This window comes from uncultured Maribacter sp. (assembly GCF_947495965.1).
Taxonomy (GTDB): domain Bacteria; phylum Bacteroidota; class Bacteroidia; order Flavobacteriales; family Flavobacteriaceae; genus Maribacter_B.
In genome coordinates, this window is record NZ_CANMBB010000005.1 from 1 (window position 1) to 115,343 (window position 115,343).

103 protein-coding genes and 1 tRNA gene (1 of these 104 running past the window's edge) are annotated in these 115,343 nt (G+C 31.8%); 46 read left to right on the forward strand and 58 right to left on the reverse strand.

Translation table 11 applies throughout. From position 1 onward, the window contains the following. The 6 genes from Q0820_RS10940 to Q0820_RS10965 all read left to right on the forward strand — a co-directional run. Nucleotides 1–5,079: gliding motility-associated C-terminal domain-containing protein (locus Q0820_RS10940; protein WP_298487679.1), on the forward strand; the 5,079-nt coding region annotated here is incomplete at its 5' end. 37 nt (nt 5,080–5,116) lie between these two features. Beyond that, nucleotides 5,117–6,055, forward strand: a complete 939-nt coding sequence (locus Q0820_RS10945; protein ID WP_298487680.1) for a type IX secretion system membrane protein PorP/SprF — start codon at nt 5,117–5,119, stop codon at nt 6,053–6,055. Nucleotides 6,056–6,066: 11 nt separating this feature from the next. Continuing rightward, complete coding sequence (locus tag Q0820_RS10950) at nt 6,067–8,007, forward strand: OmpA family protein (RefSeq protein WP_298487681.1); 1,941 nt, start codon at nt 6,067–6,069, stop codon at nt 8,005–8,007. 155 nt (nt 8,008–8,162) lie between these two features. After that, nucleotides 8,163–9,176, forward strand: a complete 1,014-nt coding sequence (locus Q0820_RS10955) for a COX15/CtaA family protein (RefSeq protein ID WP_298487682.1) — start codon at nt 8,163–8,165, stop codon at nt 9,174–9,176. A gap of 43 nt (nt 9,177–9,219) precedes the next feature. Then, nucleotides 9,220–9,723, forward strand: coding sequence for a hypothetical protein (locus tag Q0820_RS10960; RefSeq protein ID WP_298487683.1), 504 nt, complete (start codon nt 9,220–9,222; stop codon nt 9,721–9,723). 68 nt (nt 9,724–9,791) lie between these two features. Then, nucleotides 9,792–10,850: a nucleoid-associated protein gene (locus Q0820_RS10965; RefSeq protein WP_298487684.1), complete on the forward strand. Its 1,059-nt coding sequence runs from the start codon at nt 9,792–9,794 to the stop codon at nt 10,848–10,850. Between the two features lie 59 nt (nt 10,851–10,909). Here the strand turns inward: Q0820_RS10965 and Q0820_RS10970 are convergent, their stop codons facing one another. Next, nucleotides 10,910–11,986: a hypothetical protein gene (locus tag Q0820_RS10970; RefSeq protein WP_298487685.1), complete on the reverse strand. Its 1,077-nt coding sequence runs from the start codon at nt 11,984–11,986 to the stop codon at nt 10,910–10,912. 169 nt (nt 11,987–12,155) lie between these two features. On the opposite strand from Q0820_RS10970, the gene Q0820_RS10975 reads away from it, so the two are divergent. After that, nucleotides 12,156–13,058: an ABC transporter ATP-binding protein gene (locus Q0820_RS10975; RefSeq protein ID WP_298487686.1), complete on the forward strand. Its 903-nt coding sequence runs from the start codon at nt 12,156–12,158 to the stop codon at nt 13,056–13,058. 23 nt (nt 13,059–13,081) lie between these two features. After that, complete coding sequence (locus Q0820_RS10980) at nt 13,082–13,915, forward strand: ABC transporter permease (RefSeq protein ID WP_298487687.1); 834 nt, start codon at nt 13,082–13,084, stop codon at nt 13,913–13,915. A gap of 2 nt (nt 13,916–13,917) precedes the next feature. On the opposite strand, the gene Q0820_RS10985 is transcribed toward Q0820_RS10980, so the two are convergent. Further along, nucleotides 13,918–14,832 carry an AraC family transcriptional regulator gene (locus Q0820_RS10985; protein ID WP_298487688.1) on the reverse strand — a complete coding sequence of 305 codons (915 nt, stop codon included), beginning with the start codon at nt 14,830–14,832 and terminating at the stop codon, nt 13,918–13,920. Nucleotides 14,833–15,018: 186 nt separating this feature from the next. On the opposite strand from Q0820_RS10985, the gene Q0820_RS10990 reads away from it, so the two are divergent. From Q0820_RS10990 to uvrB, 8 genes are all read left to right on the forward strand, one after another. Then, entirely contained in the window at nt 15,019–16,569 is a 1,551-nt protein-coding gene (locus tag Q0820_RS10990; RefSeq protein WP_298487689.1) for a long-chain fatty acid--CoA ligase, read from the forward strand. After that, nucleotides 16,559–17,989, forward strand: a complete 1,431-nt coding sequence (locus Q0820_RS10995) for an aldehyde dehydrogenase family protein (protein ID WP_298487690.1) — start codon at nt 16,559–16,561, stop codon at nt 17,987–17,989. Before Q0820_RS10990 ends, Q0820_RS10995 begins: the two co-directional genes overlap by 11 nt. 24 nt (nt 17,990–18,013) lie before the next feature. Then, nucleotides 18,014–18,712 carry an OmpW family outer membrane protein gene (locus tag Q0820_RS11000; RefSeq protein ID WP_298487691.1) on the forward strand — a complete coding sequence of 233 codons (699 nt, stop codon included), beginning with the start codon at nt 18,014–18,016 and terminating at the stop codon, nt 18,710–18,712. 52 nt (nt 18,713–18,764) lie between these two features. After that, on the forward strand, nt 18,765–19,247 hold the full coding sequence (gene styC, locus Q0820_RS11005) for a styrene-oxide isomerase StyC (protein WP_298487692.1): 483 nt from the start codon (nt 18,765–18,767) through the stop codon (nt 19,245–19,247). A gap of 40 nt (nt 19,248–19,287) precedes the next feature. Beyond that, a complete protein-coding gene (locus tag Q0820_RS11010) occupies nt 19,288–20,631 on the forward strand; it encodes a hypothetical protein (RefSeq protein ID WP_298487693.1) in 1,344 nt (447 codons plus the stop codon). Nucleotides 20,632–20,866: 235 nt separating this feature from the next. Beyond that, nucleotides 20,867–26,020 (forward strand): T9SS type B sorting domain-containing protein, encoded by a 5,154-nt coding sequence (locus tag Q0820_RS11015; RefSeq protein WP_298487694.1) that lies wholly within the window; start codon nt 20,867–20,869, stop codon nt 26,018–26,020. 173 nt (nt 26,021–26,193) lie between these two features. Continuing rightward, nucleotides 26,194–26,961, forward strand: a complete 768-nt coding sequence (locus Q0820_RS11020; protein WP_298487695.1) for a M48 family metallopeptidase — start codon at nt 26,194–26,196, stop codon at nt 26,959–26,961. Between the two features lie 144 nt (nt 26,962–27,105). After that, nucleotides 27,106–29,094 carry an excinuclease ABC subunit UvrB gene (uvrB, locus tag Q0820_RS11025; protein WP_298487696.1) on the forward strand — a complete coding sequence of 663 codons (1,989 nt, stop codon included), beginning with the start codon at nt 27,106–27,108 and terminating at the stop codon, nt 29,092–29,094. A gap of 259 nt (nt 29,095–29,353) precedes the next feature. Here the strand turns inward: uvrB and Q0820_RS11030 are convergent, their stop codons facing one another. After that, complete coding sequence (locus tag Q0820_RS11030) at nt 29,354–29,788, reverse strand: Hsp20/alpha crystallin family protein (RefSeq protein WP_298487697.1); 435 nt, start codon at nt 29,786–29,788, stop codon at nt 29,354–29,356. A gap of 222 nt (nt 29,789–30,010) precedes the next feature. Here Q0820_RS11030 and Q0820_RS11035 point away from each other — a divergent pair, with 222 nt between their 5' ends. Continuing rightward, nucleotides 30,011–30,388, forward strand: coding sequence for a DUF1456 family protein (locus Q0820_RS11035; RefSeq protein ID WP_298487698.1), 378 nt, complete (start codon nt 30,011–30,013; stop codon nt 30,386–30,388). Nucleotides 30,389–30,421: 33 nt separating this feature from the next. Here the strand turns inward: Q0820_RS11035 and Q0820_RS11040 are convergent, their stop codons facing one another. The 3 genes from Q0820_RS11040 to Q0820_RS11050 all read right to left on the reverse strand — a co-directional run bounded on the left by Q0820_RS11040 (nt 30,422) and on the right by Q0820_RS11050 (nt 32,960). Next, nucleotides 30,422–30,760 (reverse strand): hypothetical protein, encoded by a 339-nt coding sequence (locus Q0820_RS11040; protein ID WP_298487699.1) that lies wholly within the window; start codon nt 30,758–30,760, stop codon nt 30,422–30,424. 288 nt (nt 30,761–31,048) lie between these two features. Beyond that, nucleotides 31,049–32,242, reverse strand: a complete 1,194-nt coding sequence (sucC, locus tag Q0820_RS11045) for an ADP-forming succinate--CoA ligase subunit beta (protein ID WP_298487700.1) — start codon at nt 32,240–32,242, stop codon at nt 31,049–31,051. 79 nt (nt 32,243–32,321) lie between these two features. After that, complete coding sequence (locus Q0820_RS11050; RefSeq protein ID WP_298487701.1) at nt 32,322–32,960, reverse strand: LON peptidase substrate-binding domain-containing protein; 639 nt, start codon at nt 32,958–32,960, stop codon at nt 32,322–32,324. Between the two features lie 165 nt (nt 32,961–33,125). Here Q0820_RS11050 and lysA point away from each other — a divergent pair, with 165 nt between their 5' ends. Together lysA and Q0820_RS11060 are read left to right on the forward strand one after the other, a co-directional pair. Then, nucleotides 33,126–34,376 carry a diaminopimelate decarboxylase gene (gene lysA / locus Q0820_RS11055; protein WP_298487702.1) on the forward strand — a complete coding sequence of 417 codons (1,251 nt, stop codon included), beginning with the start codon at nt 33,126–33,128 and terminating at the stop codon, nt 34,374–34,376. A 202-nt stretch (nt 34,377–34,578) separates the two neighbouring features. Beyond that, nucleotides 34,579–35,106, forward strand: a complete 528-nt coding sequence (locus Q0820_RS11060) for a DUF255 domain-containing protein (protein ID WP_298487703.1) — start codon at nt 34,579–34,581, stop codon at nt 35,104–35,106. A 71-nt stretch (nt 35,107–35,177) separates the two neighbouring features. Here Q0820_RS11060 and guaB read toward each other — a convergent pair whose 3' ends face one another. The 10 genes from guaB to Q0820_RS11110 all read right to left on the reverse strand — a co-directional run bounded on the left by guaB (nt 35,178) and on the right by Q0820_RS11110 (nt 46,812). After that, nucleotides 35,178–36,650 (reverse strand): IMP dehydrogenase, encoded by a 1,473-nt coding sequence (guaB, locus tag Q0820_RS11065; protein ID WP_298487916.1) that lies wholly within the window; start codon nt 36,648–36,650, stop codon nt 35,178–35,180. 111 nt (nt 36,651–36,761) lie between these two features. Then, nucleotides 36,762–37,220 carry a heme-binding domain-containing protein gene (locus Q0820_RS11070; RefSeq protein ID WP_298487704.1) on the reverse strand — a complete coding sequence of 153 codons (459 nt, stop codon included), beginning with the start codon at nt 37,218–37,220 and terminating at the stop codon, nt 36,762–36,764. Between the two features lie 17 nt (nt 37,221–37,237). Continuing rightward, nucleotides 37,238–39,664 (reverse strand): TonB-dependent receptor, encoded by a 2,427-nt coding sequence (locus Q0820_RS11075; RefSeq protein ID WP_298487917.1) that lies wholly within the window; start codon nt 39,662–39,664, stop codon nt 37,238–37,240. Beyond that, a complete protein-coding gene (locus Q0820_RS11080) occupies nt 39,645–41,012 on the reverse strand; it encodes an HTTM domain-containing protein (protein ID WP_298487705.1) in 1,368 nt (455 codons plus the stop codon). Before Q0820_RS11080 ends, Q0820_RS11075 begins: the two co-directional genes overlap by 20 nt. Before the next feature lie 67 nt (nt 41,013–41,079). After that, nucleotides 41,080–42,174 (reverse strand): imelysin family protein, encoded by a 1,095-nt coding sequence (locus Q0820_RS11085; RefSeq protein WP_298487706.1) that lies wholly within the window; start codon nt 42,172–42,174, stop codon nt 41,080–41,082. Nucleotides 42,175–42,270: 96 nt separating this feature from the next. After that, nucleotides 42,271–43,473 (reverse strand): DUF4856 domain-containing protein, encoded by a 1,203-nt coding sequence (locus Q0820_RS11090; RefSeq protein ID WP_298487707.1) that lies wholly within the window; start codon nt 43,471–43,473, stop codon nt 42,271–42,273. A 149-nt stretch (nt 43,474–43,622) separates the two neighbouring features. Beyond that, nucleotides 43,623–44,489, reverse strand: a complete 867-nt coding sequence (locus tag Q0820_RS11095; RefSeq protein ID WP_298487708.1) for a hydroxymethylglutaryl-CoA lyase — start codon at nt 44,487–44,489, stop codon at nt 43,623–43,625. Nucleotides 44,490–44,518: 29 nt separating this feature from the next. After that, nucleotides 44,519–45,145 (reverse strand): LysE family translocator, encoded by a 627-nt coding sequence (locus tag Q0820_RS11100; protein ID WP_298487709.1) that lies wholly within the window; start codon nt 45,143–45,145, stop codon nt 44,519–44,521. 99 nt (nt 45,146–45,244) lie between these two features. Beyond that, nucleotides 45,245–46,285, reverse strand: a complete 1,041-nt coding sequence (locus Q0820_RS11105) for a quinone-dependent dihydroorotate dehydrogenase (RefSeq protein WP_298487710.1) — start codon at nt 46,283–46,285, stop codon at nt 45,245–45,247. 86 nt (nt 46,286–46,371) lie between these two features. Next, a complete protein-coding gene (locus Q0820_RS11110) occupies nt 46,372–46,812 on the reverse strand; it encodes a Spy/CpxP family protein refolding chaperone (RefSeq protein WP_298487711.1) in 441 nt (146 codons plus the stop codon). A gap of 165 nt (nt 46,813–46,977) precedes the next feature. Here Q0820_RS11110 and pepT point away from each other — a divergent pair, with 165 nt between their 5' ends. The 3 genes from pepT to Q0820_RS11125 all read left to right on the forward strand — a co-directional run bounded on the left by pepT (nt 46,978) and on the right by Q0820_RS11125 (nt 50,366). Next, nucleotides 46,978–48,204 (forward strand): peptidase T, encoded by a 1,227-nt coding sequence (gene pepT, locus Q0820_RS11115; protein WP_298487712.1) that lies wholly within the window; start codon nt 46,978–46,980, stop codon nt 48,202–48,204. A gap of 4 nt (nt 48,205–48,208) precedes the next feature. After that, a complete protein-coding gene (locus Q0820_RS11120; RefSeq protein ID WP_298487713.1) occupies nt 48,209–48,811 on the forward strand; it encodes a DUF1801 domain-containing protein in 603 nt (200 codons plus the stop codon). Nucleotides 48,812–48,905: 94 nt separating this feature from the next. Continuing rightward, the gene (locus Q0820_RS11125) at nt 48,906–50,366 is read left to right on the forward strand and encodes a phospholipase D family protein (protein WP_298487714.1); all 1,461 of its coding nucleotides are present in this window, start codon (nt 48,906–48,908) and stop codon (nt 50,364–50,366) included. Between the two features lie 55 nt (nt 50,367–50,421). On the opposite strand, the gene yajC is transcribed toward Q0820_RS11125, so the two are convergent. Genes yajC through nusB form a run of 3 tightly spaced genes read right to left on the reverse strand, consistent with a single transcriptional unit; the run spans nt 50,422 to nt 52,204 of the window. Beyond that, on the reverse strand, nt 50,422–50,715 hold the full coding sequence (gene yajC, locus Q0820_RS11130) for a preprotein translocase subunit YajC (RefSeq protein ID WP_298487715.1): 294 nt from the start codon (nt 50,713–50,715) through the stop codon (nt 50,422–50,424). A gap of 23 nt (nt 50,716–50,738) precedes the next feature. After that, the gene (locus tag Q0820_RS11135; RefSeq protein ID WP_298487716.1) at nt 50,739–51,215 is read right to left on the reverse strand and encodes a DUF1573 domain-containing protein; all 477 of its coding nucleotides are present in this window, start codon (nt 51,213–51,215) and stop codon (nt 50,739–50,741) included. Between the two features lie 41 nt (nt 51,216–51,256). Next, on the reverse strand, nt 51,257–52,204 hold the full coding sequence (gene nusB / locus Q0820_RS11140) for a transcription antitermination factor NusB (RefSeq protein ID WP_298487717.1): 948 nt from the start codon (nt 52,202–52,204) through the stop codon (nt 51,257–51,259). A 185-nt stretch (nt 52,205–52,389) separates the two neighbouring features. On the opposite strand from nusB, the gene Q0820_RS11145 reads away from it, so the two are divergent. Beyond that, on the forward strand, nt 52,390–54,141 hold the full coding sequence (locus Q0820_RS11145) for an ABC transporter ATP-binding protein (RefSeq protein ID WP_298487718.1): 1,752 nt from the start codon (nt 52,390–52,392) through the stop codon (nt 54,139–54,141). Nucleotides 54,142–54,221: 80 nt separating this feature from the next. Next, on the forward strand, nt 54,222–54,599 hold the full coding sequence (locus Q0820_RS11150; RefSeq protein ID WP_298487719.1) for a PUR family DNA/RNA-binding protein: 378 nt from the start codon (nt 54,222–54,224) through the stop codon (nt 54,597–54,599). 122 nt (nt 54,600–54,721) lie between these two features. Here the strand turns inward: Q0820_RS11150 and Q0820_RS11155 are convergent, their stop codons facing one another. After that, on the reverse strand, nt 54,722–54,856 hold the full coding sequence (locus Q0820_RS11155) for a hypothetical protein (protein WP_298487720.1): 135 nt from the start codon (nt 54,854–54,856) through the stop codon (nt 54,722–54,724). Between the two features lie 3 nt (nt 54,857–54,859). Continuing rightward, nucleotides 54,860–55,198: a tRNA-binding protein gene (locus Q0820_RS11160; RefSeq protein ID WP_298487721.1), complete on the reverse strand. Its 339-nt coding sequence runs from the start codon at nt 55,196–55,198 to the stop codon at nt 54,860–54,862. Nucleotides 55,199–55,292: 94 nt separating this feature from the next. Here Q0820_RS11160 and Q0820_RS11165 point away from each other — a divergent pair, with 94 nt between their 5' ends. Further along, nucleotides 55,293–55,850 (forward strand): thioredoxin family protein, encoded by a 558-nt coding sequence (locus Q0820_RS11165; protein WP_298487722.1) that lies wholly within the window; start codon nt 55,293–55,295, stop codon nt 55,848–55,850. Nucleotides 55,851–55,857: 7 nt separating this feature from the next. On the opposite strand, the gene Q0820_RS11170 is transcribed toward Q0820_RS11165, so the two are convergent. Next, nucleotides 55,858–56,397 carry a YfiT family bacillithiol transferase gene (locus Q0820_RS11170; RefSeq protein ID WP_298487723.1) on the reverse strand — a complete coding sequence of 180 codons (540 nt, stop codon included), beginning with the start codon at nt 56,395–56,397 and terminating at the stop codon, nt 55,858–55,860. 166 nt (nt 56,398–56,563) lie between these two features. Between Q0820_RS11170 and Q0820_RS11175 the strand changes: the two genes are divergently transcribed. The 5 genes from Q0820_RS11175 to Q0820_RS11195 all read left to right on the forward strand — a co-directional run bounded on the left by Q0820_RS11175 (nt 56,564) and on the right by Q0820_RS11195 (nt 60,147). Beyond that, entirely contained in the window at nt 56,564–57,202 is a 639-nt protein-coding gene (locus Q0820_RS11175; RefSeq protein WP_298487724.1) for a peroxiredoxin, read from the forward strand. 89 nt (nt 57,203–57,291) lie between these two features. Continuing rightward, on the forward strand, nt 57,292–58,071 hold the full coding sequence (locus Q0820_RS11180; RefSeq protein WP_298487725.1) for a HipA family kinase: 780 nt from the start codon (nt 57,292–57,294) through the stop codon (nt 58,069–58,071). Then, nucleotides 58,061–58,444: a DUF3037 domain-containing protein gene (locus tag Q0820_RS11185; RefSeq protein WP_298487726.1), complete on the forward strand. Its 384-nt coding sequence runs from the start codon at nt 58,061–58,063 to the stop codon at nt 58,442–58,444. Before Q0820_RS11180 ends, Q0820_RS11185 begins: the two co-directional genes overlap by 11 nt. Before the next feature lie 2 nt (nt 58,445–58,446). Beyond that, nucleotides 58,447–59,646: a crosslink repair DNA glycosylase YcaQ family protein gene (locus Q0820_RS11190; RefSeq protein ID WP_298487727.1), complete on the forward strand. Its 1,200-nt coding sequence runs from the start codon at nt 58,447–58,449 to the stop codon at nt 59,644–59,646. A 306-nt stretch (nt 59,647–59,952) separates the two neighbouring features. Further along, nucleotides 59,953–60,147, forward strand: coding sequence for a cold-shock protein (locus tag Q0820_RS11195; protein ID WP_013304911.1), 195 nt, complete (start codon nt 59,953–59,955; stop codon nt 60,145–60,147). Nucleotides 60,148–60,659: 512 nt separating this feature from the next. On the opposite strand, the gene Q0820_RS11200 is transcribed toward Q0820_RS11195, so the two are convergent. From Q0820_RS11200 to Q0820_RS11210, 3 genes are all read right to left on the reverse strand, one after another. Then, nucleotides 60,660–61,592, reverse strand: coding sequence for a peptidylprolyl isomerase (locus Q0820_RS11200; protein ID WP_298487728.1), 933 nt, complete (start codon nt 61,590–61,592; stop codon nt 60,660–60,662). Nucleotides 61,593–61,697: 105 nt separating this feature from the next. Next, a complete protein-coding gene (locus Q0820_RS11205) occupies nt 61,698–63,095 on the reverse strand; it encodes a M20/M25/M40 family metallo-hydrolase (RefSeq protein WP_298487729.1) in 1,398 nt (465 codons plus the stop codon). After that, nucleotides 63,085–63,966 carry a PPK2 family polyphosphate kinase gene (locus Q0820_RS11210; protein WP_298487730.1) on the reverse strand — a complete coding sequence of 294 codons (882 nt, stop codon included), beginning with the start codon at nt 63,964–63,966 and terminating at the stop codon, nt 63,085–63,087. Before Q0820_RS11210 ends, Q0820_RS11205 begins: the two co-directional genes overlap by 11 nt. Nucleotides 63,967–64,162: 196 nt before the next feature. Between Q0820_RS11210 and Q0820_RS11215 the strand changes: the two genes are divergently transcribed. Next, nucleotides 64,163–64,849, forward strand: coding sequence for a hypothetical protein (locus tag Q0820_RS11215; protein ID WP_298487731.1), 687 nt, complete (start codon nt 64,163–64,165; stop codon nt 64,847–64,849). A gap of 6 nt (nt 64,850–64,855) precedes the next feature. On the opposite strand, the gene Q0820_RS11220 is transcribed toward Q0820_RS11215, so the two are convergent. The 10 genes from Q0820_RS11220 to Q0820_RS11265 all read right to left on the reverse strand — a co-directional run bounded on the left by Q0820_RS11220 (nt 64,856) and on the right by Q0820_RS11265 (nt 74,243). Continuing rightward, nucleotides 64,856–66,019: a sigma-54 dependent transcriptional regulator gene (locus Q0820_RS11220; RefSeq protein ID WP_298487732.1), complete on the reverse strand. Its 1,164-nt coding sequence runs from the start codon at nt 66,017–66,019 to the stop codon at nt 64,856–64,858. 9 nt (nt 66,020–66,028) lie between these two features. Further along, nucleotides 66,029–66,853, reverse strand: coding sequence for a DUF6268 family outer membrane beta-barrel protein (locus Q0820_RS11225; protein WP_298487733.1), 825 nt, complete (start codon nt 66,851–66,853; stop codon nt 66,029–66,031). Nucleotides 66,854–66,942: 89 nt separating this feature from the next. Continuing rightward, nucleotides 66,943–67,791, reverse strand: a complete 849-nt coding sequence (locus tag Q0820_RS11230) for a mechanosensitive ion channel domain-containing protein (protein WP_298487734.1) — start codon at nt 67,789–67,791, stop codon at nt 66,943–66,945. Between the two features lies 1 nt (nt 67,792). After that, nucleotides 67,793–69,121 carry an ABC transporter permease gene (locus Q0820_RS11235; protein WP_298487735.1) on the reverse strand — a complete coding sequence of 443 codons (1,329 nt, stop codon included), beginning with the start codon at nt 69,119–69,121 and terminating at the stop codon, nt 67,793–67,795. Further along, a complete protein-coding gene (locus Q0820_RS11240; RefSeq protein ID WP_298487736.1) occupies nt 69,114–70,049 on the reverse strand; it encodes an ABC transporter ATP-binding protein in 936 nt (311 codons plus the stop codon). The genes Q0820_RS11235 and Q0820_RS11240 overlap by 8 nt, the downstream gene beginning before the upstream one ends. A gap of 217 nt (nt 70,050–70,266) precedes the next feature. Then, on the reverse strand, nt 70,267–71,388 hold the full coding sequence (dnaJ, locus tag Q0820_RS11245; RefSeq protein ID WP_298487737.1) for a molecular chaperone DnaJ: 1,122 nt from the start codon (nt 71,386–71,388) through the stop codon (nt 70,267–70,269). Nucleotides 71,389–71,395: 7 nt separating this feature from the next. Further along, nucleotides 71,396–71,947: a nucleotide exchange factor GrpE gene (locus Q0820_RS11250; RefSeq protein WP_298487738.1), complete on the reverse strand. Its 552-nt coding sequence runs from the start codon at nt 71,945–71,947 to the stop codon at nt 71,396–71,398. A gap of 139 nt (nt 71,948–72,086) precedes the next feature. After that, complete coding sequence (locus tag Q0820_RS11255) at nt 72,087–72,995, reverse strand: TIGR01777 family oxidoreductase (protein ID WP_298487739.1); 909 nt, start codon at nt 72,993–72,995, stop codon at nt 72,087–72,089. 89 nt (nt 72,996–73,084) lie between these two features. Next, the gene (gene mnmD / locus Q0820_RS11260; RefSeq protein WP_298487740.1) at nt 73,085–73,750 is read right to left on the reverse strand and encodes a tRNA (5-methylaminomethyl-2-thiouridine)(34)-methyltransferase MnmD; all 666 of its coding nucleotides are present in this window, start codon (nt 73,748–73,750) and stop codon (nt 73,085–73,087) included. A 1-nt stretch (nt 73,751) separates the two neighbouring features. Continuing rightward, nucleotides 73,752–74,243: a DUF4920 domain-containing protein gene (locus tag Q0820_RS11265; protein ID WP_298487741.1), complete on the reverse strand. Its 492-nt coding sequence runs from the start codon at nt 74,241–74,243 to the stop codon at nt 73,752–73,754. A 105-nt stretch (nt 74,244–74,348) separates the two neighbouring features. Here Q0820_RS11265 and Q0820_RS11270 point away from each other — a divergent pair, with 105 nt between their 5' ends. Further along, nucleotides 74,349–75,413: a branched-chain amino acid aminotransferase gene (locus Q0820_RS11270; protein WP_298487742.1), complete on the forward strand. Its 1,065-nt coding sequence runs from the start codon at nt 74,349–74,351 to the stop codon at nt 75,411–75,413. Between the two features lie 47 nt (nt 75,414–75,460). Here the strand turns inward: Q0820_RS11270 and Q0820_RS11275 are convergent, their stop codons facing one another. Further along, nucleotides 75,461–75,847 carry a nucleoside triphosphate pyrophosphohydrolase family protein gene (locus tag Q0820_RS11275; RefSeq protein WP_298487743.1) on the reverse strand — a complete coding sequence of 129 codons (387 nt, stop codon included), beginning with the start codon at nt 75,845–75,847 and terminating at the stop codon, nt 75,461–75,463. Nucleotides 75,848–76,402: 555 nt separating this feature from the next. On the opposite strand from Q0820_RS11275, the gene crcB reads away from it, so the two are divergent. The 4 genes from crcB (at nt 76,403) to Q0820_RS11300 (ending at nt 79,888) form a co-directional block, all read left to right on the forward strand. Next, nucleotides 76,403–76,771, forward strand: a complete 369-nt coding sequence (gene crcB / locus Q0820_RS11285; protein WP_298487744.1) for a fluoride efflux transporter CrcB — start codon at nt 76,403–76,405, stop codon at nt 76,769–76,771. A gap of 297 nt (nt 76,772–77,068) precedes the next feature. Next, complete coding sequence (locus Q0820_RS11290; protein ID WP_121068329.1) at nt 77,069–77,407, forward strand: P-II family nitrogen regulator; 339 nt, start codon at nt 77,069–77,071, stop codon at nt 77,405–77,407. A 32-nt stretch (nt 77,408–77,439) separates the two neighbouring features. Further along, nucleotides 77,440–78,678 carry an ammonium transporter gene (gene amt / locus Q0820_RS11295; RefSeq protein WP_121068331.1) on the forward strand — a complete coding sequence of 413 codons (1,239 nt, stop codon included), beginning with the start codon at nt 77,440–77,442 and terminating at the stop codon, nt 78,676–78,678. 118 nt (nt 78,679–78,796) lie between these two features. Then, a complete protein-coding gene (locus Q0820_RS11300; protein ID WP_298487745.1) occupies nt 78,797–79,888 on the forward strand; it encodes an outer membrane beta-barrel protein in 1,092 nt (363 codons plus the stop codon). 50 nt (nt 79,889–79,938) lie between these two features. Here Q0820_RS11300 and Q0820_RS11305 read toward each other — a convergent pair whose 3' ends face one another. Further along, the gene (locus tag Q0820_RS11305; RefSeq protein ID WP_298487746.1) at nt 79,939–80,589 is read right to left on the reverse strand and encodes a DUF1684 domain-containing protein; all 651 of its coding nucleotides are present in this window, start codon (nt 80,587–80,589) and stop codon (nt 79,939–79,941) included. 224 nt (nt 80,590–80,813) lie between these two features. On the opposite strand from Q0820_RS11305, the gene Q0820_RS11310 reads away from it, so the two are divergent. Then, complete coding sequence (locus Q0820_RS11310) at nt 80,814–82,019, forward strand: MFS transporter (RefSeq protein ID WP_298487747.1); 1,206 nt, start codon at nt 80,814–80,816, stop codon at nt 82,017–82,019. 48 nt (nt 82,020–82,067) lie between these two features. On the opposite strand, the gene Q0820_RS11315 is transcribed toward Q0820_RS11310, so the two are convergent. From Q0820_RS11315 to Q0820_RS11325, 3 genes are all read right to left on the reverse strand, one after another. Continuing rightward, complete coding sequence (locus Q0820_RS11315; protein ID WP_298487748.1) at nt 82,068–83,480, reverse strand: alpha/beta hydrolase; 1,413 nt, start codon at nt 83,478–83,480, stop codon at nt 82,068–82,070. A gap of 58 nt (nt 83,481–83,538) precedes the next feature. Next, nucleotides 83,539–84,363 (reverse strand): mechanosensitive ion channel family protein, encoded by an 825-nt coding sequence (locus Q0820_RS11320; protein WP_298487749.1) that lies wholly within the window; start codon nt 84,361–84,363, stop codon nt 83,539–83,541. 62 nt (nt 84,364–84,425) lie between these two features. Continuing rightward, nucleotides 84,426–84,878 (reverse strand): Lrp/AsnC family transcriptional regulator, encoded by a 453-nt coding sequence (locus tag Q0820_RS11325; protein ID WP_298487750.1) that lies wholly within the window; start codon nt 84,876–84,878, stop codon nt 84,426–84,428. A gap of 179 nt (nt 84,879–85,057) precedes the next feature. Here Q0820_RS11325 and Q0820_RS11330 point away from each other — a divergent pair, with 179 nt between their 5' ends. From Q0820_RS11330 to Q0820_RS11345, 4 genes are all read left to right on the forward strand, one after another. Next, a complete protein-coding gene (locus Q0820_RS11330; protein WP_298487751.1) occupies nt 85,058–85,387 on the forward strand; it encodes a hypothetical protein in 330 nt (109 codons plus the stop codon). Between the two features lie 101 nt (nt 85,388–85,488). Next, nucleotides 85,489–86,340 carry a formyltetrahydrofolate deformylase gene (gene purU / locus Q0820_RS11335; RefSeq protein ID WP_298487752.1) on the forward strand — a complete coding sequence of 284 codons (852 nt, stop codon included), beginning with the start codon at nt 85,489–85,491 and terminating at the stop codon, nt 86,338–86,340. A 12-nt stretch (nt 86,341–86,352) separates the two neighbouring features. Then, nucleotides 86,353–87,060, forward strand: coding sequence for a DUF4197 domain-containing protein (locus Q0820_RS11340; protein ID WP_298487753.1), 708 nt, complete (start codon nt 86,353–86,355; stop codon nt 87,058–87,060). A gap of 360 nt (nt 87,061–87,420) precedes the next feature. Beyond that, entirely contained in the window at nt 87,421–88,941 is a 1,521-nt protein-coding gene (locus Q0820_RS11345; RefSeq protein ID WP_298487754.1) for an AraC family transcriptional regulator, read from the forward strand. Between the two features lie 293 nt (nt 88,942–89,234). Here Q0820_RS11345 and Q0820_RS11350 read toward each other — a convergent pair whose 3' ends face one another. Then, entirely contained in the window at nt 89,235–90,017 is a 783-nt protein-coding gene (locus tag Q0820_RS11350) for an alpha/beta hydrolase (protein WP_298487755.1), read from the reverse strand. Nucleotides 90,018–90,236: 219 nt separating this feature from the next. Between Q0820_RS11350 and Q0820_RS11355 the strand changes: the two genes are divergently transcribed. Further along, nucleotides 90,237–90,431: a hypothetical protein gene (locus Q0820_RS11355; RefSeq protein ID WP_298487756.1), complete on the forward strand. Its 195-nt coding sequence runs from the start codon at nt 90,237–90,239 to the stop codon at nt 90,429–90,431. Nucleotide 90,432: 1 nt separating this feature from the next. On the opposite strand, the gene pyrF is transcribed toward Q0820_RS11355, so the two are convergent. The 6 genes from pyrF to Q0820_RS11385 form a co-directional block, all read right to left on the reverse strand. Next, entirely contained in the window at nt 90,433–91,245 is an 813-nt protein-coding gene (gene pyrF, locus Q0820_RS11360) for an orotidine-5'-phosphate decarboxylase (RefSeq protein WP_298487757.1), read from the reverse strand. Between the two features lie 6 nt (nt 91,246–91,251). Further along, on the reverse strand, nt 91,252–92,328 hold the full coding sequence (prfA, locus tag Q0820_RS11365; RefSeq protein ID WP_298487758.1) for a peptide chain release factor 1: 1,077 nt from the start codon (nt 92,326–92,328) through the stop codon (nt 91,252–91,254). 133 nt (nt 92,329–92,461) lie between these two features. Continuing rightward, nucleotides 92,462–93,457: an FAD:protein FMN transferase gene (locus Q0820_RS11370; protein WP_298487759.1), complete on the reverse strand. Its 996-nt coding sequence runs from the start codon at nt 93,455–93,457 to the stop codon at nt 92,462–92,464. Nucleotides 93,458–93,511: 54 nt separating this feature from the next. Then, nucleotides 93,512–93,955, reverse strand: coding sequence for a ubiquinol-cytochrome c reductase iron-sulfur subunit (locus Q0820_RS11375; protein ID WP_298487760.1), 444 nt, complete (start codon nt 93,953–93,955; stop codon nt 93,512–93,514). A gap of 50 nt (nt 93,956–94,005) precedes the next feature. Further along, nucleotides 94,006–95,184: an AIR synthase related protein gene (locus Q0820_RS11380; protein ID WP_298487761.1), complete on the reverse strand. Its 1,179-nt coding sequence runs from the start codon at nt 95,182–95,184 to the stop codon at nt 94,006–94,008. Between the two features lie 69 nt (nt 95,185–95,253). After that, entirely contained in the window at nt 95,254–97,440 is a 2,187-nt protein-coding gene (locus tag Q0820_RS11385; RefSeq protein ID WP_298487762.1) for a glutamine synthetase III, read from the reverse strand. Between the two features lie 205 nt (nt 97,441–97,645). Here Q0820_RS11385 and Q0820_RS11390 point away from each other — a divergent pair, with 205 nt between their 5' ends. Continuing rightward, a complete protein-coding gene (locus Q0820_RS11390) occupies nt 97,646–98,668 on the forward strand; it encodes a glutamine synthetase beta-grasp domain-containing protein (RefSeq protein ID WP_298487763.1) in 1,023 nt (340 codons plus the stop codon). A gap of 75 nt (nt 98,669–98,743) precedes the next feature. On the opposite strand, the gene Q0820_RS11395 is transcribed toward Q0820_RS11390, so the two are convergent. The 3 genes from Q0820_RS11395 to Q0820_RS11405 form a co-directional block, all read right to left on the reverse strand. After that, nucleotides 98,744–99,715: a glycerophosphodiester phosphodiesterase family protein gene (locus tag Q0820_RS11395; RefSeq protein ID WP_298487764.1), complete on the reverse strand. Its 972-nt coding sequence runs from the start codon at nt 99,713–99,715 to the stop codon at nt 98,744–98,746. A gap of 12 nt (nt 99,716–99,727) precedes the next feature. Then, the gene (locus tag Q0820_RS11400) at nt 99,728–99,883 is read right to left on the reverse strand and encodes a hypothetical protein (protein ID WP_298487765.1); all 156 of its coding nucleotides are present in this window, start codon (nt 99,881–99,883) and stop codon (nt 99,728–99,730) included. 158 nt (nt 99,884–100,041) lie between these two features. After that, a complete protein-coding gene (locus Q0820_RS11405; RefSeq protein WP_298487766.1) occupies nt 100,042–100,983 on the reverse strand; it encodes a calcium/sodium antiporter in 942 nt (313 codons plus the stop codon). 559 nt (nt 100,984–101,542) lie between these two features. Between Q0820_RS11405 and Q0820_RS11410 the strand changes: the two genes are divergently transcribed. After that, a complete protein-coding gene (locus Q0820_RS11410; RefSeq protein ID WP_298487767.1) occupies nt 101,543–103,318 on the forward strand; it encodes a DUF885 family protein in 1,776 nt (591 codons plus the stop codon). Between the two features lie 70 nt (nt 103,319–103,388). Further along, nucleotides 103,389–103,541: an SsrA-binding protein gene (locus tag Q0820_RS11415; protein ID WP_298487768.1), complete on the forward strand. Its 153-nt coding sequence runs from the start codon at nt 103,389–103,391 to the stop codon at nt 103,539–103,541. Here the strand turns inward: Q0820_RS11415 and Q0820_RS11420 are convergent. Both Q0820_RS11420 and Q0820_RS11425 read right to left on the reverse strand, forming a co-directional pair. Then, nucleotides 103,538–104,050 carry an adenine phosphoribosyltransferase gene (locus tag Q0820_RS11420; protein ID WP_298487769.1) on the reverse strand — a complete coding sequence of 171 codons (513 nt, stop codon included), beginning with the start codon at nt 104,048–104,050 and terminating at the stop codon, nt 103,538–103,540. The genes Q0820_RS11415 and Q0820_RS11420 overlap by 4 nt on opposite strands. Nucleotides 104,051–104,053: 3 nt before the next feature. Further along, entirely contained in the window at nt 104,054–105,049 is a 996-nt protein-coding gene (locus tag Q0820_RS11425; RefSeq protein ID WP_298487770.1) for a LacI family DNA-binding transcriptional regulator, read from the reverse strand. Between the two features lie 230 nt (nt 105,050–105,279). Between Q0820_RS11425 and Q0820_RS11430 the strand changes: the two genes are divergently transcribed. After that, nucleotides 105,280–105,353: transfer RNA gene (locus Q0820_RS11430), tRNA-Arg, on the forward strand. Between the two features lie 70 nt (nt 105,354–105,423). On the opposite strand, the gene uxaC is transcribed toward Q0820_RS11430, so the two are convergent. From uxaC to Q0820_RS11460, 6 genes are all read right to left on the reverse strand, one after another. Continuing rightward, nucleotides 105,424–106,842 (reverse strand): glucuronate isomerase, encoded by a 1,419-nt coding sequence (gene uxaC / locus Q0820_RS11435; RefSeq protein WP_298487771.1) that lies wholly within the window; start codon nt 106,840–106,842, stop codon nt 105,424–105,426. Beyond that, a complete protein-coding gene (gene uxuA / locus Q0820_RS11440) occupies nt 106,843–108,021 on the reverse strand; it encodes a mannonate dehydratase (RefSeq protein ID WP_298487772.1) in 1,179 nt (392 codons plus the stop codon). It abuts the gene before it with no gap. Between the two features lie 18 nt (nt 108,022–108,039). After that, the gene (locus Q0820_RS11445; protein WP_298487773.1) at nt 108,040–108,867 is read right to left on the reverse strand and encodes an SDR family oxidoreductase; all 828 of its coding nucleotides are present in this window, start codon (nt 108,865–108,867) and stop codon (nt 108,040–108,042) included. Nucleotides 108,868–108,975: 108 nt separating this feature from the next. Further along, the gene (locus tag Q0820_RS11450; protein ID WP_298487774.1) at nt 108,976–110,526 is read right to left on the reverse strand and encodes a RagB/SusD family nutrient uptake outer membrane protein; all 1,551 of its coding nucleotides are present in this window, start codon (nt 110,524–110,526) and stop codon (nt 108,976–108,978) included. 26 nt (nt 110,527–110,552) lie between these two features. Then, nucleotides 110,553–113,870, reverse strand: a complete 3,318-nt coding sequence (locus Q0820_RS11455) for a TonB-dependent receptor (RefSeq protein WP_298487775.1) — start codon at nt 113,868–113,870, stop codon at nt 110,553–110,555. A 587-nt stretch (nt 113,871–114,457) separates the two neighbouring features. Continuing rightward, on the reverse strand, nt 114,458–115,343 hold the 3' portion of the coding sequence (locus tag Q0820_RS11460) for a family 43 glycosylhydrolase (RefSeq protein ID WP_298487776.1). Its footprint extends 380 nt past the window's final position; the window shows 886 of its 1,266 coding nt (coding positions 381–1,266); its start codon lies off the right edge, out of view; it ends in the stop codon at nt 114,458–114,460.

The window sequence follows — 115,343 nt, forward strand, 5'->3', positions numbered from 1 at the left end:
GATGCGGATGGTGTTGATAATGGTATGGAAGATACCAATGGTACAGATCCATATAACACAGACACCGATGGTGATGGCGTTCCTGATAATATAGATACTAACCCACTAGATCCTTGTTCTCCAACACAATTAGCAGGATATACTGGTTATGATGCAACCAATACAATGTGGGCAAACGCAGATTGTGATGCGGATGGTGTTGATAATGGTATGGAAGATACCAATGGTACAGATCCATATAACACAGACACCGATGGTGATGGTGTTTCTGATAATACAGATACTAACCCACTAGACCCTTGTGATCCTGCACAAACAGAAGGCTATACAGGTTTTGATGCAACTAATACAATGTGGCAAAATGCTGATTGTGACAATGATGGAATTGATAATGGTACAGAAGAAACTAATGGTACAGATCCATACGGAACAGATACCGATGGCGACGGTGTTCCTGACAATTTAGATACTAACCCACTAGATCCATGCAATCCTTCACAAGCTCCTGGCTATACCGGTTATAATGTTTCTAATAGTATTTGGCAAGCGGGTGACTGTGATAATGATGGTATAAGTAATGATACAGAAGAAACTAATGGTACAGATCCATATAATACAGATACCGATGGCGATGGGGTTCCTGATAATACTGATAATGACCCACTAGACCCATGTGACCCTGCACAAGCTGCTGGTTACACTGGTTATGATGCTTCTAATACTATTTGGCAAGCGGCAGATTGTGATAACGACGGTATAGATAATGGTACAGAAAATACTAACGGTACTAATCCGTATAATAGCGATACCGATGGCGATGGTGTTCCAGATAATGTAGATACTGACCCATTAGATCCTTGTGACCCAACACAAATAGAAGGTTATACAGGTTATGATGCTACTAATATCATCTGGCAATCAGCAGATTGTGATAATGACGGTATTAATAATGGAATCGAAGAAACTAATGGAACAGATCCGTATAATACCGATACCGATGGTGACGGAGTTCCAGATAACACAGATACAGCTCCACTTGATCCTTGTACACCTACGCAAGCGCCAGGGTATACTGGTTATGACGCTTCTAATGCTATTTGGCAAGCCGCAGATTGTGATGAAGATGGTAATACCAATGCTACAGACCCTAATCCTTTTGCTCCAACTGCAAATGATGATTATACAACAGCAACTGTATTGGAAGAAAAAACAATAAATGTTTTATTTAATGACGACTTTTTAGTTGGCAGTACCATAACAGATTTAGGTACGGGTACAGCAGCTGGTACTATTAGTATTAATCAAGCTACTGGTGAAATATCATATACACCTACTAACGCTGAAAACAATACTACGGTAACCATAGTGTATAGAGTTTGTAATGGAACCGTTTGCGACGATGCAATTTTATCGGTAGAAACACCTGAATGTTCTGATCTTGATGGAGATAATGTATGTGATGCAGCAGATACTGCACCAAATGACCCTTGTGAACCTAGTTCGCATGTAGATTGGAGACCACAAGGAACTAACGATTGTGATGGTGACGGATTAAATAATGATGAAGAAGCCGCAGCAGGTACCGATCCAGCAAATTCAGACTCAGATGGTGACGGAATAAATGATGGCACAGAAGTTAATACAAATCTTACAGATCCATTAGATGATTGTGATTCTGTTGGAGGAAGTCCATTGGGAACTAGTGATTGTGATAATGATGGATTAACAACAGATGAAGAAACAGCAGCTGGCACAGACCCTACAAATCCAGATTCAGATGGGGATGGAGTAACAGATGGTACTGAGGTGAAAACAGATTTTACAAATCCTAATGATTTATGCGATTTTGTAATTACGAGTGCTACAGAAACACCTAGTGCAGCTTGGAATGCTGCAGATTGTGATGGAGATGGTGTTACTAATGGAGAGGAGTTAACCAATAACACCGATAGTTTAAATCCTTGTGATCCTTCACAAGCAACTGGGTATAACACGTATGATGCTAGTAATGTCATTTGGGCAGCAGTAGATTGTGACGGGGATGGTATAACTAATGGTACAGAAGACACCAATGGTACTGACCCATATAATACAGATACCGATGGCGATGGTATCCCTGATGGTACAGATACCAATGCCTTAGATCCATGTGATCCAGTACAGGCTGCAGGTTATACAGGTTATGATGCAACCAATGCTATTTGGGCAAATGAAGATTGTGATGGAGATAATGTTACTAATGGTACAGAAGACACCAATGGTACAGATCCTTATAATGCAGATACGGATGGGGATGGAGTTCCTGATGACACGGATACTAACCCACTGGATCCATGTGATCCTATGCAAGTGGCTGGTTATACAGGCTACGATACTACCAATGCTATTTGGGCGGCAGCAGACTGTGATGGAGATACAATAGCTAATGGTGTAGAAGATAATAATGGTACAGACCCTTATAATAATGATACGGATGGTGATGGCGTTCCTGATAATACAGATGATAATCCGTTCGACCCATGTGATCCTTCACAAGTTGCCGGTTACACAGGTTATGATGCTACCAATACTAGTTGGGCAGCAGCAGATTGCGATGGTGACGGAGCAAGTAACGGAGTAGAAGCTTCTAATGGTACAGATCCATATAATGTAGATACCGATGGCGATGGTGTTCCAGACAATGCAGATGCCGAAGGTAACAATCCTTGTAACCCAATACAAAATAGAGGGTACACAGGTTATGATGCTAGTAATCCTATTTGGGCAGCAGCAGATTGTGATGGCGATGGTATTGCTAATGGTACTGAAGATACTAATGGAACCGATCCATATAATACAGATACAGATGGCGATGGTATTCCTGATGACACAGATACCGCTCCTTTAGATTCTTGTAATCCAACACAGACAGGAGGCTATACTGGTTATGATGCTACCAATACAACTTGGGCAGCAGCTGATTGTGATAACGATGGTATTGATAATGGTACAGAAGATACCAATGGTACAGATCCATATAATGCAGATACGGATGGGGATGGTTTTCCTGATGCTACAGATAATGCACCACTTAACCCATGTAATCCAGTACAAGCTGCGGGTTATACAGGTTACGATGCTAGTAATGCCATTTGGGCAGCAGCAGATTGTGATGGAGACAATGTAACTAATGGTACAGAAGATACCAATGGTACAGATCCATATAATGAAGATACGGATGGGGATGGTATTCCTGATGATACAGATACCGCTCCTTTAGACCCATGTAACCCAACACAAGCAGCAGGCTACAATGGTTATGATGCTACCAATGCTATTTGGGTAGCAGCAGATTGTGATGGAGATACTATAGCTAATGGTACTGAAGATGCCAACGGTACGGATCCATACAATGCAGATACCGATGGGGATGGAGAACCCGATAATATAGATAACAATCCGTTCGACCCATGTGATTCTGGGCAAACAGCAGGGTATACTGGATATGATGCTACCAATGCTATTTGGGCAGCAGCTGATTGTGATGGAGACAATATAACTAATGGTACAGAAGATACTAATGGAACCGATCCTTATAATGCAGATACGGATGGCGATGGCATTCCTGATGATACAGATACAGCCCCTCTTGATCCATGTAACCCAACACAAGCAGCAGGCTACACTGGTTATGATGCTACCAATACAACTTGGGCAGCAGCTGATTGTGATAACGACGGTATTGATAATGGTACAGAAGACACCAATGGCACAGATCCATATAATGCAGATACGGACGGTGATGGTGTTCCTGATAATACAGATACTGCACCTCTTGATCCATGTAGCCCAACGCAAACGGCAGGGTATACTGGATATGATGCTAGTAATTTTATTTGGGCAGTAGCAGACTGTGATAATGACGGTGTCGCTAATGGTACAGAAGAGACTAATGGTACAGATCCATATAATACAGATACGGATGGGGATGGTATTCCTGATGATACCGATACCGCTCCTCTTGATCCATGTAACCCAACGCAAGCTGCAGGGTACATAGGCTATGATGCTATCAATGCTATTTGGGCAGCTGCTGATTGTGATAACGACGGTGTTGCTAATGGTACAGAAGATGCTAATGATACCGACCCTTATAATGCAGATACGGATGGCGATGGCATTCCTGATAATGAAGAATCTATTAATAATACCGATTCTTTAGATCCATGTGATCCTTTACAAATAGCAGGGTACACAAGCTATGATGCTAGTAATGCTATTTGGGCAGCAGCAGATTGCGATGGGGATGGTACTAACAATGGTACAGAAGATACCAATGGTACAAATCCTTATAATGCTGATACGGATGGGGATGGTATTCCTGATAATCAAGAAGCCATAGACGGTACTAACCCATTAGATGATTGTGATTCTATTGGAGGAAACCCTCTAGAAAGTAGTGATTGTGATAATGACGGTTTAACTAATGCAGAAGAAGAAGCTTTAGGAACAGACCCTAATAATTCAGATTCGGATCAAGATGGTATTCTAGACGGACAAGAGGTTTTAGATAATACAGATCCTTTAGATGATTGTGATTCTATTGATGGAACACCATTAGACGAAAGTGATTGTGATAATGATGGTTTAACTAACGCCGAGGAAGAAGCCTTAGGTACAGACCCTAACAATGATGATTCGGATGGAGACTCTATTATAGATGGACAAGAAGTTTCTGATGAAACCAACCCTTTAGATCCTTGTAATCATATTGGAGGAATGGCTCCTGATGGAATTGCATGTGACATTATTTTTGAAAACGACCTTGTAGACCCAAATATAACAGATGGCATATTTAAAATCAAAAATATTGAAGCCTACCCAGATAATACAGTAAGAATATATAACAGATGGGGAGTATTAGTTTTTGAAACTCAAGGTTACAACAATGGTAGTAATGGCTTCCAAGGAATTTCCAATGGACGAGCTACTATTCAGCAAAATGAGAAGCTACCTGTGGGCATCTACTACTACGTGGTAGACTATATGAACCTTGGGCAAGCTAAAAAGAAAGCGGGTTACCTATACATTAACAGATAAAAAACTAATAAAACACATACCATAAAGCATAATAATTATGAAAAAAATATATATGACCTTACTGCTAACCTTAACCTCTATTGGCGGGTTAATTGCTCAGCAAGATGCGCAGTATACACAATATATGTATAATACCATGTCCGTGAACCCTGCTTATGCTGGTTCTCGTGGGGTATTTAGTATCACTGGGTTACACCGTTCGCAATGGGTAGGTCTAGATGGTGCACCTACTACACAAACCTTAAATTTTAATACTCCTGTCTCTAAAAGAGTAGGCATTGGTTTATCGGTTGTAAATGATGAAATTGGCAATGGTACGAATCAAGACACCTATTTTGATGCGGTGTTCTCCTATACCATTCCTACTTCAGATACTGGTAAACTTTCTTTTGGTTTAAAAGCTGGTGGACATTTATTAAATATTGATTTTAATAAATTACGTAACTACAACCCTGCTCTTAATCCTGCTGGATACCAAGATATTGACAGAAAATTTTCGCCCAATTTTGGCGCTGGTATTTATTACCATACCGATAAATTTTACGCAGGATTATCAGTCCCTAATTTCTTAAAAACAGAGCATTTCGATTCTTCAGGGCAATCCACAACAGGGTTAGCGCAAGAACGTATCAACTTATATTTTATAACAGGCTATGTTTTTGACCTTAATCCTGATTTAAAGTTTAAACCTGCTGCGCTTGTAAAAACCGTACAAGGAGCACCTTTACAAGTAGACCTTTCTACTAATTTTATGCTACATAATAAATTTATACTTGGCGCTGCATATAGATGGGATGCTGCTTTAAGTGCCTTAGTAGGCTTCCAAATATCGGACCAGTTTATGGTTGGCTTAGCATATGATAAAGAAACTACAGAATTAGGCAATACAGCCTTTAACGATGGTTCTTTTGAAATAATGTTACGTTACGAACTTAGAACTAAATACAAAAAAGTACTAACTCCAAGATTCTTTTAATAGCTACCAAGATGAAAAAAATAATATATACATTCCTAGGATTAGCTACAATGACTGCTGTGGTTAATGCGCAAGAAAAGAAAATAAACAAAGCCAATCAAAATTATAAGGATTATGCCTATGCTCCCGCAATTGATTCTTACGAAAAATTGATAAAAGATGGGTATTCCAAAGAAGAAATTTTTAAAAATTTAGGAAACGCAAACTATGTAAATGCCAATTACCAAGAGGCAACCAAATGGTACGAGCAGTTGTTTCAATTAGAAAACACTTCTATTGACCCTGAATTTATGTATCGTTATGCACAAAGTTTAAAATCTTTAGAAAAATACAACGAGTCGGATCAATGGATGCAGAAGTTTAAAGATGCTAATACGCAAGACCAAAGGGCAATTAAATTTGGAGATAACTTAGAGTACTTAGATAATATTGAAGCTAACTCTAATAGATATGATATTAAAAATTTAGCAATTAACTCTAACGAATCGGACTTTGCTCCTTCTATTACCAATGAAATGTTAGTATTCTCTACTGCTAGAGATAGTGGTATTACTTCTAGAAAAATTAATGAGTGGAACAATAAAGCTTTTTTAAATCTCTATAAAGCTAACCCTAATGAATCTGGTGAGTATGTTGTTTCTTCTAAACTATCTAAAGAGCTAAACAAAAAAACACATGAATCTTCTACCGCTTTTACTAAAGATGGCACCACGGTTTACTTTACCAGAAACAATTCTGTTGATGGAAAATTTGCTAGAGATGAAAACGGAGTGAGTAGATTAAAAATTTATAAAGCTACTTTAGCAGAAGGAGAATGGATTAATATTATAGAACTTCCTTTTAATGGAGACAACTATTCTGTAGCCCACCCTACTCTTAACAAAGATGAAACTAAACTTTATTTTGCTTCGGACATGCCAGGAACTCTTGGTGAATCGGATATCTTCTCTGTAGATATCAACACTGATGGATCCTATGGTACTCCTGTAAACCTTGGTAAGACTATAAATACAGAGAGTAGAGAAACTTTTCCTTTTATTACGCAAGACAACAAATTATATTTCGCTTCGGATGGGCATCCTGGCCTTGGTGGTTTAGATGTTTTTGTAACGAACTTAGAAAATAGTTACAGACCTACTATTGAAAACGTAGGAAGACCTATTAATTCTGAAGAAGATGATTTCTCTTTTATTATTAACGAAGAAACTAAAAAAGGATTCTTTGCTTCTAACCGAGACGGAGGCCAAGGAGATGATGACATTTACAGTTTTATTGAAAATAAAGCACTAGACTTAAACTGCTATACCAAAATTGCAGGCGTAATAAAAGACCTAAAAACTGGAGCTCTTTTAGATAATGCAGAGGTCAAGATTTATAATAGTTTAAATGAGGTTATTACTAAAGGAATTACAGGAAATGATGGCGCTTTTTCTTTAGATGGAGACTGCGCCAAAGGTGATTACAAATTAGTAGCCACTAAAGAAGATTACAACCAAGGAGATAAAATGTTTGCAACTGTTGCCGCTAAAGATATTACAGATGTAGAACTCTCCCTAGAAAAAACAAGAAGAGCCGCTCTTATTGGAACGGATTTAGCTAAATACTTAGATATTGTCCCTATTTACTTTGACTTTGATAAATCTTTTATCAGAGAAGATGCTAAAGTTAGTATGGAAAAAGTATTGGCATACCTTAGAGAATTTCCAGAAGTACATGTACAAGTACGTTCTCATACAGATTCTCGCGCAAATGACTGGTATAATGAAGGGCTTTCTGTACGTAGAGCTAAATCTACTGCTGCTTATCTAATCTCTCAAGGGATTGCTAAAGAAAGAATATCGCACAAAGGGTTTGGAGAAACAGAACTCACCAATGAATGTAGTAATGAGGTTATTTGTTCTAAAGAGAAACATCAAGCCAATAGACGTTCTGAATTTATAATTGTAAAATAGTTTAATTAACATATTAAGAAGTAAGGCAGAAGACAATAGTTTTCTGCCTTTATTTTTTTATAACAAATTCTTTATTTCTTAAGTCACTTCTATTTTTTATTAAAGCAAAGTATAGTAATTTTGTGCTCTATATTTTTTTATTATAAAATACATTTATGAAAGAAAACAAATCGGTAATTTACTGGCTCCTTACTGGATGTTTATTAATATTCATAATGGTTCTCGTTGGAGGTATAACAAGACTTACACATTCAGGTCTATCTATATCTAATTACAAACTAATTTCTGGTACATTACCTCCATTAAATGCGGAAGAATGGCAAGAAGCTTTTGATCTATACAAACAATATCCTGAATACCAAAAACTTAATTCTCATTTTACTATAGAAGACTTTAAGTCTATCTTTTTTTGGGAATGGTTACACCGTGTTATTGGCAGGTTTATTGGTCTAGTTTTTATCATACCATTTATTTACTTTTTAATCAAAAAAAAATTAGACAAAACCACTCTAAAAAAATGTTTTATTTTATTAGGTTTAGGAGCATTTCAAGGTTTTCTTGGTTGGTATATGGTTAAAAGTGGATTAATAAACAGACCCGATGTATCTCATTTTAGATTAGCCGCACATTTAACAACCGCTTTTGTAACATGCGCTTACAGCTTTTGGGTTGCTTTAGATTTAATATACCCAGAACAAAAACCTGCAATACCGCGACTAAAAAAAATATTACAAATTGCATTATTTTTATTAATAACGCAAATAGTTTGGGGGGCTTTTGTTGCTGGCTTAGATGCTGGGTTTATTCACAATCACTGGCCATTAATGAGTGATGGAAAATTAATTCACGAAACCGTTTATATAGAGCAAACTTCATTATTTAAAAATTTTACAGAAGGAAAAAGTGGTGTACAATTTATTCATAGATACTTAGCATATATAGTTGTTGCCATAATAATTTATATAGGGTATAAGTCTAAAAAAATAGAAACAACTTTAGAACAGAAAAAAGGAATTAAATTATTAATTGGCCTTGTAATATTACAATTTACTTTAGGTGTTTTTACCTTAGTTTTTGCAGTCCCTTTATGGTTAGGAATTGCGCACCAGATTGTTGCGTTTTTGTTACTAGGAGCAATGACCTTTACTTTACATAGATTCTCTAAATAATAAGTATTTATTGTAACTTTGCCTATTCACAAATTTTTAGTAGATGATTTACAAGGTTAGAATAATTTTAGATGCCTCCGAAGACATATTTAGAGATTTAGAAATTGAATCTCAAACGTCTCTAGAAGACTTTCATAATGCTATTACTCAAGCTTTTGGGTTCTTAGGTAATGAAATGGCTTCCTTTTACACTTGTGACCAGGAATGGAACCAAGAGGAAGAAATTGCTCTTTTTGACCTAAGTGAAAGTGGATCAGATGTTCGTTTAATGAACGAAACATTTTTGGAAGATATTCTCTCGAAAAACACTCCTAAGCTTATATATGTCTATGATTTTTTAAGCATGTGGACTTTTCTTATTGAACTGGCAGACATTGTTGAAAAAGAAGATGGAAGAGCTTACCCTAATGTGTTATTTAGCTTTGGTGAATTACCAGAATCTCCACCAGAAAAGAAATTTGAAGCAGAAAAAAATTCTAATGAAATAGATTTTGACGATTCTATTGACAACTATGATGATTTAGATTTTGATGAAAATTGGAATTAACCCCAGTTTTTATTATGCCTTTATACGAAACCCTTTTATACTAACTATCAAGAACACTACCATTACGTATGATTAACTTATACCCAACTCAAATAGAAAGTATTTCATTGCACCGCGTTGGAAACAAAAATAAAGGAGAAGGTCTTTTCCTTTCTTCGGATGCCTTTGGTTTAAATGATGAAACTACTGGATTATTAAAAGAGTATTTTTTTAAACCTTTTAGAGAAAAAGAAGAGAACTACTTTAAACTTTCTAATGAAATTGACGTTGAATTTAATGAAATCTATAAAATAGTTTCTGATATATTTATAAACCCCTCTAGCTTACACTCTAACTCTAAAAGAATAGCATCACATTTATTTGAGCAATCTAACCACCCGCACATTAAAAGCGGAGAGGTTTATGTTGCGCATTTATCTAACATAATGTTAGACAATGTTAAAGTAGAAGCTGTAGGTATTTTTAAGAGCGAGCTTAAGCATGACTTTCTTCAATTTGAAGAGACTGAGGACAATTTAAATATTTTAGTACAACAAGGAATAAATATTAATAAACTTGATAAAGGTTGTTTAATTTTTAATACTGCTAAAGAAGAAGGCTTTAAAGTCTTATCTGTAGACAGTAATAGATATGACACTAAATATTGGTTAGAAAATTTCTTAGGTGTAGAAGCACTTGCTGATGAAAATTTCTACACTAAGAATTACATTAAATTATGCCAAGACTTTGCAAAAGACGTTGTTTTACCAGCAGAAGATAAACAACAGGAAGTTCTTTTTATGAACAGAGCGGTAAACCACTTTGCAAAAAATGATGCGTTTGAAGAAACTAACTTCTTAAATGAAGTTATGGAAAACCCGGAATTAATCCCTGAATTTAAAAACTACAAAGTAGAAAAGGGCCCTAAATATAGTGTAGAAGATGTTTCTACTTTTGATATTGCCAACAAAGCAGTTTCTGATGCTAGAAAGAAAATTAAAAATGTTATTAATTTAGATACCCACATACAAATTAAAATGGATTTTATAAATCCAGAATCTGCAGAGAAATTTGTAGAAAAGGGTTGGGATGAAGAAAAACAAATGTATTATTACTTAGTATATTTTAATAAGGAAGAGAAAAACTAAGTAATAAACTTTTTTATTACTATTAAAAAAACGCTTTGTAGCTATACAAAGCGTTTTTTTTAATATCTACTTTCTATAATTTGTTTCATACTTACATCTTCATAGTTTCTTTTTACAAAATCTAAACCTAATTCTAAAACCTCTCCCATGGTTTTACTTTTTCTAAAATCCATATCTAGAATTAACTCATAAATTTGTTCTTTTAGCAGTTCTATATTTTCTGGGGTTGAAATCTCATCATCCTTACAAATTTCAATTAATTTTTTAATTCTATTCCCCGAACTTTTTATTCTTTTAGCTACTATAGACCTCTCCTCTACTTTATATTGGTCTACAGATTTTTTCTGTAACTTTTTCCTAACCAACTCTACCATTAAATAATTCTCTTTAAAAAATTGAGGGCGGTATACTTTTAATTTACCTTCAAAACACTGCTGATCAAAATCTATAGCTCTAATCTTATATACCACATGATCAAAATCATGCGTTGGTACAATTACATAGTTATAAGAACGCATATCTCCTAATAAACGAATCATACAACGCTCATTGAACTTCACAAACTCTTTTGCTAATTGAGATTTTTCGGATTCGGTACATTTTGGCAACATTTCCTTTATAAAAAAATCGCCGGGTATACCTGCTATATGCTCTTCTATGAGAGTATCTTTGTATACTAAAAAATTTAGGTTGTAAGGAGATAACATATGCTCTAATTCTAAGCCATAGACTCTAGAAGCATCAGTTTTTTTAACATAAAAATAAGTAAAATTATCATTAAGAATATTCCTAACTTTTATTCTAAATGGTTTAGAATTTCCAAATGTACAGTAATCTACAGCATCAATATTTAGATATTGAATAATAGAATTACCACCATCCGAATGTAAAATAGAATAGACTTTTTTTAAACTTAAATCTATTTCTTGTCTTTCAAATTCAGAATAATAAACTCTAATCCACAAGGTATCTTCATCATTAACATCATACACTGTAACAGAGCCAGAAAAACGTAGTAAATCTTCATAAAAAATTGGAATTTCTATTTTTCGGTTATAATTTTCTAAATAAGCATCTAACCTATCATTTACTGGATAAGCTGGTTTTTTTTTCGACATTAGTTTCTCCTCGGACATGTTTCTCTATTTTAATACACCTAAAACTCCAAGTTAAACATAAGTTTACATAAATAAAAAGTTTTAATACCTTATTGCTTATGTCTTTATCCTATGTTTTTATCTAAAAATGTAACAAACTCTCACTTTAATCGTCTTGTTATCATAATTCATCTAAATAACAATCAATTTGGAAAATATTCTTACGGTTACCAATCTCACCAAAAAATACGGTTCTCTTACTGCTGTAAAAGATTTATCCTTTACTATAGAAAAAGGTAATGTTTATGGTATTCTAGGCCCCAATGGCAGTGGAAAGTCTACTACCTTAGGAATTGTATTAAACGTTGTAAATAGAACCAAAGGAGAATTTTCGTGGTTTAATGGCACAACATCTACCCATGAAGCTCTAAAAAAAGTAGGCGCAATTATAGAAAGGCCTAATTTTTATCCATACATGACAGCTTTACAAAACTTAAAGCTAGTCTGTAAAATAAAAGATGTTCCAGAAAATAAAATAGAAGAGAAATTAGAATTAGTAGGGTTATTAGATAGAAAAAACAGTAAGTTTAAAACCTACTCTTTAGGAATGAAACAGCGTTTAGCAATAGCTTCTGCCCTGCTAAATGATCCTGAAATTTTAATTCTAGATGAACCCACTAACGGATTAGATCCACAGGGTATACATCAAATAAGAGAAATCATAAAAAAAATAGCTTCAAAGGGCACTACTATACTTTTGGCTTCTCATTTATTAGATGAAGTAGAAAAAGTCTGTAGCCATGTGGTAATTTTAAGAAAAGGAGAAAAATTATACGCTGGTAGTGTAGATAACATGCTTGCAAGCCATGGTTTTTTTGAATTAAAAACCAAAGAAAAAGAAAAATTAAAACAAATATTACAAGAACATAGCAGTTTTGGAGAAATAAAATACGAAGGCGAATTAATTACTGCTTTCTTAAAGGAAGAATTACAAGCCGAAGCTTTAAACCAAATGCTTTTTGAAAAAGGGATTGTATTATCCCATTTAGTAAAAAGAAAAGAAAGTTTAGAAGAGCAATTTTTAGCATTAACCAAAAAGAAATCTAACTAAATAACTACCAAAAAAACATTAAAATGATTAGATTACTTCAAATAGAATTTATAAAACTTTGGAATAATAGAGCTAGTAAAGTACTTATACTATCTTATTTTTTTCTTTTAACTTCTATAGCTTTAATTGCTTCTATAAAATTTGATATTGGTCCTATAAAATTTCATTTAGCAGATATTGGTATTTTTAATTTCCCATATATATGGCACTTTAACACCTTTATAACTGCATTTTTTAAATTATTCTTGGCCATTGTAATTGTTTCTATGATGGCAAATGAATATAGCAACAAAACTATAAAACAAAATTTGATAGACGGGTTATCTAAAAAAGAGTTTATACTTTCTAAATTTTTAACAGTATTATCTTTTGCAATATTATCTACTATATTTCTTTTTATAGTTTCCTTAATTTTAGGGATTATTTACTCTAACTACAATGAGTTTTCTATAATTTTTTCTGATTTAATATTTGTTTTAGCCTTTTTTGTAAAATTAGTTGGCTTCTTTTCTTTTTGTCTTTTTTTAGGAATTTTAATAAAAAGGTCTGCTTTTGCATTAGGTTTTTTAATTCTTTGGCAAATTATAGAAGGGCTTTTTAGAGGCTTAATCCGTTGGAAGCTATTTGATGCGGAAACAACAGAAATAGTAATGGGATTTTTTCCTTTACAATCTATGTTTAATCTAATAAAAGAGCCTTTTACACGACTAGATGCTGTACAAACTGTGGCAAATCAAGTAGGAGAGCAAATAACCATGAACTATCAAACTCATTGGTATGAACTAGCAATTGTTCTTGCTTGGACTGCTATATTTATATACGCTTCTTATGCTTTACTTAAAAAAAGAGATTTGTAAATTTAAACTTTTAGTATTTTTTGATTCTGATAAAGTTTAAGCTTACGATAATTGGTTGGAGAAGATAAAACAATACGTTCAAATTGAGCCGTAAAATAGGATGGACTACTATAACCAAGTTTATAAGCAATTTCACTTACAGATAACTTTCTTTTTTCTAGAAGTTTTTTTGCTTTTTCTATTCTTTGCATGTGAATATACTTATTAGGTGTAGTACCAAAGTGTAATTTAAACTGTCTAAAAAAAGTAGACTTGCTCATACAAGCCTTGTCTGCTAAAATATTCATATCTATAGACATACTCAGATTTTCTTTTATATAACTTATAGCATATGCTAAAGGATGATCAATACTACAATTTTCTTTATAACTATGAACTAAAGCATCATGCATGTTACTTTGTAAACAACATAAAATTAGTTCCTCAATCTTTAAGCCTAACCAATAATCTTTATATCTTATATCTTCACTCATTAGATATTGTATTTGCTTTAAGGCACTAAGAACATATTTCCCCCCATTACCACAATAAATATCAATATCAGAAAGTTCTTTATCTTGTTTCACTAATTTAGGCATACTAAATTCTTCATTAATTTTATCTAAAATTTTCCAAACTTTTTCTTTAGATATTTCTAGTGTAAAGCATGTCGCAGGTTCTAATATTTTAGTTTTAGATAATTCCACATAAGCAGAGAATTTTGTAGTTCCCATTATGACCATTTCGGGTTGTAAATCTATATTTCCATAATTTTTAATAGAAATATTCTTAACCCCGTCATTTATGTAACCAAATACGATGTTATCAAATTCATAGTTTTTATTAACATCTACGTGGTTATTTTTTATTAATAATTCAGCATCATTACTGTTAAAGAGTAAACTTTGAACACTATTTTCTGGCAAATTAACCATCATACTAAATTTTATTATATCCCTAATATAATAGATTTATTTTAAATTATATTGAAATTATCCTTATAGTTTTTGAGATTATCTTTATATATCTAGCAAAAAAAAGAAATTAACTTGGTCATATTAAAATTAATATGATATAAAATATTATATCAACTTAAAAATTATCTAACCAAAAAATTATACAATTTGCTTAACGTTTCCGTCATATTAGAAGATAGTGCAAAAAGACATTCATCTAAAGAAGCTTTTATTAATAATGATTTTCATTTAAGCTTTTTAGATTTAAATAATGCCGCTAATAAAATAGCAAATGGTCTAAAAAGAGTAGGTATAAAAAAAGGGGATAAAGTTGCACTAAGCTGTATAAATACACCTCAATTTCCGATGGTCTATTTTGGTATTTTAAAGGCTGGCGCCATAGTTGTACCATTAAGTATCTTACTCAAAAGGGAAGAAGTTGCTTATCATCTCACGGATTCTGACGCCAAATTATATTTTTGCTTTGAGGGAGTCCCAGGCTTACCAATGCTAGAGGAAGGTTATGCTGGTTTTAAAGCTGCTCCAGATTGTGAACATTTTTATAAAATTTCTGCTAAAGAAAATAAAGATTCTTCTAAAGACCTCAATACTCTTAATTCTCTAATGAAAAAGGAATCTTCTGTATTTGAAACAGTAGAAACAATTTCTAATGATACGGCAGTTATCATATATACTTCGGGAACTACAGGAAAGCCCAAAGGAGCAGAACTTACACACTCAAACCTTTTACTAAATGCTATATTATCTGCAGATATTGCAAATACGCAACCAGAAGATACGCTACTCATTGTACTCCCTCTGTTTCACATTTTTGCAATGACTCTCTTAATGAATTCTGGTATTTATAGAGGAGCAAAAAGTATTCTCTTACCTCGTTTTGACCCTGAAACTACTTTAAAAATGATGGAAAAACATAAAGTTTCCATATTTGCCGGAGTACCCACGATGTATTGGGGGTTATTAAATCATAAAGATAAAAACCTAAATATAAACGCAATAGCCAATAACTTAAAAATTTGCATTTCTGGTGGAGCTGCATTACCAGTTAAAGTATTAGAAAATTTTGAAACCAAGTATAAAGTTAAAATCCTGGAAGGCTTTGGAATGTCTGAAGGGTCCCCTGTAGTAACTTTTAATCATAAAGAAAACATAAGAAAACCAGGTAGTGTTGGTACTGCTGCTTGGGGTATAGATGTAAAAGTTGTAGATGATAATGGAAATGAATTACCTGTTGGAGAAAAGGGAGAATTAGTTTACAAAGGACATAACGTCATGAAAGGCTATTATAAAAGACCCGAAGTTAATGCTAAAGTATTAAAAAACGGTTGGTTACATTCTGGTGATGTTGCAATTAAGGATGAAGATGGCTTCTTCTTTATTGTAGATCGTACTAAAGATATGATTATCAGAGGAGGATTAAATGTGTATCCAAGAGAAATAGAAGAAACAATGATGCAACATGAAAGTATTTCTATGGTTGCTGTTATTGGCATTAAACACGAAAAATTTGGAGAAGAAATTCAAGCCTGTGTAGTATTAAAGGAAGGTAAAACTATAACGGAAAATGAATTAATAGATTGGACAAAGAAACGTATCGCGGCATACAAATATCCTCGTGTAATTAAATTTATGGATAGTTTACCAACAAGTGCCACAGGAAAAATATTAAAAAAAGAATTAAAAGCATATGGAAACTAAAATTAAACCACAAAACAAAACCTCTATTAAAGAGATAGAACAGGCTTTTAAAACTCTTAAAGAAAACCAATTAGAAGTTGGTAATACAACCTATATAGAAAGAAAAGCAAAACTTAATTTATTACATAAAGCAGTATTAAAATATAGAAATGAAATTAAGGATGCTATGTATAAAGACTACAGAAAACATCCTAGTGAAGTTGATTTAACTGAGGTTTATCCTGTTGTAAGTGAAATAAAGCATGCAAAAAAACGCCTCAGAAATTGGATTGGAAACCATTCCATATCTACTCCTTTTGCATTACTTGGATCTAGTTCTTATATAAAATACGAACCTAAAGGTGTTGTTCTTATTATATCTCCGTGGAATTTCCCATTTAATTTAACATTAGGCCCTCTTGTAGGGGCAATTGCAGCAGGTAATTGTGTAATGGTTAAACCGTCTGAACACACTCCACATTCTTCAGAACTAATAAAAAAAATAATTTCAGAAGTTTTTAGTACATCAGAAGTTTCTGTGATAGAAGGAGGTATAGAAGAATCGCAAGCTATTTTAGAACAACCTTTTAATCATATATTTTTTACAGGTGCGCCAAGTGTAGGAAAAATTGTAATGTCTGCCGCAGCAAAAAATTTAACTTCTGTAACCTTAGAATTAGGTGGCAAGTCTCCAACAATTATTGACGAAACAGCAAATATAGAAGCTGCTGCAAGGCGAGTAGCTTGGGGTAAATTTTTAAATAACGGCCAAGTTTGTATTGCACCAGATTATGTACTTGTGCATGCAAATAAAAAAGATGAATTTTTAAATACCGTAAAAAAATATATTAAAAAATTCTATAGTGAAAATGCTGAGCAAGAAACTTCATATTCTCGTATAGTAAATAAAAAGCATTTTACAAGAGTTAAAGAATACATAGAAGATGCCGTTGAAAAAGGTAGCCAAATAGATATTGGCGGAGAATTAAATTCTAACCAAAACTACATTTCGCCAACAGTAATATGTAATGTCCCTGAGGATTCTAAACTAATGAATAATGAAATTTTTGGCCCTGTAATGCCCGTATTTACGTTTAACAATCTAGATGAAGTTATTCATAAAATAAATAACCGAGAAAAGCCATTGGCACTCTATATTTTTAGTAAAAGTAGTAAAAACGTAAAAAAAATTCTTAATAATACCCGTGCCGGAGGTGGCTGTATTAACCATTCGGCAGTACATTTTTTTAATAACAATTTACCATTTGGAGGATCTAACAATAGTGGTATTGGCAAAGCACATGGATTTGAAGGTTTTAAATCTTTTTCTAACCCAAGGGGGATCTTAAAACAACATATTCCAAATGCCTTAGAATTATTATTCCCTCCATACAATAATTTTAAACAACAAATAATAGACATTTTAGTAAAGTACTTATAAAAACCAACTTAAAAATAACTAACTATGAAAATTAAAAACACTAATAAATATCTGTTAACAGTTACAATACTATTCTTTTTTGGAATAACAATACTAACGGCTCAAGAAAATGTAAATGCTAATAAAAGCGAAGGAACAGGTTGGTATATTCAACCAGGTGCTTTATTCGTAAATTTTATTGAAGACTCTAAAGTAAATGCAGCTGGAATGGAGGTTGATGGTGCTTCTGTAGAACTATCGAACGAAGTTACTGCCTCCATGCAATTTGGATATAATTTTTCAGAAAAATTTTCCATATCTAGTTTAATAGCTTTGCCTCCTACTACAACAATTACTGGGAAAGGCGCAATTGCAGGCCTTACTATTGGTGAAGTTACTTTTATACCAATTATACTTAGTGGTAATTATCATTTTAAAATACTAAAAAATATAGAACCTTATATAGGAGTTGGTTTAAATTACACTTTAATTTCAAAAGAAAAAGATAATAATTTATTAGACCTAGAAGCAGAAAATATGTTTGGTTTTGTTCTTAGAGGAGGGGTTAATTATATGTTCTCTAAAAATTGGGGATTAAATGCCTCTGCTACTATGAATTTTATAAAAACAGATATTACAGGAAGTGTAGCTCCAGGAATACCAGGTTTAGGTGGGGCACCTGTAAATGCAGAAGTAAATGTTAACCCTTTAGGTCTCCAAATTGGGTTAGTATATAAGCTTTAAGAATTCATTAAAGTAGATTTTATAATTTTTAAAATAATAAAACAAATTAATTATGAATAAGATACAATTAAAAATGATAGGACATGGATCCATAGTTTTAGTGTTAGGTTTATTAGCTGGCTTTGGTTTAATAATGAGTTTAATTGGTGGCTTTGAAATTTATCCAACTAAAATTTTGGAATTTGAAATTCCAGGCTCTACATCTTCATGGGCAAGAGCGCACTCTGGAGGAATAATGAACGGTATGTTAGTTATTCTAGTGGCTATTGTAATGCATTTAATGAAACTACCCAAAAAAACCACTTCTACTTTATATTGGATGCTCATAGGTACTGGTTATGCCAATATTCTTTTTTATTATGGAGGTATACTAGCAGGCAATCACAGGGCATTAACTTTTGGCAATAATAAATTAGGAGAAACAAGTATTGCAGGAATTATAGGTCTTTTACCTGCTTTAATTTTTGCTTTTGTTCTTATTGTTGCCGTATGGATTATAATGAAACATGCTTTTAGAATGGCTAAAGAAAGTTAATAATAGATTACGTAATAACATAACGCTTCATAAAATAGATATGGCAAATTTAAACACTCAAGATACAAATATAACTACAGATTATTTAATTATAGGGGCTGGTGCCATGGGCATGGCTTTTGCAGACGAAATGCATACACAAAACCCTAATATTACAATGACAATCATTGATAGGAGAGCAAATATTTCTGGCCATTGGAATAATGCATATTCTTTTGTTGGGCTACACCAACCTGCGGCCTTCTATGGTGTTAATTCTAGTGTATTAGGTAATGGATCAACAGATTTATCTTCTAAAAAAGAAATATTAACTTATTACGATAAAGTTTTAAAAAAGCTTGAAAATAGTGGTAAAGTAAAATTTCTTGGCAGACATAATTACTTAGGAGATGGTATTGTTCAAGATTTAGAAAATCCTGACCGTGTTTTAAATTTTAAAGTAAATAAAAAAGTTGTTAATGCCTCTTACATGAAAGTAGAAGTACCATCTACATCTACCCCAAAATATAAAATAGATAAAGGTGTTAATTTAAAACCTTTAAATGCTTTACCAGAAGAATATGATAAATGGAAAAATTTCTGTGTTATTGGGAATGGAAAAACTGGAATGGACGCTATTGTATATCTAGTAAGAAAAGGAGTAAATCCTGATAATATTTATTGGATAACACCCGGAGATTGTTGGCTATTTAATAGAGATTATGTACAAGTTGGTGACCTTTCTAGAGAAGTTTTAGCACATGCAAAACTATTAACGAAAGCAAAAAAAGCGGATGATATTTTTTTAAATATGGAAAAACGTGGTAGCATAGTAAGAATTAATACTAATACTTTACCCACCAACTGGCGCTGTGCTACTATAAGTCCAAGTGAATTAGCAGACTTAAGGAAAATTAAAAATGTTATTAATAAAGGATATGTAAATAGAATAACAGCTACAGATATTATACTTACACAAGAAACTATTCCTTATGAAAAAAACACTCTATTTGTAGATTGTACAGCTAATGGGCTTGCAAAACTTAAAAAAGAGCCTGTATTTTCAGAAAATTTATTAACCCTTCAGCCTGTACTGTTCTGCCAACAAGTTTTTAGTGCCGCTGTGATAGCAAAATTAGAAGTAACTAACATTAGTAAAAAGAATAAAAATAAAATTATACCCATACCTCACCCTGAAAAAGTAGAAGATTGGCCTAGACAATTAGCTGTCTCTATAAATAATTTACTCATATTTCATAGATACTTTCCCATGTGGATGTTTAATGCTAGATTAAATTTTATGAGTCATGAACCTATGCTCGATTATTTTAAATATGCACTAAAAGCAATGCTATTATCCAAAAAAACAAAAAAAGCAGTAATACGATTAGGAAATTATGTTTAAAATATAAACGCAGTTTATAAATGACTAAGTCTTTATAAAATCTTTTTACCAAACTTTATAAATCAATAAAAAACACTAACCATTTTTTTTATTTTCCACCTTTTTCCCTAATAAAATTAAACTTTTCACACTTTAAGTAGTCTAATTTTACAGATATGCTATATTAGTACATCTGTAAAAAGTGTACATTTTACATTTTTATACTTTTTATAGTATTAGCAATTGAGACTGCCTTATGAAAAATTATTTATTTATAATCCTTCTTTTTATTTCTGCACTTGGACATTCTCAATTAAGCAAAAAGCATTTTATACCCCCATTAACCAATGCGGCCTTTGGTAATGCCAACCCCGAAGACCAATATATTTATATTTCTACCCCTAGTGGATTAGATATTACCTACACAATTATTCCAGTTGGGCAACCAACAGCAAACCATATTACAGGAACTGTTTCAAATGCTAATCCAGACGAAGTCTCTATTGGGTATGGAAACGGGCAACTTTTTATCCCTTCTAACTCCACAAGTACTATAACCAATGATAAAGGCTATATTATAGAAGCGGATGCTCCTGTTTATGTATCGGTAAGAATGAATGCAGGTGGCGGAGCTCAAGCAGGAGCATTAGTTAGTAAGGGGTTATCTGCATTAGGAAATATATTTAGAATAGGTAGCTACACCAACCAAAACCCGCAAGACAATTACTTAAACTTTGTTTCTGTCATGGCTACAGAAGATAATACACAAGTTACTTTTGATGACCTACCTGCTGGATTAATTATAAAAAATTATACTGGTATAACCCCAATAACCATAAACTTAAATGAAGGAGAAAGCTACACCATTGCAACAAATAGTTTTGACAGTACCATTAATAGAGACGGACTTATAGGTTCCCTTGTAACCTCAGACAAACCTATTGTAGTAAATTGTGGCTCTACTAATGGTAGCTTTAGTAATGGAAGTGGTAGAGATTATGGCATTGACCAAATAGCCGGATTGTCAAAAATAGGAACAGAATATATTCTTGTAAAAGGAGATGGTAGTAATGAATGGGAAAACATTTTAGTAGTTGCACATACTAACAACACTACTATAAGCATTAATGGTAATCCGTCGGCAATAACAATTAATGCTGGTAATTATTATCTAATAGAGGGCAATCAATTTAATGCCAGCGGTAATATGTATGTAGAAACTTCAGAACCAGTTTTTGTATACCAAGGTGTTGGCGCAACAAATAGTGAAGCTAATCAAGGTATGTTTTTTGTTCCTCCCTTAAGTTGTGAAGCTCGCGGAAATCTAGATAATATTGCTAATATTGGAGATATAGGTAATACCTCTTATACCGGAGGAGTATCGGTAGTTACAAAAGCTGACGCAACAGTAACTATTAATGGCACCCCAATTTCTAACTTTTCTACAATAGGTCCTTCACCGGTAACAGGAAAAACAGATTATGTAACTTATAAAGTAACTGGTCTTTCTAATAATATATCTGTAGAAAGTTCCGATGAATTATATTGCGCATACTTTAACTATAATGGTGCTGCTACCTCTGGAAGTTTCTATTCTGGCTTCCCATCTGCACCCGAAATTAATTTTGATGCACAATTTACTACACTAGGGAACTGTATTCCTAATGTTACACTCTCTGCAGCTAATACACAAAGTTTTGATAGTTTTGAATGGTGGTTTGACGATGGCTCTGGTTTTATAAATTTAAATAACAGTAATACCTCTATAACTCCAACAATTCCAGGTAAATATAAATTAATAGGTATAATAACTTGTACTTTAGAAAGATTAGAATCTACTGAAGTTCCTGTGAGCATTTGTCCGGATGATATAGATAATGACGGTATTATAGATAATTTAGATATTGACAATGATAATGATGGTATCCAAAATTGCACGGAATCTTTAGGCAATGTCACAGTAAATTTATCAAACATAAATACACCACAATTTATTTTTCAAGATAACACCACCAATACAACATTAGCTAACTCTGCCACTTTTATTCAAAACAATACCTCAGGAAACGCAACAAACACTTTTTCAGGTAATACAAACGGAAACTATACTAGCACAGTACAACCTGATACAAATGCGGAGAGCGATTATAGTATTCAATTCTCAGAATCTATAAATGTTTTAGTAGCAGAAGATATAACTACAAATCATACTATAACCGATGGGGAGTTTTTTATCGCTAAAATTCTACCTTCAAATAAAAACATAACCGTTGTAGACCCAGATAATAGATTACTTATAGATTCTAATTTTGATGGTGCTTTTGAAACTGGTGTAACACAAATCTCTGGTTCCGAAATACATTTTAAAATAAATCCATCACCAAATGGTAACACTCCATACTCTTTTCATGCTAACCAAGTAAATGGTTTTTCTTTTACACATAGATTAGCAAATACTGTAAGTTCATCAACATTTACAGCAAATATATCCTTAAGCTGCTACAAATTAGATTCTGACGGAGATGGGATTAAAGATGAAATAGATTATGATAGTGATAATGATGGTATTCCAGATTTTATAGAATCCTTTGCCCCTAATAACTCTCCCCTATCTAATATAGATGAAGACCAAAATGGTTTAGATGATGCTTATGATAGCAATATGCTTCCTATTGATAATGATAATGATGGTGTTCCTGATTATTTAGATTTAGATAGTGATAACGATGGTATTTATGACGTTCTAGAATCTAACAGTGGTTTGCCAGATACAGATTTTAATGGTGTTATTGATAACGTAAACACTTCTATTGGAAGTAATGGCTGGGATAACAACGCAGAAACCAATATTGATGCTAATACTTTAGGATATACCATAGGGGATTTAGATACCGATGGAATTTATAATTATATAGATTTAGAAAGTGATGGAGATAATTGTAGTGATGTAATAGAAGCTGGTTTCTCAGAAAGCACTACAACACCAGGACGTTTACAAGGTACAGGTATAAATACCACAACAGGTGTTGTTACTGGTAACACAGATGGTTACACTACCCCAAGTATTAATTATGCAACAGATGGTACAATTGTAATTACAACCCAACCTATAGATACACAAGTATGTGAGAATGGTACCACGCAACTAACTTTAGTCCACAACCCAACAAGTACGATACAATGGCAAGTAAGCACAGATAATGGCACAAATTGGAATAATATCCTAAACAATGCAATATATTCAGGTGTAGATACTAATATCTTAACTATTATAAGTGCTCCTTTATCTTATAATAATTATCTATATCGAGCTTTTTTAAACAGAGTAGATTACATCTGTGGAACCTACTCAGATGAAATTACGCTTACCGTAAACCCTTTACCTGTTGTAAATGCAAATGTTATTTTAACGCAGTGCGATGATGATATTGATGGCTTTAGCCCATTTAATTTAACCGAAGTAAACACAAAAATATCAAACAATGTAGCCAACGAAAGTTTTACATATTATACTTCGCAAACTGCAGCTATTGCAGGAGATACTACAAGTCCAGATTATATTAATAATCCCACAGCATATATAAATACAACAGTAATTACAGACGTAGTTTGGGCCAATATTGAATCCTCTCTAGGTTGCTCCTCTATTTCTGAAATACAATTAAATGTATCTGCCACCCAAATACCTGCAACATTTCAACGCATGTTTAATGTATGTGATGATTTTTTAGATGTTGATGGAAATAATACTATCAATAACAATGACAGAGATGGTGTTTCTTCTTTTAATTTTAGTAGTGTAACCAATGATGTAGTTAATCTTTTTCCTGTTCTAACAAGACCAAATTTATCTGTTTTTTACTATAGAAATGAAGCAGATGCCTTAGCTGAGATTAATGAAATAACAGACATTACCAATTACAGAAATATTGGATACCCTAATAGTCAGGAAATTTATATCCGAATAGATAACAGTCTTTCTAATGATTGTTTAGGATTAGGCTCTCATATTACTTTAACTGTAGAACCCTTACCAATAGCCAACACCACTACTATTATGCGGCAGTGTGATGATGACCAAGACGGGCTCTTTCCGTTTGACACTTCCACAATACAAGCAAGTATACTTAATGGACAAAGTTTAGCAGATGTTACTATAACTTATTTTGATGCCAACAACGCTCCATTACCTAGTCCATTACCCAATCCATTTATTACAGCAACTCAAACCATAACCATAAGAGTTACTAACAATGTTACCGCTGATCCAAATGGTCCGTGTTATGATGAAACAACTTTAGAATTTACGGTAGACACACAACCAATTGCAAACAGTATTCCACCACAAATTGTATGTGATGGAGATGCAGGAGATATAGATAATGATTTAATTTTCCCTTTTGATACTTCTACTTTCAGTACTACTATTTTAGGCGCACAAACAGGAATGAATATTTTTTATAATTATATAGACGAACAAGGAAATTCAGTTACCAATAGCACAACATTACCAAACCCATTAAATACTAGTTCACAAATAATCACCGTAGAAGTTCGGAATCCTAATAACACAGCCTGTATAGATAATACCACTATCAACTTAACCGTAAACCCACTACCAGAATTTTCTATCAACAACTCGTTAATTATTTGTACCTCTGACCCTACTTTCACTGCCTTGCTAGACCCTATTGAGAATGACCCAAATGAAGTTTTTACATATCAATGGGCATGGACAAGCTTGGATAATACTATACAAAGAGAAGTTTTACCAGAAACCACACCAACACTTACAGTTTCTATTCCTGGCACATACCACCTAACACTTACAAAAACAGATGGCACTAGTTGCCCTAGAACCAGAGACATTTTTGTAAATGCTTCTGAAATAGCTACTATTACTTTAAAAGATATAACTATTAAAGACATATCAGAAAACAATACAGTTACCATTAATGACACCAACAATAATTTAGGACTTGGAGACTATGAATATGCCCTAGAAGATGAATTTTCTACACTCCAAAACGAAGCTTTTTATACCTACCAAGACTCCCCTATTTTTGAAGATGTTTTTCCAGGCATCTATAAATTATACGTCAGAGATAAATATGGATGCGGCACAGTAGACTTAAAAATATCTGTAATAGGACACCAAAAGTTTTTTACACCAAACAATGACTCTATTAATGATTATTGGCAAATTAAAGGTATTAATAGCCAATTTCAACCAAATTCAGTAATCTATATATTTAATCGCTACGGAAACCTAATCACTCAAATATCGCCCAACTCAACAGGTTGGGATGGCACCGCAAATGGCAGACCTATGCCTGCAACAGATTATTGGTTTAAAGTTAATTTAGAAGATGGCAGAGTATTTAAAGGACATTTTGCATTAAAAAGATAAAAGCGTTTCTCTTTTAAAATCTAAATTTTCAATAATTCTATAGGTATATTAATCAAAGAAAAAGTAATCCATACCAAAGATGCTTTCCCTATTTTCAGGGAGTATTGTAAATACTTATATACCTATCTTTGTCTTATATTTATTAATAATAAAAACAAACACTTCCCTTAAAAATGAAAAATTACTTTTTAATTTTATTCTGTTTAGTAACCACTATTAGTGCAAATGCCCAATTTGGTAAAGTTTTAAAAAAAGGAAACATATCTGCTGGTAAAAAATTAGTAAAAGCTGCAACATTGTCTGATGAAGATATGGCTACACTTTCTTTACAATCTGTTCAATGGATGGATGATAATAACCCTGTGGCTGGTCCTGGAGATCCTTATGGCGAACGTTTAAAAAAATTGGTTAGTGGCTTAGAAACAGAAGATGGCCTTACTTTAAACTTTAAAGTATATTTAGTAGTAGATGTTAATGCTTTTGCAACACCAGATGGTAGTGTAAGAGTTATGGCTGGTTTAATGGATTTAATGACAGACGATGAAATATTAAGCGTTATAGGGCATGAAATAGGACATGTTAAATTAGGACACTCCAAAAAAAGATACCAATCTGCTTATGGTATTTCTGCTGCTAAAGATGTAGCTAATGCAAATACTGGGGCTGGAAAAATTTTGGCCGATGATGAAATAGGAAATTTTGTTGAAACGGTTGCTAATGCACAATTTTCACAAACCCATGAATCTGACTCTGATGCATATGGCTTTAAGTTCTTAGTCTCTAAGGGGTACAATTACCATGCTATGGCAGGAGCTTTTCAAAAGCTTGCAGATTTAAGTGGTGATGGAGGAAAAGGTTCTATAACCTCTTCGCATCCTGGTTCTGCTAAACGTACAGAACGTGCTAAAAAATGGGCTAAAGAACAAGACGCAAAAAAATAAATCATAATATCATAAAATTAAAAGCAAAAGGCAATGGTTTCATACCATTGCCTTTTGCTTTTAACAAACACTAATTACCCTTGATAATGCAAGTTGCTTACTACTAAGCCATAATAAATGGTGTTACTTTTGTACTTTTAGCAAATGAAATTTAAGGTAGTATCAGAATTTAAACCAACAGGAGACCAACCACAAGCCATAAAACAATTAGTGAATGGCGTTAATGAAAAAGAACAGTACCAAACCCTTTTAGGAGTTACTGGTTCTGGAAAAACTTTTACTGTAGCAAATGTTATAGAAACAGTACAAAAACCTACCTTAATTCTTGCCCACAATAAAACTCTTGCAGCGCAATTATATTCAGAATTTAAGCAGTTTTTTCCAGAAAATGCTGTGGAATATTTTGTTTCTTATTATGATTATTACCAACCAGAAGCATATATTCCTACTAGCGGAACTTATATAGAAAAAGACCTTTCTATTAACGAGGACATAGAAAAACTTAGACTAAGCACTACATCCTCCTTATTATCTGGCCGTAGAGATGTAATTGTAATTGCATCGGTATCTTGTTTATACGGTATTGGAAACCCTATTGAATTTCAGAAGAATGTTATTTCTATAAAAAAAGACCAAGTTATTGCCAGAACAAAGTTCATGCACCAACTAGTCCAAAGTCTTTATTCACGTACAACAACTGATTTTAAAAATGGCAATTTTAGAGTAAAAGGAGATGTTATAGACGTTTTTCCTAGCTATGCCGACCATGCTTTTAGAATTCACTTTTTTGGTGACGAAATAGAAGAAATAGAGGCTTTTGACCCTTTTAATAATAATGTAATAGAGTTATACGAAAATCTTAATATATACCCAGCTAATATGTTTGTAACCTCACAAGATGTGTTACAAAACGCCATACACCAAATTCAAGAGGATATGGTGAAGCAAGTAGCGTACTTTAAAGAAATAGGAAAACACTTAGAAGCAAAACGTTTAGAAGAGCGCACAACGTTTGATCTAGAAATGATACGCGAACTTGGGTATTGCTCTGGAATAGAAAACTATTCCCGTTATTTAGATGGCAGGCAACCTGGCACAAGACCTTTTTGTTTGTTAGATTATTTTCCAGATGATTTTTTAATGGTGGTTGATGAAAGTCATGTAACAATTCCTCAAGTACATGCTATGTACGGAGGAGACCGTTCTAGAAAAGAAAACTTAGTAGAATATGGCTTTAGATTACCTGCAGCCATGGATAATAGACCTTTAAAGTTCGAAGAATTTGAAATATTACAAGGACAGGTTCTTTACGTTAGTGCTACTCCTGCAGATTATGAATTAGAATTAAGCCAAGGGGTGGTTGTGGAGCAAGTAATTAGACCTACAGGTTTATTAGACCCAATAATTGAAGTGCGCCCAAGTGAAAATCAAATTGATGATTTAATTGAAGAAATACAACAAAGAGTAGAAAAGGATGAACGTACTTTAGTAACTACACTTACTAAAAGAATGGCAGAAGAGCTTGCAAAATATCTTACAAGAATAAATGTTAGGTGTAGATACATACATAGTGATGTAGATACTCTAGAAAGAGTAGAAATTATGCAAGACCTTAGAAAAGGGATTTTTGATGTGCTAATTGGAGTGAATTTATTACGTGAAGGATTAGACTTACCAGAGGTATCTTTAGTCGCAATTTTAGATGCAGATAAAGAAGGATTTTTACGTAGTCACAGATCCCTTACACAGACCATTGGAAGAGCTGCAAGAAACCTAAATGGCCTTGCAATTATGTATGCAGATAAAATTACAAAAAGCATGCAGAAAACTATGGACGAAACTACCTACCGAAGAGAAAAACAAATTGCTTATAATTTAAAAAATAATGTAACACCAAAAGCATTAAATAAAAGTTTAGATAGTGCTCTTGCAAAAAATTCGGTCTCTACATATCACTTCCAAAAAGAAGAATTACGAGCTGCAGAACCAGACATGGATTATCTAACAAAAGAGCAAATTGAAAAATTAATAAAGGACAAAAGAAAGCAAATGGAAGCTGCCGCAAAAGAATTAGATTTTATGCAAGCTGCTAAACTAAGAGATGAAATAAAAGTACTCCAAGAACAAAAATAAGTGTATATTTCAACTATAGTAAGGTGGTTTTTCAAAAAAAACTTAAAAAGTAAATAAAAACTTTACATAAAATAATATAAAATACTGGTTTAAAATATTTTAACATACATTTTTAGATAAGACTAAATTTGTAAAATAAACAATTTTAAGCCAAAAAAGAGCGTTTCAATTTCTTGAAACGCTCACAAATCAACCAACCAAAAAAATCACTTAAATATTCTGCTCTTCAGCACAGAATAAAATGAAAAGTGAAAAATTATCATAAAGATATTTGCCTTTTCTCCTTTGGCAAAGCTTCTTCTTTTTTAGGTAATACAAACTTTAAAATTCCATCTTCATAAGAAGCACTCACCTTCTCTTCTACGATAGTATCTGGCAAATTAAAAGCTCTTTTAAAACCTAATTTTTTAAATTCTCTTTTAGTATATTTTCGATTAGAATCCTTTTTTTCATCTTCCTTTTTTTCTTCATTTGAAACAGAAACAGACAAAATATTCTTATCAATTTCTATTACAAATTCTTCTTTTTTTCTTCCAGGAATTAGCAATTCTATTTCAAAAAATTCATCACTTTCCAAGATATTAACAGGAGGTATTTTTGCTGCATGATTTTCAATTCCACCAAACCAATCTGGCTTAAAAATTTCATCTAATAAAGAAGGCAAAAACACTTCATTTTTTCTTGCTATACTCATAACTATTATCTTTTAATATTAATTTTAATTTATACTTTCTAAATAGTCAAAATACATACCAATTAAACTGTAATGACATTTTGTCTTAATTTTAACTTTCATTAACGACATTTTGTCTGTATAATTATTTTAATACCTCTAGTTGAAAACTACAGAAATTAAAACCACAAAAAGTAGTTATTAAACATTTTATAATACCTTGCAAAAAATAAGATTACGCAAATGACAAATAATGATATTTTTAAAAAGCTTAGAGTTGCCCTAATGCTACGTGATGATAATATTGTGGAAATACTAAAACTAGTAGATTTTAATATCTCTAAGAGTGAGTTAGGCGCCTTTTTTAGAAATGAAGATCATCCCAAATATATGGAGTGCGGAGATCAAGTATTACGCAACTTCTTAAATGGATTAGTAATTCATTTAAGAGGAACAAAAGAAAACCCAAAAACTCCTGCCGAAGCTCTTGCTAACAACTTTAAACCAAAAGCTACAACTCCCACATCAAAAAGCAAAAGACCCGACTATAAGACACAACAACGAAAAAAAATGAATAATGATTTAAGCCCTGTGAAATATAAAAACAAAAAAAAATCCTGATATAATCAGGATTTTTTTTGTTCCTAATAGAGCTTAACCTTTAATTCTAACAGGCATTACATACACTTTACCCGCTATCATTTTAGTTACATCTACTTTTTGATAATTTAAACCAGCCTTTACAAAGCTCTCTACAACAGCATTTTCAGTCTTTACAGATAACACTACAATTTCACTGTAAGCATTTACAGTAAAGCGCACATATGCCGTAGCATCTACTTCACTCTCTGTTAATGTGTTCTTAGAAAGAAGTTTTGAAATTTGCGTTACCAAAGTTTTATTTGGCTTATCCTCATCGCTAGTGTTGTTTGCTAAAAGATTCCCTGCTGAAAGTAACATTGCAGCTACTACTACTAAACTAATTTTTCTCATGACTTTTTGTTTTTAATAAATGATTGATGATTGATGATATGCTTAAAAGACGATGCAGGGCTACAAAATGTTACACTAGAATTATTTTTTAACATTTTTTTAATTCTTTTTAACCTTTTTACCATATTAAAAACGAGACGAAACAACGAGCTAAACCACTGTAAATATTATGGTTAATAAAAAATTAACTCCCTCAACAAAGAAATATCTTTTATTTTTTCATTTTATGAAATAAAAAAAGGGCAACGTTTAAAAACATTACCCTTTTACAATAAAATATATGTGTTTTTAGCTTAAAACTGCTTTTACTTTATCTGCTGCTTCTTGGAATTGAACCGCAGATTGTACAGCCAAACCAGAATTATCAATAATCTCTTTAGCCAATTCTGCATTAGTCCCTTGTAAACGAACAATAATTGGAACTTTAATTGCATCTCCCATATTCGTATAAGCATCTACAATACCTTGCGCCACTCTATCACAACGCACAATACCTCCAAAAATATTAATTAAAATAGCCTTAACCTCTGGGTCTTTTAAAATAATTCTAAAAGCTTCCTCTACTCTTTTTGCATCTGCAGTACCACCAACATCTAAAAAGTTAGCTGGCTCACCACCTGCCATTTTAATTAAATCCATTGTAGCCATCGCTAAACCAGCACCGTTAACCATACAACCAACGTTACCGTCTAAATCTACATAGTTAAGACCTAAAGCACCAGCCTCTACCTCAATAGCATTTTCTTCACGTAAATCACGCATTTCTGCATATTGTTTTCTTCTATATAAAGCATTATCATCTATAGACACTTTAGCATCTACAGCCATAATTTTATCATCCGATGTTTTTAATACAGGATTAATCTCAAACATACTAGAATCACTTTCTACATATGCTTTATATAATGAAGCTACAAACTTTGTCATTTCTTTAAAAGCTGTACCAGACAAACCTAAGTTAAAAGCTATTTTTCTTGCCTGAAAAGGTAATAAGCCTGTTGCAGGGTCAATTTCTTCTGTAAATATTAAGTGAGGAGTACTTTCTGCTACCTCTTCAATATCCATTCCTCCTTCTGTGGAATACATTATCATGTTTCTACCTGTTCCTCTATTTAAAAGAACAGACATATAAAATTCACTTGTTTCACTATCCCCTGGATAATACACATCTTCAGCTACTAATACTTGATGTACTTTTTTTCCTTCAGCAGATGTTTGCGGAGTAATAAGGTTCATCCCTATTATATTCCCTGCAATTTCTTCTACTTCTTTTAAATTTTTAGCCAGTTTAACACCGCCACCTTTTCCACGACCACCTGCATGAACCTGAGCTTTAATAACATGCCATCCAGTACCCGTTTCTGCAGTTAACTGCTTAGCAGCATCTACAGCTTCTTTTGCATTATGCGCAACAACACCTCTTTGTATGCGTACGCCAAAACTTGCTAATATTTCTTTTCCTTGATATTCGTGAAGATTCATGTATCTAGTTTCTTAATGTTTCTAAGCAAAAATAATAAACCAAACGCATTTACCCTAATGAAAAAAGCATACGAAACCATTAATCCTCAAAACCATCAAAATCTAATGGATCAAAATTTCTAAAATGACCATTTAATTCAATTGTTTTCTTAGTTCTATTCACCTCTTCTAAAACAGCTATTGTTTGTAACAAATGATTTTTTAGAAAAACTAATCTATCCTGTTCTTTCACAATTTGCAAGAGCTTATACTCTTGCTTAAACGACAATCCTATTTTATGCGCAAGTATATAACTGTTAAATTTTGAAATTGCTATTGGCGTAAATGCAGCGCCCATTAAAGAATATAATTCCTCTATTCCCTTTAGAACTTCTTTTTTTAACTTCTCCTCTGCAACATAATCTATCTCTAAAAAAGCAACTTTACCACTAGGATACAACTTTCCATTTGTTTGTCTATTAAAATCTTCTACAACAAAAACTTGCCTAGCAATACAAACAACATCCATTTCACCACCTTCATAACTAGTAACAACCTCGACCAATTGCGCTTCTATACCGTAATTAATTTGACCATCAAAAAAGACAGGAATACCAAAAGTTATTGCCTCATTTCTACAATCGTTTATTAACTCTTTGTAACGGTCTTCAAATACATGAAGAGGAATGGTTTCTCCAGGAAAAAAGATAGATTGCAAAGGAAACATAGGTAATATCATAGTGCTTTTTTAATTAAAGATAAGGCCTAAATTAGCTGTTTACAAATATAACAAACGTAAATCATGTTACAAATATCACAAATTGTTGCATATCTAAAATTAGACGCTACTTTTTTTGTGGGTACAGAATTAGTATTCTAAATTTGTTTAAAATTATGACTAATTATGAAGCATTCTGATTTGCTTAAAATCGCTAAAAAATTTGGCGACCCTGTATATGTTTACGATTCTGAAAAAATAATTTCTCAATTTCAGAGACTAACAAACGCATTTAAAGGAGTAAAAAAACTTAAATTAAATTACGCTTGTAAAGCACTATCTAACATAACCATACTAAGACTTATGAATAGCCTAGGTAGTGGTTTAGATACTGTTTCTATCCAAGAAGTACAACTAGGTTTATTAGCTGGTTTTAAACCAGAGTCTATTATATTTACCCCTAACGGTGTTTCTTTAGAAGAAATTGAAGAAGCTGCAAAACTAGGAGTACGTATTAATATAGACAACCTATCTATATTAGAACAGTTTGGCAGTAAACACCCAACTATTCCTGTATGTATTCGTATAAACCCACATGTTATGGCTGGCGGAAATTCTAACATTTCTGTGGGTCATATAGATTCTAAATTTGGAATAAGCATACATCAAATACCTCATTTATTGCGTATTGTTGAGCTCACCAAAATGAATATTAATGGTATACACATGCATACTGGAAGTGATATTCTAGATATTGATGTTTTCCTTTACGCTTCTGAAATACTTTTTGAAACTGCTAAAAACTTTAAGAATTTAGATTTTATAGATTTTGGTAGTGGTTTTAAAGTTCCTTACAAAGAAGGGGACATTGAAACCAACATTGAAGAGCTTGGAAAAAAACTTAGTACTCGTTTTAACGAATTCTGTAAAGAATATGGCAAAGAATTAACTTTAGCATTTGAACCTGGAAAATTTTTGGTTAGTGAAGCTGGTTCTTTTTTAGCAAAAGTAAATGTAGTTAAACAAACTACATCAACAGTTTTTGCAAGTATAGATTCTGGTTTTAACCATTTAATACGCCCTATGCTTTATGGTTCTTATCATAAAATACAGAACATTTCTAATCCTGAAGGAAGAGAACGCTATTATTCTGTAGTAGGTTACATTTGTGAAACGGATACTTTTGCAAGTAACCGAAGAATAAACGAAATAGCAGAAGGAGATATTCTACAATTTAAAAATGCTGGTGCTTATTGTTTTACAATGGCTAGTAATTATAATTCTAGATTTAGGCCACCAGAGGTATTATGGCACAAGGGAAAAGCTATTTTAATTAGAGAAAGAGAAACGTTTGATGACTTAATACGCAATCAAGTAGATGCATCAGATTTATTTCCTAGCGCTAAAGAAGACAAGAAATTAACCACCCAACCATAACCAAAGTTAAAAAGGAGAGCCATTTGCTCTCCTTTTTACTTTAATTCTTTTAAAAGCTACTAACCTATTTCAGCACGCTTCAATCCCAACATTAAATACAAAAAACTGTTACATATAGACTCTAAAACACGGAAAATAAAATATTAAATCTATAATTTCGTTAGTTTTACATGACTATTAAGACAAATAGATAAAAATTGTTATGAATACAAAAAGTCCATTAAAATATACGCTTATTGCTATTATAACTTTACTTAGCACATCAATTTATGCACAAGAAGTAACATGGTTAACATGGAATGAGGCTGCTGAGTTAGCAAAAACGGAAGAAAATCCGAAGAAAATTTTTATTGATGTCTATACAGATTGGTGTGGCTGGTGCAAGAAAATGGATAAAGATACGTTCCAAAATGCCGAGGTTGCTGCTTACATGACCGAAAAATATTATATGGTAAAATTAGATGGTGAGGGTAAAGAACCAATAGAGTTTAAAGGAAAAACTTTTAAATTTGTTCCAAGTGGAAGAAATGGTTATCATGAATTTGCAGCAGCTTTAATGCAAGGAAAAATGAGCTACCCTACTACCATATTCTTAGATGAAAAAATGAATATGCTTTCTCCAGTTCCTGGATATCAAAAACCAGAGCCTTTTTTAAAAATTGCTAAATATTTTGGAGAGGACACACATAAAGAGAAAGATTGGAAAGCCTATGAGGAAGAAGGAAAATAAAATTGAAATTTAATTTCATAAAAAAAGAGCTGTTAAATTACAGCTCTTTTTTTTTATACCTAATAATAGTTTTACCTACTGTAATTAGGAGACTCTTTAGTTATTGTTACATCATGCGGGTGACTTTCATTAATACCACTAGCAGTTATTTTTACAAATTTTCCAGTCTCTTTAAGAGTTTCTATATCCTTTGCTCCACAATATCCCATACCAGCTTTTAAGCCTCCAACAAACTGATGTATACTTTCATACAATTCGCCTTTATATGGTACGCGCCCTACAATACCTTCTGGTACTAATTTTTTAATATCATCTTCCACATCTTGGAAATAACGATCTTTAGAACCTTGTTTCATAGCTTCTACAGAACCCATTCCTCTATACGACTTAAACTTACGCCCTTCATATATAATAGTTTCTCCTGGAGATTCTTTTGTTCCTGCCAAAAGAGAACCTAACATTACGGTATCTGCTCCTGCTGCAATTGCTTTTGGAATATCTCCTGTATAACGAATACCACCATCTGCAATGACTGGAACACCAGAACCTTTTAATGCCGCAGCAACTTCTAATACTGCTGAGAATTGCGGAAAACCAACACCTGCAACGACACGAGTAGTACATATAGAACCAGGCCCTATACCTACTTTAACAGCATCTGCACCCGCTTCTACCAAATATTTAGCAGCTTCACTAGTTGCTATATTCCCAACAATTACTTCTAGTTTTGGAAACTTCTTTTTTACAGATTTTAGTGCAGCAACAACAGTTTTAGTATGCCCATGAGCAGTATCTATAACCACAGCATCTACTCCAGCATTTACTAATGCCTCTGCCCTATCAACAACATCGGCAGTAACACCCAAAGCGGCTGCTACACGTAATCGACCATACTGATCCTTATTCGCTATAGGTTTTTGCGTAAGTTTAGTAATATCTCTAAAGGTTATTAAACCTACTAACTTATTATCTTTATCTACAACTGGTAATTTCTCTATTTTGTGTTCTTGTAAAATATCTTCAGCCTCAGCAAGTGACGTTCCCTCCGCTGCTGTTACCAAATTTTCTGAAGTCATAACTTCAGAAATAGGTCTATTATCATTCTTTTCAAAACGCAAATCACGATTGGTTACAATTCCTATGAGCTTTCCTTTATCATCTACTATGGGAATTCCTCCAATACTATGCTCCTTCATATTAGCTTTTGCATCACTAACCTTAGAATCTAACGGCATTGTTACTGGATCCAAAATCATTCCACTTTCCGCACGTTTTACTTTACGCACTTTGATTGCTTGCTGCTCAATGGTCATATTTTTATGAAGGACTCCTATACCTCCTTCTTGAGCCATAGCAATAGCCATACGTGATTCTGTTACGGTATCCATCGCTGCGGATACAATTGGAACATTAATGGTAATATTACGTGTAAATTTTGCTTTTATACTAACTTCTCTAGGAAGAACTTCGGAATAAGCAGGAATTAAGAGTACGTCATCATAAGTAAGACCTTCTCCAACAATTTTATTGAGGTGTGCTTGCATAGCAATTATAGATTTAATTGCAGGCAAATATACAGTTTTTATTAATATCTAGTCTGATTTATCAGTAGACTTTATTAGAGAACAACAACAAGCCTAGTGCTACTATTAAACTTAATGCACCTTATATTTAGTACGAGCTTCTTTTGCCCATTTTATTAAAGATTCCTTTTCTTCCTCTGTAATATTACCATGTGTCCAAGTATATTCTTTTAAAGGCATTTTATTTTCTTCAACCTCTTCAATTAACTCCTCTAACTTATGGTCCTTTTTCTTATCCTTATAATTGTTCCATCCTGTAAGGTTAAAATGCTCATTCCCTTCTTCAATATGGTCTGCCATCCACATAGAAACTGGAGCTATTTTTCCATACCAAGGATATACTGTTTTATTTGTGTGGCAATCATAACATTGCTTTTCTAGTATAGCAGCAACTTCTTTAGATGGCTTTGTTTCTGTTTCAAAATCAGCTACATCTCTAATTTCTGCATTGTTCAGGTCTACACTAAAAAATTGCAAAATAATTAATACTAGCACTAAACAAACTAAAATTGTTTTAACTACTTTTTTCATGATTTAGTTTTTTAAGGTTATAACTTAAATTGTATAGTTGTATAAAAATTTCTTGGGGCAGATGGTATTATTCCTGGCCCAGGATACCCTGTTGCTCTTCTTGTAAAATATGCTTCGTCTAAAATATTATTTATTCCCGCTTCTAATTTAAATTTCTTATAACTATAAGACAACGAAAAGTCTAATACATTATAAGCTGGTATTTCTCCAATAACTCCACTTAAATTACCTTCCACAGCATTAGATGCATCTGTAAATTGGGAAGATAAGTAAGTATACTGAATATTAGAAAGTAAATTTTTATACCCAAACCTAATCCCTGTTTTTAAATTTACATTAGGAATAAATTCTACCCTATTACCTTCTATACCATTTTGTCCAGACCTTGTATATTCAGAATCTATCAACGAAGCATTTATAAAGTAATTAAAACTATAGTTAGTATTCTTAATAAATAGTTTATTTAAATTAATATCTATTAAGGATTCCAAACCATACATTACCGCATCTCCCACATTATTACGTTCACTTTTTACACTACCATCTGCAAAAGCTTTTTGCACAAACCCAATTCTGTCTTTATAAAACAAACTAAAAAAACCAGCATCATAGGATATTATATTTTTATAATTTCCGCGGACACCTATATCTGCAGTAAATCCTTTTTCGTCTGATATATCTGGGCTAATAACAAACGCAGGGTTTACAATACTAATATCTGTAAAGGTAACCGACCTATAATTTTGAGAAATATTACCGTAAACTTCTGACACCTTATTAGGCTTATAACCAACCCCTAAACCTAAAAGCACAAAAGATCGTTTTCTTTCTTCGGCATCTTCCATGGTTTCATTTAAAATTACATTACCGGCAGCATCTGTATTTATATTCTTATAAAATCCGTCGCTTTCAGTTTTTATATGTTCTAATCTAAAACCTGGCGTAATAGATAATTTATCATTTAGATAAACAATATTTTCTCCAAAAAGAGCCATATTTAAATTTGGATAAGCGTATTCCGATTGGCTAGGGTAATTAGGATAATCCTCTAATTTTAAATCAAAATTGGCATCACTACCATTAGAACCTGGACCTTGCAATGCAGTATTATCTGCTTTATAAAATTTAGTTCCAATTAAAAACGTAGCCTTTTTATTAAAAAGAGAATACTCATTTAACAAACGAGCTTCAAAACCATAATTATTAAAATCTCCTTTTATTAAATCTCTTTCAGAACCTGGATCTACCTGATCCACTCTATTTGTTCTAAAACCTAAAGCATCTCTAGAAGCATTTAAACCAAATAAGTTAAAAGTAAAGTTTGTTTTTTCTGAAAATTTATGTGACAGTTTAAGATTATACAAAAGCCAATCTATCTGAAACCAATTACGAGCTCTATTACTCTGGTATGGATCCTCTGCAAACATTTGGTCATTTAACCCTCCTGCTTGTTGTGTTAAGTAATTTAGATATGTTACCTCGCCTTCTAACTTGGTTTTCTCTGTAAATTCATACCCTAAATGAACATAAGCATTTTTAGATTCAAATTCTGAATTTGCTCTAAATCCATCACCCTTTTTGTAGTTAAAAAAAGTGTAGTAACTAAATTTATTTTTAGTACCACTTATACTTGTAAAGTTAGTATAAAGCCCATTACTACCAACTGTATTCCTAGTAATTAACTCAAAAGGTTCTACTGGGTTTGGCTTTTTCATTACAAAATTAACCAAACCTCCAAATTGCGTCCCATATTGTAAAGATGCCGCCCCTCTTATTATTTGTACTTCTTGCAAAGCCTCTGCCGCAGGTGTGTAATAACTTTCAGGGTATCCTAAAACATCCGCACTTATATCATACCCATTTTGTCTAGTGTTAAAGTTTGCTGTTCTATTTGGATCCAATCCTCTACCACCTATATTAAGTTGTAAGCCAGCATCATCATTCTGGTAAATATTTAAACCAGCAACCTGACTGTAAATTTGTCTCGCATTATTAGATGCTAAATTTGCCATAGATTGCTCCACCAATACAACCTCTGTTTTTTTTCCTGCGTAGATAGAAGTTTCTTCTACATCTTTTAATCGTTTTAGCTCAAAAACCTGAGCTCTTCTTGCTGTTACTTCTACTTCTGATAATTGTTCCCCTAATGGATTAAGAGAAACATTTAACACAACATTTTTAGCACCAGAAACGACTTCTTCTTTTACTTTAAAATTAAAAGAAAAAAAGACAAGTGTAATACTTTCTTTTTCTGTTATAAATTCAAAATAACCTTTCTCATCTGTAGTGGTAAGTTTACCAATTGCTTTATCATACACTTCTACCTCATTTATGGCAGATGTATTCTCTGAATTTGATACAATACCTGATATTTTATATTGCGCAGATATAGATGCGCTCAACATAAAAAATATAATTAATACTTTACAATCCCTTAATTTCATCATTGAATGGTACTATCCACTTTTTATGTTTGAAAGATTCTTTTTCTTGATACAAATTTACGCTTTTATCTATAAATGGTTGACTTAGTCTTCCGTTTAATGCAACATAACTATCTACAAAAACTTGTATATTTTTGTGCCCTTGTTTTTTAAAATGATTTCCTAAAAAATGTGCGTATTCTAAAATAAAATCTGGCTGAAAACTCATTTGTTTTTCTTGCAAGGGTGTTAAAAAATCGGAATTATCTACATAAAAAAACTTGTTTGTTTTTGCATCTACAATTTTAAAATTTGCTACCCCCATTTTCTCCATTAACATAACTCTCCAAGAAAATCTATACCCTTCTTCTGTCCAAAATAATTCACCAGGGTATGCCAAATAACGCCACGGAAATAAAAGTTGAATAGCAAAAAATACAACTACAGTATAAAAAGCTAATTTCTTAACAGGTTTTACTGCCGTTTGTTTCCTTGTAACTAGGTCCCATTTTCTTTTAAAAGGATTAAAAGTTCTAGATACAAAGTCAATTATTTTTTGATGTAATGAAGCATCAAAAAATATAATAGAACCTACTATCATTATATAAGGAAACATTCCGATAGGAAATAATATTCTTGTAAAAAGATGAAAAACTACAACCAATACAAAAGCTATGTTTCTAGTTTTTTTACAAAGAAGTAAAAAAGGTATACACAGATCATATATCATACCAGACCAACTCATAGCATAATGAAACCAATTTTCTTGCATTAAAGTGGTCCCTAAAACTGGAATATCATATTTAGACGGTAACCATATTTTTAATGGCATTGCTTTAAAAAGCCAATCGGAATTTATTTTAGCCAAACCTGCATAAAAATACACAATTCCTAAAAGTAGTTTTATAGCATCTATAGTCCATTTTGGAACATATAAATATTCTTTTTTTCTTTTCACTGCATCTATAGAGAAATAAGCATTTGCTGGTAAAAAAATCATTAAAAAACTTGCGATACTAACAAAATAATAATGATTTAAATATGTAGACTTATCTATTAATTCTATATACGTGAAGCTCAGAAAAAAAACAATAATTGCAATTCTATATTTATAACCTAACGCTACAAGAAATGCAGAAAATCCGCAAATTAAGAACAAAACATAGGTATATGTTCCGAGTGCTTTAACCCATTCAAAACCAAAATATTTAAAATGAAATGTAGGTGAAACATAAAGAGTGTCTATCCATCCTTTACTCCAAAAACGAATAATGCTTATACACATCATTATACCAAAACCAATACGAAAAACAGCTAAAGAAGCACCAGATGCTTTTTTCTCTAAATATTTGCTGTAATTTAATTTCATATTTTCTGTGAAAAACAAAAAAGGTTATCTGAACCAGACAACCCTATAATTTTATCTATTTTTTTTACTAGTCACCATCTGCATCTACATAATCTACACTTACATTAAATGCCTGCAACATATCTACTTTTAAAGAAACTACATTTAACTGCAAAGCATCATAAGCTTGTGTCATTTTTGTATTGTCCGTATTTATCTGATTAGAAAAACTATTTTCTAACTCATTTATTTTTTCACGTGCACCACTAAACTGAGTATTTATAAGGGATTCTAATGCGGAATTATCTAAACTTTTTAAATGTGTTACATAACTTTCTCCTGTTGAAGAACTATTATAAGCATTTCCGTTAAAGAAGTTCTCTGCTGCTGTTAATGCCTCTAAAGTTAAAGTTTTAGAAACCTCATTATTATAAAAAGCCTCTACTCTATCTGGTAGGGGATTTGCAGAAAAGTTACCTGCAGGTGTACCTACTTTATTTGCTCTTAAACCTTTTTCGTAATAGAATATAAAATCATTTACTAATTTATTATAGGCACTAGATGCCGTATTAGAAGTACTGCTTATAAAAGTATCTCTATAGGATGTAGTCCAATCATTTATAACTTCATCTGTCAAAGCATCCATTTGGTTTACAACATCAGATAGGTAATTTTTGTATTTAACATCTTCATACTTAACTAAAATAGCTGCATCATCTGCAGCAACACCATATAACAAATAGTCTACTGCTGGGAAGCCAACGGCATCATTATTATTAACATGTGTTAAATCATAAGAACCAGAATCTATATTAGCTTCCACATCTGTAATAGATACAGGATAAATATTCATCTGAAAAGAATATAAAATTTCTTCCGCCTTACCTATATTAAACATTTCTACATGTTGCCAAACTTCATAGGCACTTAACCATGAACTTCTTAACGCATCTAAATTAGTTTGATCTGGTGTTGCAATAAATGCATCCTTATTAGTTTTTAGAGCAACTAACTTTTGAGACAAATCTTCTAGCGCAGGTATTATAATGTTATCTGCTACATTTACAAGTACCGCCTCTCTATCAAAACTATCCTCTTTTTTCTTTTCTGGAGAATCATCAGAAGAACTTGAACAAGTGTAGAACAAGAAAATAACTGCTACTAAAAAAAACTTCTTAATCATAATCTAAATAATTAAATTGAAACGGCAAAAATACCAAAACTACTTGTTATCTATACACAGACAACAAGTAGTTATTTATACTTTATAAAAAAAGTATTAATCTGCTGCTTGAGCAGATGTAAAACCAAACTCTGTTGCTATTTCATCTGAAATAGCATCTAAAGTTTCTGAGGAAACCTCCCAAAAACCATTCCCTGCCATTAATTGTGCTACAAAAGCATCTACTTCAGTTTTAGAAAAATATGCTTCTGTGGTATTTGGTTTACGTGTAAATTGTAAACTATAAACAAACCCAAAACCTTCTGATAAATCATGAAAAGCTGCTGCATAATCATTTCCTAAGGCTGTTTTTCCTGTTTGTAAATAATGTGCTGCCCTTACTCCTATTACTTTAGATATGTTTTCTCTAATAATTTCTACTTGCTTATCACGAACATCATAATCTTTTGCTACTATTGCGGCTCTTCCTAATTTAAAAGCTTCAAAAATAGTACTAGCAATACCTGCAAAATCTGAATCTCCTTCTACTCTTGATAAATATTTATTTAAAAAACTATCTGCTCCCAATACAGGTACAGCTGCATTATCTTCTGCACCATATAAATACCCATAAGCCTCATCCCATTTATGCTCCATTGTAGTATAACTAACCCCTTCTTTATCAGCTACATCTCCATCGTTATTAGCTCTATTATCTCCTGCATCTAAAACTGAAGAACTTAAATAGTTATTTAGAATTTGATCCACCATTAATCCGCCAATTAAGCCTTTTGCAAACGCCTGATTAAGTTCTAAGCCTTTTGCATTAATATACCTTATAGATCCACCTCCAGCTTCTTGTAATTGCCCTGCATTTCCTGCAGTAGCTGTAACTGCCCAATTTGGAAAAACGTCTGCTACTTGACTCTCTATATAACCATCAAAATCTGCTTTTATAGCATTTGCATCGGTAGTATTTGCAGAAAAGAAATCTGCAGAAGCAGCTGTTTTACTTCGTATACTTTTATTAGAAGCATTTAAATCTGCCTCACTAAAATCTGACTCCCCTTCTACGTGAGCAAACATGCCGTCTAAATCTTCTTCTGTTTTTGTATTATCCTTTAAAGCAGACACTAACTCTTCTGCCATTGCTATTCTTGTAGTTTGCCCTCCAAAATTTACTGTAGACACGCCATCTCTTTCAAAAGAATAACTAGCTGGATTGTTTATTACTATTTCTCCTCCATCATTATCATCAGAGTTACAAGATGTAAAACATACACCCGCAAATGCGGTAAGAGCAATTAAAACTTTTTTCATTATTATATTTATTTAGACTTGTTTTAAATAATTTACGCAAAAATAAACCCAAAAATGGAATACACAAACTTTATTTGTAATAAATCTAAATAAACTTAATATTTTTCAATGAATAGAATTGTAACAACATATAGACCAATACAATAGAGTTAATGATATGCTGAAAAAAGTTCTGAAGCTTTATTATAAGCCGCTTCAAAAACCATCCAATTTACGTTAGTTTCAACTTTCTCTGAAGTAAAATAAGAAAGTACTTTTTCTGTTGGCATATTCCCAGTAAGCTCATCTTTAGCCATTGGACACCCACCAAACCCTTGTATTGCTCCATCAAACCTACGACAACCTGCTTGGTATGCTGCGTTTACTTTCTCATGCCATTCTGTAGGCGTTGTATGTAAGTGTGCACCAAACTCTATGTTTGGATATTTAGGAATTAGGTTAGAAAATAAATAATCTATAGTTTCCGCATTTGAGGTCCCTACCGTATCTGAAAGCGATAGAATTTTAACGCCCATATTAGCTAGCTTCTCAGTCCACTCTCCTACTATATCTACATTCCAAGGATCACCATAAGGGTTTCCAAAACCCATAGATATATAGGTTACCACTTCTTTATTAGAAGCATCTGCTATATTTAATATTTCTTGCAGTATTTCTACAGACTGTGAAATTGTTTTATGCGTATTACGCATTTGAAAGTTTTCTGAAATAGAAAAAGGATATCCTAAATATTGTATTTCTTTATGTTCCGATGCATCTTGCGCTCCACGAACATTTGCTACAATAGATAATAGTTTACTTTCGGTTTTGGATAAATCTAAATTTGCTAAAACCTCTGCAGTATCTACCATTTGGGGTATTGCTCTTGGCGAAACAAAACTTCCGAAGTCAAGCGTATCAAAACCGCAACCTAATAAAGATTGAATGTATTTTACTTTTTTATTGGTTGGGATAAAAGTTTTGATGCCTTGCATAGCATCTCTAGGACATTCTATAATTTTAACAGATGTAGACATTCTTTAATTTAATGGGTATAAATTTACTATTATTTATCCGAAGAAAATAGAAATATTGCAATTCCGACAAACACAATAATTTGCAACCATTTAAAAAAAGAAGCCATTTTCTGATTTTTTGAAAAAAAATCAGAAATAAAACCCGATAAAATTACGATTATACTAAAAATAACAAAAGAGACAAACATAAACAATAACCCTAGAACATAGAACTGAGCTACAGTATTTAGCTCTTTACTAAACAAGAATCCTGGAAAAAAGGCTAGAAAAAAAATGGTGACTTTAGGATTTAACACATTCATTATAAAACCTTGTTTAAACAGTTGCCAAGTACTCCTCTTTACCACCTCTTCTCCAGACAAATTAATTACATCTTTACTAGTATATACCTTGTATGCTAAATAGGTTAAATAACTAGCTCCACATAGTTTTATGATAAAAAAAATATTCTCGTTATTTTTAATAATTGCAGACACTCCAAAAGCTAGTAGTGTAGTATGTATTATACAGCCAGAAATAAGCCCCATAACTGTAGCCATACCGTATTTTCTTCCATTTGTAATACTCTGCATTAGAACATAAATATTATCTGGCCCTGGAGAAATAGCCAAAACAGAAGTTGCTGCCACAAAAGCAAACAAAATTTCTACATTCAATTTTTGATATATTAGAGTTTATACTTTTTTAAGTATATAAGAGAAAACACTATTGTACATGAAACCTCTGAGAGATTTTATGTAAAAAACACTGGAATATTAGATATTTCTCTCTAAAATAGCCTTATTAATTTTCTTAACTAATGCTGGACCTTCATAAACAAAACCTGTCCAAACTTGAATTAGGTCTGCTCCTGCTTCAAGCTTCTCTATAGCGTCTTCTGCAGAGTTAATACCACCAACTCCAATTATAGGAAATGCTTTATTACTCTTTTCGGACAAAAAACGGATTACTTCCGTACTTCTATCTTTAAGCGGTTTCCCACTTAAGCCTCCTTTTTCTTCCGTTTCTACTAAGCTAGATTTTAAATCTTTTCTTTCTATAGTAGTATTGGTAGCTATTATTCCATCAATCTTAGTTTCTGCAACAATAGCAATAATATCTAATAACTGTGCATCTGTAAGATCTGGAGCTATTTTTAAAAGTATTGGTTTATTTACACCATCTCTTTTAACCGTATACTTTTTGTTCTGAGTTTTTAGCTCTTTTAATAAAGCTGTTAACGGCTCTTTATCTTGTAATTCTCTTAAACCTGGTGTATTAGGCGAACTTACATTTACAACAAAGTAATCTACATGATCAAAAAGAGCATCAAAACACACCAAATAATCTTTTATTGCATCTTCATTTGGCGTTATTTTATTTTTCCCAATATTACCTCCAATAAGCACATTATGCTTCTTTTTTAATTTTTCTACGGCTTCAAAAACACCTTTATTATTAAACCCCATACGGTTAATAATAGCCTTATCTGCCTTTAATCTAAAAAGCCTTTTCTTAGGATTACCATCTTGAGGTTTTGGTGTTAAAGTTCCTATTTCTACAAAACCAAAACCAAAGTTTGCCAATTCATTATATAAAACAGCATTCTTATCAAAACCAGCTGCAAGCCCTACTGGGTTATCAAATTTTAAACCAAATACCTCCCGTTCTAAACGCTTGTCTTTAACAACAAAAAGAGACCTAAATAGTCCAGACATACCAATTTTTGAAGAAAACTTTATTAGCTTAAAACTAATATGATGTACTCTTTCTGGGTCTAATAAAAAAAATAATGGACGTATTAAAATCTTATACATGATGCAAGGGAAAAATTTTGACAAAAGTACAAACTCAATTTGAGTATTATCTTCTTCTAGTACTGTTTTTTAAAAGAACTTTTAAATTATTTTGGAGCAATACTATCCTTATAAACTACTGGTGTTATTATAAAGGGTTTTCTATACGCTTCTTTACACAGGTCTATATAACGATTATATTGTTTTTCGTTAAAACTTTCTAACAACTTAAGATCAGTCTCCTGTGCTTTATCTGCTAATTTATTTTTAAGCGCTATATATTTATTTCCAAGAAGTTCCAATTCTTGCGGCGTACTCTGCGGATGTTCCGCTAACAATTTTTCTATTTCTTCCTCTAAAGATTTTGCCTCTATACTATAAGCCGCTTTTATATCCTCAAGTTTACTTTTTTGAACTGCATTTAACTGAAAAACAGATACAATAGTTTCTACATTACCACCTCCTACATTCAAAGTGCAATCTTGCGAAAAACCAACAAAACAGGAAAAAACAAATACGACAATACTACAATATTTAATATTCTTCATTTATTTACATTTTTACTAAAACCTTCTCCTAATAAGTAATTAAAATTTAGGATAAAAGCACTTTTTTAGCTGTACTAACAAAAGTGATAATAAACTTACTTTTAACACACTACAATATTATAATTTATACATTAGAAACCCTATTTTTGAATAAAAATTATAGTAATGCAGCATCTTATTAATCGGTTTTTAAGTTACGTAAAAATTGACACCCAAAGTAACCCTGAATCTAAAACTACCCCTAGTACTGAGAAACAATGGAACTTAGCTCTAGAATTAGTAAACGAGCTAAAAAGTATTGGATTAGAAGATGTTACTATAGATAACCATGCCTATATTATGGCAACATTGCCTAGTAATATAGACAAAGAGGTGCCTACCATTGGATTCATTGCTCATTTTGATACTACTCCAGATTTTTCTGGAACCAATGTTAAACCTCAAATTATAAAAAAATATGATGGAAAAGACATTGTCTTAAATGCTGATAAAAACATAATCCTATCTCCAGATTATTTTGAAGATTTACTTTTATACAAAGGGCAAACACTAATTACTACAGATGGTACTACCCTTTTAGGTGCAGATGACAAAGCTGGTATTGCAGAAATTGTTACTGCTATGGAATACCTTATTAAACATCCAGAAATTAAACACGGTAAAATTAGAATAGCTTTTACTCCTGATGAAGAAATTGGAAGAGGCGCTCATAAGTTTGATGTAGAAAAATTTGGAGCAAAATGGGCGTATACCATGGACGGTAGTCAAATTGGTGAGTTAGAGTACGAAAATTTTAATGCCGCTGGAGCAAAAGTAACCGTTACCGGAAAAAGTGTGCATCCAGGATATGCTAAAGGGAAAATGGTAAATGCAATAAACATTGCCAATGAATTTATGTCTATTTTACCTATGGAAGAAACTCCAGAGCATACTACTAACAGAGAAGGCTTTTTTCATGTACACCACATGCAAGGAGAAATAGAGCAAGCTACATTTGAACTAATTATTAGAGACCACGACAAGGAAAAGTTTGAAGAACGCAAACAACTACTATTAAAAATAACCGAAAAATTAAATTCTATCCATGGAGATTGCATAACTATAGATATTAAAGACCAATATTATAATATGCGCGAAAAAATAGAACCTGTAATGTATGTGGTAGAAATTGCTAAAAGAGCAATGGAATCTATAGGAATTACCCCTATTATAAAACCTATTAGAGGAGGTACAGATGGTTCTCAACTTAGCTACATGGGACTTCCTTGTCCTAATATTTTTGCTGGAGGACATAATTTTCATGGTAAATATGAATATGTTCCTGCAGAAAGCATGGTACAAGCAGTTGGAGTTATCGTAAAAATTGCCGAAATTACTGCTGCTAAAGCGTAATTTTATGGAAACTTCTGAAAAACTAGAAAAGTATTTTTCTGAAGAACACACTTTTAAAAAAGGAATAACAGTACTCCGAAAACTAATCTTATCTACAGATTTAGAAGAAACTTTTAAATGGAGTGTTCCAACCTATACCATAAAAAACAAAAACGTTTTATCCCTTGGTAAATTTAAAAACCACTATGGCATCTGGTTCTTTAATGGGGTATTTTTAAAAGACCCAAACAAGGTTTTACGAAACGCTCAAGAAGGTAAAACAAAAGCTATGCGCCAATGGAAGCTTACAGTAGGAGATAAAATAAATACCCAGATGGTATTAGACTATTGCATGGAAGCCATAGAAAATGAAAAAAAAGGCCTAAAAATTTCTGTTGTAAAAAAGAAAGCTTCTCCCTTAAAAATTCCTTCTTTATTATCTAAAGTTTTAAAAGAAAATAGTAACCTAAATAAAGCGTTCAGAAAATTATCACCTTATAAACAAAAAGAATATACAGAATATATAATGCTAGCTAAACAAGAAAAAACAAAAAAAGCAAGGTTAGAAAAAATCATCCCCTTAATAGAAAAAGGTATTGGCATAAACGACAAATACCGTAATTGCTAACTTTTAAGCTTTTCAAAAAATAAAAATGATTAAAAAAACCTTTTTTTTGCTTTTAATACTATTATTAATTCTCTCCTGTAAAGAAGAAAAAATAATGACAAAGAACTCTACTAATTGCCAAAATATAAAAAGAGACACTACCATTTCTCTTTCTGCAGCTTTAAAAGAAGTTAAACCTTTAATGCAAAATAAAACAGGGGTTTATGTTTTAGAAGATGGTGGCACTGCTATGGTAACCAGAGCTTGGTTATGTGAGTATGCAGAAAAAAGCATAGATATACAGTATTTTATTTTCTCTACAGATAACATAGGTTTAATTGCGTGCGATTATCTTGTACGTGCTGCAGAAAGAGGCGTAAAAGTTCGTTTATTAATAGACGATATTATGGTAGATGGGGGTTTTAAGGATATTCTTTCTCTTAATGCACATGAAAATATAGAAATTAGAATTTACAACCCTGGAGTAAATCTTGGAAAAAATATTTTTCAAAAAATAGGAAAATTTGCTACGGACTTTAGGTCTGCCAACCAACGCATGCACAACAAAACTTTTATCGTTGATGAGCAAGTTGTAATTACAGGAGGTCGTAATATAGCGGATGAATATTTTGATTATGACCATGAATATAATTTTAGAGACCGAGATGTTTTATTATTAGGAAAAGAAACAAAACAGATAAATACGTCATTTCAACAATTTTGGGATAGTGATTTAAGTGTTCCCGCTACAGAATTAACAAATACATTACCCGAGGAAATTAAGGATAAAGACCGATTTTCTAAATTACATGAATACGCCTGTAATCCTGAAAACTTTTGGCCTCAAGTACGCGAAAAAATTCGAAATTTACCACAAGTTTTTAATTCTTTAAAAGAATCGGATAAGCTAGTTTGGACAGATTCTGTTTCTTTTATTTCCGATTTTCCAGGAAAAAATGATGGTGAGAGTGGCTTAGGAGGAGGTGGCATTACTACCAGCAAACTTTTAAAATTAGTAAAAAGCGCAAAAAAAAGTATAGAAATACAAACTCCTTATTTAATTACTTCCGAACTAGGAAAAAATCTTTTTAAAGAAGCTGTAGAACGTGGTGTTAAAGTTAGAATCTTAACCAACAGTTTAGCCTCTACAGATAATGTAGAAGCCTTTAGTAGTTACCAAACGGACCGTGAGTTATTATTAAAAACAGGGGTGAAAATATATGAATTTAAACCAGATGCTGCAGAGCAAACCAAAATAATGACAGGTGCTCTACAAGAGGAATTAGACTATAAACCTACCTTTGGACTACATGCAAAATCTATGGTTATAGATGGTAAAACAACCGTAATAGGAACCTTTAATTTAGATCCTAGAAGTGCTAATTTAAATACGGAATGCATCACTATAATAAACTCTAAAGAAATAACAAAATATGTCTTAGAAGGCATGGAAGAAGAGTTTAAACCCGAAAACTCTTGGCATATTACATTAGATTACAATCCAGATAGTGAAGTTAGCAACTACAAACGTTTAAAAACTTGGACACGTAAAATACTTCCTAAAGATATTTTATAAACAAAAAGACCAGCAGTACTGCTGGTCTTTTAAATTATTTAAAAAAATTAAAGTCTTACTTTTTCTCTGAAGCTGGAGCATTTAACTTTTTACTCATTTCCATTGAAATTGCAGAACGGTCAAATTTTAATTTTCCTGCCATGGTTTCAATAACGCAAGAAGCATCCTTATCATTTAAATCTATTACTTTTCCGTGTAAACCACTTTTAGTAACAATACGATCTCCTCTTTTTAATTGTTCTGCAAATTTGCGTTCATCTTTTTGCCTTTTCATTTGTGGTCGTATCATAAAAAAATATGCGACTACAAAAATTAAAATCATTGGCAAAAACTGTCCAATATCACCCATGTTATTTATTTAAAATTAATTATTTAGTTAGCAGTTGGCCCAACAGGAGCTGCTCCTTTAGGGTTTACAAATGCTTTAATCCGTAATGTCTCAGACTTTTTTGCTGTATTAGCAGTTACCGTAATTGTTTTAGTTATTTGGTTTTGTCCAGACCCGTTAAATTTAACTAACATTTCTCCAGACTCTCCTGGAGCAATTGGTGTATTCTTTGGATATTCTGGAATGGTACAACCACAACTACTTTTAGCATCTGTTAAAATTAATGGCCCTGTTCCTGTATTTGTAAAGGTAAATACTGTCTCTTGTGGGGTTCCTTGTGTAATAGTCCCAAAATCATGCTCCGATTTATCAAAAGACATAACAGGCAAAGCTTTTGATGCTTCATCTCTTTCTGCAGCTACAGCCACATTTTCTGTTTTTATTTTACTTGAAGCTTTTTCTTTGCACGACACAAATGTAAATGCAGAAAATAAAGCGGTCATTAAAAGAATTCTTTTCATTATTGTTGTTTTTTTATTTTGTACAAAATTAAAAAATATTTTTATAAGAGCCCCCTACCTATTTTGTTAAGCTTTCCTTCTTTTTTATATTCTTTTACCAATTTATCTAAAATACCGTTAATAAAAATGCTACTTTTTGGAGTAGAATACTCTTTTGCAATTTCTAAATATTCATTGATAGTAACTTTTTCTGGAATAGACGGAAAGTTTAATAACTCGCAAATTGCCATTTTCATTAAAATAGCATCTATACCTGCAATACGGTCTTTATCCCAATTTGGAGTTTTTCCTTCAATTTCTTTCTCTAAATCATCATTAGTTAATAATGTTTTAGATAATAGTTTTTGGGCATACTGCATATCTTCTTCATCTTTTATAAGACTTGGTAAAAAGAAAGCATCTCTTGAGTTTTCCTTTACTTTCTTTAAATGTTTTAGCAAATAGGTGTTTACTATAGGAATATCATCTACCCAAGTAAGTTTGTCATCTTCAAAATAATCGTAAATCTTCTCATTAGGAGCAATTATTTCTTTAAATAAATCTACAATTAACTCTTTATCTTTATCATAAGAGTTGTCTTTGGTATGCATATATTTTAAATACATATCACTCTCTAGAATACTTTTATAAATTAACTTTACGTATTCTTCATTTAAATACCAGTTATTTAATTTACGTATCTCTAACTCTTCTTTTAGCTGTTCATTATTTACTAATTGCAACAGCAATTTATTAGCAACAAACTTTTCTTTAAAAGGTAAGTCATCACCAGCAGTAGCAATATATTTTTTTGATGATAATTTTAATTGATTATCGGCCATTTGGTGCACCTCTATCAATAAGCTTAGTAACAATAGGTACAGGCTGTACATATTTTCTATACTTACATCTAAAAATTTTTTCTGTTTTTCTAAAGAATCATCTTTAGATTGTATCAAGGCATAAATGCTTTGCATTACTTTTACCCTAATGTGTCTTCTTGTAAGCATGTTTTTAAGAACTTAAAAATAAAAAATAGGTTAAACTTTGAGGCTGTAAAAGTAAGCATCTATTTTAAAAACTAGACACAACATTTCTAATTATCTTATGTATTTTATAACATTTGGTTAAACATCAAAAAGTTATCTTTGCCACATTGTTCTATAAAACCACAATATTCCCCTTATTATAACGCATGAAGGAATTAAAACATCTAAACAAATACTTTAAAAAATATTGGAAAAAACTAGTAATTGGTATCCTTATTACCATAATTGCACGTGTTTTTCAGCTAGTATTACCTACTTACGTTAATAAATCTATTTCTGTTTTAGAAAATACTATTGGTTCTACAATTACCAAAGGAGAAGGGGAAGATTTATTATTACAATATATTTTAATCATTATTGCTGCAGCTTTACTTTCTGGTTTTTTTACATTTTTAATGCGTCAAACCATCATAAATGTATCTAGGTATATTGAATTTGATTTAAAAAATGAAGTTTTTGACCATTACCAACGCCTTAGTTTAAGTTTTTATAAGCAAAACCGAACTGGTGATTTAATGAACCGTATTAGTGAAGATATAAACCAAGTGCGTTTATATTCTGGTCCTGCAATTATGTACGGTATGCAAACCTTAACTCTTTTTGTTTGTCTTATACCTTTAATGTTTATTAAAGCTCCCACTCTAGCAATGTATACGTTGTTGCCCTTACCTATTTTATCGGTTTTAATATACCAAATAAGTAAAGTAATACACAAAAGAAGTACTATTGTTCAAGAATATTTATCCTCACTATCTACATTTACCCAAGAAGTTTTTTCAGGCGTATCTGTTATTAAAGCATATTCATTAGAACCACAAACCAATACAGACTTAGGGGTTTTAGCTTTAGAAGGAAAAGAAAAAAGTATGAACCTAGCTAAAATAAATGCTTGGTTTTTTCCTCTCATGATTTTACTTATTGGTATTAGTAATTTATTTGTAATATATATTGGAGGTAAACAATATATAAATGGAGAAATAGGTGTTGGTTTAATAGCGGAGTTTGTTCTTTATGTTAACATGCTTACCTGGCCTGTTGCTATTGTTGGTTGGTTAACTTCTATTATACAAAGAGCAGAAGCATCTCAAAAAAGAATAAATGCCTTTTTAAAGGAGAAACCCTCTATAACAAATACTGTTGAAGAAATAACTCCAATCGTTGGAAAAATAGAATTTAAGAATGTTAGTTTCACTTATGAAGACACAAATATTACTGCCTTAAAAAACTTATCCTTTACAATAGAAAACGGAGAAACTGTAGCCATAATAGGTAAAACTGGCTCTGGAAAATCTACTATTTTAGATTTAATTTCTAGACTTTATGATGTTTCTTCTGGAGAAATTTTAATAGACAACAAACCTATAAACAACCTTAATTTAACCAGCTTAAGAGAAGCTATTGGAGCAGTACCACAAGATGCTTTTTTATTTTCGGACTCTATTAAAAACAACATTAAATTTGGGAAAGAGAATGCTACAGATGAAGAAGTTATTACGGTAGCAAAAAAAGCTGTAGTTCACAAAAATATTTCTGATTTTGCTGGCGGATACGATACCGTTTTAGGAGAAAGAGGAATTACCCTTAGTGGTGGGCAAAAACAAAGAGTATCTATTGCTAGAGCTCTTTTAAAGAACCCAAATATTTATTTGTTTGATGATTGCCTTTCTGCAGTAGATACCGAAACAGAAGAAGAAATTTTAAACAACTTAAAAAAAGCATCAAAAAACAGAACTACTCTTATTGTAAGCCATAGAGTCTCTTCTGCAAAAAACGCTTCAAAAATTCTAGTTCTAGAAGACGGAATACTAATACAAGAAGGTACCCATAAACAATTAAACAACGTAAATGGATACTACAAAGAATTGTACAAAAATCAGCTTTTAGAGAAAGAAAATTAAAAAATTGTTGCTCGATACGCTTTTTTTTTTCATTTTTGATAGAATAATATCATATTAAATAATTTAGAAACTACGTTAAAATGAGCGACAGAGATTTAATGGATCAGGAAGAGATACACTCCAAAGTATTAAGAGCAGGAAGAAGAACTTATTTTTTTGATGTTAGAAGCACAAAAGCAGGAGATTACTATTTAACAATCACTGAAAGTAAAAAGTTTACACATGATGATGGTACTTTCCACTACAAAAAACATAAAATTTATTTATACAAAGAAGATTTTACCGCTTTTAAAGAAAATGTAGAAGAGATGATGGATTTTATCATTGATGAAAAAGGTTCTGAAGTTATTTCTGAAAGACACCAAAAAGACTTTAAAAGAGAGGAAGATGTTAAGAAAGAAGAAGAAACAACCTCTTCTCCAGAAAACTTTACAGATGTAAGTTTTGACGACATTTAGTCCTATAAAATATATTTTACTAAAATGCTCTTTAGAAATAAAGAGCATTTTTTTTTGCTAATTTTACGTATAAGTAATCATAGATAATTTTAGCAAATACAACCAAAGAACTTACAAACCAACTAAAGAAAAAGCCCAGAACTAAAGAAAGTATTATAAAAAAATGGGTATACAAACAAAGCCAAAGCAAAATTTAGAGTCCATAAAGCTTGCTCATCAAAGTTTATTTTAAGAGCATCTAAAGAGGCTACTAACATTAATTATGAAATTTTAAGTCCGTTAGAAACTATTTGTGCAGGCCGTAACAATGTTACATCTTTACCATCTACAGCACCCAAAATAAGACATTCGCTCATAAAATTAGCTATTTGTTTTTTAGGAAAATTTACTACTGCAGTAACCTGTTTTCCTAGTAAATCTTCTTTGGTATATAATTTTGTTATTTGAGCCGATGTTTTTTTTATTCCAATTTCCTCTCCAAAATCTACCTCTAGCTTAAAAGCAGGGTTACGTACTTCTGGAAAATTAGTGACAGCAACAATAGTACCCACTCTAATATCTATTTTAGAAAAATCTTCCCAACTAATTAAATCTTTCATTACTTATAAAATATTTTTTTTGAAGTTAAAAAATGCCCTTTTACATTGCAAAGAATACCGTAAATACTTTTATCTTTAAAGTAAAAAACTTGTCATGGCAAGAACACCTAGTAATATGCTACCTTTAGGTACAATAGCTCCAGATTTTAATTTATTAAATACTGTTTCTTTAAAAAAAGAGACTCTTACACAATGGAAAGGAGAAAAAGGAACTTTAGTAATGTTTATTTGCAATCATTGCCCTTTTGTTATTCATGTAAATCCAGAAATTGTAAAAATGGCAGAAAACTACCAAAATAAAGGCATACAATTTATTGCTATTTCTAGTAATGACATTGTTAACTACCCACAAGATTCCCCTGAGTTAATGAAAAAAGTTGCCCTAAAAGAGAACTACAACTTCCCTTATTTATATGACGAAACACAAGAAACAGCAAAAGCTTATGATGCCGCTTGCACTCCTGACTTTTTCTTATTTAATGCTAAGCTAGAATTAGCATATAGAGGCCAATTAGATGATTCTAGACCCGGAAATGGCATACCAATCTCTGGTAACGACTTAAGATTAGCAATAGACAATCTACTAGAAAATAAAGAAATTAATTCTATGCAAAAACCAAGTATAGGCTGTAATATTAAATGGAAAAACTAAAGTATACTTACCAACCTTTTCTATCTACCAATCCTTTTATATGTGCATAATGGTGGTTACTATGCCATGCGTATTTATAAATATTTTCTAAAACGGTAACCTCTACATTACCTTCTGGATGCATATAACTTTTCTTTAAATCATCTGAAGATAAACCTCTTAAAAGATATACCAACTTAGCATGTAATGCACTTAAATAGTGTAGAGATAATTTTATAGGTGCAGTTTTAGCATCAAATAGTTCGCTCCAATCTTTTTCTTCATATGCTTTTATTAATGGTTTATCTTCAGACAAAGCCCATTTAAACCTAGTATAGCTATGATGATGACTATCTGCAATATGATGAATTAATTGCCTAACAGTCCAACCACCAGGGCGGTATGGCTCCTCTAACTGTTCTGCAGATAAATCTTTTACCAACTCTATTAAATTAGTTGGCAAATTTTCTAAATCTAAAATCCATTCTTCTAACAATTCTTTAGAAACTATTTCTGGAAATTTGATATTCCCTATTGGGTACTTTAACTTCTCTATATTTTGCTCCATACTTTAAAGATACTAAGTTCTGTGAATAGGAAAAATAGTTTTCTCATTATTATTGAATCCGAAAATATCACAAACTTTAATACAGTTTTAACTTCATTTTTATGCTCATAATTATTAATCTAGTAATTTTGTAGGATAATTATTTTAATTAAAAAATAAAGAACATATGGCAACATTAAGATTGGGCGATACTGCCCCAGATTTTACAGCAGATAGTTCTATGGGAACTATAAATTTATATGAATATTTAGGGGACTCTTGGGGAATTTTGTTTTCGCACCCTGCAGATTTTACTCCGGTATGTACTACAGAATTAGGTACAGCTTCTAACTTTAAAGGAGAGTTTGACAAGCGTAATGTAAAAATGCTAGCTTTAAGTGTAGATGGTTCTGACTCTCATAGAGAATGGATAAAAGATATTAATGAAGTACAAGAAACCACTGTAAACTTCCCTATTATAGCAGATGAAGATAAAAAAGTATCGGATTTATATGATATGATTCATCCTAAAGCAGACAGTACGCTTACGGTTCGTTCGGTATTTATTATAGCACCAGATAAAACAGTAAAACTTACTTTAACATACCCAGCATCAACAGGTCGTAATTTTTATGAATTACTAAGAGTTGTAGATTCTTTACAACTTACAGCAAACCATAAAGTTGCAACTCCTGCAAATTGGAAAAATGGAGAAGATGTTGTAGTAAGTCCGGCTATACCTACTTCACAAGCTAAAGAAATTTTTAGCAAAGGGGTAAACGAAATAAAACCTTATTTAAGAATGACGCCAGACCCTACTAAATAAAGAGAATTTTAAGAGCATAAAAAGAGGGGTAACTAAAATTAGTTACCCCTCTTCTTTTAAAAAAATACAATTATAGTATCTTAGTAATTATGAACAAAATTGATATTCGTACAGTAGATGTTGTACAATACATAAAACCACTAAGAGAAGGTGGTTCTCTACCCGCCATTGTAAAAGCAGATGATGATTTTCTGTACGTTTTAAAATTTAGAGGCGCTGGTCAAGGAAAAAAAGCCCTGATTGCAGAACTTTTAGGTGGAGAATTTGCTCGCGCTATAGGCTTAAAAGTACCAGAACTTGTCTTTATGAATTTAGAGGATTCTTTTAGTAAAACAGAGCCTGATGAAGAAATTCAAGATTTACTAAAATTTAGTGTTGGCCTAAATTTAGGATTGCACTATTTATCTAGCGCAATTACGTATGACCCTTTAGTTTCTAATATAGATGGTACTACAGCGTCTAAAGTTGTTTTATTAGACAGTATTATTAGTAACATAGACCGAACTGCAAAAAATACCAACCTATTACATTGGAATAATGAGCTATGGATTATAGATAATGGTGCTAGCTTTTATTTTCATCATAATTGGCCCCAATGGGAAAACCACCTTACTAGAACTTTCCCCCTTATTAAAGACCATGTTCTTTTAGAATGTGCTAGCAATTTACAATCCGTAGCAAAAGAGATAAAACATAAAATTAACCAAGAAAAGATTGAAGAAATTATTTCTTTAATACCAGAAGAATGGTTAATAAATGAGACCGATTCTTTTACTCCAGATCAAATGAGAGCTGCATATATATCTTATATAAATGCTAAAATTTCTATGTTAGATAATCTAGTTAAAGAAGCCGAAGATGCAAGATAGAGTTACGTTTGAATATGCTATAATACGTGTTGTTCCTAAAGTAGAACGGCAAGAATTTTTTAATGTTGGGGTAATTTTATTTTCTAAGCGAAAAAAATTTCTAGATATAAAATATAACATTAGCCAAAAAAAATTAGAAGCTTTTTCTGAAGAGATAGATATAAACATGCTAGAATCTTACCTAAATGCATGGAAACTAGTATGCGAAGGAGCTTCATCTGCTGGTACTATTGGTAAGTTAGAACTATCCGATAGGTTTAGATGGTTAGCAGCTTCTAGAAGCACAATAATACAAAGCTCAAAAACACATTCCGGAATTTGCAATAATCCAGAAAAAGTTTTAGAAGACATATTTACTAAATACGTATTATAGATGTGGAGGTAAAAAAAACAGAAACTTTATCCAATAAAGAAGCTCAAAAAATTATATTGTTATCTCAAAAAGTACTAACCGAAAAAAATACTGGAAGTGCTTTATCTGCTACATTAGATGCTATTGAACATCTTGGATATATACAAATTGACACTATTTCTGTTGTTCAACGCGCACATCATCATACCTTATGGAATAGAAACCCTCGTTACCAAACTACACATCTATCAGAATTAATTAAAGAAAAAAAGGTGTTTGAATACTGGTCTCATGCAGCAGCTTATTTACCAATAAAAGAGTTTAGATATAGCCTTCCTAAAAAAAAGGATTTAGCAATTGGAGCCCAAAAGCACTGGTATAATCCCAATAAAAAACTAATGCAACAGGTTCTTGAACGTATTACAAAGGAAGGACCTTTAATGGCTAAAGATTTTGAAAATACTGGAAAAAAGAAAGGAGATTGGACAACAAAACCAACCAAACAAGCCTTAGAGTATTTATTTATGCAAGGAGATTTAATGATTTCTTCACGCAAGAATTTCCATAAAGTTTATGATATTACAGAAAGAGTTTTACCCGAAAATATAAACACCAGTTTACCGTCTCCAAATGAGTACGCTCGCTTTTTAATTAAAAAATATTTAAATACAAACGGACTTGCTCAAAGTAATGAAATAGCATACTTACTAAAAAATATAAAACCTAATATTACTAAAGCTTTAGAAGAAATGCTTCTTAGAAATGAAATAATTAAATGCAATGTAAATAATAAAATATATTACATGCTACCTAATACTATAAACTTACTTAATAAACCTCTATACCGTAGTAAATTAAAAATATTATCTCCTTTTGATAATTTACTTATACAGCGTAAACGAATGCAAGATTTATTTAATTTTGATTACTTAATTGAATGCTATGTTCCTGAAGCTAAACGAAAATACGGCTACTTTTCATTGCCAATTTTATGGGATGGTAAATTTGCTGCGCGAATGGATTGTAAAGCGCATAGAAAAGATAAAACATTACACATTAACAATTTAGTTTTAGAACCTTCGCTTAAAAAAATTGATGAATTTTCTATAACTCTAACTAAAGAGCTAAAAAAGTTTAAAGAATTTAATAATTGTGATTCTATAAAAGTAAACAGAACAAATCCTACAAATATTAAACAACTTATAGAAAAGCAACTTAACTAAGCCATCTTTATCTTAGGATAAAGCATGTAAATAGAAAAGGTAATTTAAAATTAGAACTACATATTCTTATTAGAAATTCCGTTAAAGAAAAGTTATCCAACTTATTCACAGTACCTAAAGAAAATATTTAATAGTACAGAGTGGTATTAATAAAAAAGAAAAGGTAATTTAATAAAAAATAAAACGCTAATTCTTAAAATATTTATGCCAATAAATATTGATAACCTAAAGATAACTTACTAAAAATCTTACATTTAATAATTTAACAGTATATTTGCGCTTTAATAATTATTTAATATTTGTATTATGAGTAAAGGAACAGTAAAATTCTTCAACGATTCCAAAGGTTATGGTTTCATCACTGAAGATGGTTCAAACGAAGATCACTTTGTACACATTTCTGGCTTGATCGATGAAGTTCGTGAAGGTGATGTTGTAGAATTTGAACTACAACAAGGTAAAAAAGGATTAAACGCCGTTAATGTGAAAGTAGTTGACTAGGTAACGATTTTAACTTTTTTATAGTAAAAACCCAAACAAATATGTTTGGGTTTTTCTTTTTCAATAATTCAAAAATGTAAGAAATAAGCTACTTTTGTATTTTATCAATATATTTACGCAACCTTTTATAATTTCTTTATCTAAGTATTAAAACGTATTAAGTTCCCCAAAGAACTAAACATATATTTATGACAACTTTTTTTTCCATTTTATTTGTATTACTATTTATTAATGCGATACTTCTCTTTTTTAGTGTAGGTAAAGCAAAAAAATAAAGAATAGTAAGTTGGGTTTTTATTAGTCCTGTTGTTTTATACACAAACAACTAAAAATTTAACACCCTTAATTTTTACTTATGACAACTTTCTTTGGTATTGTATTTTCTCTTTTACTATTAAACTGTATTTTTTTTATTCTCAGTTTCAAAAAACAGAAAAAGACTAAAAAAATCATATAAAAAAAGCCCTTTCCATTATAGGAAAGGGCTTTTTTTAAATTGCAGAATGAGGATTTTATCCTACACCCATTAATTCTACATCAAAAATTAGAGTAGCATCTGGTGGTATAACACCACCTGCTCCTGCACTACCATACGCTAAATTAGAAGGAATAACAAAACGAGCTTTATCTCCTACTTTTAATAAAGCAATACCTTCATCCCATCCCGGAATTACTTGTCCTATTCCTAATTGAAAATCTATTGGTTCATTACGTTTATAAGAAGAATCAAAAACTTGACCGCTTAATAAAGAACCTTCATAGTGTACCGATACTTTCTTTCCACTTTCTGCCTGTGCACCAGAACCATTTTGAATCATTTTGTAACGTAAACCACTTTCTGTTTGATCAAAACCAGCTGCAACTTTATCTAACTCTGCTGCTTGTCTTGCTTTTTCAGCTGCTTTTCTTTCTTCACCAGAACTTGCAAAAGTTTTAAATGCCTGTAAAGCATCCCAAGCTTTTGCTTCTTCACCTACACGTACAATCTCTAAACTGTCAATTTTATCACCTTGCGCCACAGCATCAACCACTTCTTGTCCTGACGATACATTACCAAAAACTGTATGCTTATTATCTAACCATGGTGTTGGAACGTGTGTTATAAAAAATTGACTTCCATTTGTACCAGGCCCAGCATTTGCCATAGATAAAACTCCTGGCTCACTATGATTTAAGTCTGGATGAAATTCATCATCAAATTTATAACCAGCGTCTCCTGTTCCAGTACCTAGTGGGCAACCACCTTGTATCATAAAATCTGGAATTACTCTATGAAAACTTAAACCATCATAATAAGCTTCTCCTGCAGATTTTGCTGAGTTTTCCATTTTACCCTCTGCTAAAGCAACAAAGTTACCTACAGTTCCTGGGGTTTTATCATGTGTGAGTTTTACTAATATCTCACCTTTAGTTGTATTGAATTTTGCGTAAATGCCGTCTTGCATAATGCTATTTTTATATGAGCGGCAAAGATACTAATTTTTAAAAGTTTTTACCACGCTATTACAGCAATTACCTTAGAATCCTATCCTAAATTTTAGTTAATAATGCTAGCCTTTAATTTTTGGCAGCATCTTTACTCCGTAAGTATCAAAAAGATAAACTAAGCTTGCCATTGTTGCTGCGCCAAGTTGTAATTCTCTTTTATTTACATGCTCAAAAGTATCATTCTCTGCATGGTGGTGGTCAAAATATCTTTGAGAATCTGGTCTTAACCCAGCCAATACAATGTTATCATTCTTTAGAGGGCCTACATCTGCACCACTTCCTCCTCGTACAAACATGTGAATTAAATATGGTTCAAATAATTTTTTCCAGCTTTCTACTTGTTTAAAATTTGCATCAGAACAATCAAAAGAAAAACCTCTTGGTGTAAATCCGCCTGCATCACTTTCTAATGCAAAAACATGATTTTCCTTTTTACTTTTTGCTACCTCAGCATATTTATTACCACCACGCAAACCGTTTTCTTCATTCATAAATAAAACTACTCGTATAGTACGTTTTGGTTTATACCCTGTTTCCTTTAGTAAACGTAACACCTCCATACTTTGCACTACTCCAGCTCCATCATCATGAGAACCATCTCCTAAATCCCAAGAATCTAAATGGCCACCCACTATCATAATTTCATTTGGGTAAGTGGTTCCTTTTATTTCTCCTATAACATTAAAAGATTCTACATCTTTATACTGCTTGCAATTTTGCTTAAAATAGAATTTTATATCTGGGTTAAGTTTTAAAGTTGTACTTAATAATTCTGCTCCATTGGTACTTATAGCTGCTGCAGGCACTCTATTAGCTACTGGAGTATCTCCATAACTCATAGAACCAGTATGTGGAAAATCGTCTAAACGTAAATTAACCGATCTTACTATTACCCCAACAGCTCCATATTTTCCAGCTTCTTCTGCTCCGGAATAACGCTGGTCTACACAACCGGAATAAGAATGAAATGTGCTTATTAATGTTGGCTCCATTGGCCTATTATAAAAAACTATTTTCCCTTCTATATTTTCTTTCCCTAACGCTTTTAAATCTTCAATCCCTTTAACCTCTATTATATTTGCTTTTACACCTTTCTGTGCTGTTGCTACAGAACCTCCTAATGCACAAATTGGAACGTTTGTAGTTTCTCCAGGTGATGTTTCAAAATAAGCAAACTCAGGAGTACCTCGTACCCATTTTGGAACCATTACGGGTTGTAACCATACCCTATCTAAACCTAAAGAGTCTAATTCTTTCTTTGTATACTCTACTGCTTTTTGTGCTTGTATAGAACCAGATAATCTTCCTCCAATTTGGTTAGAAAGATAATTAAGCCAGTCATACCCTTGCCCCTTTACTAATGAGGCATTATAAATACTTTTTAATTGTTTTTCATCTGTTGTTTGTGCATTACTAACAAATACAGCGAATAGTATTAGTATGAGAATGTTATTTTTCATTATTCAATTGATTTTCGTAATCCTCTAAATTAGCCATTATTTTACTATCTAAAGATGGCTCTACCACATCTTTGTATTTTTTTAACTCTTGCAATAAGATACTTGCCACAATTACCCTTGCTCCTTTTTTATTATCTGCAGGTATTATATACCATGGCGCATGCTCTTTATTTGTATTAAGTATTGCTTCCTCATAACAATCCTGATACGTATCCCATAATTTACGTTCTTTTAAATCTCCTGGCGAAAATTTCCAATGCTTTTCCTTTATTGCTAATCTTCGCAATAACCTTTGTCTTTGTTCTTCTTTAGAAAGGTTTAGGAAAAACTTAAAAATAATAGTCCCGTTTTCTGCTAAATTTTTCTCAAAATCATTAATCTGTCTAAATCTTCTATCCCAAAATTCTTGATTTATATCATCTACGCTATCTATTCCTGGTATATGTTCTCCTAAAATATATTCTGGGTGAACCCTTGTTACCAAAACATTCTCATAATGTGTTCTATTAAAAACCCCAAAAGTTCCTTTTGCTGGCAATGCTATATAATGTCTCCATAAATAATTATGACTTCGTTCTAAATCTGTAGGAACCTTAAAACTATGTACTTGCACCCCACTAACATTAAAATCTTTAAATACCTCTCTAATTAAACTATCTTTTCCAGAAGTATCCATTCCTTGCAGACAAATTAATACACTATACTTATCATGTGCATAAAAAACATCCTGCAATTCCCCTAAATCTCTCCTAATTAATTTTAAATCCTTTTTTAGTTCTTTATCTGTTACATTAAAATTTTCATAGGTATCTATATTTTTAATTGCTGCGCTTTTTTTTGCTAAATAAGTTTCTGATTTTATATTATGCATATTACTAAGGTGTGTATTTGTTATTCTTTAAAGGTAAAAAATGTTGTTTTAAATATCCTTTTATCTGTTAAAACTTTCCATTTATCAGGGTCAACGGTATTAATTTGCATTCCATCGAAAATCTATTAACAATGAGTTTACTATCCGTACATTTACGTTGTAATAACCCAAATTTTACAATTAATACTTATTCATTATGAAGTATTCTTACTTTATTTTACTCACAATAGCATTGAGCTTATTTTCTTCTTTTAAGCCTAGTAAACCATGTGAATATGCAGGTTCTAATATAAGCTATGTAAAAACCGAAACAAAAAAAGCAATTAATAAAAATGATATTAACATTGCACGTTATCATACCTACAAAGCCATAAAAGCTATTGAAAAAACAAAAGAACAACTAAACAACTGCGGCTGTGATTATGCAGCTACTAGTATACAAGATAGTTTTAAAGATTTAGTTTTAGCTACTAGAGCAACTACTTTAAGAAGTACACGAATATTACTAAACCGTTCTTTAGAAAAAACAATAGGAAGTCTAGAAGCATTAGAAAAACACGAATTACACAATAGTGATTATGCTAGTGATGTTTTAACAGTAAACACCCTAGGTACTAGCAAAAAAAATAAATCTCTAGCTGCTCCTAAAGGCATTTTATTAGAGAAAAAAATAGATTCTACCTTATTTGCCTATGAAAAATCATTACAAAAAATAGTAGAAACAGTAGATTGCAAAAAAGCACTAAGTTATGCTACGCACATTTTTGAACATTGCGAGCAACAACTACTTAAACCTAATTTATCTGAAGGTAAAAAATACTATAATTTGCGTACCAAAGAAATTACTGCAAATGCTATAGAGCAATTAAACAATTGTAATTAACACAGTTTATTTGCTAGCAAATAATTTTACATCTTCTTCTGTAACCTCAACCCCTCCAAGGATAATTAAACGTTCTACAACATTTCGTAGTTCTCTAATATTCCCTGTCCAATCGTAACTTTTTAATAACTTGATAGCTTTATCTGAAAAAGTTTTAGTTGCAATACCTTGTTCCGAAGTTATTTTTTTTGCAAAATGAGATATTAATAATGGAATATCATCCCTTCGGTCATTTAAAGCAGGAACTTTTATAAGAATTACCGCTAGTCTATGGTATAAATCTTCTCTGAAATTACCATCTGCTATTTCCTTTTTTAAATCCTTATTCGTAGCTGCTAATACTCTTACATCTACTTTAATATCTTTATCCGTACCAACTCTAGAAATTTTACTTTCCTGTAAAGCTCGTAATACTTTTGCCTGCGCAGACAAACTCATATCTCCTATTTCGTCTAAAAAAATAGTTCCCTTATTTGCTGCTTCAAATTTACCTGCTCTATCTTTTACTGCAGAAGTAAAAGCTCCTTTTACATGACCAAACAACTCACTTTCTATTAGTTCTGATGGTATTGCCGCACAATTTACTTCTATAAATGGTGAAGCACTTCTTGGACTTTTTTCATGTAACCAATGTGCAACTAATTCTTTACCTGTGCCGTTAGAACCTGTTATTAAAACTCTTGCATCTGTAGGAGCTACTTTTTCTATCATATCTTTTATTGCAGATATTTCATTACTATCCCCTATCATTTGGTAGTTTTTACTAACCTTTTTCTTCAGTTTCTTATTTTCTACCACTAACTCTTTACGATCTAAAGCATTACGAACAGTAGTTAAAAGTCTATTTAAATCTGGCGGTTTAGAAATATAATCAAAAGCTCCTAAACGCATTGTATTAACTGCTGTATCTAAATCTCCATGGCCAGATATCATGATAAAAGGAATTTCTGGTTTTATTTTTTTTGCAGCTTCTAAAACCTCAACACCATCCATTTTTGGCATTTTTATATCACAAAGTACAAGATCGTAATCTTTATTTTTAAGAATCTCTATGCCGCGTAAACCGTCTTCAGCCTCTTCTACTACATACCCATCATTTTCTTCTGATAATATCTTAACTAGAACTCTTCTTATAGACGACTCGTCTTCAATAACTAATATTTTTGACATATTCTTTGTTTAAATTCCTATTCTTATTCCTGTTCTAAAATACAAACCTGGCTTGTTATTTAATATAAATACACTATTCCTGTCTGTATCTCTTAACGATCCATTTTGTATTATACTATGTCCTCCCATAAGATATACTGAAATATCTTTAGTTATCTTATGCTGGTAGCCAATAGTTGCTAAAAAAGAAGTAGATGAAACATCTGTTGAAGTACTATTATCATCTAACAAAATGTCATTCTGAATATTTACATAATACCCGTCTAAAATTAATTCCGTTTGAAAAAAATGATCCTTCTTTAAAAAATATTTTAAGCCAGTTTTTGGGACTCCTAATGTGTAGGACCAGTTTTTATGAAATCTTTTTTCATAATATACAAATGGTAATGGCACTCGTACTGACGATGTATTGTTATAGGACAAACCCAATACTAATCTAAAAGGTTTTTCAATATCTTTTTTTTCTTTAAAAGCTCCTGCTGTCACGTTTATTTTAAAATCTTTTTCATCAAACTCTACGGAGAAATTTGAAGCCCATCTAGGGGTTATTAAACCTATAAACCTCCAATCATCATTCCATTTAAGGACATATCCAAAATTTAAATCTACCACATAAAATTTTGCTAAAGCTTCTTGGGCTTCAACCGTTAACGTAGATGGTATTTCATAATCGTATTGATTATATTCTGCTCCTATAACTAGCACATCTTTTTTAAATACTTTAATAGGAACATTAGCTACTAATTTAATCCTAGATGTTCTATTACCCACATCAGTCTTAGGTAATAGCATATACTCTGCTCTAAAAACATCTGGAGTTTGCGAATAACTCAAAAAATGAAAAATAAAAAAAATAAAAAAATAAAAACCCTTATTCATATACTACTCTACTTCATTAATCTAAGCAAAACACGCTACTACTTTTAATTCTTTGCTATAATATGAACATCTCTTTGCGGAAAAGGAATACTTATATTATTCTCGTTAAATTTAGCATTTATTCCATACCTAACCTTACTTTTTAAACCTGGTGCATTAAAACTATCTTTAATATAAAAGTGGACAGAAAATAATAATGCACTATCCCCAAAATCCTCAAATTGCACAAAAGGCTTAGGACTATTTAATAAAGATTTTTCTTCCGTTACGACTTCTAACAAAAGCTTTGTCACCAAATCCACATCACTACCATAAGCTACACCAACCTTTACCATTTCTCGAGTAGTTTTATGATTTTGCGTATAATTATAAATACTATCTGTTAAAAATTTATGATTAGGAATTACAATTACTTTATCATCCCGTGTTAAGGCTCTTGTAGTACGCAATCGTATTTCAAAAACCCGTCCTACTTTATTTTCTACTTCTATAATATCTCCTACATGCAAAGATTGATCCAAAATGATTAAAATTCCAGAAATTATATCTTGAAAAAGATATTGTAAAGCAAAACCTAACCCAACAAACAGTGCTGCAGAGGCCGTTAATAATACTGTTAAGTTAATACCAGAAGAGTGTAATATGGTAAGAACTGTCATTATATAAAAAAGGTACTTTAAAAACCCAAAAATACTCTGAAACTTATTTTGGTCTTCTTCTGGAAGTTTTACTGTTACTAACTTGTGAATTAATTTAAGTAAATAGGTAACAATAATTATTGCAATTACAATAGTTAATAATGTACTTATTGTAATATGTCCACTATCGCTAGAATAAATTTCTAATGCTAAAAAATCTTTTATTCCGCTAAAAAAATCTACTAACTTATCCATTCTAATATTTTAACCATTTAAATATTTCTTTGTAGGTAGGTTTTTTACCGTACATTAAAATACCAACTCTGTATATTTTAGATGCCAGCCATACAATCCCAATAAAAGTTACTATTAATAATAGTATAGATGTTAATAGCTGCCACAAAGGCACCCCCCCTTCTCCTATACCGCTTGGCAATCTCATTAACATCACAATAGGAGATGTTAATGGGAAAATTGAAAAACCAACAGCAATAGGGCCGTGAGGATTACTAAAGACCGAGAAAAAACCAACATAAATAGCCAACATTAAAGGTAATATAATTGGAAATATGAATTGTTGCGTATCCGTCTCATTATCTACCGCAGCACCAATAGCAGCATATATAGAACTGTAAATTAAATACCCTAAAAGAAAATATATTATAAAAAAAGAAAGCAACGTAAACCAAGGTATATCTAATAATTCTTGAGCGTATACTTGCATAGTTTGATCTACTGTTGGTAGTGCTGTATTTATACTTGCGGTTAATTCTGCTCCGTTCTGTAAAGCAGAAAGCTCAATATCTAAAAAAGATAAAGCTACTAACATTAATAAAGATCCTAGTAGTATCCAAATTATGAATTGCGTTATTCCTGCTAAAGATGTTCCAAGGATTTTACCTAGCATTAATTGAAAAGGCTTTACGGATGAAATAATAATTTCTATAATCCTACTTGTTTTTTCTTCAATTACACTTCGCATAACAAAACCACCATAGATTATAATAAACATCATTATAAGGTACCCAAAAGCCCCTCCTATAACTGCCTTAATCTCATTAATTCCTTTTACGTTTTGTTTGCCATTAAAAGTAGCTGTATTAATAGCATAATTAACCTTTAAAGCAGAAAAATCTTTTGTAGACACTCCCAGATTTTGCAATCTCTTTTCTCTTAATCTATCCTGAAAAACAAGCTCTAAACGACTAATTAAACTTGTATTTGGAGATTTTTCACTGTAAAAAAAAGACCTTGCAACTACTTGTTCCAAATTAGACTCTTTAGGTATATACAACAAACCCGAATATCCCATTTTTAATGTAGAGTCCTTTGCTGTCTCTAAATTAATTTCGTTAAAATGAATAAAAGAAGTTCCTTCTGTAGTTAAAAACTCATTAGAAAAATAATCACTTTCGTTTAATAGTGCAACAATACTTTTTTCATTATCATTAATCTTAGTTAAATAAGCTATTAAAACCCCCATTCCTACCATGAGAATAGGGCTTAAAAACGTCATAACAACAAAAGATTTATTACGCACTTTTGCTATATATTCTCTTTTAATTATTAAAAATAATTTATTCATTATTATTTTTACTTTGAACAGTTTTTATAAAAATTTCATTTGCAGAAGGTATTGTTTCTACAAAACTGTTTATGTTTCCTTTTGATGCTAAATAAGATAGTATTTCCCCAGTCTCTTTTCCAGGAAACTGCATTGTAAAATCTAACTGTTGTTCTACCGTGTTATAGTCTGATGCACTAATTTTAAATTTACCAGATAATTCTCCCAGTAAAGCATCTCCATTAGGAGTCTGCAATCCTATTTTATAAATATTATTTTTATATGCTTTTTTAATATCGGATAGTTTGCCGTCTAATATTTTCTCTGATTTATGAATTAGGGCAATATATTCACACAACTCTTCTACAGACTCCATCCTATGCGTAGAAAAAATAATAGAAGTACCTTTTTCTTTTAGTTTTAAAATTTCTTCCTTTATGATATTTGCGTTTATAGGATCAAAACCACTAAAAGGTTCATCAAAAATAAGGAGTTTAGGTTCATGCAGTACAGTTACAATAAACTGTATTTTTTGTGCCATTCCTTTAGATAATTCTTGTATTTTTTTATCCCACCAATTACCTATTTCTAAACGCTCGAACCAAAATTTAAGTCTCTTTTTGGCCTCAGACTTAGACAAGCCTTTTAGTTGCGCTAAATATAATGCTTGCTCCCCTACCTTCATGTTTTTATACAAACCTCTTTCTTCTGGCAAGTATCCTATTTGAGCAATATGTTCTGCTTTTAGTTTTTCACCACCAAAAAAAACACTCCCTTTATCTGGGTGCGTAATTTGATTTATTATACGTATAAGTGTAGTTTTCCCTGCTCCATTTGGACCAAGAAGCCCGTAAATACTATTTCTAGGAATTTCTAAGGAAACATTATTTAAAGCAATATGTTTTCCAAAATGTTTGGTAACCTCTTTAGTAACCAAAATATTATTCATGTAAGCCTTTTTATCAAAGATATATAATTGCTTTAAACCGTATTCTTTTTTATGATTTTTTGTTAAAAGTTTAAGAGAATTTACACTAAAAAAGAAACCCACCCTTAAAATAAATTCAAGGATGGGAAAAAAAATTGCTATGAAAAAGAAAATTTATATTGACAAAATCAATATATCTCAAATATACGTTTTTTAAATTAAGGATAATAAAACGTAGTTACGAGAACATATCCTTTACTTTTTCAAAAAAAGATTTATCAGATTTTTCTGGCTTAGGCTCAAAATTATCATTGTTCCTCATACGCTCAAAAAACTCTTTTTGTTCTTTATTTAACTCTTTTGGAGTCCATACATTTACATGTACTAACAAATCTCCACTACCATAGCCATTAATACTAGATATTCCTTTACCTCGTAAGCGTAAAATTTTACCAGATTGTATTCCTGCTTCTAATTTAATACGCACTTGACCACCAACAGCATCTATCTCTTTAGAGGTTCCTAATACTGCTTCTGAAATACTTATGTATAAATCGTAGTGTAAATTATCTCCTTCTCTCTTTAAAGTATCATGATCTATAGTTTCTATAGCTACTAATAAATCTCCTGGCACACCATTTCCTGGCGCATCATTTCCTTTTCCTGTAACTTTTAACTGCATTCCTTCTTCTACTCCCGCAGGAATAGCAATAGAAACTGTTTCCTCATCTACTATTAAACCTTGCGCATCTGCTCCGCTTGGCTTTTTATCTATTATTTGTCCGCTACCTCCACATGTACTACAAGCCGCAGAAGTTTGCATTCTTCCTAAAATGGTGTTTTGTATTTTAGTTACTTGTCCACGTCCTCCACAAGTTCCGCAAGTTTTATAGGTAACTCCTTCTGCTTGTTTTTTTCTTCGAACTTTAACTTTTTTCTCTACACCATTAGCAACTTCTTCTAAAGTAAGTTTTACTCGGATTCTAAGGTTGCTTCCTTTTACTCTACGTTGGCCGCCGCCACCGCCAAAACCGCCAAAGCCACCAAAGCCGCCACCACCAAAAATGTCTCCAAATTGACTAAAGATATCATCCATGTTCATACCGCCACCAAAGCCGCCACCGCCACCGGCACCACCTTCAAAAGCAGCATGACCAAATTGATCATATCTCGCTTTTTTATCTGCATCACTTAACACCTCATACGCCTCTGCAGATTTCTTAAATAATTCTTCTGCCTTAGCGTCTCCAGGGTTTTTATCTGGGTGATGTTGTATTGCTTTTTTACGGTAGGCTTTTTTTATTTCTGCCGCAGTAGCATTTTTACTCACCCCTAATATGTCGTAATAATCTTCTTTCATACCTTATTTAGTTACCAACAACAACTTTTGGATGACGTATAATCTTATCTCCAAGAATAAACCCCTTTTCAATAACATCAATAATTTTCCCTTTTAATTTTTTCTCTGGAGCCGGTATTTGCGTAATTGCTTCATGCATTTCTGCATCAAAAGCATCTCCTTTTTTAACGTCCATTGCATTTAAACCTTTAGATTTTAAAGTTTCTTTTAACTTTCCGCTAATTAGCTCTACTCCTTTAAAGGTTTCTTTATCATCAGACTTAGAAAGTTCATTTAAAGCTCTATCAAAATCATCTAAAACAGGTAATAAAGAAACAAGTACTTCTTGCCCAGCTGTTTTAAACAAATCCATACGCTCTTTAGAGGTTCTTTTTTTATAATTTTCGAACTCTGCAAAAAGACGTAAAAACTTATCTTTTTCTTTAGATAAATCTTCTCTTAATTGCTCCTCTACAGAAATTTCTTCCTGCGCTACTTCTTGCTCTTCTTGTTCTACAGTATTTTCTTGTGCTTCAGAAACAGAATTTTCTAATTCTTCTTCTTTATTTTTGTTACTCATTTTAAGTCACTTTTTATATGCCATTTTAAAAACGCAAAAGTACTGCCAATTCTTTAAAAATGTCAAAATGTCACGCAACTTTATATAAATATATAATTGAAGACCAAAAAAAGAAATTATGTCTTAAAGCTTTAAATTTTTATGAAGTAATTTTTTCTAATGCTAAACACACATTAGGATATTTAAAAACAAAGCCTTCTTTTTCTATTTTTTTACTACTAACTCGCTGACTAACAAATAATAAATACGCCATTTTTCCTAGTATCAAATACATAATAAATTTTGGAACATTAGGCAAAAAAAATGGTTTTTTTAAAACACTTGCTATTTTACTTACCAATTTAGAATTTGTTACAGGATTAGGTCCTACGCCATTATAGACTCCTTCTAATTTTTTTTCACTAATAAAAAGAAAAATACGAGCCAAATCGGTAACATGAATCCATGATTGCCATTGCTTACCTGTCCCTAATGCAGAACCTACATAATACTTTACCGGCTTAATTAACATTGGTAATGCTCCGCCATTTTTAGCCATTACTAGACCTATCCTAACTTTAGACACACTAAAATTACACCCCTTAAATGTCTCTACTTCTTTTTCCCAGAGATTAACAACTTTACCAAGAAAACTCTCATCTACCTCTTTTTCTTTTTCTGTATAGAAATTTGTTAAAGAATCTGGGTAAATACCTATTGCAGATGCAGATACAAAAGATGTTATTAAACTAGTATCTACTTTATCTAATCCTAAACGTAAAGTTTTTAGCGAATTTAGTCTACTTTCTAGAATTTCCTTTTTATTACTTTCTGTCCATTTTTTAACAATAGAACTACCTGCTAAATTTATAATTGCTGTAACCTCATTAAAACAGGAAATATCTATTTGGTTATGAGACGGATTCCAGTAAAAACCATTATAACCTTCTTTAGCAACTATTTTTTGTTTTGAAGTTGTTAGATAGTTTACTGCAATAGAATTCTTAAGACATTGCTTAACAATCTCCTTACCTACCAATCCTGTTGCTCCAGTAATTAAAACTTTCATACCTCAAAGGTATTTAGTTTTAATAACTTAACACCTAATTTTAGTTTGGTTTTAACACTAAATACCATAATATTTAGAGTAGAATGTTCCTAAAACTTCTTTTGCGCTCTTAGCATTTCTCTTTTTCCTGGAGGGCCAGGCAACCTTTCTACTACAAAACCTACAGATTGCATTGCTCTTCTAACACTTCCCTTAGCAGAATAGGTTACTAAATACCCCTCTTCTTTTAGAGCATCATACATAATTTTAAAAATTTCTTCAGTCCACAACTCTGGTTGTACACGAGCACCAAAAGCATCAAAATAAATTAAGTGAAAAGCGTTTGTATTTTTAATTTCTGAAAAATCCTTTTGTTCTTTTAACAAACTAAAATCATCTGAAATTTGAATTGTAACACCCCATTCCGAAGTATGCATTTTATTAAAAAATAATTTTTCTTTGGTTGCATTTAACTCTTCTAAATAATTTAAAGATTGTAATTCCTCTAAAGAAATCGGATACCTCTCTACCCCTGTATAATTAACTTTTAAATTCGTTTTTTTAGACTCAATATTCGTAATTAAAGCATTTAAACCTGTACCAAAACCAATCTCTAAAATAGCTATTTCTCTATTAGAAAATAAGGATAAGCCGTTTTTTATAAAAACATGATAAGCCTCTTGTATTGCTCCATGCTTAGAGTGGTATTGCTCATTCCATTCTGGAATATGAATAGTCTTAGAGCCATCTCCTGTAATAATTATTTCTCTTTTCAAATTATTTTTTTAGTAAAACTCCATTAGCTATAAAGCTATATGTTTTCTTAGGTGTAGTAATTTTAGCTATTTCCTCTTTAGACTCCCCAGCATCTAAAGCATAATGCTGTTGCTCTTTAACACTTGTTTCCTTAACAAACGCTACGCCATTAACAATTACTTCTTTTCCTGTAATATCCTTAGGAATAAAAAAGCTATATTCTTTAAAACGAACCATTGCCTCTTGGCTATCCCCTAAATCTAATTTCATCCAACATCCTTTTGCCATACAAACATCTGTAACTATTGCAGAAAATTTTAATGCCAACGTATCACTAGTATTAATCTCTTGAAATTTACTTAATGCATAAGAACTTGTAACTACTTTTTCAGAATCAATCTTCTCCCCAAAAAAATCATAATCATAAGTACTATTTTTATCTATTATTGCGTCTTGCGCAGTAGCAGAAAAAAACACTAAGAATAAGGCAAACAATATGTTAATTCTCTTCATATTTATTAAAATTCAATTTTAATACTACAAAACTGATTATTTTTAAATAAAAAAGGAAGTCTAAATGCTAAAATTTTCTATTTTTATTCTTTAATTCTTATTCCAATGAACATTACAGAACAAAAAATTTCGATTGAGAAAGTAAAGCAATCCAAAATTAATCAAGTAGATTTTGATAATTTATCCTTTGGGAGTGTATTCGCTGATCATATGTTGGTCTGTGATTATAAAAATGGAAAATGGGAAGCGCCTAAGGTAATCCCTTACCAGCCCATTGTTTTAGATCCTTCTTCAAAAATATTCCATTACGGACAATCTATTTTTGAAGGTATGAAGGCTTATAAAGATGCAAATAATGACACCTGGTTATTTAGACCATTAGAAAACCAGAAAAGACTTAATGTTTCTGCCAAGCGTATGGCCATTCCAGAAATACCGGAAGACTATTTTATGGAGGGTTTAAAAACACTTCTAAAAGTAGATGAACAATGGATTCCTAAAAACGAAGGAAGTTCCTTATATATTAGACCTTTTATTTTTGCAACAGGTCAAGGTTTTCATGCTTCCCCTGCAGATGAATATAAGTTTATTATTTCTTGCGCTCCTTCTGGTGCATATTTTTCCGGAAAAGTGAAAGTATTAATAGAAGAAAAATATTCTAGATCTGCAAATGGTGGTGTTGGTTTTGCTAAAGCTGGTGGCAACTATGCTGGGCAATTTTACCCAACACAATTAGCAGTTGCTAAAGGTTACAATCAAGTAATTTGGACTGATGACAATACACATGAGTACATAGAGGAAGCTGGTGCAATGAATATCTTTATTCGTATTAATGACACCCTTATCACTGGACCAACAAGTGATAGAATTTTAGATGGCATTACTAGAAAAAGTATTTTAGAAATAGCTAAAGACGAAAACATTAAAACTGAAGTTAGAAAAATAACTGTTGCAGAAGTTATAGCTGCCGCTAAAGATGGTTCTCTTAAAGAAATGTTTGGAGCAGGTACCGCTGCAGTAATTTCTCCTATTGCTACTTTTGGCTATAGAGATGTAGATTATGATTTGCCAGAAAATGAAGATAGCATGGCAACTAAATTAAAAAAACGAATTACAGACATACAATATAACAAAGCCGAAGATCCTTTTGGATGGCGTTATAAAGTTTAATTATTACATATAATATTCAAAAAAAGGGAGCCTAATGGCTCCCTTTTTTAATTTTCAAGAATTTCTTTAATATTGGGCTTAAAATAATTTGGCCCTTTAAGTACTTTACCATCTTCTCTATATATAGGTTTACCATCCGCACCAAGCTTACTCATATTACTTCTTTGAATTTCTTCAAAGACCTCTTCAATCTTATATTGCATACCGTGCTCTAATATAGTTCCACATAATATATATAGCATATCCCCTAAAGCATCAGCTACTTCCACCATGTCATTATTACTAGCAGCTTCTAAATATTCTTTATTTTCTTCGTCCATTAAATTAAAACGAAGTAAATTTTTTGCTTCTCCTAAGTCTGCCTTATTTTCATGTAATACACCCAAACCAAAAGATTTGTGAAATAACTCTACTGCAGCAATTTTATCTTTCATATTTATATTTTATAGTTTTCCCTTAGATTTGTGTAAAAATATAAAAATATGTTTAGTACAGGGCAACTTGTTTTTGCAGCTCTTTTTGCAGTCTCTTTTATTGCTATAATTGCTTTTTCCTACATAAAAGACAAAAAATTACACGCCAAAAACTACAAAGGCGTTAAATGGGTAGCTATAACCTTTGCCATATTCTTAGTAATACTTTTCTGTATTAAGTTTATGCTTAAATTTTAACTCTAAAATTACATACACCACAAAAATGCACATATTCACAACATTTTTGCATTTTAACCCTTGAAATACAACAAACAACGTAATTTTGCGTTATTCATTTAACAGGGGCAAAATACATAAGTGATGACATTTTTTACAATTCTTTTATTACTAGTAGGACTAAATACAATAATAATGCTTTTTAGTCTTAAAAATATTAACCAAAAACCTAAATCTATAGGGAAGGAATTATCTGACATTTCCAAAACTAAAATTTATCCAATAGATTTAGCAAATTCAAATTACAAAAAAGCAATCTAGAATTTATACCTTTACGGTATGAATAATATGCTACTTGTATTTTTGGGAGGTGGAATAGGCAGTGTTCTTAGATATTTTATCTCTAAAATTTTTAACTCGTATTTTCAAAACTTTTTTTTAGGAACATTCTTAGTTAATATAATAGGATGCTTACTTATAGGCATTGTATTAGGAATGTCTTTTAAAAACAATTTACTTTCTCAAAACCATACCTTATTATTAACTACTGGTTTTTGTGGCGGATTTACAACCTTTTCTACATTTGCATTTGAAAGTCATTCTTTTATAAAAAGTGGAGACTTTCTCTTTTTTACACTATACACCCTATTAAGTTTTGCCGTTGGTTTAATAGCAATTGCTCTTGGTTTATGGTTAACTAAACTATAAACCCCTTACTTCTCACATATTTTACACAACTAGACAAACTAATAATTACAGATTAACAGTATGTTTTATTGCGAATATTGCAATAAAAATACAAAAAAGCTATCATTACTGCCGTAAATCTGCATTTTCACAAACCCTAAATATTATATCTCAGATATTTACGCACAATAAATATGATACCCACAAAATAATAGGGATATAATTATCATAAACATAAAAATTACAAAACTACCCCCTATTTTTTTAGGGGGTAGTTCATTTTAACATATATTTGGCAGCGTAAACAACAAACGAATTATGAAAAAAATCGAAGCAATTATCAGAAAATCAAAGTTTGATGATGTTAAAGAAGCATTACATCAAATAGAGGTAAACTTTTTTAGTTACTGGGACGTAACCGGTGTAGGTAACGAAAAACAAGGACACGTTTATCGTGGAATTTCTTATAGTACCACAGACATTCAAAGAAGACATCTATCTATAGTAGTATCTGATGATTTTTTAACTAAAACAGTTGAAACATTATTAGAAGCTGCTTACTCAGGTAATGTAGGTGATGGTAAAATATTTGTGTCCGACGTAGTAGAGGCATACAGAATTAGAACCAAAGAAAGCGGTCACGCTGGAATCAACTAAAAAAAAAACCAAACAACTAAAAATTATTAAATATGGACGCAGGATTATTTACAGCCAATAACGTATGGATGATGCTAGCAACAGCGCTAGTATTCTTTATGCATACAGGTTTTGCCTTTTTAGAAATTGGCTTAACAAGACAAAAAAATACAATAAACATTTTATTTAAAAATATCTTTATTATCACAGGAGGTCTTCTTCTTTATTATGCATGGGGATTTAACTTAATGTACCCTGGTTTTGAAGACGGAGATATGGGAATTTTAAAATTTGCAGGTTTTGGAATTGGAGCTCCTGAAGGAGGAATGACAGCTGCTTATGCCGATGGTGGATACACATGGTGGACAGATTTCTTATTCCAAGGAATGTTTGCTGCTACGGCTGCAACTATAGTATCTGGTGCAGTTGCTGAAAGAATAAAAATTGGTTCTTTCATGATTTTCACAGTTATCTATGTAGGTCTTGTTTACCCTATCGTAGGAGCTTGGAAATGGGGTGGAGGATTCTTAGATGCATGGGGATTCTATGATTTTGCAGGTTCTACATTAGTACACTCTGTAGGTGGTTGGGCAGCTTTAGTTGCTGTTGCACTATTAGGTTCTAGAATTGGAAAATTTGGAAGCGACGGAAAACCAAAAGCAATACCAGGACACAATATTCCACTTGCAACTGCTGGTGTTCTTATATTATGGTTAGGATGGTTTGGATTTAACGGTGGATCTGTTCTTTCTGCAGACCCAGAATTAACATCTTTAGTACTAGTTACTACAAGTTTAGCTGCTGCTGCTGGTGGGTTTGGAGCATTCATTACATCAACAATACTTTACAAAAACTTAGATTTAACTATGTTCTTAAACGGTATTCTAGGTGGATTAGTTGGTATTACTGCTGGAGCAGATTTAATGTCTCCTAACGAAGCTGTTGTTATTGGTTTCTTAGCAGGTATTATAATTGTACTAGGAGTAGCCTTAGTTGACAAATTAAAATTAGACGATCCAGTAGGTGCTATTGCAGTACACCTTATATGCGGTATATGGGGAACTTTAGCAGTAGGTATCTTTGGAAGCATGGCAGGATTTGACCAATTCTTAACACAATTATATGGTGTTCTTATAGTAGGTGGTTTCTGCATAGTAACTTCAGGAATTATACTTGGTGCACTTAAAGCTACTTTAGGATTAAGAGTTTCTAAAGAAGAAGAATTAGAAGGATTAGACATACACGAACATGGTATGGATGCTTATTCTGACTTTAGAATGAACCAACACTAAAAAAAACAAACGGAGTGTTTTGCAGAACACTCCGTTACATAATCACATCACAAAACAACTGAAACTAAATTTATAACGTCCAAATTAGTCAAACAAGGACAAACAAATTATTTGAATTATGAAGAAAATTACAAACACAAAGTACGTAAAAAATATATTTGCTTCTGCTTTAATGCTAGCAGCAACTGCAAATACTTTTGCTCAGGATGAAGAAGCAGCGGAAGAAGCACCAAAATTAGAAATAAGTGGTAGTGTTGACGCTTATTATAGAACTGCTTTTAATGATGCAGGCGCAGCTTCTACAGACCCAGGAACTGCTTTTGCAAACCAAACTGGTTTTGCTTTAGGTATGGGTAACTTAATTGCTAGTTATGATGCTGGTAAAGTTGGTGCCGTACTTGATATCGTTGTAGGACCAAGAGGTGCTGGTGCAACTTTTAATACAGATATTGTAGATGGTATTGTAAACCAAGCATATGTTTACTGGAATGTTTCTGATAAAACTACTTTAACAATGGGACGTTTTAACACGTTCTTAGGGTATGAAGTAATTGCTCCACAAGCAAACTTTAACTATAGTACATCTTATTTATTCTCTAACGGGCCTTTCTCTCATATGGGTCTTAAAGCTGATTTTGCTTTATCTGATGATTTTAGCTTAATGGTTGGCGTAATGAATCCTTGGGATACAAATGATATATCAGGAACTGGAGAATATTCTTTTGGAGCTCAGTTAGGTTTCTACGGTCAATATTTAAACTTCTACTATGATAGTGGTAAAAATGGTGGTTTAGGAACTGAGATTGATTTTACAGGTGGATTTGATATATCTGATTCTTTTTTCTTAGGAATAAACGCTGCTTATGATACTAATTCTAATGGTACTGCAGAAGTTGGTGGTGTTGAACTTGATGCTACTACAGGATTTTATGGTGTTGCTCTTTACCCACAAATAGCTGCTTCTGATGCTTTTTCTATCGGATTAAGAGCTGAATACTTCCAATCTGTTGTTGATGACGTAACTGGAATAGGCGATTTAGATATAGATGGTGTTACTGCTTTTACTCTTACAGGTAGCTACTCTGTAGATAACTTAATCTTAAAGCCAGAATTTAGATTAGACAGCTTAAAAGATGGTTTCACTGATAGTGATGGAGCTGCTTCTGATAGCTTAGCAACTTTTGCTTTAGCAGCAATCTACTCTTTCTAAGTAAATAATATTTATACTACTCAAAAGCCTTGCAGAAATGCAGGGCTTTTTTATTTACTACCCTTTTTAAAAGCTTTAACCCCTGCCAAAACTTCTATATCTAGACTATTAATTCCAGGAACTATAGGACAAGAGTACTTTTTATTATAAGCACAATAAGGGTTATACGCTTTATTAAAATTAATTACAATTGTTCTCCCTTCCGGAATAGACAAATCTATATAACGCCCACCGCCATAGGTATGTTCTCCATTAGTTTTATCTATAAAAGGCAAAAACAAATAGTCTTTATATTCTTCCTGTAGCATTAATTTTCTATTCTGATAAATTTCTAATTTATGCTTTTTACCTTTTAAATTAAAAGTAGCTATACCATACACAACTTCTTCCGATTTTCTATCCGTAGTCGTTGGCATTAAAAAAGGAATAGCTTCTGGCGTTCTTTCAAATGAAGCAGTAACAACAAAAGTAGTATCTGGCTCAAAGAAATCTAAGGTTTTAAAATCCTTTCTATATCTATCTGGCAACGGAGATGTTTTTGGATCTTCATATTCTTTATTTAATTCTTTTTGCCATTCTATAATATCCGCTATTAAAGTATCCTGTACTTTTTCTTTTTTTACCTGTGCAATATCATGATATTTTTTCTCTTGCTTGCAAGAAAATACCAACAAAGACAATACTACTATTACATACTTCATATCAAAAAAAATTTAATCTAGTAATGTAAAAATACAACATATACCTATTTTTATTAATTTAGTCATCAAATTCAATAAGAATGAACTTTATAACGATTTATAAACTAGTAAAATCATATTCAGCAAAACTGAACAGGCTCTGCTATATTTAAAAATCAAAAGATAACTATATACATAAAAGCCTGACAAAAATGTCAGGCTTTTTTTATTTCAAAAAACTAAAAATGAAACAACTAGCTATAAATTACATAGAATCTTTTAAAGGACTATCTAAAGAAGTTTGGTGGTTAGCTTTTATTACATTAATAAATAGAGCTGGTACCATGGTAATTCCTTTTCTTTCTTTGTACTTAACAAAAAGTTTAGGCTTTTCTTTAGAAAATGTTGGTAGTATTATGACAGCTTTTGGAATTGGTTCTTTAGCTGGTAATTGGTTAGGAGGAAAACTAACCGATATTTTTGGATACTATAAAGTTATGTTTGCAAGTTTACTATTAACAGGTGTGTCTTTTATAGCACTACAAGAACTAAAGACCTTTTGGCCAATTTGCATTGGCATTTTTATACTAATGATTATTGCTGACGCTTTTAGACCTGCAGCTTTTGTTGCTCTAAGCGCTTATAGTAAACCAGAGAATAAAACTAGAAGCGTAACTTTAATTAGACTTGCAATTAATTTAGGTTTTTCCGCAGGACCAGCTTTAGGCGGATTAATTATTGCCACGCTTGGATACGATAAATTATTCTGGGTAGACGGCGGTACTTGCATACTAGCAGGCATGCTATTAGTAGCTGTTTTAAATCCTAAAAAGGCAAAAGTTTTAAATAATATTTATAACAAATCACCCATTTCTGCTTATAAGGATTTCTACTACCTTACTTTTATAGCTGCAATGGTTTTATTAGCTTTTGCTTTTGTTCAATATTTTTCTACCATACCTATATATTATAGTGAAGCCTATACGTTAAATGAATCGCAAATAGGAATCCTATTAGCTTGTAATGGCTTTGCCATATTTGCCTTAGAAATGCCTCTTATAAAATATTTAGAAAGTAAGAAGCAGCATAAAATAACCTATGTTATAATAGGATTACTACTAATTATGTTTAGTTTTTTAGTTCTAAACATTATAAATTGGACAGGCATTTTAGTTATAGGAATGCTACTCATGACTTTCGGAGAAATGATTGCTTTTCCTTTTTCTAATGCAATAGCAATGGAAAGAGCTAAACGCGGTAAACAAGGAGAGTATATGGCTCTTTACAGCATGTCTTTTTCTATTGCCCATATATTTGGACACAACTCTGGAATGCATTCTATTGCTGCTTTTGGATACGAAAAAACATGGTATGCAATTACTTTTATATGCCTTTTAGGTATTGTTCTACTTACACATCTACTCAAAAAAACATCTAATACTAACTTTTAATACGAATATTACAATATAAAAATAATAACTAGAGGTCTACACCTCTAGTTATTCTTCTATAACATCATAACGCGCTTCTTTTAAGTACTTTGCAACAGTTTCATTAAACTCTGGACTAATCCTAAATAATGCAGTATGTTCTAATTTATACAATTCTTCTTTATTAGAATAGCCTGTACTAAGGAGCTCTTCTAAATAAAATAATGCTGTACCGTAATCTTCAATTTTAGAGCTATAAGAGATAACTTTTAAATAATTTTCATATTTAGAAGGAGATGTAATTGTCTTTAACATATACAAAAAGTTAAGTGCCTCCTCATCTATTACTGTCGAAGCATTTACAATATCTACATTATCTTCTATAAGAGCCTCTAAATAACTTTGCAACCTAGCTCCTAACTGTTTATGAACTGTTTTAGGGCTATTTAAAAATTTAGAAATCTCTTCTGTTTGATATTTCCACCATCCTAAATTATTGTAGTTATAGGTGAGCACATCTTCTTCTAAATAATAATTATACTCTCCTTTTATAAAATCTTCTTTTAATAATAAGGCACTTTCTTCATTATAACTAGACCTGTATAACTTACTCCTTTTTAAATTCTTTAAATTATACTTTATAGAATCTATAGATACTAAAGGCTTATAAGCTATAAGCATTTGACTTAATACATTTTCTGAATACAAAGGTTTATTTTCAGCTAACAAACTACCTGCTTTAATTAAACCATTTTTGTAATTCTTTTCAACATAAGAAACATCTATTTTTTCCGTGTTTTTTGCCATTGCCGCTAAATCAAAATATACTAATGCATTTTTAATAGTTTCTACAGGAGGCCATTCTCTACCATTTTCATGAAAGATAAGCTGGTTTGGAAACTTTAGTCTATTTAACACTTTCTTTGTTCTAATCATTTCAGAATACAAGTAATCGTTCTTACCTACAACACCTATAAAATAAAATGGTTTTCTTGCACTTAAAATTTCTTCATTAGCTATTGTAGAGCTAAAAGACAATACACCTGTAATTCCTTTAATAAACGCTGGGACTAATGTTGCAAACCGCCCACCTTCTGAGTAACCTGATGCATAAATTCTATTTTTCTTTATTGGTAGTAAAGAAAAAACACTATTAAACATTCTGTTTGTAATTAACACATTATCCGTTATTGAAAGAGAGTCTTGAATATTATTGGAAGCAGCAACAATATAACCATACTCTTCTGCTGCAGTAGTATACATGCTTAATGCCTGCTTACCTTTTCCTTTTAAATCAAAAACAAATAATACAGGCCAGGCTTTATCTATTTTAAAATAAGTAGGTAAATAAAGTGAAAAACTTTCCGCTAAAGTATCATTCACTTTTAAACCATCTAATACAATTCCTTTTTTTAAAGTTATTTCTTGCGCATTAATTGACCAAGAAATTATAATAAAAAAAAATGCTCCTAAATATTTCATAGTACAAAATGTATCAAAAACCTCGCCATAACCATTAATATAAAATAATTTTTAAGTGCTACTCTCCTATTGCTCCTATTTCTATCCCTTCTGAGTAAGCTACATTAATACCATGCGCACTAAAAGCTTTCTTTATAGCCTTATTCGTATTAAAAGTAACTTCCCAATAATCATCTGGCACAACATAAGGCCGCACTAGTAACTCTATATTATGAGAATCAAAATTACTAATTCCAATTTCGGCTTTAGGCTCCTTTAACACTTTAGGAACGGTAAGTAAGGCATTTTCTATAATATTCTGAACTTTAGGAAAACTTTCTGCATAAGGCATAGTAACAGTAACTTCTAACCGTATCATTCCTTTTTCAGAATAATTAGTAACTACATTATCGGTCACTTTAGAGTTTGGTATTATTAAAATTTTATTTCCAGGAGTGAGCACATCTGTACTAAAAATTCCAATTTCCTCTACTCTTCCAAATTTATCATCTAATTGTATCCAATCACCTATTTTATATGGCTTTAAGGTTAATATTAATATTCCAGAAGCAAAATTCCCTAAACTTCCCTGCAATGCCATTCCAACAGCAAAACCAGCTGCTGCAAGTATTGCTACTAAACCTGTTAAGTCTGCTCCAATAACAGAAGCAATAGTAAATAATACCGCACCTTTTAACAATACACTTACGGTAGAAGATAAAAAAGGTCTTAACGTAGCAGAAAAACCTGCTTTTTCTAAAACCACACCAACCCATTCCACCAATTTCTTAACCACCTTAAAACCAATCCAAAAAATTAGCCCTGCTAGAATAATTTTTGGAAGAAAAAAAACAACTTTTTCTTGAGCTACTAAAAGATATTCATTTAATTTATCTAAATCCATAACCATAAAAATAAGAGATAATCTTAATTAATTACAAATAAATAGGTGATGAAATTCTAAAGTTAAAAATTTAGCTTACCAACAGGGGCATTAGTAACTACATTAGAAAGTATAATATGGGTTCTAGTTTCACCATACTGTATTAATTTATCTATAAATTGCTCTAAATGAAATTGATCTTTTAAAACTACTTCCATTACAATATTTTCATTACCCGTAATTCTATAACAATTTATGACCTCCTTGAACTCTTTTACAATTACTAAAAAAGGCTTTAATTTCCCCATAAAAGCCCTTAATGTTATAATTGCTTTTAATTGATGTCCAGTTAAAGAATGGGAAACTTTTGTTTTATAACCCTGTATAATTCCTAAATCTTCCATTTTCTTAACTCTCTCTGCAACTGCTGGAGCAGTAAGACCAATTTTTTTGCCAATTGCGGTATAAGATTCTCTTGCATTTTCTTGTAAAAAATGAAGTATTTTCCAATTTAACTCATCAATCTTTGTTATCATTACTATTGCATTATAAAAATTAATATTTTAAAGTAAAATAGCTAATTTACTAATTTATTTAAATAAATTTATTTGTAATGCTACGTAACTTTATGGTATAATTAGTAAATGTATAAACTGTGTCCCAAAAAAGTTTAGGAAAAAATCCTGTATACAAAAAAGCATTAGAACTCTGCGTTATGAGCAGAGAGATAGCTAGTTATGTTTCCCTAAACAAAGATTTATTAAAATTATACCAATCCAATAGCTTAAGAGACATTATTGCCAATTCATTACTTACTGATGCCATTCTTATTCCTCAAAAAATAGCCCAGGCAGAATATACAAAATGCAAAACAGAGCGTCTAAAAAATGCTTTGCATATAAATATTATGCTAAGAAACATGACATCTTACTGCACTGGTTTAGAAAAAGATGGTTTAAAAGAAAAAGAATATATTAATTTATTAAGAAAAGAGGTTTTCACTTTTAAAGAATCTTTCAAAAACTGGAGAAACTCTATACTCTAAAGCCTAAAAGACTTCTATTTGTCTATTAAATCTAAAAAACAACTATTTTTATTTAGTTTGATTTAGATAATGTTCTAATTTTGAAAGTTAAAACATACATCTTGAAAACTTCTATTTTAATAAATTGTCCTGATCAAGCTGGCATTATAAGTATTGTTACAGGCTTTATACATTCAAAAGGCGGAAATATTATATACCTTGACCAACATGTAGACAAGGCGGCTAATATATTTTTTATGAGGCTTGAAAGTGATTTTGATGAAGAAAGTTTCAACATTATCACTTTTTCTTCTGAGTTCGAGGAAAAATTAGCGCTGCCATACAAGATGAAATGGACTTTAAAAAAGGATACCGAAAAATTAAAAATGGCAGTTTTTGTATCTAAATATAACCATTGCTTATATGATTTATTGAGTAGGTTTAATTCTGGAGAATTAAATGTTGATATTCCTTTTATTCTAAGCAACCACAAAGACCTAGAATATATTGCAAACCAATTTAATATTCCTTTTTATCATATTCCTATTACAAAAGACACAAAAGAAGAGGCTGAGCAAAAACAACTTAAATTACTAAAGGAAAACAATGTAGACTTTATAGTTTTAGCTAGATATATGCAAATAGTTAGTAGCACAGTCATTGAGAAATTTCCAAATAAAATTATTAATATACACCATTCTTTTTTACCTGCATTTGCGGGTGCAAAACCTTACCATGCTGCTTTTGCCAGAGGCGTAAAAATAATAGGAGCCACTAGCCATTATGTAACCGAAGAATTAGATGCTGGCCCAATCATAGAACAGGATGTAACAGCAGTAACACACTCTCATAGTATTAGTGATTTTATAACCAAAGGACGAGATTTAGAAAAAATAGTATTATCTAGAGCTGTTAAATTACATATTGCAAGTAAAACAATGGTATACAATAATAAAACCGTTATATTTTCTTAAAAACGTAAAACAATGTTTAAAAAAATCCTATTAGCATTTACATTCTTTTCATTTTTATCATGTGGTGAATTACAACAAATTGTAAACCAACTCCCACAAGAAACAACCACTGTTGGTAATTTAGACATTGCAAAAGGACTTCAAGAAGCATTACAGCTTGGAATAGACAAACAAGTAACCAAGCTTACTGCTACAAATGGTTTTTACAAAAATGAATTAGTAAAAATAGTATTACCTGAAGAATTACAAAAAGTAGACAAAACACTAAGAAATATTGGTCTAGGAAAATTAGCAGACGAAGGCCTAAAAGTACTAAATAGGGCTGCAGAAGATGCTGTAAGTGAAGCTACCCCCATATTTGTTGATGCTGTAAAAGGCATTTCCTTTACAGATGCAAAAAGTATTTTATTAGGTTCTGATGATGCAGCTACTAAATATTTAACTAAAGAAACACAAACCAATTTATACAATAAATTTTCTCCCGTAATTAACAATTCTTTCCAGAAGGTAGGCGCAGATAAAATTTGGAAAAATTTAATTACTAAGTATAATAATATTCCACTTACAAACAATGTAAATCCAGATTTAACCAACTATGTAACCCAAGAAGCTTTAAATGGAGTATACAAAATGATTGCTATAGAAGAAAAAGAAATAAGAAATAAAGTATCTTCAAGGACTACAGATTTACTTAAAAAAGTGTTTATTCTTCAAGACTAATGATTTAAATATTGATTTTACACAATTTTTTTAACATTATAGCGTTGTTTTTATTAAAGAGAATATTTATAAAAATTTAATCTTTAATTAACTATTATTAGATTTTAATTAAAGACATTTGTAAAAGTTATTTTAAGTTAGTAATTTTTTGAGTTAGTTAGTTTAAACCGGTGGGAGCACCGGTTTTTTTTTATTTTAAAAATCAATCATGGGAGTTACTAATTTGGTATTCTAGTATAATCTTCATAAATGTAAATTATTATCGGTTTTTACTTTAATTAAAACGATATTATTATTATTAAGTCCTTCATTTTATTATCTTTATTTACTTTTTTAACACAAAAACAGATAAAACACTAAATGAGGAGACTAAGAATCTTAATCACGTTCTTATTTCTGTTCATAAACCTATATTCTTCTATTGCTAAAGAAGGTATTGGAACAGAAAAAAAAACTACTAGAGAACTACCTCCCATCAGCTTTCGTAACAAAGCTGACGATTTGTTTATGGAGCAAAATTACAATGATGCTATAGAAACATATCAATTAGCATTAGAAAAGGAAATACCAAACAAAGCTCCTGTATTAAAAAAAATTGCACTTAGTTATTCCGCATTAAATAAAACTCAAGAAAGCTTAAAGTATATTGAAGAATATTTGCATAAAGAATACAACCCTAACATCTTAGCAGATAGTGGTTTTGATACTATTAGAGAAACGGAAGCTTTTGATATTATTGAAAAAAGATATGTGCCTCAAATTAATATTTGGACTTTTATTTATCTATATGTAGCACTTATAGGTTTTTACTTAACAGTAATTATACACTTTAATAAGAAAATTGATTCTATAGCCAAAATACTTATTAGCGCTTTTATTTTTACTCATTCAATATTTATAATTCATATTTTCCTATTCTTAACAAATTATCAATTTAATTTCCCCAATTCTTATTTAATCTCAACAGGTTTTTCATTTTTATATGGCCCCCTATTATACTTTTATTTTAAAAGAATAACACAACAATATACTTTTAAACTTAAAGACCTAACACATTTAATTCCTACTCTACTAATTTTTATTTACCTAATACCCAAATACTTACTTCCTATAACTGAAAAATTAGAGATTCTTATAAATGAAGCTTCTGGATACACCTCTGAAAATTCTACGGAATTTATAACCATTGTAGTTTTAAAAGTAATATCATTACTTACCTATGGTGTTTTTATTAGAAAAATATACTTAAAAAGTCAGTTAGACTCTAATTTATCAGACGAAAACAAGATATGGAAAAAAAATATCTACAGAATACATTTCTTATATTTAATATGTTACTGTATTTACGGGTTTTTATCCCTAAATAATATCTCTGTTGGATTCTTCTTTAATATGCAAATATTTGCAATGGCTATGATGATTCTATACCTAGGATATTCTGCAAATGCTCAGCCAGACGTTTTTAGCGGTGTTTTAAATGCTAAAAATGCATTGTTTTTTAAATATCAAAAATCTGGATTAACAGATAGCCTATCTAAAGAACTTAAAGACAATCTTATTCGATTATTTGATATTGATAAAATATACAAAGAGAACCATATTAATTTAGAAATGGTGGCAACCAATTTGGAAACTACAAGACATAATGCTTCTCAAGTTATCAATGAACATTTTAATATGAATTTTAACGAGCTTATTAATTGGTACCGTATAAGAGAGGCTAAAAAAATACTAGACAGCAATACTGCTAAAAAAATGAATATGATTGACGTTGCTTATGAAGTAGGTTACAACAATAAAGTAACCTTTAACAAAGCATTTAAAAAGGAAACTCTTCTTACTCCTAGTCAATATCAAAAAAAAATAGCCCCAAATAGCTAATTCCACCAACCACACTCAAAAAACTTTAAATCAGACACTTAAAAAGTTTACAAAAGGGCAAACCCAATAATTAAAAGGTAAAGTTTTATAAGGCTTACCTTTTTTTTTACTAATAAGTGTTTTATTTACATTAGTAAATTATGTAGCAGCCTTGATCACCAACTTTTAAGGAAAAAATACAGTTTTCAATTTTAGAAGGTACATATTTGAATTAGCTATCAAGAAAAAATCAGGGCTGCATTTTACTACTCCCAATTAATATTTCCTTTCAAACAATTCTAGAAGAAATTTATTTAAAAACCAGCTAGATAACCTAGCACCATATTATTGTACAACTTTGGTTGTTCAACATTAACCACATGACCACAATCTTCCACTACAAATAAATTAGAAGCTGTGTGCTTTTCTACAACTTTACGAATACTTGGCAAGAAAAGATAATCTTCTTCTCCCATTATATATAAAGTAGGAATTTTTATTTCTACAGATCTAAAAAACCTTAACAAGGGATTAATTTCTACAGCCAAGCTAAACCACTTAAGAAACTCTTCTTTATATATTTTCTTTGATTCATTTATATATAACATTCTAGATTCTCTATGATTCTTATACGGCATTATAAAGAAAGTAAGCACATTATATAATTTATCATAAGGTATTATTTTCTTTAGCTTCATACCTAGACCTAAAACTAAACGCGATTTAAAACCAAGTTTCATTATTGCGCCTCCCATAACCATACTCAGAACCCTTTCAGGGTGCTTTTCTGCTAAAGTTCTAATAATAATAGTCCCTAATGATATTCCAATAAAATGAGATTGCTTAATATTCTCATGATTAATAACTTCTATAATATCTTCTGATAGAGAATCAAAAGTATACGTATCATTAAAATTTTCTATAAATTTTGATGTTGCAGAGTCACCATGACCTCTTAAATCTAATAAAAGAACATTAAATCGCTTTCTAAACTCCTTTACTTGTTTGTGCCATATAGTAGAACTACCTCCTGCACCGTGTACAAAAGTTACCCAGGTATCAGAATTTTCATGTATATATTTCGTGTAACTAAGCAAAGTTCCTCATTTTTTAAGTGAGGTACAATGTATTAAAACTTTTTAAATATTCGACGAAATGCACATTTTTTTAACACTTATTCTATTAACAATAAAATGAAAAAAGCATAATTGGTAAAATAAAGACGAATTACCTATAAATTAGATGTACTTCACTGCTAACAAACGTCTAAAAACATTATCTGAACGTATATTTGTAAACACACATTAACTACTATTATGAACAAACAGTATTGCAAAGTTGGATCTAGCACACCTTTAGGAAATGGAAGTCAAACTATAAGTCTTTTAGAGTACCAATACCAGAATTTTATTGAAAAAGCTAATCTAAATAACACCGACACTAAGCTTGGTGAATTCTTCAATTTAAAGGCTCAAAAAATAAAAAAAGATTTAGAAAAATTAATGCAATAGATTAATGCATTAATTTTTTCATTTGCTCTTGAAGTACCAATGCACTTTTAGCTGCTTCTTGTGCAAAATCCTCATCTTTAGAAGCATATATAATACCTCTAGAAGAGTTTACAAGTAGACCTATTTGCTTATTTGCACCGTATTTATATACATCTTCTAAACTTCCTCCTTGCGCGCCTACGCCAGGAACTAATAAAAAGCTATTTGGAATAATTTCACGTATTTCTGATAAATAAGTAGCTTTGGTAGCCCCTACTACGTACATTAAATTTTCAGAGTTTTTATATGTTATTGAAGTTTCTAAAACCTCCTTGTACAATTCCTTACCATTAATTAATTTGGTTTGAAAATCGTATGCGCCTTTATTAGAAGTAAGTGCTAACAAAATAGTATGTTTGTTTTTAAATGCCAAAAAAGGCTCTACAGAGTCTTTTCCCATATAAGGAGCAATAGTAACAGAATCAAATTCCATATCTTCAAAAAATGCCTTAGCATACCTTGTAGATGTATTTCCTATATCACCACGCTTAGCATCTGCTATAGTAAACAGTTCTGGGTAATTTGCATTTAAGTATTTAATTGTTTTGTCTAAAGCAATCCAACCTTTTATACCATAAGCTTCATAGAAAGCTATGTTAGGCTTATAGGCAACACATAAATGGTGTGTAGCATCTATAATTGCCTTATTAAATTCAAAAATAGGGTCTTCCTCTTTTAACAAGTGAGAAGGTATTTTTTCCAAATCGGTATCTAACCCTATGCAGAGAAAAGATTTTTTTAAGCGTATTTGTGCAACTAATTCTTCTGTAGTCATTTGTTTTTAAAAAATTCCGGAAGCTTCTTTTAATTTTTCCGTGTTTTCTACCAAACTAAGTTCATCAATTATTTTTTGAATATCCCCATTTATAATATTCTGCAAGTCATAAAGTGTTAATCCTATTCTATGATCGGTAACTCTACCCTGTGCATAGTTATAGGTTCTAATTTTTGCAGAACGGTCTCCACTACTTACTTGGGAATTTCTTTTCGCAGCATCTTCTTCTTGCTTTTTTGCAAGTTCTAAATCATATAAACGAGAACGAAGTACTTTAAAAGCTTTCTCTTTATTTTTATGTTGCGATTTTTGATCTTGACATTGTGCCACTAAACCTGTAGGTACGTGTGTTAAACGCACTGCAGAATAGGTTGTATTTACAGACTGTCCTCCAGGTCCTGAAGAACAAAAGAAATCTATACGAACATCTTTAGGCTCTATTTGCACATCAAAATCTTCTGCTTCTGGAAGCACCATTACGGTAGCTGCACTTGTATGCACCCTACCTTGGGTCTCGGTTTGTGGCACACGTTGCACACGATGTACACCAGCTTCGAATTTTAGAGTACCATAGACATCAGCACCATTAACTTCAAACTGAATTTCTTTATAACCACCACTAGTACCTTCACTTAAATCTATAACATTAGTTTTCCAACCTCTGCCTTCACAATACTTGGTATACATTCTAAATAAATCTCCTGCAAATATACTAGCCTCATCCCCACCTGTTCCTGCACGTATTTCTACGACAACATCTTTAGCATCTTCCGGATCTTTTGGAATTAGCATTAGCTTTATATCTTCTTCTAATTGAGGCAAAGATTCTTTTGCTTCATCTAACTGCATTTTGGCCATTTCTACCATTTCAGCATCACTACCATCTGCAATTATTTCTTCAGCTTCCTCTATATTACTTGTATAGGTTATGTACTCTTCACGCTTGTCCATAAGGTCTTTTAAATCCTTATATTCTTTAGTTAATTGCACATAACGCTTTTGATCAGAAATTACATCTGGTTGTATGATTAGATCAGAAATCTCATCAAAACGTTGCTTTACAATATTTAATTTGTCTATCATAATCTTACATCACTTGGGTTGCGAATTTACAATAATTTTACACATTTAATGCTATTGTTCTTATTAAGAAGAAGCTACTTTTTGTTACAAAAAGAAATAAGTTGCATTACTAATATAAAGCAATATATTTTAGTTAAGGTAATTTATCTAAAATTACCCCATTACTCTTGTGAAGTTTATTATTAGCATCTACAAAAATTGCTTCTGTACCTCCTAACTGATTTATTAAGGCAACACCTTTTTCTAAACCTAATACTAAAACAGCAGTAGCCAAAGCATCACATAACTCCGCACTTTTTGCAAAAATAGTAGCTTTCTTAAGAGTTTTAACTGGTTTTCCAGATTTAGGATTTATAATATGCCCAAACTTTTGTTTTTTAAAGCTTACATATTTTTCATAAACATCTGTGGTTGCTACAGAAGATTCCACAATGGGTAACCAAGAAATTATTTTATAATTACTTAATGGGTTTGCTACTCCTAAAAGCCATTTTTCTCCACTAGCTTTAGTTCCCCAGGTTGTTATATCTCCATCTGCATTAATTACGCCCGCTACAACTTGTTTAGAAACCAATAAAGATTTAGCCTTATCTACCGCGTAGCCTTTCCCTATTGCATCAAAAGAAATTTGTGTTCCTTTAGTTTTTAAAAAAATTGTTTGCTTTTCTTTATCTAAAATAATGTTTTTATAACCTACACTAATAATAGATTTTTTTATCTCATTTTCTGTAGGCAAAAATTGCATACTCCCATTAAACTCCCAGACTTTATCTACGGAAGCATAAGTAATATCAAAAGCACCATCTGTTAATTCTGAAATTTGTTTTGCTCTTTCTATTAAAGCAAACATCTCCAAACTTACCTTTACTGGCTTTACTCCTGCATTATTATTTATTTTAGTTGTTTCAGAATCTTTATCCCAAGACGAAATTAGTTTTTCTATTCTTTCTATTTCTGCTGATGCTTCATCTATATTAATATACCCAAGCTCTTCATTCACTGCAACAACAGTTATATCAAAAGTCTCCCCCATTAAAGGCACTTTTTTCTTTACAGTAACATATTTTTTTTCTTGAGAATGTACACCTATAACAAGAAAACCAAATAGCAAAAAAATTAAGGTTTTCAATTTGTTAGGTTTTAATATTTTATAAGAAACTAGAGTAAAAAAAAATTAAAGTTATTAGGCAGTAATAGTTAATATATCGCCTTCTCTTTGAATATTGTAAATTTTTATTGGCCTTGCTGGGTCTCCCTGCACTTGATTTAAAGGGGAACCGTCTTGTGCAAATTTAGAACCATGCACATCGCAATGAAAAATACCACCTTCTATTGGAACAAAACGAACTTGATCATACTGTTGATGACTACATACTTGGGAGGCAGCTACATACTCTCCCTCTAGATTTTTAGCAACAACAACATAATTTTTAAGAATAAAACTACCGTTTTCATTTAATTTCTGTCCTTCGCTAGAGTTCAAGTCTACTGTAAAATTTACCTCTTCTGGCTCTTTTACAATAGCACCATTTGTAGCATCATCTTTAGAACAGCTTCCTAAACATGGGTATAACACTGCAAAAGCAGCACTTGCCCCCACACTTCTTAAAAACTCTTTACGTTTCATAATGGTATACTTTATAAATAAAAACGGAAGAATATTAGTTATCGTATGCCTTAATAGTTAAAGGTTCCATACTCACTTTTAATGGTAAGTTTTTTGGAAGAATTTTCTTCCACACGACCTATTATTTGTGCCTCTATACCAAAATCTTTACCTATTGCTATTAAATCTTCTGCAATTTCAGGAGAAACATAAGCTTCTAATCTATGACCACAGTTAAAAACCTGATACATTTCTTTCCAATCTGTGTTAGACTGCTCCTGAATTAATTTAAAAAGTGGTGGCACTGGCAGCATATTGTCTTTTATGATATGCAAATTATCTACAAAATGTAAAATTTTTGTTTGCGCCCCTCCACTACAATGTATCATTCCATGCACCTCTTTTGAAGTATATTTTTTAAGAATTTGTTTTACTACGGGAGCATATGTTCTTGTAGGAGACAATACAAGTTTACCAGCATCTATTGGGGAATTTTTAACCTCATCGGTTAATTTTACTCCTCCAGAATACACTAATTCTTCTGGCACAGAAGCATCAAAACTTTCTGGGTACTTATCTGCCAAATATTTAGAAAAAACATCATGTCTTGCAGAAGTAAGACCGTTACTTCCCATTCCTCCATTATATTCGCTCTCATAGGTAGCTTTACCATAAGAAGCAAAACCCACTATAACATCTCCTGCTTGTATATTCGCATTGTCTATAACACTACTTCTCTTAAGTCTTGCTGTAACAGTAGAATCTACAATAATTGTTCGCACCAAATCTCCTACATCTGCAGTTTCTCCTCCTGTAGAGTGTATTATAATTCCGTGTTCTTTTAAATCGGAAATTAACTCCTCTGTACCATTTATAATAGCAGAAAGTACTTCCCCAGGAATTAAATTTTTATTCCTTCCAATAGTAGAGGAAAGCATAATATTATCTGTAGCTCCAACACAAATTAAATCATCTATATTCATGATTAATGCATCTTGAGCAATACCTTTCCAGACAGAAACATCTCCAGTTTCTTTCCAATACATATATGCTAATGAAGATTTGGTACCAGCACCATCTGCGTGCATTACCAAACAATATTCCTCATCATTTGTTAAATAGTCTGGCACTATTTTACAAAAAGCCTTTGGAAAAAGACCTTTATCTATATTCTTTATAGCATTATGCACATCCTCTTTTGATGCTGAAACTCCTCTTTGATTATATCTTTCACTATTTGACGAACTCATTCTAAAATATTTGAAGCAAAAATAATAGAAACCATAAAGATGGTAACTATAATTAAAAGTTTATATCCACTATTTAATGAACAACAATTCTCTGTACTTTGTTAACGGCCAAGTTTGATCCTCTACAACTTGCTCTAACTTATCACAATGGTATCTTATTTGACTAAAATATGGTTTAACATTTTCACAATAAGCATTTGCCTTTTTTGCACTATCTAATAGTTTATTAGCTTTTTTCCTAGTATCCGTCATATGGTCCACTAACTTTTTAACCTCTACCAAATGCTCTGCTATTTCCTCTATAATAGATAATTGGCCATCTGTAAGTTTTTTATGAGCTGCCCCATAAATATCTTTAATACCCATTACATTCTTTATAAGTTTATTTTGATATTCTATGGATGATGGTAGTATATAATTATACACTAACTCCTTTAAAACACGACCTTCTATTTGCAAATGAAGAATGTAGGAGTCTAGTTCTACCTCTTGCCTAGCTCTTACCTCTACCTCACTTAAAACCTTAGTTGCTTTAAAAAGTTCTAGACTTTCTTTGGTTGTAAGCACTTTTAGTGCTTCTGGCGTTGTTTTATTATTACTTAACTTTCTTCTTACAGCTTCTTTTTCCCATTCTGCACTATACCCATCTCCATCAAAACGAATTCTTTTAGAAGTCTTAATATATTCTCTTAGTACATTAAAAATAGCTTCATCTTTCTTAAGACTCTTTTTATCTACCAAAGCATCCACCTCTTTTTTAAAATCAGTTAATTGTTTTGCTACAATAGTATTTAATATGGTCATTGGTTTTGCACAATTAGTTTTAGAACCAACTCCTCTCATTTCAAACTTATTACCCGTAAATGCAAAAGGGGATGTTCTATTGCGATCCGTATTATCTAGCAAAATTTCTGGTATCTTACCAACTACATTAAGCTTAAGCTCTGTTTTTTCTTCAGGTGAAAGTTTTCCCTGAGAAACCCCTTCTAACTCATCTAAAACTCTACTCAACTGGGAACCAACAAAAATAGAGAAGATTGCTGGTGGTGCTTCATTTGCACCCAATCTATGGTCATTACTTGCTGATGCTATTGAGGACCTAAGCAACTCTTCATAAGTATTAACCGCTTTAATGGTATTTACAAAAAAGGTTAAGAATTGTAAGTTCTTCATGGGTGTTGATCCTGGACTGAGTAAGTTTACGCCAGTATCTGTAGCCAATGACCAATTATTATGTTTCCCGGATCCATTTATCTCTGCAAATGGTTTTTCATGAAAAAGAACTTTAAAATTATGCTTATCTGCTATTTTATCCATAACATCCATTAATAAGAGATTATGGTCCACAGCAAGATTTGCCTCCTCAAAAACAGGTGCTAATTCAAATTGATTAGGAGCAACCTCATTATGCCTTGTTTTTACAGGAATTCCTAATTTTGTGCATTCCTTTTCTAAATCGCTCATAAAACTAAGAACCCTACTTGGTATTACTCCAAAATAATGATCATCTAACTGTTGCCCTTTTGCTGCAGTATGCCCTACTAAGGTTCTTCCTGTTAAAATAATATCTGGTCTAGAATGTGCTAAAGCTTTATCTATTAAAAAATATTCTTGTTCCCACCCTAAAGTAGCATTTACTTTAGCTACCGTTTTATCAAAATATTTTGCTACTGCAGTTGCAGCCTCATCTACTGCATGCAATGCTCTTAACAATGGTGCCTTATTATCTAAAGCCTCTCCTGTATATGAAACAAATACCGTAGGAACACATAATGTAGTTCCATAAATAAACGCAGGTGATGTTGGATCCCATGCTGTGTAACCACGAGCTTCAAACGTATTTCTTATACCTCCACTTGGAAAACTAGAAGCATCTGGTTCTTGTTGCACTAACTGCCCTCCTCCAAATTTTTCCAAAGCAGTACCATTTGGTAATAAATCAAAAAAAGCATCGTGTTTTTCTGCAGTACTACCTGTTAATGGCTGAAACCAATGCGTATAATGCGTTGCACCCATTGCTATTGCCCAACCTTTCATAGCTTCTGCTACCTGGTCTGCAATTTTTCTATCTATTTTTGTACCAGAAAAAATTGCCCCTTGTACACTTTCCAAAGCGTCCTTTGTAAGGTACTGTAACATTTTCTCTGTATTAAAAACATTTACACAAAATAACTCTGAGCGCCTCCCCTTTTCTTCAATAATTCTACTCTCTCTTTGGGCACTTTCCGAAATTGCTTTAAATCGTATTTTAGACATAATTTCCTGTTCTAATAAATAATTCAAATTAAAAATATATCAAAATTACTATCAAAAATTAGATATTTAACAATTTCCCCTATAAAATTCAGGGCAAAAAGAAAAAATGAAGCATTTTAACACATTAACCCCCTTTAAATTTAGAAGATAAACACAAAAAACATATTTTTGTTTGAATCTAAAAGAATTAATAATAAATAACATTATGGCCAAAATTAAATTAGAATACCTATGGTTAGATGGGTATTTCCCAACACAGAATTTAAGAAGTAAAACTAAAGTTGAAGAGCATGAAGACTTCAAAGGAACTCTTGAGGAGCTTGATAATTGGTCTTTTGATGGATCATCTACTAGACAAGCAGAAGGAGGATCTTCTGACTGTTTATTAAAACCAGTTGCTATTTACCCAGACCCAGCTCGTATTAATGGATACTTGGTAATGACTGAAGTTTTAAATGCAGATGGTACTGCTCACGTTTCTAACGGTAGAGCTACTATTGATGATGATGACAATGATTTCTGGTTTGGTTTTGAGCAAGAATATTTCATTATGGACACTAAAACACAATTACCTTTAGGATTCCCTGTAGGTGGTTATCCTGGTCCACAAGGTATGTACTACTGCTCTGTTGGTGGAAAAAACACATGGGGTAGAGATTTAGTAGAAGAGCACGCTAATTTATGTATAGATGCTGGTCTTAACTTTGAAGGTATTAACCAAGAGGTTGCTGCTGGTCAATGGGAATTCCAATTATTTGCAAAAGGAGCTAAAAAAGCTGGAGATGAAATTTGGATAGCTCGTTATTTATTAGACCGTTTAACGGAGCAATATGGTTACTATATTGAGTACCACCCAAAACCTCTTGGAAAAGATATGGATTGGAATGGTTCTGGTATGCACGCTAATTTCTCTAACACTATTCTAAGAACATGTGGAGACAAAGAAGTTTATGCTAAAATCTGTGAGGCTTTCCGCCCAGTTGTAGATGAGCATATTGCTGTTTACGGTGAGTTTAACGACCAACGTTTAACAGGTTTACATGAAACTGCTGCTATTACAGATTTTTCTTGGGGAGTTTCTGATAGAGGTGCATCTATCCGTATTCCAATTATTGCTGTGGAAAAAGGATGGAAAGGTTGGTTAGAAGATAGAAGACCAGCTTCTAATGGTGATCCATACAAAATTGCAGGTAGAATTATTAAAACAGTTAAATCTGCAAACATATAATAACTCAACTATTATTATTTAAAAAAAGCTCCTTTATAAATAAAGGAGCTTTTTTATTTATCAAATGTTAACACTCTATTTCCACGTAGACAAAGCTTTTACAGCCTCGTCTGTATAATCTGTAAAAACACCATCTACTCCTGCGTTAAAAAATAGATGATACTCACTTTCATGATTACCATTACTCCACTTTACATCTTCATTTCTAAAAGTATAAGGATGTACTTTTAAATCATATTTATGTGCTAAACTTATAAAGTTTGTTTTTGGCAAAATAGTAATATCACCTGCTTCGTCTTTTGCAAAAGAGATAATAAATGGTTTCCATGGTCCTATGCCATCTGCATAATTAGCAGTATAACGCATTCCTTCTTCTGTTGTAAAAAATTCATACGTTCTAGTATCTCCATTAGCATAAAAGTCATATGGCGCAGCATAAGAAATAAAATCTCCTGCTGGAACATTAAAATCTAATGAGCCATCTGCATTTACATTATAGGTAGATATTAGTTGTACTAATTTTACAGTAGATTTTGTATTTATATACTGTAAAGGAGCTACTTCAAAACACTGCACAAAAACTGGTGCTTCATAAGAATTCCACCCTGCTTTTTCTAACACTTCTAATAATGCATCTTCAAAATTATAACCTAATTGGCTATGAAAATAAGGGTGTTTCATTTCAGGATAAATACCCACAACTTTCCCAGATGTGGTTTTCCTAGATTTGGCTAAAGCAATTATCTCTTCTATGGTTGGTATAGAATACAAATTATCGAACTGATTAGACCTGTCCGATCTAGCCTGTTTAGCTTTTAAGGTTTTTATTTCTTCCAAAGTAAAATCAGAAACAAACCAATCTGTAATTTCTTTACCATCTAATTTCTTAGTAGATTTTAAATGGGCATATTCTGGCAAATCGGCAACATTTGTAGTTCCAGAAATAAAAGGTTCATGACGAGCTACTAAGGCCCCATCTTTTGTCATTACTAAATCTGGTTCAATAAAATCTGCTCCCAACTCAATAGCTTTCGCGTACGCTTCCAAAGTATGCTCTGGTTAGATAGATTGTGCTCCCCTGTGTGCAATTACTAAAGGTTTATCTTGTTTTTCTCCAGAAGGTCCTCCCCCAACAAAATCGTCTATTTTTTGACAAGAATTTAAACCCAACATAAGGGCTACAATTGATACAGATACTAATTTTAGGTTTTTCATAATAATCATAGTTTTAGATTACCGTAAAAAAACAAAACCCATATTAATGAATTTATAACCTAATATTACACAATTAACACTATTAGGTTACCTTAATGAATTTATGGAAACCATAACTTAACTTAATACGAAAATTAAAATACTCTGAAGTTATTTATTTAAGAGACTGTTAAATAAACAAAGGTTATATATATTCCCAAAAGTATTATGCCATCTCTCCAGCCTAATCGCAAGCCTTTTGGAACAAAAACTAAAGGGAGAATAAGAAAAGAAATACCCAACATCCAAAAGATATCAAAATCTAACAATCCTTGGTCTACAACAGTAATTGGCGTTATAATAGAAGTAATACCCAATACTGCTAGTAAATTAAAAATATTAGACCCTATTAAATTCCCTACTGAAATTGCTTTCTCCTTTTTTAATATTGCAATAATAGAGGCTGCTAACTCCGGAATACTTGTTCCTACAGAAACTACTGTTACACCTATTACACGTTCACTAACCCCATATAATGTTGCTAAACCAACTGCGCCATTTATTAATAATTCTGAACCTCCCCATAATGCAACACCACCAATACCTAGAAACAAAACTACTTTATATAACTCTAAAGGGGTTTCCTCTTCCTCATCCATATCTTCTTCAACAGCTTTCTTTTGAAAACGTAACAAATAAACTAAAAAAGCAAAAAGAAATACTACCATAATAATACCCTCATACTGCTCTATAACTCCATCTGTGTATATAAAACCAAAAAACAATAAAGATGCTAGCATCATTACGGGCCAATCTGTAGTGTAAAAGGTCTTTTTAACATCTATTGCACCCAAAATTACTGTAACCCCTAAAACTAAACCCAGATTAGCAATATTAGAACCTACAACATTTCCTAACGCTAAATCTGGAGAACCATTTAAAGCAGCTTTAATACTAACAATTAACTCTGGCGCAGAGGTAGCAAAAGATACTACAGTCATCCCCACTACAATTTTAGGAATATTTAATCTATAAGAAATTGCAACTGCCGATTTAAGTAACCAATCTCCTCCAGCTATTAATAGAGTTAATCCTAAAACTATATATAAAATATTCTGCATCTTTAAATTTTGTGCAAATATAAGTGAAGATTTTGGCATTAAAACATCTCTTTTTAATCCTTTTATTATAACTAAAACACCACTAATTTATATGCTACTAATAATGAAAATGAAAAAAATTGATTAAAAATTAATAAAAATGCCCTTGCAATAAACAATTCCATCAAAATACGCCCTACATTTATTACAAAATGAAACAATAATTAAAATATATAATTACACTTTAAAACATCAATTAAGATTATATACAAAATATCGAAACCATAATCATCATATTAATTACATATATGTATTTAATTATATCGATTTAACTAAAATTCCTTGTAAGTGAATATTTAATTTATATATATTGATTGAATAATCGATTATTAATAACCTTATTTTTTAACCCTTTAAACCAAAAAAGTATGATAACATTTGCAAAACTTTTATTAGTATTATTTCTTTCTATAATTATGTTTTTTGCTTAAGTAGTATCATATAGGCCTATATACAAAAGACTGCCAAAGTGCAGTCTTTATTTTTTTAATTATCTTGAGCTTGACTAAAAAAATGAAAAATGAAAACTTATTTAAAACTAATAGCACTTTTAATTGCTATAACTTATTCCTGTAAAGAGAAACCTAAAAGAGAAACCAAAAATTTATCTGAAAAATTTACGCAATTACTAAACAATTATTATGAAGATGAACTTATACTAAACCCAATTAATGCAACCACTGCTGGCGACCATCGTTACAATGACATTTTTGTAAATAATCTTTCTAGTGAATTTATTAATACGTCTAAAACCCATTACACCCATTATAAAAAACAATTAAATTCTTTTCCAAACGATAGTTTAACAGAAAGTGAACAACTAAGTAAAACTATTTTAAACTGGGAATGCGATATTAAATTAAACGAATTTAATTTTAATGCCAACTTAACACCTATAGATCAAATGTGGTCTGTTAACCTATTTGTAGGACAATTAGCAAGCGGAAGCAGTGCCCAGCCTTTTAAAACTGTAGATGATTATAATAAATGGCTAAAAAGAGTTGATGGTTATTTAGAATGGATAACAAGTGCCACAGAAAGAATGAAAGAAGGTATTAACAAGAAACATGTACTACCTAAATCACTTATAATTAAAGTAATACCACAACTAAAAGCCCTTACGAATAAAGATGTAGAAAAACATCTATTTTATCAGCCTGCACTAAATTTCCCTGTGAATTTCACAGAAAATCAAAAATCTGAATTAACAAATGCCTATAAAAACATGGTAAGTAATAAGGTAATCCCTGCTTATGAAAAATTATACACGTTTATAAGTACTACTTATCTAGAGGCTGGAAGAGAAACAAGTGGTATACAAGGAGTACCAAATGGCGATGCATATTATGCGCACCAAATAAAAAAATATACAACAACTAATATGACAGCCGAAGAGATACATACTCTAGGATTAAAAGAAGTAGCTAGAATACGTTCCGAAATGGAAAAAATTAAAGCGCAAGTTGGATACAAAGGAGATCTTAAAGATTTCTTTAATTACGTTAGAAACAGCAAAAAATTAATGCCTTTTAAAGAACCAAGTGAAGTTATTGCTAATTTTAATACTATCCATGAAAAAATGAAACCTCAGCTTGAGAAGCTTTTTGATGTAAAACCCAAAACTCCTTTTGAAGTAAGAAGAACAGAAGCTTTTCGTGAAAAATCTGCAAGTGCAGAATACAACCCTGGATCTATAGATGGTACAAGACCTGGCATTTTTTACACTCCAATTCCTGATGCCACAAAATACAACACGTATTCCGATGAGTCATTATTTTTACATGAAGCAATTCCTGGGCATCATTACCAAATATCTTTAACACAAGAAAGTAATATTTTACCTAAATTTAGAAAAACACTTTGGTATAGTGGCTATGGAGAAGGGTGGGCATTATACTGCGAATCTCTTGGAGAAGAATTAGGATTATACACCGACCCTTACCAACTTTTTGGTATGCTAGGTGCAGAAATGCACAGAGCAGTTCGTTTAGTTGTTGATACTGGCTTACATTCTAAAGGATGGACAAGAGAACAAGCCATAGAATATTCTTTAGAAAATGAAGCAGAATCAAAGGAAGGAATTACATCCGAAATTGAACGCTACATGGCTAATCCAGGACAAGCATTATCTTATAAAATTGGACAATTAAAAATCCAAGAACTCCGAAAAAAAGCAAAAAATGCTATGGGAGAAAAATTTAGCATCAAAGAATTTCATAATCAAATTTTAGAAACTGGATGCGTACCTTTAGCCCTATTAGAGGATAAAATTAATAACTGGATTACCCAAGAGTAATTTGTTTTAAAAGTAATAAACCTCGATAAATCTATTGAGGTTTATTACTTTTAACTTAAATAAAGTTTATATGAAACTTATGATTTTTAAAATTCTAGCAAAGATTAACAAAACATTACTACCTTCTTACTCTAAGAAACAGTTAGACCTTTCTAAAGCATCCAAACTACAGTTAGCAATTATAGGGTGGCGTTATTGGATTACCACAAATGCTTTAGATTAATAGTGTAAAAGGGAGGTCACTTTATATTTAGACAATTTTTTATTTCCCTCTAAAAAATCTAACTCTAATAAGAAATTACACTGTACTATTTCTCCTCCTAATTTCTCAACTAATTTACAAACAGCCTCAGCTGTTCCTCCTGTTGCTAAAACATCATCATGAACAAGTACTTTATCTCCTTTAGAAATAGCATCTTCATGAATTTCTAAAGCATCGGTTCCATACTCTAAGTCATAGGTTTCTTGTGCAACTTTTGATGGCAACTTACCAGGCTTACGAACTGGTATAAAACCAGCGTTAAGTTCTCTTGCCAATAAAGGTGCAAAAAAGAACCCCCTACTCTCTACCCCAATAACTTTATCAATTTTTTTATTTTCTACAATTTTCAACAAACTATTTGTTGCAAACTTTAGAGCTTCCGCATTACTTAACAAAGGAGTTATATCTTTAAAAACTATACCTTTTTTCGGAAAATCAGGAACATCCTTTATATACTTATATAAATCCATTCTTTAACATATTCTTTTCCCAATACTATCTACAGATATTGCATGTACCCCTTCTGTATAATTCTCTAGTTGGTCTATTAATAACTCTGCCGTTTTCTCTCCTAAAAATTTTCCTCTTGGAGAAATAGGCTTTACACCTTTAATAGCTTCAAAAGCCGATTTTCTAATAGAAAAAGCATAAATAAAAAGTTCTCCTTTACTTAATAGTTTTTGCGTATTCTTATGCATCAAAATAGTTTCTAACAAATATTGATTCATAACTATTAAAGTAGATACTCCGTCTTCTTTTACTTTTTTAATTACGTCTCCAGCAAAAGACTCTTCTCCGTTAGCCTTTATAACGGCATGATTATTTATTTTATGAATATTTTGTAAAGCCTCTACTATTCCTCTTTTACGCCTGTCTACATACATTGCATTAGAAAAAGACTCTACTACTAAAACATTTTTGTTTTCAGAAATTTTTAAGTCAGAAACGGCGTTATAAGCCTCTTTATAATGATCTATACTAACCTTGTTAAAAGCTAAATCTTCTGGAACTTTATTAGCTAGCACAACAGATATTCCCCTATTACGTGCACGTTCTATATGACTATAATTTTCAGATGTTATAGTATCCTCTGTTAAAGAAACAATAATACCATCTACTCCTTTTTCAATTAAAATATCTACGTTATGTGCTTCGCGTTCTTTATTGTAGTTTGATGTTGACAAGATAGCATTGTACCCTTTAGAATAAGCTACTTTTTCTATACCAATAAATAATTTAGCAGAAAAACGGTCTAGTACGCTAGGTATAACAACACCGATAGTCTTACTCTTTCCCTTTTTAAGGCTTAAAGCAAGTGGATTTGGCCTATAATTAGTTTTTAATGCCGCCTCTTTTACTCTGTTTTTAGTTGCAGCACTAATTTCTAAACTATCATTTAATGCTTTTGAAATTGTTGAAACCGAAAGATTTAACAACTTAGAAAGGTCTTTAAGCGTAGTATTCTTCATAGTTTATCAAATTCGTAATTACTATATAACTAAATATTAATCTACTAAGGTAATATTAGTTTAACAATGTCTCTAATAAAACCGTAGAAATACAAATTATTATGTTTAATAACAGGAGTTATAATATAAGGTTCTAATCTAAAAATAAAAAATCTAATATTTTACAACAGGTTCTTTTGTAATAAGTTTAAAAAGAAATATATTTGCAGCCCGTTTTACGGGAACAATTAGGCCTCGTGGCGCAACTGAATAGCGCACTTGATTACGGCTCAAGAGGTTACAGGTTTGAATCCTGTCGAGGTCACTACTAAACAAAAAAAAGCTTTCAATTTCTTGAAAGCTTTTTTTATTTATAAATAGTTCCTTATTGCAGTTTACGCATTAAAATTAAAATAATTTACTGCATTATTATAACAAATATCTTGCACCATTTTCCCAAGAAATTCTACATCATTAGGCACAAGTCCTTCTTTTATGTCTTGCGCAATTAAATTACATAGGATACGCCTAAAATATTCGTGTCTTGGAAATGACAAAAAGCTTCTACTATCGGTTAACATACCCACAAAACGACTAAGCAACCCCATATTTGACAATGCATTTAATTGTTTTTCCATTCCGTCTTTTTGATCTAGAAACCACCATCCAGAACCCCATTGCATTTTACCAGGTATATCTGCATTTTGAAAATTTCCCATCATAGTTGCAAAAACTTCATTCTGTGCAGGATTTAAATTATATGTAATTGTCTTTGCTAATTGATTGTTTGAATTTAGTTGATTAAATAATTTAGACATAAAATCTGCCATTGGAAAATCTCCTATAGAGTCGCAACCAGCATCTAAACCTACTTCTTGTACTAACAAACTATTATTGTTTCTAATAGGGCCTAAATGGTATTGTTGCACCCAATTATATTCATGGTATTTTTTTCCTAAATAAATAAATAAGAATGACCGATACTTATCTACTTCAGTAACAGAAAGCTTTTTTCCTTTTACTCTTTTATTGAAAATTGACATTACTTCTTCCTTAGTATGGTCTTCAATTCTTAATGCCTCCCCTACTCCAAAATCAGACAATCTACATCCGTTATTGTTAAAAAATAAAATACGTGCATCTATAACTCCTAAAAAATCATCCAGAGTATTAATTTTTATTCTAGCGCTGGCTCCCAATTTAGATAAGTAAACTAAAAAACTCTTTTTTTGGATAAAGAAAAGTTCATCGGATCTAAATGTTGGTAATACTTTAGTATAAAAATTATTTGATTTTGCAATCTGTTTATGATATTGTAAATCATCACAAGGATCATCTGTAGTACAAACAACTTCAACCTTCATTTGTTCTAGCAACTGAGAAGGTGTTTTCTTTGCTAAAATAGAATTTACTTGATCATAAATTACCTCTGCTGTAGAGGGCTGTAAAATTTTATCAATATTAAAATAACGTTTTAGCTCTAAATGTGTCCAATGAAACAAAGGGTTTCTTAACGTATATGGCACCGTATATGCCCATTTTAAAAATTTTTCTTTATTGGTAGCTGCACCAGTAATAAAAGCTTCTTCCACACCATTAGCACGCATACCACGCCACTTATAGTGATCTTCCTTTAACCATGCTTCTGTTATATTTTCAATAGGTTTATTTTCCGCAATTTTCTGCGCCGATAAATGATTATGATAATCAATTATTGGTAAATCTTTAGCGTAATTATGGTATAATTCTTCTGCTACTTTGGACTGTAACAAAAAATTATCGGTAATAAAACCTTGTGAATTTATTACACTCATCTAGAAAATACTTTTAGAAATTCCATATTCCAATCCACGAAGTTCTGCTAAACCACGCAACCTACCAATACCAGAATACCCAGGATTGGTTTTTTTCTTTAAATCGTCTAACATTTGGTGTCCGTGGTCTGGTCTTACAGGAATAGTACAATCTTTTCTTCCTTCGGTCTTACGCCTTTCTTCTTCTACTAAAATTTCTTTTACAACACTATACATATCTACATCACCATCTAAATGATTTGCTTCATAGAAATTACCATGTGCATCTCGCTTTGTACTTCTTAAATGTAAAAAGTGTGTACGGTCTGCAAAACGTTTAAAAATCTGAACCAAATTATTATCGGCCCTTACTCCTAATGAACCTGTGCAAAAAGTAATTCCGTTAGCTCTATCCGGAACATTATCAAATAAAAAAGCATAATCTTCCTCTGTACTTACCACTCGTGGCAATCCTAAAATAGGATATGGCGGATCGTCTGGGTGAATACACATTAATACTTTATTTTGAGAAGCCACAGGAATAATTTCTTTTAAAAAAGATACTAAATTTTCCCTTAACACCTGTGCGTCTATATTTTTATAGGTATCTAAAATTTCTTGAAATTGTTCTAACGTATACCCTTCTTCTGCTCCAGGCAAACCAGCAATTATATTATTTATTAATTGCTTTTTATTATCGCCTGAAAGAGTATTTACATATGTTTCTGCAGCACTTTTTTGTGCTTCAGAATAACTATTTTCTGCTCCAGGTCTTTTTAATAAAAATAGTTCAAAAGCTGCAAAAGCAATAACATCAAAACGTAATGCCTTAGAACCATCTTCTACTTGAAAACTTAAATCTGTTCTTGTCCAATCTAAAACAGGCATAAAATTATAGCAAACTATGGGTATACCACAAGATGCTAAATTTTTAACACTCATCTTATAATTATCAATATACATTTGAAAATTTCCTGAACGTGTTTTTATATTCTCATGTACCGGAATACTTTCTACAACACTCCAGTTGAGTCCTGCATCATCTATATCTTTTTTTCTTTTTTGAATCTCTTCTATTGTCCAAACTTCACCATTAGGAATATGGTGTAATGCAGAAACAATACCTGTTGCTCCTGCTTGGTTTATATCTTCTAAAGATACGGGGTCTTTAGGTCCGTACCATCTCCATGTTTGCTCCATTATCTACTATATATTTTTTTAAACTCCACTATAGGCACTAAAACCACCATCTATTGGTACTACAATGCCAGTAACAAAGGAAGCTCCTTCGCCACACAACCATAATGTTGTTCCTACTAAATCTTCTGGTTTTCCAAATTTACCCATTGGTGTTTGTTCTATAATTTGATTTCCTCTTGGAGTTAAACTACCATCCTCTTGTGTAAGTAAACTTCTATTTTGATCTGTTAAAAAAAATCCTGGTGCCAGCGCATTTACTCTAATTCCTACTTTAGAAAAATGCACTGCTAGCCACTGTGTAAAATTAGAAACAGCTGCTTTAGCTCCGCTATATGCTGGAATTTTTGTTAATGGTGTAAAAGCATTCATAGAAGAAATATTTAAAACACTACATCCTTGCTTACCTACCATATCTTTTGCAAAAACTTGTGTAGGCAACAATGTTCCTATTAAATTTAAATCAAAAACAAACTTAATTCCTGTTGGGTCTAAATCAAAAAAAGTTTTAAATCCTTCTGTTGTATCTTCTAAATCCTCTTCAAATAAAAAAGGGTTTGATGTTGTTCCTAAAGGATGATTACCCCCTGCTCCATTAATTAAAATATCGCATGTTCCTAATTTACTATTCACTTCTGCTTTTGCTATATCTAAAGAATCTTTTTCTAAAACATTTGCTTCTACACCAATAGCTATGCCACCATCTGCCGTAATTTCATTAGCAATATTAACAGCCGCCTCTTTACGCAAATCCAAAACTGCAATTTTATGTCCTTCCTTTGCAAGAGCTTTTGCTAATGCACTACATAGTACTCCCCCTGCGCCTGTTAAGACAATTACTTTACTCATTTTTCTTTCTTTAAATTACATTAAATACGTGTACGTTAACGTAAATATAACAAAAAAAGTCTATTCCACTATAGAATAGACTTTTCAATAAAAAAACTAACTTAAAAATTAATAGCCAGGATTCTGCTCTAATAAAGAATTTAAATTTAATTCTACTTGCGGAATTGGCCAACGAATTTCATGGTCCTCAAATTGAGGTTGAGGATTACCTGCATTTACTCCCTTTTGATCTGCAAAAATAGAAGACCTATAAAACTCAATCCCTCTTCTGGTAAGATCAGTTCGCCTCCACCCTTCAAAACAAAGTTCTTTCGCTCTTTCAGATAAAATTGCTGCATCATTATCTTCTTGCGATCCTAAAAGGATATTTGGTAAAGCATCTGGAAGTCTTCTTGCTCTATTACGCAAACGGTTAACCGTAATGTCTAAATCTTCTTGCGTTAGCTCCCCTAATTCATTTAACGCCTCTGCATACATTAATAAAACATCTGCGTAACGAATGTAAGGGTAATCAAATGGTGTATCTCCGGTATATGCGTTAGGTTTTGCTGCATGCCATTTCCACGGTCTCCATGCAAGAGGGTTATTGGCCTGCCCTGGTGTAGTTTCGGATTCATAAGCTTCATCCGGACCAACTCTATTAGCATTATGTTTAGAGACATTGTTTTTGAAACGCCAATCTCCATCTTCGTCATAGGTATTAACAAAATTCAAATTAAAAAGAACACTTGGAAATCCTCCGCCATTAGGTCTTGAACCTCTAGGACCAAATAGACTACCTACATTACCGCCATTAGATAACCCTGCACCTTCCATACCTATAGCAAATATCATTTCTGATGATTGTTCATTATCCAATGTAAAAATGTCGCGATAATTAGGCAATAAATTGTAAACACCACTATCCATAACTTCTTTTAACAAATCTCTAGCTTCTACTAATTTATCCGTTTGGTTTAATGGAAAACCTGCCATTTGCAAATACACTTTTCCTAATAAGGCTTGAGCTGCTCCTTTTGTAGCTCTACCTGAACCCTGTTCCACTGGAAGCGTAGCTATTGCAAATTGCAAATCTTCTACTATAAAATTATACACTTCTTCAGGAGGTGATGCTACTATATCTAAATTATCTAATTCCGTAGTTTCATTCTTCCTTAAGGGTATATTCTCCCATGCAACCACTAAGCCAAAATAAAGCATGGATCTTAAATATTTCGCTTCGGCAATAAATTTACTTTTATCTTCAGATTCTATTTGATCTGCTGTCATTTTTCCTATACGATCAATAGTACTATTAACTCTATTAACAGAACTGTACATATTTTTCCACAATTTCTCTAATTGAGGAGTTCCAGGAGTTTGTTGGTGCAAATAAATAAACCTTCTTTGGTCCCATCGTGGAGCTACTCCAAGATCTGAAGCTGTAATGCCCCAAAGAAATTGTATTCCTTCTTGTCCTTGACCTCCATAAGACATTGTATGTTGTATGGCATCGTATGCACCAAATAAATAAATTTCTGCCCCATCTGTATCTACTAATAATGCATTAGGATCCAAAAATGCTGTCGGTTTTTCTTCTAAAAAACCGTCTTCACATGAGGTAATTACCATCGCTAAAAATATGACAATGACATATTTCAATAATTTATAATCTTTCATATTTATTTTTTTATTGTTATACTGTATTAAAATCCTACGCTTAATCCTATTCTTAAAGTTCTAGCGCGAGGGTAAGAATCTACGTCTAATCCTGAAGTTAATTGATTTCGTGCTACACTAACATCTGGATCATATCCAGAGTAATTAGTCCAAACAAAAACATTGTCAATAGCTCCGTAAATTCTAAACTTTTTGACTCCAATATCTTTTTTTAATCTTTTAGGAAACTCATAACCAAGAGTAATATTACTTAACCTTAAATATGAACCGTCTTCAATGTAGTCTGAATAAAGAGAACCAGGAATAGCCCCAAATTGATATCCTAAAATAGAAGCGATCTTAGTGTCCGGAGATTCTGGTGTCCAACGATCTCTGACAGATCCGTACTTATTAGAAAACTGAACTACTTGACTATTTCCTTTGTGAAGATTTTTATTAAACACCTCATTACCATAAGACCATTGCGTAATAACTGATAAATCGAAATTTTTATATTTGAAATTATTAGTAAACCCACCAAAATGTTTTGGAAGTGAACTCCCAAGAATTTTTTTATCGTCATTATTAACAATACCATCGGTAGCATCTGGAATACCATCTCCATCAGTATCTACGGTAATTTGGTCTTTAAACTTTGGCATCCCTGGACGATACAACTCTCTATTAGATTGCCCGGAAGTATGCACCCCATCTTTAAGCTCATATTCTAATTGAAACCAAGCAATATTTTGATCTTCGGCATCTTGTCTAATTTTTTCAGCTGCCTGCACATCTGTTAATCCATCAAAAGCATCAAAATCACTATAACCATAAACACCTTCTACTTCAATTCCATAATAAGAACCTAAAGATTCTCCTACTCTTACTATGTAGTCGTTAGTTACCTGGTTACCTGCCCCTATAGCTGTTTCTATGAATTCATCTGCTCCCCCTAAATCTAACACTTTATTTTGATTAAAACTTATATTAAAATTGGATGTCCATTCAAAATTTTCGTCTTCTACGTTAATTGTGTTAATAGCAAATTCAAAACCTTTGTTTTCAACCGCTCCTAAGTTTTTAAATACATTCTCATAACCACTTGTAGGTGCTAGTGGTACTTCTAAAAGCAAATCCTCCGTTTGGTTATTGTAATAATCCGCTTCTAGACTTATTCTATTATTAAATAAACCTATAGCAACTCCTGCATCTAATTTTTTAGTAGTTTCCCAAGTTAAGTCAGGATTTGCTAATTGAGTAATAGCAGCCCCAGTAAACAATTCATTCCCACTTAAAATTATACTAGCAAAACCAGCCTGAGCAAAAGATCTGTAGGAGCCAATTGCCGTATTACCTGTTTCTCCATAACTAGCTTTAAATCTTAAATTGTTAATTACTTTGCTATTTTCAAGAAACTTCTCATTAGCAACATTCCATGCAACACCTGCAGATGGAAAGAAACCCCATTTTGCTCCTTCGGCAAAACGTGAAGAACCATCGTATCTTGCACTTGCATTTACAATATACTTACCTTTATAGCTATACTGAAAACGAGCTAAATAAGATTCTAACGCTGTTTTAACAAAGTTAGACCTGTTCTGTAAAGTTTCTTGAGCAACATCTAAACTTCCTAAATTAATTCCTGGTAAATCAAAGCCTAAAGCTTCAGATCGTGTAAATTCATTCGTATTTTGTTGTCTTTCGTATACCGCAGTAACATTTAAATTATGCCCCCCTTCAAAAGTTTTTCTATAGTTTAAGTTTTGCTCCATAATTAAACCTGAAGTAACAACATTATTAACAATAGCCCTGCCATTTGTTAACTTACCGTAACCCACATCTTCAGAAAAGTATTGTTCGGTTTTATTAGAACCTACAGAACCTCTTAAAGATGATTTAAAAGATAAATTGTCTGTTATATTATATTGTAAAAAAACACTACCAAATGATCTAAAAGCTTTTCTTTCATTACTATCACTCTCTAACCTAAGTACCGGATTAACAAATTCTCCATTTCTTAAGCTTACTATATTACCATCTTCATCAAATTCAGCATCGTCTCCTGGTTGCCTTCTTCCTAGCACAGGCCTAAACAAGGTTGCATTAGTTAATAGACCACTTCTTCCTGCAAGGCCGGCATTAGCAGCCGAAACAACACCAGAGCTCTTTGTAATACCCAAATTAATATTTACACCTGCTTGTAATTTCTCATTAATATTTTGTCTTACATTAAGGTTACCGCTATAACGCTCGTAATCACTAGTTTTAATAATTCCTTCTTGGTCTAGGTAAGAAAAAGAACCTGAATACGAACTATTATCACTACCACCAGTCATGGCAAGCTTATAATTTTTAGTTATTGCAGTTCTTGTAATTTCATCTTGCCAATCATTAACAATGAACCTAGCATCTTCAACAGAAATAGGCGTACCATCATCTTCCCTGTATAAAAAAGCCTCCCTATTTTGATCATTCGTAGGATCTACATTAACCAATGGATAATATTCATTCCACCAATCTATATAATCTTGACCACCAAGTAAATCTATAGGTCTAGCAATAGTGGATACACCAGTAAAGGTTTCAAAATTTAAAGAAGAATACCCTTTTTTACCTTGTTTTGTTGTAATAATAACTACACCATTAGCTCCTCTAGAGCCATAAATAGCGGTTGCTGAAGCATCTTTTAAAACTTGAATAGACTCAATTGTACTAGGGTCTATAGATTCTAATGGACTGGTAGTGGAATTCCCTAAGCCTCCTCCTCCTGCACCTGTAGCTACTGAAGAACCCCCAAGTGCAAAACCATCAATAACATACAAAGGGTCATTACTTGCCGTTATCGAAGAACCTCCTCTAATTCTAATTTGAAAACCAGAACCAGGCTCTCCACTAGATTGAACCACTTGCACACCAGATGCACGAGCGGCAAGGCCTCCTTCAAAAGATACTGGTTTAACTTGATCTAGCTCCTCACTTTTAACAGATACTATGGAACCTGTTAAATCTTTCCTCTTGGCCGTACCATAGCCAATTACAACTACTTCTTCCAGATTTGATACATCTTGTTGTAATATAACATCTAGATTCATTTTTCCATTTAAAGACACTTGCTTTTCCTTATAGCCTATATAACTAAATACAAGTACAGCATCTTTGTCTGCATTAATTTTAAAATTCCCATCAAAATCTGTTGCGACACCTATAGTGGTTCCTTTTACTACGACTGATACTCCCGGCAGTGCACCCGAATTATCACTCACACTTCCCGAAACATTTACCTCTTGTGCCAAGCTTGCGCTTACGTAAAATAAGGCAAAAGCAATACTAAAGTGTGCTTTTATTAATTTAAGTTTGTTTAACATATTCACATAAAGATTAGTTAGTTAGTTATTAATTTTTTGTTAAAATTATGTGTAATCATTAACAAACAAGCCTTTAAAATAACTATTTAGCAATATGTATATTAGAAATAGAATTTTTAAACAACAGTATAATAAGCTGTATAATTGTTGTATAGTTTTTATTTTACCCTGTGAGAAAGATTCTTTTTTTATTTGGAAATTATAGCACCTAATTTTACTTCATAATAAACTATAAAATGATTTTTTCTTATAGAAGTATTACTTCGAAAAACTATAATTTTGCGCTCTTTTTTAAGCAAAATTATAATCCAGTAGGATTCAGTGAATACTACTAAACACGTTTAAATTTCTCTTATAATATTATTCAGTACATTACTTAAAAAATATAACTGAAACGGCAAGTCTTTGTAGTCTTGTTTTTACCATTCACTTGTACAATGGTATATATTGTTCCTATTACTTTATACATGTTTAATAAACCACTTTATAATAACACAAAAAATAGGTGTTATATAAACAGAAGAAGCCCAATTATAGTTTCGCTATAATTGGGCTTCTTCTGTTTTATTGAAAAGTTAGTTGGGTACCTACTTAGATTTATTATATCCTAATCTCTTTAACTGTTCACTACTTAAACCTTGAGAATAATATACTTCTGGAGTGTGTCTTACTCTATGTTCTTTCATTTCTAGGTCATTAATATCTAAACTTAAATCACAATCAAAACGAACCAATTTAGAATGGAATTTTTCTTTACCACCTAAAGCTATAAAATGTGCCATTCCCCATGTAATTCCACGACCATCCTTAGTATCTGTAAAAGCGTCTGGAACATGTGGTGCCGCCGCATACGGCATTAATTCTGTAATAGAGGCTATTTTAAAATTTACCCAATCTTCTGCATATTGTATTGTGTTATGCTCTGGACCATCTTTATAAACCAAAGCAGCAACTCCTTTTCTAAAAGGAAATAAAGAAGTTTCATGTCCAGATGTAATAACAGGATTTAACGGGTGTTTTGTAAAAGGCCCTAAAGGATTATCCCCAATAACCAAACCTTGCATGCGAACTAAGTCTGGTCTTTCTCCAAAATCTGACTTATAATAAATATAAATTTTACCATCATGAACTAATGGGTAAGGATCATGAATAGAATATTGATCCCACTCTCCTTCTGCTCCATTAGGTATAACTATTTTATTGTATGCTGTCCAAGGTCCTTCTGGAGAATCTGCATAAGAAACCGCTACTGGGCAATCGTCCCCTCTTTTACCACTAGCTTCCATAAACCCTTGGTAATATAAATAGAATTTACCTTTCCATTCTAAAATATCTGTTGTAGTAACTGCTCGCCATCCTACAATGGGTTTTTCTGGACGCTTTATTGCTACTCCTTGCTCTTCCCAATTAAAGCCATCAGTAGATGTTGCATACCAAATTTCAGCTAAATCCCAATCTGCAGAAGGAATAACA

Bases quoted from the DNA above. Each gene is read 5' to 3' on its own strand.
- Q0820_RS10945 (WP_298487680.1), top strand. From the start codon at position 5,117: ATGAAAAAAATATATATGACCTTACTGCTAACCTTAACCTCTATTGGC.
- Q0820_RS10950 (WP_298487681.1), top strand. From the start codon at position 6,067: ATGAAAAAAATAATATATACATTCCTAGGATTAGCTACAATGACTGCT.
- Q0820_RS10955 (WP_298487682.1), top strand. From the start codon at position 8,163: ATGAAAGAAAACAAATCGGTAATTTACTGGCTCCTTACTGGATGTTTA.
- Q0820_RS10960 (WP_298487683.1), top strand. From the start codon at position 9,220: ATGATTTACAAGGTTAGAATAATTTTAGATGCCTCCGAAGACATATTT.
- Q0820_RS10965 (WP_298487684.1), top strand. From the start codon at position 9,792: ATGATTAACTTATACCCAACTCAAATAGAAAGTATTTCATTGCACCGC.
- Q0820_RS10970 (WP_298487685.1), bottom strand. From the start codon at position 11,986: ATGTCCGAGGAGAAACTAATGTCGAAAAAAAAACCAGCTTATCCAGTA.
- Q0820_RS10980 (WP_298487687.1), top strand. From the start codon at position 13,082: ATGATTAGATTACTTCAAATAGAATTTATAAAACTTTGGAATAATAGA.
- Q0820_RS10985 (WP_298487688.1), bottom strand. From the start codon at position 14,832: ATGATGGTTAATTTGCCAGAAAATAGTGTTCAAAGTTTACTCTTTAAC.
- Q0820_RS10995 (WP_298487690.1), top strand. From the start codon at position 16,559: ATGGAAACTAAAATTAAACCACAAAACAAAACCTCTATTAAAGAGATA.
- Q0820_RS11000 (WP_298487691.1), top strand. From the start codon at position 18,014: ATGAAAATTAAAAACACTAATAAATATCTGTTAACAGTTACAATACTA.
- styC (WP_298487692.1), top strand. From the start codon at position 18,765: ATGAATAAGATACAATTAAAAATGATAGGACATGGATCCATAGTTTTA.
- Q0820_RS11010 (WP_298487693.1), top strand. From the start codon at position 19,288: ATGGCAAATTTAAACACTCAAGATACAAATATAACTACAGATTATTTA.
- Q0820_RS11015 (WP_298487694.1), top strand. From the start codon at position 20,867: ATGAAAAATTATTTATTTATAATCCTTCTTTTTATTTCTGCACTTGGA.
- Q0820_RS11020 (WP_298487695.1), top strand. From the start codon at position 26,194: ATGAAAAATTACTTTTTAATTTTATTCTGTTTAGTAACCACTATTAGT.
- uvrB (WP_298487696.1), top strand. From the start codon at position 27,106: ATGAAATTTAAGGTAGTATCAGAATTTAAACCAACAGGAGACCAACCA.
- Q0820_RS11030 (WP_298487697.1), bottom strand. From the start codon at position 29,788: ATGAGTATAGCAAGAAAAAATGAAGTGTTTTTGCCTTCTTTATTAGAT.
- Q0820_RS11035 (WP_298487698.1), top strand. From the start codon at position 30,011: ATGACAAATAATGATATTTTTAAAAAGCTTAGAGTTGCCCTAATGCTA.
- Q0820_RS11040 (WP_298487699.1), bottom strand. From the start codon at position 30,760: ATGAGAAAAATTAGTTTAGTAGTAGTAGCTGCAATGTTACTTTCAGCA.
- sucC (WP_298487700.1), bottom strand. From the start codon at position 32,242: ATGAATCTTCACGAATATCAAGGAAAAGAAATATTAGCAAGTTTTGGC.
- Q0820_RS11050 (WP_298487701.1), bottom strand. From the start codon at position 32,960: ATGATATTACCTATGTTTCCTTTGCAATCTATCTTTTTTCCTGGAGAA.
- lysA (WP_298487702.1), top strand. From the start codon at position 33,126: ATGAAGCATTCTGATTTGCTTAAAATCGCTAAAAAATTTGGCGACCCT.
- Q0820_RS11060 (WP_298487703.1), top strand. From the start codon at position 34,579: ATGAATACAAAAAGTCCATTAAAATATACGCTTATTGCTATTATAACT.
- guaB (WP_298487916.1), bottom strand. From the start codon at position 36,650: ATGCAAGCACACCTCAATAAAATTGTTGGAGAAGGTCTTACTTATGAT.
- Q0820_RS11070 (WP_298487704.1), bottom strand. From the start codon at position 37,220: ATGAAAAAAGTAGTTAAAACAATTTTAGTTTGTTTAGTGCTAGTATTA.
- Q0820_RS11075 (WP_298487917.1), bottom strand. From the start codon at position 39,664: ATGAAATTAAGGGATTGTAAAGTATTAATTATATTTTTTATGTTGAGC.
- Q0820_RS11080 (WP_298487705.1), bottom strand. From the start codon at position 41,012: ATGAAATTAAATTACAGCAAATATTTAGAGAAAAAAGCATCTGGTGCT.
- Q0820_RS11085 (WP_298487706.1), bottom strand. From the start codon at position 42,174: ATGATTAAGAAGTTTTTTTTAGTAGCAGTTATTTTCTTGTTCTACACT.
- Q0820_RS11090 (WP_298487707.1), bottom strand. From the start codon at position 43,473: ATGAAAAAAGTTTTAATTGCTCTTACCGCATTTGCGGGTGTATGTTTT.
- Q0820_RS11095 (WP_298487708.1), bottom strand. From the start codon at position 44,489: ATGTCTACATCTGTTAAAATTATAGAATGTCCTAGAGATGCTATGCAA.
- Q0820_RS11105 (WP_298487710.1), bottom strand. From the start codon at position 46,285: ATGTATAAGATTTTAATACGTCCATTATTTTTTTTATTAGACCCAGAA.
- Q0820_RS11110 (WP_298487711.1), bottom strand. From the start codon at position 46,812: ATGAAGAATATTAAATATTGTAGTATTGTCGTATTTGTTTTTTCCTGT.
- pepT (WP_298487712.1), top strand. From the start codon at position 46,978: ATGCAGCATCTTATTAATCGGTTTTTAAGTTACGTAAAAATTGACACC.
- Q0820_RS11120 (WP_298487713.1), top strand. From the start codon at position 48,209: ATGGAAACTTCTGAAAAACTAGAAAAGTATTTTTCTGAAGAACACACT.
- Q0820_RS11125 (WP_298487714.1), top strand. From the start codon at position 48,906: ATGACAAAGAACTCTACTAATTGCCAAAATATAAAAAGAGACACTACC.
- yajC (WP_298487715.1), bottom strand. From the start codon at position 50,715: ATGGGTGATATTGGACAGTTTTTGCCAATGATTTTAATTTTTGTAGTC.
- Q0820_RS11135 (WP_298487716.1), bottom strand. From the start codon at position 51,215: ATGAAAAGAATTCTTTTAATGACCGCTTTATTTTCTGCATTTACATTT.
- nusB (WP_298487717.1), bottom strand. From the start codon at position 52,204: ATGCTTACAAGAAGACACATTAGGGTAAAAGTAATGCAAAGCATTTAT.
- Q0820_RS11145 (WP_298487718.1), top strand. From the start codon at position 52,390: ATGAAGGAATTAAAACATCTAAACAAATACTTTAAAAAATATTGGAAA.
- Q0820_RS11150 (WP_298487719.1), top strand. From the start codon at position 54,222: ATGAGCGACAGAGATTTAATGGATCAGGAAGAGATACACTCCAAAGTA.
- Q0820_RS11155 (WP_298487720.1), bottom strand. From the start codon at position 54,856: ATGTTAGTAGCCTCTTTAGATGCTCTTAAAATAAACTTTGATGAGCAA.
- Q0820_RS11160 (WP_298487721.1), bottom strand. From the start codon at position 55,198: ATGAAAGATTTAATTAGTTGGGAAGATTTTTCTAAAATAGATATTAGA.
- Q0820_RS11165 (WP_298487722.1), top strand. From the start codon at position 55,293: ATGGCAAGAACACCTAGTAATATGCTACCTTTAGGTACAATAGCTCCA.
- Q0820_RS11170 (WP_298487723.1), bottom strand. From the start codon at position 56,397: ATGGAGCAAAATATAGAGAAGTTAAAGTACCCAATAGGGAATATCAAA.
- Q0820_RS11175 (WP_298487724.1), top strand. From the start codon at position 56,564: ATGGCAACATTAAGATTGGGCGATACTGCCCCAGATTTTACAGCAGAT.
- Q0820_RS11180 (WP_298487725.1), top strand. From the start codon at position 57,292: ATGAACAAAATTGATATTCGTACAGTAGATGTTGTACAATACATAAAA.
- Q0820_RS11185 (WP_298487726.1), top strand. From the start codon at position 58,061: ATGCAAGATAGAGTTACGTTTGAATATGCTATAATACGTGTTGTTCCT.
- Q0820_RS11195 (WP_013304911.1), top strand. From the start codon at position 59,953: ATGAGTAAAGGAACAGTAAAATTCTTCAACGATTCCAAAGGTTATGGT.
- Q0820_RS11200 (WP_298487728.1), bottom strand. From the start codon at position 61,592: ATGCAAGACGGCATTTACGCAAAATTCAATACAACTAAAGGTGAGATA.
- Q0820_RS11205 (WP_298487729.1), bottom strand. From the start codon at position 63,095: ATGAAAAATAACATTCTCATACTAATACTATTCGCTGTATTTGTTAGT.
- Q0820_RS11210 (WP_298487730.1), bottom strand. From the start codon at position 63,966: ATGCATAATATAAAATCAGAAACTTATTTAGCAAAAAAAAGCGCAGCA.
- Q0820_RS11215 (WP_298487731.1), top strand. From the start codon at position 64,163: ATGAAGTATTCTTACTTTATTTTACTCACAATAGCATTGAGCTTATTT.
- Q0820_RS11220 (WP_298487732.1), bottom strand. From the start codon at position 66,019: ATGTCAAAAATATTAGTTATTGAAGACGAGTCGTCTATAAGAAGAGTT.
- Q0820_RS11230 (WP_298487734.1), bottom strand. From the start codon at position 67,791: ATGGATAAGTTAGTAGATTTTTTTAGCGGAATAAAAGATTTTTTAGCA.
- Q0820_RS11235 (WP_298487735.1), bottom strand. From the start codon at position 69,121: ATGAATAAATTATTTTTAATAATTAAAAGAGAATATATAGCAAAAGTG.
- Q0820_RS11240 (WP_298487736.1), bottom strand. From the start codon at position 70,049: ATGAATAATATTTTGGTTACTAAAGAGGTTACCAAACATTTTGGAAAA.
- dnaJ (WP_298487737.1), bottom strand. From the start codon at position 71,388: ATGAAAGAAGATTATTACGACATATTAGGGGTGAGTAAAAATGCTACT.
- Q0820_RS11250 (WP_298487738.1), bottom strand. From the start codon at position 71,947: ATGAGTAACAAAAATAAAGAAGAAGAATTAGAAAATTCTGTTTCTGAA.
- Q0820_RS11255 (WP_298487739.1), bottom strand. From the start codon at position 72,995: ATGAAAGTTTTAATTACTGGAGCAACAGGATTGGTAGGTAAGGAGATT.
- Q0820_RS11265 (WP_298487741.1), bottom strand. From the start codon at position 74,243: ATGAAGAGAATTAACATATTGTTTGCCTTATTCTTAGTGTTTTTTTCT.
- Q0820_RS11270 (WP_298487742.1), top strand. From the start codon at position 74,349: ATGAACATTACAGAACAAAAAATTTCGATTGAGAAAGTAAAGCAATCC.
- Q0820_RS11275 (WP_298487743.1), bottom strand. From the start codon at position 75,847: ATGAAAGATAAAATTGCTGCAGTAGAGTTATTTCACAAATCTTTTGGT.
- crcB (WP_298487744.1), top strand. From the start codon at position 76,403: ATGAATAATATGCTACTTGTATTTTTGGGAGGTGGAATAGGCAGTGTT.
- Q0820_RS11290 (WP_121068329.1), top strand. From the start codon at position 77,069: ATGAAAAAAATCGAAGCAATTATCAGAAAATCAAAGTTTGATGATGTT.
- amt (WP_121068331.1), top strand. From the start codon at position 77,440: ATGGACGCAGGATTATTTACAGCCAATAACGTATGGATGATGCTAGCA.
- Q0820_RS11300 (WP_298487745.1), top strand. From the start codon at position 78,797: ATGAAGAAAATTACAAACACAAAGTACGTAAAAAATATATTTGCTTCT.
- Q0820_RS11305 (WP_298487746.1), bottom strand. From the start codon at position 80,589: ATGAAGTATGTAATAGTAGTATTGTCTTTGTTGGTATTTTCTTGCAAG.
- Q0820_RS11310 (WP_298487747.1), top strand. From the start codon at position 80,814: ATGAAACAACTAGCTATAAATTACATAGAATCTTTTAAAGGACTATCT.
- Q0820_RS11315 (WP_298487748.1), bottom strand. From the start codon at position 83,480: ATGAAATATTTAGGAGCATTTTTTTTTATTATAATTTCTTGGTCAATT.
- Q0820_RS11320 (WP_298487749.1), bottom strand. From the start codon at position 84,363: ATGGATTTAGATAAATTAAATGAATATCTTTTAGTAGCTCAAGAAAAA.
- Q0820_RS11325 (WP_298487750.1), bottom strand. From the start codon at position 84,878: ATGATAACAAAGATTGATGAGTTAAATTGGAAAATACTTCATTTTTTA.
- Q0820_RS11330 (WP_298487751.1), top strand. From the start codon at position 85,058: ATGAGCAGAGAGATAGCTAGTTATGTTTCCCTAAACAAAGATTTATTA.
- Q0820_RS11340 (WP_298487753.1), top strand. From the start codon at position 86,353: ATGTTTAAAAAAATCCTATTAGCATTTACATTCTTTTCATTTTTATCA.
- Q0820_RS11345 (WP_298487754.1), top strand. From the start codon at position 87,421: ATGAGGAGACTAAGAATCTTAATCACGTTCTTATTTCTGTTCATAAAC.
- Q0820_RS11355 (WP_298487756.1), top strand. From the start codon at position 90,237: ATGAACAAACAGTATTGCAAAGTTGGATCTAGCACACCTTTAGGAAAT.
- pyrF (WP_298487757.1), bottom strand. From the start codon at position 91,245: ATGACTACAGAAGAATTAGTTGCACAAATACGCTTAAAAAAATCTTTT.
- prfA (WP_298487758.1), bottom strand. From the start codon at position 92,328: ATGATAGACAAATTAAATATTGTAAAGCAACGTTTTGATGAGATTTCT.
- Q0820_RS11375 (WP_298487760.1), bottom strand. From the start codon at position 93,955: ATGAAACGTAAAGAGTTTTTAAGAAGTGTGGGGGCAAGTGCTGCTTTT.
- Q0820_RS11380 (WP_298487761.1), bottom strand. From the start codon at position 95,184: ATGAGTTCGTCAAATAGTGAAAGATATAATCAAAGAGGAGTTTCAGCA.
- Q0820_RS11385 (WP_298487762.1), bottom strand. From the start codon at position 97,440: ATGTCTAAAATACGATTTAAAGCAATTTCGGAAAGTGCCCAAAGAGAG.
- Q0820_RS11390 (WP_298487763.1), top strand. From the start codon at position 97,646: ATGGCCAAAATTAAATTAGAATACCTATGGTTAGATGGGTATTTCCCA.
- Q0820_RS11400 (WP_298487765.1), bottom strand. From the start codon at position 99,883: ATGAAAAACCTAAAATTAGTATCTGTATCAATTGTAGCCCTTATGTTG.
- Q0820_RS11405 (WP_298487766.1), bottom strand. From the start codon at position 100,983: ATGCAGAATATTTTATATATAGTTTTAGGATTAACTCTATTAATAGCT.
- Q0820_RS11410 (WP_298487767.1), top strand. From the start codon at position 101,543: ATGAAAACTTATTTAAAACTAATAGCACTTTTAATTGCTATAACTTAT.
- Q0820_RS11415 (WP_298487768.1), top strand. From the start codon at position 103,389: ATGAAACTTATGATTTTTAAAATTCTAGCAAAGATTAACAAAACATTA.
- Q0820_RS11420 (WP_298487769.1), bottom strand. From the start codon at position 104,050: ATGGATTTATATAAGTATATAAAGGATGTTCCTGATTTTCCGAAAAAA.
- Q0820_RS11425 (WP_298487770.1), bottom strand. From the start codon at position 105,049: ATGAAGAATACTACGCTTAAAGACCTTTCTAAGTTGTTAAATCTTTCG.
- uxaC (WP_298487771.1), bottom strand. From the start codon at position 106,842: ATGAGTGTAATAAATTCACAAGGTTTTATTACCGATAATTTTTTGTTA.
- uxuA (WP_298487772.1), bottom strand. From the start codon at position 108,021: ATGGAGCAAACATGGAGATGGTACGGACCTAAAGACCCCGTATCTTTA.
- Q0820_RS11445 (WP_298487773.1), bottom strand. From the start codon at position 108,867: ATGAGTAAAGTAATTGTCTTAACAGGCGCAGGGGGAGTACTATGTAGT.
- Q0820_RS11450 (WP_298487774.1), bottom strand. From the start codon at position 110,526: ATGAAAGATTATAAATTATTGAAATATGTCATTGTCATATTTTTAGCG.
- Q0820_RS11455 (WP_298487775.1), bottom strand. From the start codon at position 113,870: ATGTTAAACAAACTTAAATTAATAAAAGCACACTTTAGTATTGCTTTT.